The organism is Mesorhizobium salmacidum (SeqCode), from assembly GCF_037179605.1.
Lineage (GTDB): Bacteria > Pseudomonadota > Alphaproteobacteria > Rhizobiales > Rhizobiaceae > Mesorhizobium > Mesorhizobium salmacidum.
The window spans coordinates 167788-278983 of sequence record NZ_JAPYKS010000004.1 but is presented as its reverse complement, the minus strand read 5'-3'; the positions used below and the strand labels follow the sequence as shown (position 1 = coordinate 278983).

117 protein-coding genes, 2 pseudogenes and 1 riboswitch (2 of these 120 running past the window's edge) are annotated in these 111196 nt (G+C 63.4%); of the genes and pseudogenes, 58 read left to right on the top strand and 61 right to left on the bottom strand.

The features are described 5' to 3' along the window. The 4 genes from O7A60_RS07770 to O7A60_RS07755 all read left to right on the top strand — a co-directional run. Positions 1-1071 carry the 3' portion of a phosphoglycerate kinase gene (locus tag O7A60_RS07770; protein WP_337105749.1) on the top strand. It extends 126 nt beyond the left edge of the window, so 1071 of the gene's 1197 nt are visible here — the last part of the coding sequence; its start codon lies off the left edge, out of view; it ends in the stop codon at positions 1069-1071. Positions 1072-1219: 148 nt separating this feature from the next. After that, positions 1220-2245, top strand: a complete 1026-nt coding sequence (locus O7A60_RS07765) for a class I fructose-bisphosphate aldolase (protein ID WP_337105748.1) — start codon at positions 1220-1222, stop codon at positions 2243-2245. Between the two features lie 178 nt (positions 2246-2423). Then, on the top strand, positions 2424-3161 hold the full coding sequence (locus O7A60_RS07760) for a DUF899 domain-containing protein (RefSeq protein WP_337105747.1): 738 nt from the start codon (positions 2424-2426) through the stop codon (positions 3159-3161). Between the two features lie 188 nt (positions 3162-3349). Continuing rightward, complete coding sequence (locus O7A60_RS07755) at positions 3350-4063, top strand: SGNH/GDSL hydrolase family protein (protein ID WP_337105746.1); 714 nt, start codon at positions 3350-3352, stop codon at positions 4061-4063. Between the two features lie 25 nt (positions 4064-4088). Here O7A60_RS07755 and O7A60_RS07750 read toward each other — a convergent pair whose 3' ends face one another. Continuing rightward, a complete protein-coding gene (locus tag O7A60_RS07750) occupies positions 4089-4268 on the bottom strand; it encodes a hypothetical protein (protein ID WP_210242231.1) in 180 nt (59 codons plus the stop codon). Between the two features lie 98 nt (positions 4269-4366). Continuing rightward, entirely contained in the window at positions 4367-5320 is a 954-nt protein-coding gene (locus O7A60_RS07745; RefSeq protein WP_337105745.1) for a ring-cleaving dioxygenase, read from the bottom strand. Positions 5321-5586: 266 nt separating this feature from the next. Between O7A60_RS07745 and O7A60_RS07740 the strand changes: the two genes are divergently transcribed. The 4 genes from O7A60_RS07740 to O7A60_RS07725 all read left to right on the top strand — a co-directional run bounded on the left by O7A60_RS07740 (position 5587) and on the right by O7A60_RS07725 (position 7698). Continuing rightward, entirely contained in the window at positions 5587-5754 is a 168-nt protein-coding gene (locus tag O7A60_RS07740; protein ID WP_015315361.1) for a hypothetical protein, read from the top strand. An 84-nt stretch (positions 5755-5838) separates the two neighbouring features. Beyond that, positions 5839-6429, top strand: coding sequence for a DJ-1/PfpI family protein (locus O7A60_RS07735; RefSeq protein ID WP_337105744.1), 591 nt, complete (start codon positions 5839-5841; stop codon positions 6427-6429). Positions 6430-6495: 66 nt separating this feature from the next. Beyond that, positions 6496-6903, top strand: a complete 408-nt coding sequence (locus O7A60_RS07730) for a hypothetical protein (RefSeq protein ID WP_337105742.1) — start codon at positions 6496-6498, stop codon at positions 6901-6903. A gap of 75 nt (positions 6904-6978) precedes the next feature. Then, positions 6979-7698, top strand: a complete 720-nt coding sequence (locus O7A60_RS07725) for a helix-turn-helix transcriptional regulator (RefSeq protein WP_337105740.1) — start codon at positions 6979-6981, stop codon at positions 7696-7698. Between the two features lie 169 nt (positions 7699-7867). On the opposite strand, the gene O7A60_RS07720 is transcribed toward O7A60_RS07725, so the two are convergent. The 3 genes from O7A60_RS07720 to O7A60_RS07710 form a co-directional block, all read right to left on the bottom strand. Then, positions 7868-8563 carry a DUF1013 domain-containing protein gene (locus O7A60_RS07720; protein ID WP_015315358.1) on the bottom strand — a complete coding sequence of 232 codons (696 nt, stop codon included), beginning with the start codon at positions 8561-8563 and terminating at the stop codon, positions 7868-7870. A 288-nt stretch (positions 8564-8851) separates the two neighbouring features. Beyond that, positions 8852-8992: a DUF1127 domain-containing protein gene (locus O7A60_RS07715; RefSeq protein WP_064987068.1), complete on the bottom strand. Its 141-nt coding sequence runs from the start codon at positions 8990-8992 to the stop codon at positions 8852-8854. 179 nt (positions 8993-9171) lie between these two features. Beyond that, positions 9172-10182 (bottom strand): NAD(P)H-quinone oxidoreductase, encoded by a 1011-nt coding sequence (locus O7A60_RS07710; RefSeq protein ID WP_027141878.1) that lies wholly within the window; start codon positions 10180-10182, stop codon positions 9172-9174. 122 nt (positions 10183-10304) lie between these two features. On the opposite strand from O7A60_RS07710, the gene O7A60_RS07705 reads away from it, so the two are divergent. The 3 genes from O7A60_RS07705 to O7A60_RS07695 all read left to right on the top strand — a co-directional run bounded on the left by O7A60_RS07705 (position 10305) and on the right by O7A60_RS07695 (position 12128). Then, complete coding sequence (locus tag O7A60_RS07705) at positions 10305-10499, top strand: DUF1192 domain-containing protein (RefSeq protein WP_027141877.1); 195 nt, start codon at positions 10305-10307, stop codon at positions 10497-10499. Between the two features lie 68 nt (positions 10500-10567). Continuing rightward, a complete protein-coding gene (locus O7A60_RS07700; RefSeq protein WP_337105739.1) occupies positions 10568-11833 on the top strand; it encodes an MFS transporter in 1266 nt (421 codons plus the stop codon). 31 nt (positions 11834-11864) lie between these two features. After that, a complete protein-coding gene (locus tag O7A60_RS07695) occupies positions 11865-12128 on the top strand; it encodes an ArsR/SmtB family transcription factor (RefSeq protein WP_010911936.1) in 264 nt (87 codons plus the stop codon). 244 nt (positions 12129-12372) lie between these two features. On the opposite strand, the gene O7A60_RS07685 is transcribed toward O7A60_RS07695, so the two are convergent. Both O7A60_RS07685 and O7A60_RS07680 read right to left on the bottom strand, forming a co-directional pair. Next, positions 12373-13029, bottom strand: a complete 657-nt coding sequence (locus O7A60_RS07685) for a glutathione S-transferase family protein (protein ID WP_337105738.1) — start codon at positions 13027-13029, stop codon at positions 12373-12375. A gap of 88 nt (positions 13030-13117) precedes the next feature. Beyond that, the gene (locus O7A60_RS07680; RefSeq protein WP_337105737.1) at positions 13118-13954 is read right to left on the bottom strand and encodes an alpha/beta fold hydrolase; all 837 of its coding nucleotides are present in this window, start codon (positions 13952-13954) and stop codon (positions 13118-13120) included. A 92-nt stretch (positions 13955-14046) separates the two neighbouring features. Here O7A60_RS07680 and O7A60_RS07675 point away from each other — a divergent pair, with 92 nt between their 5' ends. From O7A60_RS07675 to O7A60_RS07665, 3 genes are all read left to right on the top strand, one after another. Then, on the top strand, positions 14047-14568 hold the full coding sequence (locus tag O7A60_RS07675; protein ID WP_027141872.1) for a winged helix-turn-helix transcriptional regulator: 522 nt from the start codon (positions 14047-14049) through the stop codon (positions 14566-14568). Positions 14569-14644: 76 nt separating this feature from the next. Beyond that, positions 14645-14878, top strand: a complete 234-nt coding sequence (locus O7A60_RS07670; RefSeq protein ID WP_135863133.1) for a hypothetical protein — start codon at positions 14645-14647, stop codon at positions 14876-14878. 162 nt (positions 14879-15040) lie between these two features. Next, positions 15041-15472: a GlcG/HbpS family heme-binding protein gene (locus tag O7A60_RS07665; protein ID WP_337105736.1), complete on the top strand. Its 432-nt coding sequence runs from the start codon at positions 15041-15043 to the stop codon at positions 15470-15472. 3 nt (positions 15473-15475) lie between these two features. On the opposite strand, the gene O7A60_RS07660 is transcribed toward O7A60_RS07665, so the two are convergent. From O7A60_RS07660 to O7A60_RS07650, 3 genes are all read right to left on the bottom strand, one after another. Further along, positions 15476-15877, bottom strand: a complete 402-nt coding sequence (locus tag O7A60_RS07660; protein ID WP_027141869.1) for a hypothetical protein — start codon at positions 15875-15877, stop codon at positions 15476-15478. Between the two features lie 251 nt (positions 15878-16128). Beyond that, complete coding sequence (rpmF, locus tag O7A60_RS07655) at positions 16129-16311, bottom strand: 50S ribosomal protein L32 (RefSeq protein ID WP_337105735.1); 183 nt, start codon at positions 16309-16311, stop codon at positions 16129-16131. A 141-nt stretch (positions 16312-16452) separates the two neighbouring features. Next, positions 16453-17214: a biosynthetic peptidoglycan transglycosylase gene (locus O7A60_RS07650; RefSeq protein ID WP_337105734.1), complete on the bottom strand. Its 762-nt coding sequence runs from the start codon at positions 17212-17214 to the stop codon at positions 16453-16455. A 78-nt stretch (positions 17215-17292) separates the two neighbouring features. Here O7A60_RS07650 and O7A60_RS07645 point away from each other — a divergent pair, with 78 nt between their 5' ends. Beyond that, positions 17293-18210 (top strand): polyprenyl synthetase family protein, encoded by a 918-nt coding sequence (locus O7A60_RS07645; protein WP_415926803.1) that lies wholly within the window; start codon positions 17293-17295, stop codon positions 18208-18210. A 110-nt stretch (positions 18211-18320) separates the two neighbouring features. Further along, positions 18321-20660 carry a response regulator gene (locus O7A60_RS07640; RefSeq protein ID WP_337105733.1) on the top strand — a complete coding sequence of 780 codons (2340 nt, stop codon included), beginning with the start codon at positions 18321-18323 and terminating at the stop codon, positions 20658-20660. A gap of 15 nt (positions 20661-20675) precedes the next feature. Here O7A60_RS07640 and O7A60_RS07635 read toward each other — a convergent pair whose 3' ends face one another. The 4 genes from O7A60_RS07635 to O7A60_RS07620 all read right to left on the bottom strand — a co-directional run bounded on the left by O7A60_RS07635 (position 20676) and on the right by O7A60_RS07620 (position 24158). Further along, a complete protein-coding gene (locus tag O7A60_RS07635) occupies positions 20676-21428 on the bottom strand; it encodes a Stf0 family sulfotransferase (protein ID WP_337105732.1) in 753 nt (250 codons plus the stop codon). 97 nt (positions 21429-21525) lie between these two features. After that, the gene (locus tag O7A60_RS07630; RefSeq protein ID WP_337105731.1) at positions 21526-22380 is read right to left on the bottom strand and encodes a lytic transglycosylase domain-containing protein; all 855 of its coding nucleotides are present in this window, start codon (positions 22378-22380) and stop codon (positions 21526-21528) included. Between the two features lie 5 nt (positions 22381-22385). Then, positions 22386-23639 carry a flavodoxin-dependent (E)-4-hydroxy-3-methylbut-2-enyl-diphosphate synthase gene (gene ispG / locus O7A60_RS07625; protein WP_337105807.1) on the bottom strand — a complete coding sequence of 418 codons (1254 nt, stop codon included), beginning with the start codon at positions 23637-23639 and terminating at the stop codon, positions 22386-22388. 339 nt (positions 23640-23978) lie between these two features. Then, complete coding sequence (locus tag O7A60_RS07620; protein ID WP_027141862.1) at positions 23979-24158, bottom strand: YdcH family protein; 180 nt, start codon at positions 24156-24158, stop codon at positions 23979-23981. Positions 24159-24397: 239 nt separating this feature from the next. Between O7A60_RS07620 and O7A60_RS07615 the strand changes: the two genes are divergently transcribed. Continuing rightward, complete coding sequence (locus tag O7A60_RS07615) at positions 24398-24601, top strand: YdcH family protein (protein WP_027141861.1); 204 nt, start codon at positions 24398-24400, stop codon at positions 24599-24601. A gap of 35 nt (positions 24602-24636) precedes the next feature. Here O7A60_RS07615 and O7A60_RS07610 read toward each other — a convergent pair whose 3' ends face one another. After that, entirely contained in the window at positions 24637-25425 is a 789-nt protein-coding gene (locus O7A60_RS07610; RefSeq protein ID WP_337105730.1) for an IclR family transcriptional regulator, read from the bottom strand. Between the two features lie 170 nt (positions 25426-25595). Between O7A60_RS07610 and O7A60_RS07605 the strand changes: the two genes are divergently transcribed. From O7A60_RS07605 to O7A60_RS07560, 10 genes are all read left to right on the top strand, one after another. After that, entirely contained in the window at positions 25596-26426 is an 831-nt protein-coding gene (locus O7A60_RS07605; RefSeq protein WP_010911956.1) for a transporter substrate-binding domain-containing protein, read from the top strand. Between the two features lie 73 nt (positions 26427-26499). Beyond that, a complete protein-coding gene (locus O7A60_RS07600) occupies positions 26500-27165 on the top strand; it encodes an amino acid ABC transporter permease (RefSeq protein WP_027141859.1) in 666 nt (221 codons plus the stop codon). Between the two features lies 1 nt (position 27166). After that, positions 27167-27817, top strand: coding sequence for an amino acid ABC transporter permease (locus tag O7A60_RS07595; protein ID WP_140809717.1), 651 nt, complete (start codon positions 27167-27169; stop codon positions 27815-27817). A 4-nt stretch (positions 27818-27821) separates the two neighbouring features. After that, positions 27822-28616 (top strand): amino acid ABC transporter ATP-binding protein, encoded by a 795-nt coding sequence (locus O7A60_RS07590; protein WP_337105729.1) that lies wholly within the window; start codon positions 27822-27824, stop codon positions 28614-28616. Between the two features lie 36 nt (positions 28617-28652). Next, positions 28653-29114, top strand: a complete 462-nt coding sequence (locus O7A60_RS07585; RefSeq protein ID WP_337105728.1) for a RidA family protein — start codon at positions 28653-28655, stop codon at positions 29112-29114. 26 nt (positions 29115-29140) lie between these two features. Then, entirely contained in the window at positions 29141-30346 is a 1206-nt protein-coding gene (locus O7A60_RS07580; protein ID WP_337105727.1) for an aminotransferase class V-fold PLP-dependent enzyme, read from the top strand. 398 nt (positions 30347-30744) lie between these two features. Further along, positions 30745-31284, top strand: a complete 540-nt coding sequence (locus O7A60_RS07575) for a sigma-70 family RNA polymerase sigma factor (RefSeq protein WP_337105726.1) — start codon at positions 30745-30747, stop codon at positions 31282-31284. Continuing rightward, positions 31281-32189 carry an anti-sigma factor family protein gene (locus O7A60_RS07570; protein WP_337105725.1) on the top strand — a complete coding sequence of 303 codons (909 nt, stop codon included), beginning with the start codon at positions 31281-31283 and terminating at the stop codon, positions 32187-32189. Before O7A60_RS07575 ends, O7A60_RS07570 begins: the two co-directional genes overlap by 4 nt. A 97-nt stretch (positions 32190-32286) precedes the next feature. Beyond that, complete coding sequence (gene purE / locus O7A60_RS07565; RefSeq protein WP_027141852.1) at positions 32287-32784, top strand: 5-(carboxyamino)imidazole ribonucleotide mutase; 498 nt, start codon at positions 32287-32289, stop codon at positions 32782-32784. Next, positions 32781-33857, top strand: a complete 1077-nt coding sequence (locus O7A60_RS07560; RefSeq protein ID WP_337105724.1) for a 5-(carboxyamino)imidazole ribonucleotide synthase — start codon at positions 32781-32783, stop codon at positions 33855-33857. The genes purE and O7A60_RS07560 overlap by 4 nt, the downstream gene beginning before the upstream one ends. Before the next feature lie 72 nt (positions 33858-33929). On the opposite strand, the gene O7A60_RS07555 is transcribed toward O7A60_RS07560, so the two are convergent. After that, a complete protein-coding gene (locus tag O7A60_RS07555) occupies positions 33930-34352 on the bottom strand; it encodes a lysozyme inhibitor LprI family protein (RefSeq protein WP_337105723.1) in 423 nt (140 codons plus the stop codon). Between the two features lie 242 nt (positions 34353-34594). Between O7A60_RS07555 and ykgO the strand changes: the two genes are divergently transcribed. The 3 genes from ykgO to O7A60_RS07540 all read left to right on the top strand — a co-directional run bounded on the left by ykgO (position 34595) and on the right by O7A60_RS07540 (position 36683). Further along, positions 34595-34720: a type B 50S ribosomal protein L36 gene (ykgO, locus tag O7A60_RS07550; protein ID WP_006327841.1), complete on the top strand. Its 126-nt coding sequence runs from the start codon at positions 34595-34597 to the stop codon at positions 34718-34720. 109 nt (positions 34721-34829) lie between these two features. After that, positions 34830-35477: a tetratricopeptide repeat protein gene (locus O7A60_RS07545; RefSeq protein ID WP_140509039.1), complete on the top strand. Its 648-nt coding sequence runs from the start codon at positions 34830-34832 to the stop codon at positions 35475-35477. A 138-nt stretch (positions 35478-35615) separates the two neighbouring features. Next, positions 35616-36683, top strand: coding sequence for an alpha/beta fold hydrolase (locus tag O7A60_RS07540; RefSeq protein ID WP_337105722.1), 1068 nt, complete (start codon positions 35616-35618; stop codon positions 36681-36683). Positions 36684-36847: 164 nt separating this feature from the next. On the opposite strand, the gene pyk is transcribed toward O7A60_RS07540, so the two are convergent. Together pyk and O7A60_RS07530 are read right to left on the bottom strand one after the other, a co-directional pair. Continuing rightward, positions 36848-38278 (bottom strand): pyruvate kinase, encoded by a 1431-nt coding sequence (gene pyk, locus O7A60_RS07535; RefSeq protein ID WP_337105721.1) that lies wholly within the window; start codon positions 38276-38278, stop codon positions 36848-36850. Further along, positions 38275-38721, bottom strand: coding sequence for a DUF1036 domain-containing protein (locus O7A60_RS07530; RefSeq protein WP_245262044.1), 447 nt, complete (start codon positions 38719-38721; stop codon positions 38275-38277). Before O7A60_RS07530 ends, pyk begins: the two co-directional genes overlap by 4 nt. 287 nt (positions 38722-39008) lie before the next feature. Between O7A60_RS07530 and O7A60_RS07525 the strand changes: the two genes are divergently transcribed. The 3 genes from O7A60_RS07525 to O7A60_RS07515 all read left to right on the top strand — a co-directional run bounded on the left by O7A60_RS07525 (position 39009) and on the right by O7A60_RS07515 (position 41404). Next, positions 39009-39806 (top strand): N-formylglutamate amidohydrolase, encoded by a 798-nt coding sequence (locus tag O7A60_RS07525; protein WP_337105720.1) that lies wholly within the window; start codon positions 39009-39011, stop codon positions 39804-39806. 11 nt (positions 39807-39817) lie between these two features. Further along, positions 39818-40126, top strand: a complete 309-nt coding sequence (locus tag O7A60_RS07520) for a DUF1244 domain-containing protein (RefSeq protein ID WP_140509032.1) — start codon at positions 39818-39820, stop codon at positions 40124-40126. A 96-nt stretch (positions 40127-40222) separates the two neighbouring features. Next, positions 40223-41404, top strand: a complete 1182-nt coding sequence (locus O7A60_RS07515; RefSeq protein WP_337105719.1) for an MFS transporter — start codon at positions 40223-40225, stop codon at positions 41402-41404. Here the strand turns inward: O7A60_RS07515 and O7A60_RS07510 are convergent. After that, entirely contained in the window at positions 41362-42276 is a 915-nt protein-coding gene (locus tag O7A60_RS07510; RefSeq protein ID WP_337105718.1) for a LysR family transcriptional regulator, read from the bottom strand. The genes O7A60_RS07515 and O7A60_RS07510 overlap by 43 nt on opposite strands. A 114-nt stretch (positions 42277-42390) precedes the next feature. Here O7A60_RS07510 and O7A60_RS07505 point away from each other — a divergent pair, with 114 nt between their 5' ends. Continuing rightward, positions 42391-42600, top strand: coding sequence for a DUF680 domain-containing protein (locus O7A60_RS07505; RefSeq protein ID WP_337105716.1), 210 nt, complete (start codon positions 42391-42393; stop codon positions 42598-42600). 128 nt (positions 42601-42728) lie between these two features. Continuing rightward, positions 42729-43690: pseudogene (locus O7A60_RS07500) on the top strand (SDR family oxidoreductase). A gap of 38 nt (positions 43691-43728) precedes the next feature. Here O7A60_RS07500 and O7A60_RS07495 read toward each other — a convergent pair. The 5 genes from O7A60_RS07495 to O7A60_RS07475 form a co-directional block, all read right to left on the bottom strand. Continuing rightward, positions 43729-43887, bottom strand: coding sequence for a DUF3309 family protein (locus tag O7A60_RS07495; protein ID WP_140810757.1), 159 nt, complete (start codon positions 43885-43887; stop codon positions 43729-43731). 118 nt (positions 43888-44005) lie between these two features. Beyond that, positions 44006-47182, bottom strand: coding sequence for an efflux RND transporter permease subunit (locus tag O7A60_RS07490; protein WP_337105715.1), 3177 nt, complete (start codon positions 47180-47182; stop codon positions 44006-44008). Between the two features lie 79 nt (positions 47183-47261). Continuing rightward, positions 47262-48437: an efflux RND transporter periplasmic adaptor subunit gene (locus O7A60_RS07485; protein ID WP_337105714.1), complete on the bottom strand. Its 1176-nt coding sequence runs from the start codon at positions 48435-48437 to the stop codon at positions 47262-47264. An 821-nt stretch (positions 48438-49258) separates the two neighbouring features. Continuing rightward, positions 49259-50389, bottom strand: coding sequence for a patatin-like phospholipase family protein (locus O7A60_RS07480; RefSeq protein WP_337105713.1), 1131 nt, complete (start codon positions 50387-50389; stop codon positions 49259-49261). Positions 50390-50596: 207 nt separating this feature from the next. Then, positions 50597-51685: a citrate synthase/methylcitrate synthase gene (locus tag O7A60_RS07475; protein WP_337105712.1), complete on the bottom strand. Its 1089-nt coding sequence runs from the start codon at positions 51683-51685 to the stop codon at positions 50597-50599. Between the two features lie 92 nt (positions 51686-51777). Between O7A60_RS07475 and O7A60_RS07470 the strand changes: the two genes are divergently transcribed. Then, entirely contained in the window at positions 51778-52920 is a 1143-nt protein-coding gene (locus O7A60_RS07470; RefSeq protein ID WP_337105711.1) for a citrate/2-methylcitrate synthase, read from the top strand. 20 nt (positions 52921-52940) lie between these two features. On the opposite strand, the gene phaR is transcribed toward O7A60_RS07470, so the two are convergent. Further along, complete coding sequence (gene phaR, locus O7A60_RS07465) at positions 52941-53549, bottom strand: polyhydroxyalkanoate synthesis repressor PhaR (protein WP_337105710.1); 609 nt, start codon at positions 53547-53549, stop codon at positions 52941-52943. Positions 53550-53845: 296 nt separating this feature from the next. On the opposite strand from phaR, the gene O7A60_RS07460 reads away from it, so the two are divergent. The 11 genes from O7A60_RS07460 to O7A60_RS07415 all read left to right on the top strand — a co-directional run bounded on the left by O7A60_RS07460 (position 53846) and on the right by O7A60_RS07415 (position 63973). Further along, positions 53846-55024, top strand: coding sequence for an acetyl-CoA C-acetyltransferase (locus O7A60_RS07460; protein ID WP_337105709.1), 1179 nt, complete (start codon positions 53846-53848; stop codon positions 55022-55024). 121 nt (positions 55025-55145) lie between these two features. Further along, on the top strand, positions 55146-55871 hold the full coding sequence (gene phbB, locus O7A60_RS07455; protein WP_337105708.1) for an acetoacetyl-CoA reductase: 726 nt from the start codon (positions 55146-55148) through the stop codon (positions 55869-55871). Between the two features lie 195 nt (positions 55872-56066). Continuing rightward, positions 56067-56303, top strand: coding sequence for a hypothetical protein (locus O7A60_RS07450; RefSeq protein WP_337105707.1), 237 nt, complete (start codon positions 56067-56069; stop codon positions 56301-56303). A 298-nt stretch (positions 56304-56601) separates the two neighbouring features. Continuing rightward, positions 56602-60039 (top strand): helicase-related protein, encoded by a 3438-nt coding sequence (locus O7A60_RS07445; protein ID WP_337105706.1) that lies wholly within the window; start codon positions 56602-56604, stop codon positions 60037-60039. A 10-nt stretch (positions 60040-60049) separates the two neighbouring features. Then, positions 60050-60436 (top strand): RNA-binding S4 domain-containing protein, encoded by a 387-nt coding sequence (locus tag O7A60_RS07440; RefSeq protein WP_127279399.1) that lies wholly within the window; start codon positions 60050-60052, stop codon positions 60434-60436. A 225-nt stretch (positions 60437-60661) separates the two neighbouring features. Further along, positions 60662-61000 carry a ferredoxin FdxA gene (gene fdxA, locus O7A60_RS07435; RefSeq protein ID WP_013892564.1) on the top strand — a complete coding sequence of 113 codons (339 nt, stop codon included), beginning with the start codon at positions 60662-60664 and terminating at the stop codon, positions 60998-61000. A 369-nt stretch (positions 61001-61369) separates the two neighbouring features. Then, entirely contained in the window at positions 61370-61951 is a 582-nt protein-coding gene (locus tag O7A60_RS07430) for a CarD family transcriptional regulator (protein ID WP_006327799.1), read from the top strand. Next, a complete protein-coding gene (locus O7A60_RS31935; protein ID WP_415926802.1) occupies positions 61920-62072 on the top strand; it encodes a DUF6471 domain-containing protein in 153 nt (50 codons plus the stop codon). Before O7A60_RS07430 ends, O7A60_RS31935 begins: the two co-directional genes overlap by 32 nt. Then, positions 62069-62575 (top strand): DUF1643 domain-containing protein, encoded by a 507-nt coding sequence (locus tag O7A60_RS07425; protein WP_337105705.1) that lies wholly within the window; start codon positions 62069-62071, stop codon positions 62573-62575. Before O7A60_RS31935 ends, O7A60_RS07425 begins: the two co-directional genes overlap by 4 nt. 116 nt (positions 62576-62691) lie before the next feature. After that, positions 62692-63195: a hypothetical protein gene (locus tag O7A60_RS07420; RefSeq protein WP_337105704.1), complete on the top strand. Its 504-nt coding sequence runs from the start codon at positions 62692-62694 to the stop codon at positions 63193-63195. Beyond that, a complete protein-coding gene (locus tag O7A60_RS07415; protein ID WP_337105703.1) occupies positions 63161-63973 on the top strand; it encodes a dCTP deaminase domain-containing protein in 813 nt (270 codons plus the stop codon). The genes O7A60_RS07420 and O7A60_RS07415 overlap by 35 nt, the downstream gene beginning before the upstream one ends. Before the next feature lie 39 nt (positions 63974-64012). Here the strand turns inward: O7A60_RS07415 and O7A60_RS07410 are convergent, their stop codons facing one another. The 3 genes from O7A60_RS07410 to O7A60_RS07400 all read right to left on the bottom strand — a co-directional run bounded on the left by O7A60_RS07410 (position 64013) and on the right by O7A60_RS07400 (position 66374). Beyond that, the gene (locus tag O7A60_RS07410; protein ID WP_337105702.1) at positions 64013-64786 is read right to left on the bottom strand and encodes an amino acid ABC transporter ATP-binding protein; all 774 of its coding nucleotides are present in this window, start codon (positions 64784-64786) and stop codon (positions 64013-64015) included. After that, positions 64783-65463, bottom strand: coding sequence for an amino acid ABC transporter permease (locus tag O7A60_RS07405; RefSeq protein ID WP_027141826.1), 681 nt, complete (start codon positions 65461-65463; stop codon positions 64783-64785). Before O7A60_RS07405 ends, O7A60_RS07410 begins: the two co-directional genes overlap by 4 nt. Positions 65464-65600: 137 nt before the next feature. Next, entirely contained in the window at positions 65601-66374 is a 774-nt protein-coding gene (locus O7A60_RS07400; RefSeq protein ID WP_337105701.1) for an amino acid ABC transporter substrate-binding protein, read from the bottom strand. A gap of 318 nt (positions 66375-66692) precedes the next feature. Between O7A60_RS07400 and O7A60_RS07395 the strand changes: the two genes are divergently transcribed. Beyond that, on the top strand, positions 66693-67556 hold the full coding sequence (locus O7A60_RS07395) for an RNA polymerase factor sigma-32 (RefSeq protein WP_027141824.1): 864 nt from the start codon (positions 66693-66695) through the stop codon (positions 67554-67556). Positions 67557-67572: 16 nt separating this feature from the next. Here the strand turns inward: O7A60_RS07395 and O7A60_RS07390 are convergent, their stop codons facing one another. From O7A60_RS07390 to thiB, 4 genes are all read right to left on the bottom strand, one after another. Then, on the bottom strand, positions 67573-69042 hold the full coding sequence (locus tag O7A60_RS07390; protein WP_337105700.1) for a M48 family metalloprotease: 1470 nt from the start codon (positions 69040-69042) through the stop codon (positions 67573-67575). 232 nt (positions 69043-69274) lie between these two features. Next, positions 69275-70051, bottom strand: a complete 777-nt coding sequence (thiQ, locus tag O7A60_RS07385; RefSeq protein ID WP_337105699.1) for a thiamine ABC transporter ATP-binding protein — start codon at positions 70049-70051, stop codon at positions 69275-69277. Further along, on the bottom strand, positions 70044-71711 hold the full coding sequence (gene thiP, locus O7A60_RS07380) for a thiamine/thiamine pyrophosphate ABC transporter permease (protein WP_337105698.1): 1668 nt from the start codon (positions 71709-71711) through the stop codon (positions 70044-70046). The genes thiQ and thiP overlap by 8 nt, the downstream gene beginning before the upstream one ends. 23 nt (positions 71712-71734) lie before the next feature. Continuing rightward, the gene (gene thiB / locus O7A60_RS07375; RefSeq protein WP_337105697.1) at positions 71735-72733 is read right to left on the bottom strand and encodes a thiamine ABC transporter substrate binding subunit; all 999 of its coding nucleotides are present in this window, start codon (positions 72731-72733) and stop codon (positions 71735-71737) included. A gap of 43 nt (positions 72734-72776) precedes the next feature. Beyond that, positions 72777-72891, bottom strand: a riboswitch (TPP riboswitch). Between the two features lie 87 nt (positions 72892-72978). On the opposite strand from thiB, the gene O7A60_RS07370 reads away from it, so the two are divergent. From O7A60_RS07370 to O7A60_RS07355, 4 genes are all read left to right on the top strand, one after another. Next, positions 72979-73623: a thiamine diphosphokinase gene (locus O7A60_RS07370; RefSeq protein ID WP_337105696.1), complete on the top strand. Its 645-nt coding sequence runs from the start codon at positions 72979-72981 to the stop codon at positions 73621-73623. Position 73624: 1 nt separating this feature from the next. Continuing rightward, entirely contained in the window at positions 73625-75445 is a 1821-nt protein-coding gene (locus O7A60_RS07365; RefSeq protein WP_337105695.1) for an ABC-F family ATP-binding cassette domain-containing protein, read from the top strand. 83 nt (positions 75446-75528) lie between these two features. Then, complete coding sequence (locus tag O7A60_RS07360) at positions 75529-75771, top strand: type II toxin-antitoxin system CcdA family antitoxin (protein ID WP_337105694.1); 243 nt, start codon at positions 75529-75531, stop codon at positions 75769-75771. Continuing rightward, positions 75771-76070, top strand: coding sequence for a CcdB family protein (locus O7A60_RS07355; protein ID WP_027141816.1), 300 nt, complete (start codon positions 75771-75773; stop codon positions 76068-76070). Before O7A60_RS07360 ends, O7A60_RS07355 begins: the two co-directional genes overlap by 1 nt. Before the next feature lie 18 nt (positions 76071-76088). On the opposite strand, the gene O7A60_RS07350 is transcribed toward O7A60_RS07355, so the two are convergent. Continuing rightward, entirely contained in the window at positions 76089-77852 is a 1764-nt protein-coding gene (locus O7A60_RS07350; protein WP_337105693.1) for a hypothetical protein, read from the bottom strand. A 75-nt stretch (positions 77853-77927) separates the two neighbouring features. Continuing rightward, positions 77928-79226 carry an adenylosuccinate synthase gene (locus tag O7A60_RS07345; RefSeq protein WP_337105692.1) on the bottom strand — a complete coding sequence of 433 codons (1299 nt, stop codon included), beginning with the start codon at positions 79224-79226 and terminating at the stop codon, positions 77928-77930. Between the two features lie 211 nt (positions 79227-79437). Here O7A60_RS07345 and O7A60_RS07340 point away from each other — a divergent pair, with 211 nt between their 5' ends. Then, the gene (locus O7A60_RS07340; protein ID WP_337105691.1) at positions 79438-80355 is read left to right on the top strand and encodes a DMT family transporter; all 918 of its coding nucleotides are present in this window, start codon (positions 79438-79440) and stop codon (positions 80353-80355) included. 203 nt (positions 80356-80558) lie between these two features. Here O7A60_RS07340 and serA read toward each other — a convergent pair whose 3' ends face one another. From serA to glmM, 5 genes are all read right to left on the bottom strand, one after another. After that, positions 80559-82160 carry a phosphoglycerate dehydrogenase gene (serA, locus tag O7A60_RS07335; RefSeq protein ID WP_337105690.1) on the bottom strand — a complete coding sequence of 534 codons (1602 nt, stop codon included), beginning with the start codon at positions 82158-82160 and terminating at the stop codon, positions 80559-80561. A 64-nt stretch (positions 82161-82224) separates the two neighbouring features. Then, positions 82225-83400: a phosphoserine transaminase gene (locus O7A60_RS07330; protein WP_337105689.1), complete on the bottom strand. Its 1176-nt coding sequence runs from the start codon at positions 83398-83400 to the stop codon at positions 82225-82227. A gap of 257 nt (positions 83401-83657) precedes the next feature. Beyond that, positions 83658-84497, bottom strand: coding sequence for an outer membrane protein (locus tag O7A60_RS07325; protein WP_337105688.1), 840 nt, complete (start codon positions 84495-84497; stop codon positions 83658-83660). A gap of 319 nt (positions 84498-84816) precedes the next feature. Continuing rightward, a complete protein-coding gene (locus O7A60_RS07320; RefSeq protein WP_337105687.1) occupies positions 84817-85659 on the bottom strand; it encodes an outer membrane protein in 843 nt (280 codons plus the stop codon). A gap of 249 nt (positions 85660-85908) precedes the next feature. Continuing rightward, complete coding sequence (gene glmM / locus O7A60_RS07315; RefSeq protein ID WP_027141808.1) at positions 85909-87261, bottom strand: phosphoglucosamine mutase; 1353 nt, start codon at positions 87259-87261, stop codon at positions 85909-85911. A 369-nt stretch (positions 87262-87630) separates the two neighbouring features. On the opposite strand from glmM, the gene O7A60_RS07310 reads away from it, so the two are divergent. Beyond that, a complete protein-coding gene (locus tag O7A60_RS07310; RefSeq protein ID WP_337105686.1) occupies positions 87631-88494 on the top strand; it encodes a hypothetical protein in 864 nt (287 codons plus the stop codon). Between the two features lie 73 nt (positions 88495-88567). Here O7A60_RS07310 and O7A60_RS07305 read toward each other — a convergent pair whose 3' ends face one another. Both O7A60_RS07305 and O7A60_RS07300 read right to left on the bottom strand, forming a co-directional pair. Then, positions 88568-89437, bottom strand: a complete 870-nt coding sequence (locus tag O7A60_RS07305; protein ID WP_337105685.1) for an NAD(P)-dependent oxidoreductase — start codon at positions 89435-89437, stop codon at positions 88568-88570. Positions 89438-89465: 28 nt separating this feature from the next. Beyond that, the gene (locus O7A60_RS07300) at positions 89466-90230 is read right to left on the bottom strand and encodes an SDR family oxidoreductase (protein ID WP_337105684.1); all 765 of its coding nucleotides are present in this window, start codon (positions 90228-90230) and stop codon (positions 89466-89468) included. A gap of 231 nt (positions 90231-90461) precedes the next feature. Here O7A60_RS07300 and O7A60_RS07295 point away from each other — a divergent pair, with 231 nt between their 5' ends. Further along, a complete protein-coding gene (locus tag O7A60_RS07295) occupies positions 90462-90779 on the top strand; it encodes a winged helix-turn-helix transcriptional regulator (RefSeq protein ID WP_337105683.1) in 318 nt (105 codons plus the stop codon). A gap of 67 nt (positions 90780-90846) precedes the next feature. Here O7A60_RS07295 and ftsH read toward each other — a convergent pair whose 3' ends face one another. The 17 genes from ftsH to O7A60_RS07210 all read right to left on the bottom strand — a co-directional run bounded on the left by ftsH (position 90847) and on the right by O7A60_RS07210 (position 106334). Continuing rightward, positions 90847-92772 (bottom strand): ATP-dependent zinc metalloprotease FtsH, encoded by a 1926-nt coding sequence (ftsH, locus tag O7A60_RS07290; RefSeq protein ID WP_027141803.1) that lies wholly within the window; start codon positions 92770-92772, stop codon positions 90847-90849. Between the two features lie 122 nt (positions 92773-92894). Beyond that, positions 92895-94262, bottom strand: coding sequence for a tRNA lysidine(34) synthetase TilS (gene tilS, locus O7A60_RS07285; protein ID WP_337105806.1), 1368 nt, complete (start codon positions 94260-94262; stop codon positions 92895-92897). Between the two features lie 58 nt (positions 94263-94320). After that, positions 94321-95415, bottom strand: a complete 1095-nt coding sequence (gene ybgF / locus O7A60_RS07280; protein ID WP_337105682.1) for a tol-pal system protein YbgF — start codon at positions 95413-95415, stop codon at positions 94321-94323. A 179-nt stretch (positions 95416-95594) separates the two neighbouring features. Further along, complete coding sequence (gene pal / locus O7A60_RS07275; protein WP_027141800.1) at positions 95595-96101, bottom strand: peptidoglycan-associated lipoprotein Pal; 507 nt, start codon at positions 96099-96101, stop codon at positions 95595-95597. Between the two features lie 249 nt (positions 96102-96350). Next, positions 96351-97661 (bottom strand): Tol-Pal system beta propeller repeat protein TolB, encoded by a 1311-nt coding sequence (gene tolB, locus O7A60_RS07270; RefSeq protein WP_027141799.1) that lies wholly within the window; start codon positions 97659-97661, stop codon positions 96351-96353. 39 nt (positions 97662-97700) lie between these two features. Continuing rightward, a complete protein-coding gene (locus tag O7A60_RS07265; protein WP_337105681.1) occupies positions 97701-98858 on the bottom strand; it encodes a TonB family protein in 1158 nt (385 codons plus the stop codon). 7 nt (positions 98859-98865) lie between these two features. Beyond that, a complete protein-coding gene (gene tolR / locus O7A60_RS07260) occupies positions 98866-99318 on the bottom strand; it encodes a protein TolR (RefSeq protein WP_027141797.1) in 453 nt (150 codons plus the stop codon). An 11-nt stretch (positions 99319-99329) separates the two neighbouring features. Next, a complete protein-coding gene (tolQ, locus tag O7A60_RS07255; protein ID WP_015315267.1) occupies positions 99330-100040 on the bottom strand; it encodes a protein TolQ in 711 nt (236 codons plus the stop codon). A gap of 259 nt (positions 100041-100299) precedes the next feature. Next, a complete protein-coding gene (gene ybgC / locus O7A60_RS07250) occupies positions 100300-100770 on the bottom strand; it encodes a tol-pal system-associated acyl-CoA thioesterase (RefSeq protein ID WP_337105680.1) in 471 nt (156 codons plus the stop codon). Between the two features lie 161 nt (positions 100771-100931). Next, the gene (locus O7A60_RS07245) at positions 100932-101828 is read right to left on the bottom strand and encodes a metallophosphoesterase (protein WP_337105679.1); all 897 of its coding nucleotides are present in this window, start codon (positions 101826-101828) and stop codon (positions 100932-100934) included. A 187-nt stretch (positions 101829-102015) separates the two neighbouring features. Then, positions 102016-103053, bottom strand: coding sequence for a Holliday junction branch migration DNA helicase RuvB (ruvB, locus tag O7A60_RS07240; RefSeq protein WP_027141794.1), 1038 nt, complete (start codon positions 103051-103053; stop codon positions 102016-102018). After that, complete coding sequence (locus O7A60_RS07235; protein ID WP_337105678.1) at positions 103050-103454, bottom strand: PIN domain-containing protein; 405 nt, start codon at positions 103452-103454, stop codon at positions 103050-103052. The genes ruvB and O7A60_RS07235 overlap by 4 nt, the downstream gene beginning before the upstream one ends. Then, positions 103451-103735: an AbrB/MazE/SpoVT family DNA-binding domain-containing protein gene (locus tag O7A60_RS07230; protein WP_027141792.1), complete on the bottom strand. Its 285-nt coding sequence runs from the start codon at positions 103733-103735 to the stop codon at positions 103451-103453. The genes O7A60_RS07235 and O7A60_RS07230 overlap by 4 nt, the downstream gene beginning before the upstream one ends. Positions 103736-103799: 64 nt before the next feature. Further along, complete coding sequence (gene ruvA, locus O7A60_RS07225; protein ID WP_337105805.1) at positions 103800-104420, bottom strand: Holliday junction branch migration protein RuvA; 621 nt, start codon at positions 104418-104420, stop codon at positions 103800-103802. A gap of 13 nt (positions 104421-104433) precedes the next feature. After that, positions 104434-104946 (bottom strand): crossover junction endodeoxyribonuclease RuvC, encoded by a 513-nt coding sequence (ruvC, locus tag O7A60_RS07220; protein ID WP_337105677.1) that lies wholly within the window; start codon positions 104944-104946, stop codon positions 104434-104436. A gap of 89 nt (positions 104947-105035) precedes the next feature. Beyond that, positions 105036-105569, bottom strand: coding sequence for a protease adaptor protein RcdA (gene rcdA, locus O7A60_RS07215; protein WP_140702380.1), 534 nt, complete (start codon positions 105567-105569; stop codon positions 105036-105038). 384 nt (positions 105570-105953) lie between these two features. Beyond that, positions 105954-106334 (bottom strand): hypothetical protein, encoded by a 381-nt coding sequence (locus O7A60_RS07210; RefSeq protein ID WP_027141788.1) that lies wholly within the window; start codon positions 106332-106334, stop codon positions 105954-105956. A 321-nt stretch (positions 106335-106655) separates the two neighbouring features. Between O7A60_RS07210 and O7A60_RS07205 the strand changes: the two genes are divergently transcribed. Continuing rightward, positions 106656-107207, top strand: coding sequence for a DUF2269 family protein (locus O7A60_RS07205; RefSeq protein ID WP_337105676.1), 552 nt, complete (start codon positions 106656-106658; stop codon positions 107205-107207). Positions 107208-107237: 30 nt separating this feature from the next. Here the strand turns inward: O7A60_RS07205 and O7A60_RS07200 are convergent, their stop codons facing one another. From O7A60_RS07200 to O7A60_RS07190, 3 genes and pseudogenes are all read right to left on the bottom strand, one after another. Continuing rightward, the gene (locus tag O7A60_RS07200; protein WP_027141786.1) at positions 107238-108008 is read right to left on the bottom strand and encodes a sulfite exporter TauE/SafE family protein; all 771 of its coding nucleotides are present in this window, start codon (positions 108006-108008) and stop codon (positions 107238-107240) included. A 117-nt stretch (positions 108009-108125) separates the two neighbouring features. Further along, positions 108126-108853, bottom strand: a pseudogene (locus O7A60_RS07195) (class I SAM-dependent methyltransferase). A gap of 85 nt (positions 108854-108938) precedes the next feature. Continuing rightward, the gene (locus tag O7A60_RS07190) at positions 108939-109397 is read right to left on the bottom strand and encodes an Lrp/AsnC family transcriptional regulator (RefSeq protein ID WP_337105675.1); all 459 of its coding nucleotides are present in this window, start codon (positions 109395-109397) and stop codon (positions 108939-108941) included. Positions 109398-109531: 134 nt separating this feature from the next. On the opposite strand from O7A60_RS07190, the gene O7A60_RS07185 reads away from it, so the two are divergent. Both O7A60_RS07185 and O7A60_RS07180 read left to right on the top strand, forming a co-directional pair. Continuing rightward, positions 109532-110437, top strand: a complete 906-nt coding sequence (locus O7A60_RS07185; RefSeq protein ID WP_337105674.1) for a DMT family transporter — start codon at positions 109532-109534, stop codon at positions 110435-110437. 133 nt (positions 110438-110570) lie between these two features. Next, positions 110571-111196: the 5' portion of a thiamine phosphate synthase gene (locus tag O7A60_RS07180; protein ID WP_027141782.1), read on the top strand. The gene runs 22 nt beyond the window's last position; the window shows 626 of its 648 coding nt (coding positions 1-626); it begins with the start codon at positions 110571-110573; the stop codon falls past the right edge of the window.

The following is a 111196-nucleotide window of genomic DNA, read 5'->3' as shown; positions in this document are numbered from 1 at the left end:
GCGCCGACCATCGCCGAATTGTCCGGCAAGGGCGCCAAGGTCATCCTGCTCGCCCATTTCGGCCGACCCAAGGATGGTCCTTCGCCCGAATTCTCGCTGGAGCCGATCGCCAGGGCGACCGCGCAGGTGCTCGGCCGCCCCGTCGGCTTCGCCAGCGATTGCGTCGGCGACACGGCGGGAAGCGCTGTCGCCGCCATGGACAAGGGCGACGTGCTGCTGCTCGAAAACACCCGCTTCTACAAGGCCGAGGAGAAGAACGATCCCGCCTTTACCGAACGGCTCGCCGCCAATGGCGACATCTTCGTCAACGATGCCTTTTCCGCCGCCCACCGCGCTCATGCCTCGACTGAAGGGCTGGCACACCTGTTGCCCTCCTTCGCCGGCCGCACCATGCAGGCCGAGCTTGAGGCGCTGGAGAAAGGACTGGGAAACCCGGTGCGTCCGGTTGTCGCCATCGTCGGCGGCGCCAAGGTCTCGACCAAGATCGACCTGTTGATGAACCTGGTGAAGAAAGTCGACGCGCTGGTCATCGGCGGCGGCATGGCCAACACCTTCCTCGCCGCGCGCGGCACCGATGTCGGCAAGTCGCTGTGCGAGCATGACCTGGCCCCGACCGCCAAGCAGATCATGATCGAGGCCGCCGAAGCCGGCTGCGCCATCATCCTGCCGGTCGACGGCGTCGTCGCCAAGGAATTCAAGGCGGGTGCCGCCTGCGAAACCGTCGCCATCTCCGACGTGCCAGCCGACGGCATGATCCTCGATGTCGGCGCCAAGACCGTCACGACGATCGGCGAGTGGATCGATCGCGCGGCGACGCTGGTCTGGAACGGTCCGCTCGGTGCCTTCGAGATCGAGCCGTTCGATCACGCCACGGTGGCGGCGGCCAGGCATGCGGCCGCGCGCACAAAGGCCGGCAAGCTGGTTTCGGTCGCCGGCGGCGGCGATACGGTGGCGGCGCTCAACCATGCCAGTGTCGCCGACGATTTCACTTATGTCTCGACCGCCGGCGGCGCCTTCCTGGAGTGGATGGAAGGCAAGCCGTTGCCCGGCGTCGACGTGCTCAAGCGCTGAGGCGTCCGGCGGCTCGCCAACAATCCGATCAACTCGAGGAGAGCCGGCGGCGGCGCCGGCGACTTTCAATCGATTCGAGCTTTCCGGCGTCATTCCTTTGGCGGTAGTGTTCTGCTAGGCGCAGATCAACCGGTTCAGGAGAAGCATGATGAGCCAACGTCTCGAAGACATTGCCGCCGCGATCGTGGCCAACGGCAAGGGCCTGCTGGCCGCCGACGAAAGCTCCGGCACCATCAAGAAGCGCTTCGACGTCATCGGCGTCGAATCGACCGCCGACAGCCGTCGCGACTATCGCGAAATGATGTTCCGCGCCAAGGACGCGATGACCAGGTACATTTCCGGCGTCATCCTCTATGACGAGACCATCCGCCAGAAAGCCGCCGACGGGACGCCGCTGGTCGACATCATCAAGGCATCAGGTGCCATTCCCGGCATCAAGGTCGATGCCGGCGCCAAGCAGCTGGCCGGCTTTCCCGGCGACACCATCACCGAGGGCCTCGACGGGTTGCGAGAGCGCCTGGCCGACTATTACAAGCTCGGCGCCCGCTTCGCCAAATGGCGCGCGGTGATCGACATCGACGCGACCAGGGGCGTGCCCTCGGCCACCTCGATCGGCGCGAACACCCATGCGCTCGCCCGCTATGCCGCCCTTTGCCAGGAAGCCGGCATCGTGCCGATCGTCGAGCCTGAAGTGTTGATGGACGGCGCCCACGACATCGGCACATGCTACGAGGTCTCGAAGGCCACGCTGACGAAGCTCTATGACGAGCTCTATGCCGCCCGTGTCGTGCTCGAAGGTACGATTCTGAAGCCCAACATGGTGCTCTCTGGCAAAAAGTCGGGCACGGTGGACAGCCCCGAGGAAGTCGCGGCAAAGACCATAAAACTGTTTCGCGAGACGGTGCCGGCGGCGGTGCCGGGCATCGCCTTCCTTTCCGGCGGCCAGGAGGACGAGGAGGCGACCGCCAACCTCAATGCCATCAACGCCATCGGCCCGCATCCGTGGAAGCTGACCTTCTCCTACGGCCGCGCGCTGCAGGCCGCCCCGCAGAAGGCCTGGAGCGGCAAGGCCTCGAACGTCGCCGCCGGCCAGGCCGCCTTCACCCACCGCGCCCACATGAACCACCTGGCGGCACTCGGTAAATGGAAGGCGAGCCTGGAACAGGCTGCCTGAAGACCCCCTGCTGTCCCTTCCCTTCAAACCCGGGCCGACATGCCCGGGTTTTTCGTTTTGTCGCACCGGCCTTGGGGCAAGGCATTCGCATTCTTATTTCCTCTGGGCATTCCTGGCAGCGGCGATGTCGGCTTGCGCCCATCCCGTACGTCCTTGGGGTGCAGACAGGGAGAAGTTCATGCATCGCAACAAGGTCGTTTCGCGCGAAGAATGGTTCGAGGCTCATAAGGCACATCTGGCCCGCGAGAAGGAACTGACGCGGCTTCGCGAACGCATCGCGGCCGAGCGGCGGAAGCTCCCTTGGCTGAAGGTGCGGAAGGATTATGTCTTCGAGACGGAACAGGGACCGAAGAAACTGGCCGATCTCTTCGCCGGCCGCAGCCAGTTGATCGTCTACCACTTCGTGTTCGCGCCAGGCTCAACGCATCACTGCGAGAGCTGTGCCTTCGTCGCCGATCACATCGACGGCGCCAACCAACATCTCAGGCATCATGACGTGTCGCTTGTCGTGATCGCGCGCGCGCCGCTCGCCGAGCTGCAGCCTTACAAGCAGCGCATGGGCTGGAAGTTCGACTGGGTGTCCTCTTACGCCTCGGACTTCAACTTCGACATGCAAGTCTCCTTCACCGACAGGCAGATCGCCTCCGGCGAAGCCGTCTACAATTTCGAAACACCCGTGTCGACGTCGAAGGACCTGCCCGGCACCACTGTCTTCTACAGGGAGGAAGCCGGCGACATCTTTCTGACCTTCATGTCGCGCGCCCGGGGCAGCGAGCAATTCATCGGCGCTTATCAATATCTCGACATGGCGCCGAAAGGCCGTGGCGAGACCGGTCCTTATGGGACTTCGATGGACTGGGTGCGGTTGCACGACGACTATGGGAACAGGTCGCGGCAGGACGACGCCTGCCCCTAGCGCAAGCGCGTAGGGAAAAGCGCGTAGCCTTTCCCCTGAGGAATTGCGTGAAAACAAAGAGTTAGAGCAGTTCCAGCGATTCTACCAATCGCTGAGCCGCTCCAGGGCATGGGCCGATGAAGCAGGGATCCGTTCACGCCGGCCAAAACTTGCGCTAAGGCTGCCACGGATTGTTGCACGGTATTGCCATGGGTTTTCCGACCATCCTCACCTGGCTCGCCTTCCCTGTCTATGTCTGGCAGGGATTGGGCGTGCGCCGCCGCACCTCGCGCATGCTGCCGGCGCAAGGCCCGGTCATGCACGATCTCGCTGGCAACGAGCCGGCGATCTCGCTGCTGGTGCTGGGTGATTCCTCCGCCGCGTCGGTCGGCATCGGCAATTCCGAAAACGGCCTTGCCGCGCAGCTTGCCGTCATGATTGCGCAGCGCACCGGCAGCGCTGTGCGCTGGCGTGCCGCCGGCTTCAATTCGGCGACGTCGGGCCAGATCCGCGACCACGTCCTGCCCAATTTGTCGGCCGATGCGTGGACGCATATCGTGCTTGCCATCGGCACCAACGACACCAAGAATTTTCATTCCGCACCGCGTTTCAAGAGAGAGTTCGGCGGCCTGCTCTATGCATTGCGCGCCAAATGGCCGGAGGCGCGCGTGGTATGGTCGCCGGTGCTGGAGTTCACGCGTGCGCCGGCCATGCCGTCGCTGCTCGGCAAGATCCTCGAGATCCGCGCCACCGCGATGAACCGGATGGGCGAACGGCTCTGCCTGGAACGCGGCGCGGTGCCGGCGCCGCGCCTGCCGATCACCAATCCCGAGGCCGGCTTTGCCTCCGACGGGTTTCATGCCTCGGAGGCCGGTTACCGGGCCTGGGCAGAACATCTCGTCGGCCCAGTGCTTGCGGACTGAAGCCGACGGCAGGTGTCGCGAGGGCCTATGTCAAATGCCCGAGCACGGCCGCCAGCGAAATTGCCGCCATGGCAAGCAATGCCAATTTCCAGAAATCGCCGCGACGTCTGAGCCCGGGCCAACCGAGCGGCTTGATGATCTGAATCACCATGAACCCGACAATGACAAGGGCGAGGAGTTTCGTCATGTAGCCTTTGACCAGCAACGCTGGCACCTGTCAAAGCGGTTCGTTCCGTCTCGGGGAAAGAAAAGGCGCCACGATCCCGAACCGGAACGCGGCGCCCGCCTTGACCGCGCAGCGATCTATTTCAGCGGCTTGAGGCCGGCCTCGATCGAGGCGCGTTTTGCCTCCAGGAACGGCGGCAGGGCAAGGCTTTCGCCGAGCGTCTCCAGCGGCTCATCGGCGGTGAACCCCGGCCCGTCGGTGGCGATCTCGAACAGGATGCCGTTCGGCTCGCGGAAATAGAGCGAGCGGAAGTAGTAGCGCTCGACCTCGCCGCTCGACGGCAGCCGGAATTCGGCCAGGCGCGCCGTCCATTGATGCAACGTCTCCTGGTCCGGCGCCCTGAAGGCGACGTGGTGAACCGCACCGGCGCCTTGGCTTGCGGGCGCCAGCCCAGGCTGCACGGCCACATGAAGCTCCGCCGCCGGCCCGCTCGCGCCCATCTCGAAGACGTGGACCTGGCCCTCGCCGTCCGGCGAGGCATAATCACGCGCCTTGCGCATGTTCATCACCTCGGTCAGCACCGCCTCGGTGTTGGTGATGTCGGGGACACTGATCACGATCGGCCCGAGCCCACGGATCTGATGCTCGGCCGGCACCGGGCTTTGCACCCAGGGACGGCTGCCGCCCTCGCCGCCATCGCTGACGAGCCGCAAGCGCTGGCCTTCGGGGTCCTCGAAATCCAGGCTGGGGTAACCGCCGATATCGGCAATCTCTCCTGTCGCGATGCCTTCGCTGGCAAGGTGCTGCTTCCACCAGGCAAGGCTCTCCCGGCTGCCGACCCTGAGGCTGGTCCGCGCGATGCTGCGCGTGCCACGCCGTTCGCGGCCGACCGGCCAGTCGAAGAAGGTGAGGTCGGTACCCGGCGTTGCCTCGCCGTCGGCATAAAAGAGATGGTAGGCCGACGTATCGTCCTGGTTCACCGTTTTCTTGACCAGCCGGAGCCCCAGCACCTTCGTGTAGAAATGAAGATTGCCGGGCGCATTGGCGGTGATGGCGGTCAGATGGTGAATTCCTGTCAGTTGCAAGCTCATGGTCGTCTCCCTGTTTTTGGGGGAAGAATTTTCTCCTTTCATATCAGAACTCCGGTCACCTCGCTGAAGGCCGCCTATCCCGACAGTTCGTCACCAGGCGATGAACAATACGGCCCCGACTAGCCTGATCCTGGTGAACGATCCGCAGCCGCATGACCTGTCACGGCAAGAACGGAACTGTCGTCGCACGACCTGCCATCCTCCTGACAGACTGCTGTCAGCAGGGGTGTGCGATACTGTCTCCAGTTAGAGAGAGGAGATTGGTCATGAACGGTTTTACCATTCTGCGCGGCATGCAGCATTATGTCGGCAAGATCCGCACGATGCGCAACGAGATCCGGACCCAGCGGTTCATGAATGCGCTGCCCGCCGACATTCGCAAGGATATCGGCTGGCCCGACATGTATGCCGAGCGTCGCCATCACGGCAATTGAGACGAAATTTTCAACGCAGCAGTTGGAGGCTGGCGCGTCAGCACCCAGATATTAGGTCCGGCGCGCGAGGGATGGAGCGAGCTTATGCCCGATCGGAAGACAATCGGCTTTCTGTTCATCGAGGGTTTTGCCGACTGGGAATATGGGCTGCTGGCGGCGTCGGCGGTCGAATGGTTCGGCGCTCGCGCCGTCTCGGTTACGCCCGGAGGCAAGCCGGTGACCGGAATCAGCGGTTTTCGGCTGACACCAGACCGGTCGGCCAGCGTCGATGAGAATACCGATCTCGATGCCGTGGCCGTCATCGGTTCCGACCAGTGGGCGGGCAAGGCGCCGCCGGATATATCCGAACTGCTGGCGGCCGTCGCCAGGCGCGGCGGTGTCGTTGGCGGGATTTGCGCCGGGACGCTTGCGCTGGCTCGAGCCGGCATGTTCGAGAATGCCAGGCATACCAGCAATGGCCGTGACTGGATCAAGCACCACGAGACCGGCTATGCCGGCGAGGGCAATTATCAGGATGTGCCTTATGCCGTGGCCGACGGCAGGATCGTGTCCGCGCCGGGTTCGGCGCACGGCACTTTCGCCCTTGCCTTTCTGCAGACGCTTTACCCGGAAAAAGGCGGCGATCTCGCACAGATGCGGACGCTCTTCGCCAAGGAGTATGCTGAAGCCTCCTGACAGTATGCTGTCAGGAGGCGCGTGCGATGGTGGGATGATGCGCATGGCCGGCCGAGAGGACGATCAATGAAGAACTGGAACGACAGGCTGAATACGCCTGGCATCAGCGGCGTGAAGCCCGCGCCGTGCACGGTGGGCGACGTTGTCGAAGGCCAGCCGATGCTGGTGCCGACCGCGCGCCAGGTCGATGATTTCATCCGCTCTATCCCTGAAGGCGTCGGGATGGACGTTCGTGCGCTACGCACGGCGCTTGCCATCGAGCACGGCGCCGAAGTGACATGCCCGGTCACCATAGGCTATCATCTGCGCACGGTCGCCGAGGCGGCCAAGGAGGATTTCGAGCGCGGCATGACGCTCCGCGACATCGCTCCCTTCTGGCGCGTGCTCGATGCGAAGACGCCGACAACGAGGAAACTGTCCTTCGGCGCGGAATTTGTTGCCGCGCAGCGCAAGCGCGAAGGGCTGAAACCGTAATGCTGCATGTCACGTGGAAGTGGATCCGGTCCGGGAGCCACGGCATGCATGGGAAGAACACTGGGGAAGCAAACGATGCGCCGCGCCGACAGGCTCTTTCAGATCGTGCAGCATCTGCGTGGTGGCCGTCTGGTCACCGCCCAGAAGCTAGGCACATGGCTCGAGGTTTCCGAGCGAACCATCTATCGCGACATAGCCGACCTGCAGTCGACGGGCGTGCCGATCGATGGCGAGGCCGGCGTGGGCTACATGATGAGGGAGGGTTTCGACCTTCCGCCGCTGATGTTCACGCGTGACGAGATCGTGGCGCTGGTTGCCGGCGCCCGCATGGTTCGCGCCTTTGGCGGGGCTGCCATGGCGCGGGCCGCCGACGAAGCGCTGGTCAAGATCGGTGCCGTGCTGCCCGATGCCGAAAAGGACCGCATCGCCCGCACCGAGATCCACACGCCGATGTGGGTCGTCAGCGACGCAGCCCGCGAGGCGATCGACCTGATCGAACGCGCGGTCGAAAAGCGCCAGGTGCTGACCATCGAGTACTCCGACGAAGCCGGCCGCGGCACCGCGCGCGATATCAGGCCGCTCGGCCTGTGGTTCTGGGGCAAGGTGTGGACGCTGGTCGCCTGGTGCGAGATGCGCGACGATTTCCGCGCCTTCCGCATCGATCGCATCGCCTCGGTGGTCATCGCAGGGCGCATCTTCAAGCCGGAACGCGGCAAGCAGCTTGCCGATTTCTACCGGGCGGTGGAGCGCAGCGAGGATTACGGCATGGCGCCGGACCGCGCGGCGCGAAGCTGACGGTTTCTTCCTTCTCCCCTTGTGGGAGAAGGGGGATCGGCGCGCAGCGCCGAGACGGTTGAGGGGTGTTCCAGCGGAGTGAGGCGTCGGCGTTCCCTGGAACACCCCTCATCCGACCGAGCTTCGCTCGGCCACCTTCTCCCACAAGGGGAGAAGGAAGAGCCGACGCCTATTCCTCGTCGTCCGTGTCGGTATCCTTCGACTTCAGCGCCGACAGCTTGGCGAACACGGCGTTGGCATCGAGCTCCGCATCCTCGTCCTTCGGCTTCTCCGGCGCCGGCACCAGCCGCTCGGTCAAGGCCGCCGGCAGCAGCGTGTCACCGACCGGTTGCGCCTGCTCGCGGCCACGCGAGGCGCGGTTGACTTCCATGTCGAGGTCGATCTGCGAGGCTAGACCCAGCGTCACCGGGTCCATCGGCTGAAGGTTGGCCGAATTCCAGTGCTTGCGTTCGCGGATTTGCTCGATCGTCGACTTGGTGGTGCCGACGAGACGCGAAATCTGTGCGTCCTTGAGTTCGGGATGGTTGCGCACCAGCCACAGGATGGCGTTCGGCCGATCCTGGCGCTTCGACAGCGGTGTGTAGCGCGGACCCTTGCGCTTGGATTCCGGCACCCGGACCTTGGGGTCGGAAAGCTTCAGGCGCTGGTTCGGGTCTTTCTCGGCGCGCGCGATCTCGTCGCGGGTCAGCTGTCCGGTCATGATCGGGTCCATGCCCTTGATGCCTTGCGCCGATTCGCCGTCGGCGATCGCCTTGACCTCGAGCGGATGCAGCCCGCAGAACTGCGCGATCTGCTCGAAGGAAAGCGCGGTATTGTCGACCAGCCAGACGGCGGTCGCCTTGGGCATCAGCAGCGTATTGGCCATATGCAAAATCCTTCTCGTTCGCCCGCGTTCCCGCGCGGGCGGTGGTTTAGAGCCACCAAAATGGGAAATTCGCGGTGTGTATAACCGTTCCCTGCCTGTTTCGCAATGTTTTTGGAGAAGCTCACCGGAAACCGCGAACTGGCAGGCGCGATTTGCCTCCGCCGCTATTCTGCCCCCAAAAGACAAAACCCGCCGGACAGGGTCCAGCGGGTTTGGAACCGGCGACGACAAGCGTCTACATCGGCTCTGCATTGCGACCCCTGCCTTGCAGCGGGGCCGCGCTTGCAATCAGATCGCCTGGCGGGCGATCCTCTCAATGTCGGCACGGTTGATGCCGAGGTCGCTCAGCTGACGTGCATTGAGGCGGTTCAGTTCACGAACGGTCTCGTTGTACATGCGCCAGTTACGGAAAGCGCGGATCGGGTTCATGGTAGTCCTCCTGAATTGGGTTCGTTTCGATGATGCTCAAATAGTGATCATCGAGCAGGACTTGAACGGCCGATTTTGCATAGCAATGATGCAAATGCTGCATTGCACCATTAAGCTTCTGTTCATCTTGTAAGCAAGGGCGCGCACCGGGGACGTGTCGCGATTGAGGTGATGCCGGTTTAACCGACGTCGAGCACGATCTTGCCGATATGATCGCCCTCCTCCATCCGCTCGTGCGCGCGCCAGGCGTCGGTGAGCGGATAGATCATGTCCATGACGGGCGCCACCTTGCGCGTGCCCAGCAGAGGCCAGATCTGCGCCTCCAGCGCCGCCGCGATCGCAGCCTTGAATTCGACGCTGCGCGGCCTCAGCGTCGAACCCGTATGGGTCAGCCGCTTGACCATGACCTTGGAAAAGTCGGCACTCGCCACCGCGCCGGCCTGGACGGCGATCTGCACGATGCGGCCCTCGACAGCGGCGGCCTCGTAGTTTCGCTGGATATAATCGCCACCGACCATGTCGAGGATGACGTTGGCGCCCCGGCCTTCGGTCGCCTCTTTGACTGCGGCGACGAAATCCTGCTCGCGGTAATTGATCGCGCGGTCGGCACCGAGCTTCAGGCAGGCGTCGCATTTCTCCTGGGATCCGGCGGTGGTGATGACATAGGCGCCGAAGGCCGAGGCGAGCTGGATCGCCGTGGTGCCGATGCCGGACGAGCCGCCATGGACGAGCAGTGTCTCACCCTTCTTCAGCCCGCCGCGCTCGAACACATTGTGCCAGACGGTGAAGTAGTTCTCCGGCACCGCCGCCGCTTCCGTGTGGGTGAAACCCGCCGGCAGCGGCAGAACGCTGCCTGCATGAACCCTAGCATATTCGGCATAGCCGCCGCCGGGCGTGAGCGCGCAGACCCGGTCGCCGATGCGCCAGCGCGATATCTCGTCGCCAAGAGCGGCCACTTCTCCCGACACCTCGAGGCCCGGCAGGTCCGATGCGCCGGGCGGTGGCGGATAGGCGCCCTTGCGCTGCTGGACATCGGGCCGGTTGACACCGGCGGCATGGACCTTGATCAGGATTTCTCCGGGGCCGGGCAGCGGCACGTCGCGCGTTTCCGGCTTCAACACCCGGGGGCCGCCCGGCTCCGAGATCGCGATCGCCGTCATCCGTGCCGGAATTTTCTGTCCGCTCGCCATGAAGTTTCCCGTCTTTCCTCGCCGCACTCTTGCCGGCTGTTTGCATCGACACCCCTGCCCTATGTATGCTCATTGCCAAATCAGGCAAATGGCCAATCTGGTCTGGCGGAGGAGGAGCAACGATGGCGATCTTCGACGACGAACCCAAAAAGAAGGCGCGCCCGCACGAGATCGGGCAGGACCTGTCGCTGCTTTCCGTCGGTGAACTGTCCGAGCGCATCGGCATCCTGCGCGACGAGATCGCCCGGCTGGAGGCCGAACTCAAGACCAAGGACAACACCAAGTCGGCCGCCGAGGCGCTGTTCCGTCGCGGATAATTCGCTGAGGTAATCGTCCGCCGCCGAAAAGCCCGAATGCGACTGTCTTCAAACCTGCGTCCCTCCCAGTGCAGCCGGATCAAAAAATGCTCGCAGCCTACAGACCGATCCTTTCCCTGCTTCGCGGCACCGCCTTCCTTCTGGCGGCATCGGGACTGCACGGGCTGCTGTTGCCTCTGCGCGGCCAGGTGGAAGGATTCTCGACCGCGTCGCTTGGCCTGATGGGCACGGCCTGGGCCGGCGGCTTCGTCACCGGCTGTTTCTTTGCGCCGCGCATCGTGCGCCGCGCCGGACATGTGCGCGCCTTCGGCGCCTTTGCGGCGTCCGGCGCCATCGTGGCGCTGCTGACGGGCCTTGTCATCGACGAGTATGTCTGGATCCTGCTACGGGCCTTCACCGGTTTTACCATGGCCGGCGCCTTCATGGTCATCGAGAGCTGGCTGAACGAGAAGGCCACCAACGAGAACCGCGGCACCGTCTTCGGCCTCTACATGATGGTCACCTATGCCTCGATCATGGGCGGACAGATGATCGTCGCCGGCGGTGACGTGAAATCGGCGTCGCTGTTCATGATCACGGGCATCCTGTTCTGCCTGTCGCTCATTCCGACCGCGGTCTCGACGGCCTCGCATCCGAAGCCGCTGCAGGACGTCAAGCTCGACGTCAGGGGACTCTACGCCAACTCTCCGGTGTCGGCGATTGCCTGCCTTTTGATCGGCATCGCCAATGGCGCCTGGGGCACGCTTGGCGCGGTTTACGGAGCCCGCATCGGCATCCCTACTGCCGAGATCGCCTTGATGATGAGCCTTGTGGTCGTCGCCGGTGCCGCCATGCAGCTTCCGGCCGGGCGCCTCTCCGACAAGACCGACCGGCGTTTCGTGCTGGCGGGTGCCGCTTTCGGCGCGGCGCTGTTTGCGCTTCTCATCTTCCTGTTCGAGCCGCGCTCCGCAGTCTTCGTCCTCGTCTTCACCGCCGCCTACGGCGCTTTCGCCTACACGCTCTATTCGATTGCCGTGGCGCATGCCAACGACCACGCGCGCTCCGAGGATTTCGTCAAGGTATCGGGCGGCCTGCTGCTGCTTTACGGCTTCGGCACCATGATCGGGCCTTTGCTGGCGGCGGCCCTGATGGGCTGGATGCGCCCGGAGGGCCTGTTCCTGGCGACCGCCTTGGCGCATCTGTCCCTGGCTGGCTACACGCTGCTGCGCATCAGCCGCCGCGCTCCGGTGCCTATCGAGGATCGCGATGCCTTCAAGACGCAGCCGGCCGACCGTTCGGTGACCCCCGAAGCATTGCGGCTTGACCCGAGAAGAAAAGCAGAAGCAAACAGTTGAGATTTGAAAAACTTTGCCTCACAAATGAGGCATGATGTTTTCCGACGCCTTCATGGCGATCGCCGACCCCAATCGGCGCCATCTTCTGGAAGAACTTCGACGCGGTCCGAAGACCGTCAACGAATTGGCGGCCGGGCTGCCGGTCTCCCGTCCGGCCGTGTCACAGCATCTGAAAGTGTTGCTCGATGCCGGACTGGTCAACGCCAAGGCTGAAGGCACGAGGCGTGTCTATACGGTGAGCAATGCCGGCTTCCTGAGACTCAACATCTGGCTCGATCAATTCTGGGAAGCCTGATTATTTCTAGTGCATGTCGCGCAAAAGTGATCTCGGTTTTGCGACAACGACATGCATCGGGCAAAGACCTGAGGCGCGTCGCAAGTTTCCTTTCGACGCGACGCGCTTTAGCCGCGGTACCCGCCCTGTCTAGCTCTCGGCCAGGAGGGGCCGCGTGACAGCCGGTCGACCATCCGCCGTCGCGCCGGATCGGCGAGGGCCTGAAACATCAGGTCGAGCTGGGCGGGATCATGCAGCATCGCGATCAGCCGTTGTTGTAGGGGAAGAGCTTGAAATAGGGCTGCGCCTCCTCGATCACCCTGATGAAGGCGGCGCGCTGCAGCAGGCGGTCGTGATAGCGCTTCACGGCGGGATATTTGTCGCCGAACGGTTCGACCTTGTTGGCGTAGAAGACCGCCGGAGACGCCGCGCAATCGGCCATGGTGAAGGCATCGCCCACAGCCCATTCTCTCGACCGCATCTCCTGTTCGATGATGGCGTAGGAATTGCGCAACTGGCCGCGCGCCTGCTCGACACCGAATGGATCGGTCTTGTCCTGCGGCCGCAACCTGTCGCCGACGATCTTCTGCATCGGCTCCTGCACATAGAAATCATAGAAGCGGTCAGCCTGGCGGACCGCCAGCGCCAGGTCGATGTCGGCGGGAACGAGGTCGACCGGTCCCGGATAGTGCGCGGCCAGATATTCCACGACAATGGTTGATTCCAGCACCGTACGGTCACGCGCGTCGTCGCGCAGCGCCGGCATCTTGCCGGTCGGCGAAACCTTCAGGAAGGCCGCGCGCGATTGCTCGTCGCCGAGATCGACAATGACCGGCGAAAAAGGCGTGGCGTTCTCGTAGAGGGCGATCAGCGGCTTCCAGCAGAAGGAGGCCAGCGGATGGAAATGCAGCGTCAGGGACATTCTTGTGCTCGTCTGTTTCTGCGGCAATACTGAATCATCTGCTTAACTATTTCGGTGAGCCTGCTCATCAAGGCTGACCCGCGAAGTCTCAGCTGGATCGGACGTGCGCGACGATGGCGGCTTCCATGTCAGGCCAGTCGTCCGGATGCAGTTCGTGACCGCCGCCTTCGACGCGAAGGAATTTCGCGCCGGCAACAGCTTGGGCCAGGGCCTCGCCATGCTCGACCGGAAAGATCGGATCCGACGTGCCGTGGATGACCAGCAATGGCGCTTTCATCTCGTGCAGGCGACCCTTCCACTGATCCGTGCCCTTGAGCATGAAATGATTGGTGGCGCTCAGGAAGCCGCCGGACCTGATATAATCCCGTTCGATGAACGCTCTCATCCCCTCCTCATCGAACGGATGGGCAGTGCCGGCGATTGCCCGCGCATCCCTGACCATGAAATCGATGACCTGGCGGCGGTCCGCCCAATCGACTTTGGTCCCCTCGGCCGAATGCTCCAAATAGGCGTCGGTCGTCTGCGGCAAATGCGAAGTGTCGGTCCCCACGGGCGAACTGCTGATCACCGTCAGCGATGCGACACGGGAGGGGTGCTTGAGCGCGACGAGTTGTGCGATCATGCCACCCATCGACATGCCCGCGACATGCGCCTTGCCGATGCCGTGGCTGTCGAGAACGGCAATTGCGTCCTCGGCTATGTCGTCGAAAGTATAGGGCGGCTGTCCCGCCGGATATTTGGTCGACCGCCCGGTGTCGCGATTGTCGTAGCGGATCACGTATAGGCCGGCATCCGCCAGCTTCCGGCAAAACGCCTCCGGCCACCAAAGCATCGAGGCCATAGCGCCCATGATAAGCAGCAGTGCCGGATCCCCTGGATCGCCGAAGGTTTCGGATATGATCTCGGGACGGTCTTTGGTTGTCATCTCATGGCCTTCTCATCTGCTTGCATTTTGCAATCGGTTGCACGATAATGAAACCGATACGATAATGCAACCGGTTTTGTGGAGAAAATGGAATGACCCTCGATCGCCGGTCCGGCTGCCCGATCAACCTCTCGCTGGAGGTGTTCGGCGACCGCTGGAGCCTGATCATCCTGCGCGACATGATTTTTGGCGGCAGGCGCCATTTTCGTGAACTGCTTAACGGGTCGATGGAAGGCATTGCCTCCAACATCCTCGCCGACCGGTTGAAGCGGCTGATGGAACTCGGCATGCTGACCAAGGCGGACGATCCTTCGCACAAGCAGAAGGCGATCTACAGCCTGACCGAGATGGCCATCACGCTGGTGCCGATCCTGGCCCATCTCGGCGCCTGGGGCCGCGTCTGGCTGCCGACCAGCGAGGAACTTTCGATCCGCGCCGAACTCCTGGAAAAGGGCGGACCGCCAATGTGGGAGAAATTCATGGCCGAGTTGCGCCATGAGCACCTCGGCACACCCCTCGATACAGCGCCCGGCCCCTCTGTCCGCGCGACGCTGCGGGCCGCCTATGAAGCGGTCGTTGCCGAAAAGGCGCTCAACGCCAGCCCGGCCGGCTGATCAACTATTTTCCCCGTTGAAAGGCCGGCTCTGCTACAAGGGACGGAAATCACACGTGACCGGATTGGATAGACTCTTGGTTGAGAACTCTAGGGACACTGCCCGCGCGCGTGCCGATCTGCGCTTCAAGAAGCAGGAAGAGGCGGCGACGGTCCGTCAGAAGGCCATGGCCGAATACGTCGCCGAAAGCGACGCCCGCAAGGCCAAGACCGACAAGCTGCGAGCGCTGCGGCTCGCCAAGGAAGCCGAAGATCTAGCCAACACGCCTGCCGCCCCCGCCAAGAAGCCGGCCCGCGCCAAGAAAAAGTAACGCCCCGCCTTTCGCCAATTCCTCGCCTTGAATCGAGCGGTCGTGAGCCGTCGGACAGGCGTGCCTTGATCCCGCGGCTTCACAGGAAGCAATTTCAACCGAAACCGGGATTGCCTCGTCCGGCTGGCCGCCGATGATTGGGCTGTTCAACAGGAGATCGCCATGACCGCGCTGTCGCTCGAAAAGGCCGTCGAGATCATCAACACCGCTTTCGCCAGGGGCGCCGACCTCAAGCTCAAGCCGCTCGGCGTCTCGGTGCTCGACGCCGGCGGGCACCTGGTCGCCTTCCAGCGCCAGGACGGCGCTTCGTTCCTGCGCCCGCAAATGTCGGCCGGCAAGGCCTATGGCGCGCTGGCCATCGGCATGGGCTCGCGCAAGGTCGAGGCCTTCGCCAACGAACGTCCGCATCTGGTTGCCGGCATTTCCGACGTGTCGGGGGGACGCGTGCTGCCGGTCGTCGGCGGCGTGCTGATCCGCGACAAAGCCGGCGCCATCATCGGCGCCGTCGGTATTTCCGGCGATACGTCTGACAATGATGAGGCGGCCGCGATCGCCGGCATCGAAGCCGCCGGCTTCACCGCTGATCCGGGCTGAGCCTCAATTCAAATTGATGTCGCGACTGGCCGACCGCATCGACACCGCGAACCCGGCCAGCACGTCGAACAGCGCGATGATCATCAGCGTGAAGAAGATGGAGTGGGCGGCACCCTTCACCAGCAGGAACTCGACCAGGAAAGCGACGAAGACAAGCGTCGACAGGAGATGGTCCATGATCGAGGCCGTGGTCGTGCGCGCCGACTTCACCATTTCGAGGAACAGGAAGATCAGCCCGATCAGCACGATCAGGTCGCCGAGCGTCATCGAGAACACTCCGCCCGACATCATGCGGAACGAGAATATCTCGCTCGCCCACGGATCGTCGCCGCCGCCGAATATACCGAGCAGGCCGAGATTGTAGAGCACGAAAGGCACGATCAAAAGCGGGACGGCACCGAACATCTGGCGTCTCCATATGGGGGCACCTTCTGTAGAATGCTCCACAGGCACGGCGTCAAGATTTTTCGTGCACGGCCGCAAACACGGTCGAAGACCGGATGCAACAACCATGTCAGCCGTTTGCCCGGCCGACATGAAAAAACGAGAGACGAAAACTCGGCGCTTGAAGTAGCCGGCGCGCACGCCGCACCAAACGCAAAAAGACCAGCCTGAGGCCGGTCTTTTGCAACTCTAACCTTCGAAAAAAGCTGGGCTCAGCTTTCCTTGGGCGTCAGCACCTGGCGACCACGGTACATGCCGGTCTTCAGGTCGATGTGGTGCGGGCGGCGCATTTCGCCGGAATCCTTGTCCTCGACATAGGTCGGGGCCTTGAGGGCGTCGGCCGAGCGGCGCATGCCGCGCTTGGACGGAGAGGTTTTGCGTTTCGGAACGGCCATGGATATGCTCCACTACATGGTCAAAAGCCCCGCCCGCCCTCGTGAAAGGGCCATGTCGGGGCCTAAATCTGAGAAAGTCGGGTGCCTATACACGCCTGACACCGTTTTGGCCAGCACTGCGGTGAATCTTTTTTGTACCGGCTAGTCCAGACATCCGACATAAGCGTCTGAGCGCCCGGCGCGCCGCTCGATCAGGTTGGCAAGCCGTCTGAGGCCCGGTCCGGGTTTTGCCGGATTGCGGGCAATCGGGTTTGGCAGAGCGACGGCGAGAAGGGCCGCCTGCCGGCGCGACAACTGCTTTGCGGAAATGCCGAAATGGTGCTGCGCCGCCGCCTCGATGCCGTAGATGCCCGGCCCCCATTCGGCGATGTTGAGATAGATCTCCATGATGCGCCGTTTCGACATCACCGCGTCGAAATAGACGGCCAGCGGCAGTTCGACGACCTTGCGCACCGAGCCCAGCGGCCTTGACCAGAGGAAGAGGTTCTTCACCGTCTGCATGGTGATGGTCGAGGCGCCGCGTGTCGCCTCGCCGGCCAGCGCATCGTCGACGACGCCCCTGAGCTCGCCGAGATCGACGCCGCGGTGGAAACAGAACTGCCCATCCTCCGACATGATGACCGAATGGGCGAGCACGGGTGCCACGTCATCAATGGAAACCCAGCGCCGGTCGTAGCCGGAGAAGGTTGCAAGGTCCTTCAGCATCAACGTCGATACCGGGTGCACGAAGAACGGCAGGTAGAGAAAGGTCAGCACCACCGGGATAAGCGCCAGCACGGCGGCCACGACGATGCCACGCCGGACCCAGCGCCTGAGACTGCGACGGTTCACGCCTCGCGATCTCGTCGCCATGTCCAGCTTTTCGGTCTCATGATCGACGATCGGTTCCGCCAAGCCGCCCAACCCGTACTTCTCCTTGCTCCGGCATAATGGCGCTTGCCTTCTTGCGCAACGTCTGAGTGTCGGCTACCGGTCCCGGCCATGACGAATGAGGACGAAATGGCGTTCGAAATGGCGCTCATCAGGCGCGCGGCCGCCGCCGAGGTGATGCTGCGCCGGTTGCTCGACGACCGCCCGCTATCGGGCGAGATCGCGCGGCCCGATCGCCTGATGGCGGCGATGCGGCATGGCGTGCTGAACGGCGGCAAGCGCCTTCGCCCCTTCCTGCTCATGGAAAGTGCGGCACTGTTTTCCGCCGATGGTGAAGCGGCACTGCGCGTCGCGGCGGCACTCGAATGCGTGCATTGCTATTCGTTGATCCATGATGACCTGCCGGCAATGGACGATGATGACCTGCGCCGCGGCCAGCCGACCGTGCACAAAGCCTTTGACGAGGCCACCGCCATCCTGGCCGGCGACGCACTGCTGACGCTCGCCTTCGATATTCTCGCCGACGAAGCGACCGCGCTGCCGGCCGAGCGGCGGTGCGCGCTGGTGCTGGCGCTGGCCCGCGCCGCCGGGGCCGGTGGCATGGTCGGCGGCCAGAAGCTTGATCTCGAAGCCGAGCTGGTGCGACCGGACGAGGCCGGCATCATCCGGCTGCAGGCGATGAAGACCGGCGCGTTGATCCGCTTCGCCTGCGAGGCGGGTGCAATCCTGGCCGGCGCACAGTCGGATGACCGGGAAAGGCTGGCCGAGTTCGGGTCAGCGATCGGCCTTGCCTTCCAGCTCGCCGACGACCTGCTGGATCTGACGGCCGACGCCAGGCAGATGGGCAAGGCGACCGGCAAGGATGCCGCCGCGGGCAAGGGGACGCTGGTTGCCTTGCACGGCGCGGATTGGGCACGCAAGCAGCTCGACGGTCTTGTCGGCCAGGCGCACGCGCTGCTCGAACCCTATGGCGAAAAGGCGGCCCTGCTGAAGGCCGCCGCGACCTTCGTGGCAACCCGCAACAGCTGACGGAAGGCCCATATCGGGTTGCACATTGCACCTGTGGTTGTGCCAACGAAATCTTAATGTAAATGAAGCGTAATCCCAATTCTTAGAATGCGTATGTGTTGGGGTTGCGCATGCCGGAATATTCTTCTTTCATCCGGTCCGTCCGGATACGTTATCTTTCAGGATTGTTGATTTTCGCGCTGGCTTCGGCCGCCATCATGGGTGCGCTCAACCGCGTCAATTCCTTGCGCCATGAAATCGATGCGCTGAGCAGCAATCTCGTCGTTTTCACCCGCGACCTGCGCAATGCCACCAGCTTCGCCGAGACAACCAGTTCCGCCTGGCGGATCGAGACGCGCGATGCCCTGACGGCTTCGGCGCGCGATCATTCCGAGCGTCTGACCAGCGAGATCGAGGCACTGACCGCCCAGTTCGCGGCGATACGTCAGCGCCTGTCGGCCAAGACCGTCAACGAACTGGCAGCCGCTTCCGTCAACGGCGATCTGTTCTGGTCGCCGCGTGACATGGTTCGCAACTTCAATCTGATGTCGGTGGCGCAAAAGACCGATGAATGGAGCCCTCGCGAAATCCGCAACCAGAACGACCTGTTCGTTCAGCCCATGCTGGTGCGGGTCCGCACCGCGATGGACGAGGAACGCCATCTGGCGGACGCCTCCAGCGACCGGCTGCTTTTGTGGGCGAGCGGCCTGTTGTTCGCCGTCCTGGCGATTGTCGCCTTCTGGATCTTCCGGCCGATGGAACAGGCGATCCGCCGCGCTTTTGCCCAGTCGGCCGAATCCTTGTTCAAGGCCGAGGCGGCCGACCGCGCCAAGTCGGAATTCCTGGCCAATATGAGCCACGAGATCCGCACGCCGATGAACGGCGTGCTCGGCATGGCCGAATTGCTGGCCAAGACCGAGTTGAACCCGCGCCAGAAGACATTCACCGACGTTATCGTCAAATCAGGCAACGCGCTTCTCACCATCATCAACGACATTCTGGATTTCTCGAAGATCAATGCCGGGCAGCTGACGCTCGATCCTGCCCCCTTCCGCCTCTCGGAAGCGGTGGAGGATGTGGCGACACTTGTGTCGGCGCGCGTCGCCGAGAAGAACCTGGAACTTATCGTGCGCGTCGACCCCAGGCTGCCGGCCTATGTCGTCGGCGACGCCGGCCGCTTTCGGCAGATCGTCACCAACCTGGTCGGCAATGCGGTCAAATTCACCGAGAAGGGCCATGTGCTGATCGATGTCGGCGGTGAAACCGTCAACGACGTCGTCCAGCTCAAGCTGCGCGTCGAGGACACCGGCATCGGCATCCCGGCCGAGAAATTGCAGAACGTGTTCGAGAAGTTCGCCCAGGTCGATGGCTCCTCGACCCGTCGTCACGAAGGCACCGGCCTTGGGCTCGCCATCGCCGCCCGTCTCGTCGACCTGATGGCCGGCAAGATCGGCGTCGAGAGCGAGATCGGCCGCGGCTCCGTCTTCTGGTTCGCCGTGCCGCTGCCGGTCCACCGTGCCGAGGCGCGCGATGCTATCGTGCCGGTCGACGTCACCGGCGCGCGCGTTCTGGTCATCGACGACAATCCGGTCAACCGCGAGATCCTGCTCGAACAGCTCAGAAGCTGGAGCTTCGACTGCGCCGCCGCCGAAAGCGGCGCGGTAGGCCTCGCCTTCCTCGATCGCGCCTGCCAACTCGGCGCCAGCGTCGACTGTATCATCCTCGATTATCAGATGCCCGGCATGAACGGCGCCGATGTCGCCCGGGCCATCGCCGCCGACAGCCGGCTGTCCGCCATCCCGGTCGTTATCCTGACCTCGGTCGACCAGGTCGATTTCGGCAAGATGATCATCGACTTCGGCATATCGGCGCATCTGACCAAGCCGGCGCGGTCGGCGGTCCTGCTCGGCACGGTCATCTCGGTCATCCAGAAGGCGCGTTCGCAGGCCGGCAAGGCGCAGTTCATTCGCGAGCCGGTCCAACCGATGCCCCAGGCGGCTCCGCCGGCCTTCACGGTTATCCGTGGCCCGGCCGTACCGGTCGCGGCAGTGCCAGAATCGAATGCGGCGCCGAACAGCCCGATCGACATCCTCATCGCCGAGGACAATGACGTGAACCAGATGGTGTTCGGCCAAATCCTCAATGGGCTCGGCTTGAGCTACCGCATCGCCGGCAATGGCCGCACCGCGGTCGAGATGTACCGGTCGCTGCACCCGAGGCTGGTTCTGATGGACGTCTCGATGCCGGAAATGAACGGCTACGAGGCGACACGCGCCATCCGGGCGATCGAAGCTTCGTCGGGCGGTCACATCCCGATCGTCGGCGTCACCGCGCATGCGCTGAAGGGCGACCGCGACAAGTGCATCGAGGCCGGCATGGACGACTATCTGCCCAAGCCCGTTTCGCCCGATCGCCTCGGCGCCAAGATCGGCACCTGGCTCAGCGAGACGGTGGTGGCCAAGACGGCCTGACCATCCATCAACGCCTCAGACGGCTGCGTCCAGATGAAAGCGGCGCATCCAGTCCAGGCTTGTCTCGTCGGCGAGCTTGGCGACGCCGGGCCTGACATGCCGGGCATCCGGTGCCCGGACGCCCAGGGCTTCGCAGATGCGCAGCAGTGCCACGGCCGGCTCGGCGGCAAGGTGCTCATAGCCGATCCGCAATGGCGCTATGCCCTGTTGCGCGAACCATATGTTCCAGGCGCCATCATAAGCTTCCAACTCTTCGACCTCACCCTTGATGCGCTCGAAATCACAGTGAGGTTCCCTGGCAGGCCCTACCCTTTCGATTTCGGTTCCGTCGGGGGCGATATGCCAAAGACCGGTTTGCCGGGCTTTGACCAGGGAGACGGCCTGCGCGAGCTTGTTTTCGCGCGACAGGTGTATGTAGAGGACACGGCCAAAAGGCCTCTCGAAACGCGCTTTGTCCGACGCCAGCCCCGGAACAATCCGGTCGCGTATCGCTGAAAGCTCGCCCAGGTTCTCCCGCATCAGGCGCAAGCCGAAGATTTCCGTATCGCCCTTGCCGGCACCGATCGCCGCATTGAGATAGGCAAGCTGGAATTCAAGCTCGCCCATCGTGTCGCGAGCGGGCAGTCCCCAATCCTCGGCCCACTCCGACACATCCTGCCGCCGGTAGAAGGAGTGGGGATCGCCGGTCGTTCCGGTGGCCGCCAGCAGCTTGCACAGCAGGGTGCTGCCGGTTCTGGGCGTGCCGCAGATGATGTATCCGTCGAACATGGGCGCTCGCGATGACAGGGCTGCTGCCCAAGGAGAGATGGTGGCCGCCCTATAGCTGTAATTGTTGCTGGATGCGACGGGCGCCGTCTTCAGGCCTTTACCGGTTGCGCACCACCACGCAGGCGCCACCGACGCTTTGCAGTTTCTGGCAGATGACATTGGCCGCAGTTCGGTCGTCGATCCCGATCCTGACGGCGTAGATGCCGCGCCGGCCGATCGGCGTGCGCACCCGGCTCACCACCGGATCATGCCCGGCAAGCAGGGCCGAAAAACGGCCCCGCACCCTGAGCCATTGGCTGATCGCGGCGCTGCGGCGGAAATTGCCCGCCACCTGGACGCCCCATGGCTTGATGTTGATCGAGGCCATCGCCACCGTTCTCGACATGATCACCGGCAGCTTGCGGCAGGCGACCGCGAAATCCAGCTTGCCGTCGAGTGGCTCGACTTTTCCGGCATAGGCCCGGTCCGTGAACTTGTCGACCGGCTCGCCCATCACGTCGAAGACATAGCTTTCCGTCTCCATCGGCAGGAAGCCGCCGGAATTCAGCCAGCGCGACACCCGGCTCTCGCCGGCATTGTAGGCGGCGGCAGCCAGACCAAGATTGCCATAGCTGGTCTTCATTTCGGCGAGATATCTAGCCGACGCCGGGATCGCCTGGTTGATATCGAAGGAATTTTCCAGCCCCCGCATCTTGGCGGTGCCCGGCATGAACTGGGCGATGCCCTCGGCGCCGACCGGACTGACGGCATTGGGATCGAACCGGCTTTCCTTCCAGATCAGGCGGGCGAAGAAGTCCCGGGGCAGATCGTTCTGGTCGGCATGCGCCTGGATCAGGTTGCAGACCTTCTCGATCAGCCGCTGCTTGGCCGATTGCGGCGGGTCGGCCTGGGCAAGCGTCGACCAGGCCATGCCGCACAGGAAAATCAGCGCCGCCCAGGGGAAACGCCGCATCTGGCCTACTCTGCCGCGGCCTTGCCGCCCTGACCGAACCTCTGTTCGATATAGTCGGCGACCATTTTCTCGAAATCCGCCGCGATCGACGGCCCGCGCAGCGTCGCCGCTTTCTTGCCGTCGACGAAGACGGGCGCGGTCGGCGTCTCGCCGGTGCCGGGCAGCGAAATGCCGATATCGGCATGCTTGGACTCACCCGGGCCGTTGACGATGCATCCCATCACCGCGACCTTGAGGTTCTCGACGCCCGGGTATTTCTCACGCCACACCGGCATGTTCTTGCGCAGGTCCGCCTGGATGTTCTGCGCCAGTTCCTGGAACACGGTGGAGGTGGTGCGGCCGCAGCCGGGGCAGGCCGCGACGATCGGCACGAACTGCCGGAAGCCCATGGTCTGCAGCAGCTCCTGCGACACCTGCACCTCGCGGGTGCGGTCGCCGTTGGGCTCCGGCGTCAGCGAGATGCGGATGGTGTCGCCGATGCCTTGCTGCAGGAGGATGCCCATCGCGGCGGAAGAAGCAACGATGCCTTTGGAGCCCATGCCGGCTTCGGTGAGGCCGAGATGCAGCGCGTGAGTGGAACGGGTGGCGAGTTCGGTGTAGACGGCGATCAGGTCCTGCACGCCACTGACTTTGGCCGACAGGATGATTTTTTCGCGGCCAAGGCCAATCTCTTCGGCCATCTCGGCCGACAGGATCGCCGACTGCACGATCGCTTCTCGCGTGACTTCCTGCGCGGTCAGGGGGAAACCCTTGTCCTGGTTGTCGTCCATCAGCCGGGTCAACAGTTCCTGGTCGAGCGAGCCCCAGTTGACGCCGATGCGTACCGGCTTGTCGTGCTTGATCGCCATTTCGACGATATCGGTGAACTGCCGGTCCTTCTTGTCCTTGAAGCCGACATTGCCGGGATTGATGCGGTACTTGGCCAGCGCCACGGCGCACGCCGGATGGTCGGCCAAAAGCTTGTGGCCGATATAATGGAAGTCGCCAACCAGCGGCACATTGATGCCGAGCCGCAACAGGCGCTCGTGGATACGCGGCACGGCGGCCGCACTCTCGTCGCGGTCGACGGTGATGCGCACGATTTCGGAACCGGCGCGGTGCAGCGCCGCGACTTGCGCGACCGTCTGGTCGATATCGGCCGTGTCGGTATTGGTCATCGATTGCACGACGACGGGCGCGCCGCCGCCGACGACCACACCGCCGACATCGACGCCGACCGAGGTGCGGCGGGGGAAGGGAAAGGAAAAATATCCGGTCATGCCGGCAGCCTTTTGTCTCTGGAGCGCCATGCGTCTCTCTGGAGCGCTATGCGTCTCTCTGAAGCCCGTGCGTCCGCTTGGACGCACGGGCCGGGTCCGATGCGCTGAAGTCCGGGCATGAGGTGGAGGAGCAAAGATGGCTTGTCAATGGCGACAGGTCGCCACTGGCAGCAATTGATCCCCGCTGGGGACCTGAAACAGCACGCCGACCTGACGGCGGCCGGGCGTAAGGATATTAGCTTCGACTTATGGAATCGCTGAAATTAAAACCACTGTACCGGCGGCAGGTGCCGCCGGCAAGGAAGACCGCCAGTGGTGAGCGGCTATGTCAGGTGAGCGTCAATGCGAGGTTGGTTGCGCCCTCAGTTTCTCAATCGCATCCTTGAGTGCCAGCTTGCGTCGCTTGAGATTTACGATGTCGAGATCGTCCACCGACGGGTGGTTCATCGCGTCATCGATTTCGCGTTCGATGTCGCCGTGTTTCCGCTGCAACTCATCAAGATGGGATGCAAGAGACATGATTGGTTCTCCCTTTCATGGTTTCCTCGATTGCAGCCGTCAAAGGCACGTCCACCGCAGGTCGCATCTGTGACGGCACAATGACAGTGTGCCACCATCAGCCAGCGATGTCGAATGCTGCGTGGTAGCATTCCACGACAACGTGAAGTGTGATATGGGCTGCGCGCCGGTGGCAGAAATTGCCGCCCCCGCCCAACCAGGCCCAGTTTTGGGCGCCGCAGACGTGCAGACGGTAGAGAATGTCCGATCAGGAACAGGCCGATACTCGCCTCGAATTTTCCCGGCTGAAGCAGGAACACGCCGATTTCGATGCCGCGATCAACGCGATGATCGCCATGAATTGCGACCCGCTGCAGATCCAGCGCATGAAAAAGAAGAAGCTGGCCCTCAAGGACCGGCTGATGAAGCTGGAAGACAAGATCATTCCAGACATTATCGCCTGAGACGCGGACGCCTCGCGCCCGCCGGCACTTTCCACCTACCCCCCAATCGAAAGCCCGGCGGCGCGGCGGCGCAGCAGGCCGATGAGATCGGCGGTCCGCTCCTCCGACGTGTCGATCGGAACCACCAGGCACATCGTTGCTTCGACCTTGCGTGGCGCTGAAAAGACCGGCACGGCGAGGCATTTCGTATAGGCGTCGACCAGACCCGAGGTGACGCAGTAGCCGGCCACCCCTGCCTTTGCGATATCGGCGATGAAATCCTCGAGCCGCAGCTTGCGGCCGTCGGGCAGCACGAGATCGTCCTCCGACACCATGGCTTCGATCGCCGCTCTATCCAGCCCCGCAAGCAGCAGCCGGCCCGAAGCAGTCCAGGGCAGCGGTATCTGCAGGCCGGTGGCCGAACTGATGCGGAACGGCCTGGTGCCGGGGCTGGAATGGACGATCGTGTAACGGCCGCTCTGCAGCATGCACAGTTCCGAGGTCTCGCCGGTCTCGCGCGACAGATGATCGACCTCCTGGCGCCCGCGTCGCAACAGGTCGTTGCCGCGCACATAGTCCATTCCGTAGAGGTAGAGCTTTTTGCCGAAATAGACGCGGTTGCCGTCGCCGGCCATTTCCAGCAGCCCGGCATCCACCAGGGACCGCACCAGCGTGTAGGTGGTCGAACGCGGCGCATTGACCCCCTTGGCGAGATCGCCAATGCCGATCGCACGCTGCGTCGTGTGAAGAAACTCCAGTATCTCCAAGACCCGGTTGAGGCCTTTCTCCCGGGAGCCCGGCGTCTTCTCGTCGGCTGAAACAGCCAAAACACTACCATCTTGCATTGTCGATTCCCGGTGTTAGTATCTGTCTTGTACAGGATACATGCGTCTCTTGTAAGAGACAATCTTTGATAATCGCTGTCGCGTGCATGGCCTGTGCATAGGGGAACACAACACGAAAGGAGGTCGCCGTGAACGACACATCCGGAAGACGTGATTTTCTGAAATTGGGAATGGCGGGACTTGCGACGGCAGGCGTTCTGGCAACCGTCGATGCGCAGAAGGCCGCGGCGCAAGCCGCATCCGACAGCCTGCTGCGCACCGTGCTCGACCGCGGCAAGCTGATTGTCGGCACCGGCAGCACCAACGCACCCTGGCATTTCGAGAACGATGCCGGCGAACTGGTCGGCATGGACATCACCATGGGCCGCATCCTCGCCAAGGGCCTTTTCGACGATCCGACCAAGGTCGAGTTCGTCATGCAGGATCCGGCGCAGCGCATTCCCAACGTCACCACCAACAAGGTCGACATCACCATCCAGTTCATGACCATGACGGCCCAGCGCTCGCAGCTGATCAATTTCTCCCGACCCTACTATGTCGAGGGCGTTGCCTTGCTGACGCTGCCGACCGCCGAGAACAAGACCTTCGACAAGCTGCTCGCCGGCGGTTCGGCGACCCGCATTTCCATCCTGCAGAATGTCGACGCCGAAAGCTCGGTCCACTACGCTCTGCCGCAAGCGCAGGTGCTGCAGATCGACACCCAGGCCAACGTGCTGCAGGCGCTTGAATCCAAGCGCGCCGACGCTGCCGCTGTCGACCTGTCCACCGTTCGCTGGCTCGCCTCGCGCAATCCCGACAAGTATTTCGATGCCGGCAAGAGCTGGTATTCGATGCTTTACGGCGCAGCACTTCGGCAAGGCGATCTCGACTGGCTGACCTTCGTCAACCAGACCTTCACCATCGCCATGTTCGGCCATGAATCAGCGCTCTACGACGCAGCCTTCAAGGACTATTTCGGCCAGGAACCGCCGGCGCGTCACCCCGGCTTCCCGGTCATCTGATCCCGGATCGCGGAAGGGCGGCATTCCAGCCCTTCCGCAATCGACTCGACGCCCTTCACACCGAGGCGGATGCATGGGCTATGCCCTCAATTTCAACCTGATCTGGCGGCATTTCGACAAGCTCTGGGGCGGCCTGCTGCTCAGCCTCGAACTTGCCGTGATCTCGATCGCCATCGGCGTCGTCATCGGTCTGGTGCTCGCGGTCTGGTATGTCTCGGCCGGACGCGTGGTGCGGGCGGTGATCGCGGCTTATGTCGAATTCATCCGCAACGTGCCGCTGATCCTGCTGGTCTATCTCGTCTTCTACGGCCTGCCGACCGTGGTCGACCTGGCCTACAGCGCACCAACCTCATTTGTACTGACCCTGTCGGTCTATAGCGGCGCCTATCTGGTCGAGGTGTTTCGCTCGGGCCTCGAGGCCGTCCCGCGCGGCCAGCTCGACGCCGGCAAGGCGATCGGCCTGACGCCTTGGCAAAGGCTGCTTCATGTGCGCCTGCCGACCATGCTGCGCATCACGCTGCCGGCGCTCTCCAACACCTTCATCTCGCTGTTCAAGGACACCTCGATCGCCTCGGTCATCTCGGTGCCGGAACTCACCTTCGGCGCCCAGTGGATCAACTTCAACACCTTCCGCATCGTCGAGGTCTACCTGGTCACCACCGCCATGTATCTGGTGACGGGCTACATCATGCTTTTTGGACTGCGACTCGTGGAGCGCCGGTTCAGGGCGGCGCGCTGACATGCTGAGCCAGATCCTCTACGCACTGCCCTTCCTTGCCGCAGGCTTCGCCGTGACCTTGTGGGTCTCGCTGCTGGTCGTGGTTCTGTCGCTCATCGCCGGCGTCCTGCTGGGCGTTGGCCTGGTCTATGGACCAATGCCGCTGCGCTGGGCGGTGCGCATCTTCTCGGACACCATTCGCGGCATTCCGATCCTGGTGCTGATGTTCTTTGTCTATTACGGGCTGCCCGCGATCGGGCTGCATCTGCCGTCGTTCTGGGCCGCGGTTTCCGCGCTCACTCTGTTCAAGACGGCGCAGGTCATCGAGTATCTCAGGGGCGCGGTCGGCTCGATCCCGAAGGGACAGTCCGAGGCCGCGATGGCGATCGGGCTGACCTTTCGCCAACGGCTCACCTACGTCATCTTTCCGCAGGCCTTCAGGCGCTTCCTGCCGCCCTGGATCAATGGGGTCACCGACGCGGTCAAGGGCAGCGCACTGGTGTCGCTGCTCGGCATCACCGACTTGATGCAGGCCATCAACCAGGTCATCGGCCGTACCTATGAAGCGATGCCGCTCTATATACTGGGCGCGCTCATCTATTTCGCGGTCAACTACGCACTCTCGCTCGCCAGCCGGCGGCTCGAGCGGCGTTTCTCCTTCATCCGGGAATAGCACGATGTCCGAAGCCCCAAACGCCGGTCCGGTACTGCTCGACGTGCGCGACGTCTCAAAAGCCTTCGGCACCGTCGAGGTGTTGCGCTCCGTCAGCCTTCAGGTGAAGCGCGGCGAGGTGGTGACTGTCATCGGCCCTTCCGGTAGCGGCAAGACCACCCTGCTGCGCTGCGTCAACTTCCTCGAAAGCTACGACAGCGGCTCGATCCGCATCGACGGCAACGAGGTCGGCTACCGCGAGGCCGGAACGCGCCAGCGCCGCCGAGAGCGCGATCTTGCCGCCATGCGTGCCGAGACCGGCATGGTGTTCCAGAGCTTCAACCTGTTCCCTCACCTGACGGCGGCCGGCAACATCATGCTGGGCCTGACCAAGGTGCGCGGAAAGAAGGAGGCCGAGGCGCGATCGATCGCCGAACACTGGCTCGGCCGCGTCGGCCTCGCCCACAAGGCCGACAGCCTGCCGGCTGAACTCTCCGGCGGCCAGCAGCAGCGCGTCGGCATCGCCCGCGCCGTGGCCATGGAACCGAAGATCCTGCTGCTCGACGAAATTACCTCCGCCCTCGATCCCGAACTGGTCGGCGAAGTGCTGGCCGTGGTGCGCAGCCTGGCCGAGGACGGCATGACCATGCTGATGGTGACCCACGAAATGGCCTTCGCCCGCGACGCTTCGAGCCGCATCGTCTTCATGGCCGACGGCGGCGTCAGCGCCGTCGGGCCGCCGAAGGAGATCCTCGCGACGGAGACCACCAACGAGCGCCTCCGCACTTTCCTGGCGCGCTTCCGCGCCTCGCACTTCTAAACCCAGGCGGCCAGGCCGCCCAAGGAGCCTTCATCCATGACGCCTTATATCAGGCTCGCCGAACTCGGCCTGACGCTGCCCGAGCCGCCGACGCCGATCGCCAACTTCGTCACCCATGCCGAGAGCGGCCGGTTGATCTTCCTCTCCGGCCAGGGGCCGCTGCGCGCCGACGGCACACTTTGCACCGGCAAGGTCGGGGAGGATGTGACGGTCGAGCAGGCCTATCAGCATGCCCGGCTGACCGGGCTCAACCTGCTTGCCGTCATGCATGCCGCCGCCGGCGATCTCCGCCGCATTGCGCGCGTCGTCAAGCTGCTCGGCTTCGTCAACGCGACGCCGACCTTCAGCGACCATCCAAAGGTGGTCAATGGCTGTTCTGACCTGTTCGCTGATGTCTTCGACAAGATCGGCGGCCACGCGCGCTCGGCGATCGGCGTCGGCTCGCTGCCTGGAAACATCACCGTCGAAATCGAAGCGGTCGTCGAGATCGCCGCCTGACCTGCCACCCCACGGGATTTGCTCACATGAAAACCTATTCCGACACCGGCTCCAACACCACCATCCGCGAACGGCTGGGCTTGCGGCCGATCATCAACGTCTCCGGCACCATGACCGCGCTCGGCGCCTCGATCATCGTCCCGGAAGCCGTCAACGCCATGGCCGAAATGGCCTCGCAATGGGTGGAGATGGACGATCTGCAGCGCGCCGCGAGCACGGTTGTCGCGCGCCTCACCGGCGGCGAGGCCGGCTTCGTCACCGCCTCTTGCGCAAGCGGCATCACCATGGCGATTGCCGGCGCGATGACCGGAACCAACCTGCTCGCCATCGAGCGTCTGCCCGACGACACCGGGAACCTCAAATCGGAGATCGTCATCCAGCTTGGCCACATCGTCAATTACGGCGCGCCGATCGACCAGTCGGTCCGCGTCGCCGGCGCCAGGGTGGTGCCCGCCGGCACGGTCAGCGTCACCCAGGACTATCATGTGCGCGAAGCGATCAACGAGCGCACGGCGGCGGGTCTCTACGTTGTCGCCCACCACACCGTGCAATACGGAATGCTGTCGCTGGAGGAATTCTGCGAGATCTGCCACGCCAAGGGGGTGCCTGTCATCGTTGACGCCGCGTCCGAATACGATCTGCGCGGTTTCCTCGCGCGCGGCGCCGATGTCGTCGTCTACAGCGGCCACAAATTCCTGAGCGGGCCGACCAGCGGCATCGTCACCGGCCGCAAGGACCTTGTGCGATCAGCCTATCTGCAGAACCACGGCGTCGCCCGCGCCATGAAGGTCGGCAAGGAAAGCATCGCCGGCACCATGGCGGCGCTCGAAGCCTGGGAGAAGCGCGACCATGCCGGCATCCGCCGGCGTGAGGAGGCGGCACTCAATCTGTGGAAGGACGCTTTGCAGGGACTGTCCGGCATCGCCGCCATCATCATTCCCGACCCCACTGCCAATCCGCTCGACCGGCTGCAGATATTCGTCTCGCCCGAGAGCCGCTTCACCGCCGCCGGTCTTGCCTCGGCGCTTGCCGCCGGCTCGCCGCCGATCATCGTGCGCAACCATGAGGTCGAGCGCGGCCATTTCTTCCTCGACCCCTGTAATCTTCATCCCGGCGAGGCGGAGATCGTCGCTGAGCGCCTGCGCGCCGTGCTGACCGCGAAGGAGCGCCCGGGCGACGCGATGAAAATTGCGCGCAAGGATTCGTCTGGTGTTTTGCGCTGGCCGGATTGATCGCCAACCGACCACGCCGAAAGCACCGGCTGATCACGCGACCGTGAACAGCCGGATTTGCCCGCGCGGGAATAAATCGCCTCCTCAACAAGTCTCCTCGACATACGCCACGGCTGGCGTTGAGGAGATCGGCATGCCCCATCATCGCGAGCACAGCGAACCTGGCTGCGGCGTCAGCCGCGGTCATGCGCTGGCGAGCATGACCGTCATCAGTCCCTCCTCCGTGGCGCGCCTTCCTTTCATGGCGCTTGACACTGGTGACGCAGATGAATTCACTTTCAGCAAGGCAAGCGACTTTGCCCGTTTCCGGGGGCTTTGCTCCTGCAAGCCAGGCAAAGTCGCTGTCGCATCTTGAGGCGGCACGGCCTGTCCGCTCCGGAGGGGATCATGGTGCTGCTTTGAGCGAGAGGGCCCAGGCAGAGCGCTTCAACCAGGTGGTGCTGCCGCATCTCGGCGACGCGCTGGCGCTTGCCCGCTGGCTGACCGGCAATGCCGCCGACGCCGAGGATGTCGTGCAGGACGCCTGCATCAAGGCGCATGCCGGCATGTCAGGCTATGCCGGCGGCAATGCCCGTGCCTGGCTGCTGACCATCGTGCGCAACACCTCCTACACCTGGATGGCGCGCAATCGGCCGCGCGCCATGATGGCCGTCGGTGATCTCGGCGATCTCGACGACATGGCGGCGGCCCATGGCACCAGCCTGCCCGACGAGGACGGTCCGGAAGCGAGCCTGATCGCCAGGGCTGATACGGCGGCACTCGAGGCGGCAATCGCTGCCCTGCCGCAGCCGTTTCGCGAAACGCTGGTGCTGCGCGACATTAACGGCCTCGGCTATCGTGAGGTCGCGGCCATGCTCGACGTGCCGATCGGCACGGTGATGTCCAGGCTGGCCCGCGCCCGCGGCCTGCTGGCGTCTGAACTGGGGAGAGCGCCATGACCGGCCATGACGACGGACTGCCCAATGATCCCGAAGGTATCAGACTGATGATCCACGCCCTTGTCGATAGCGAGCTTGATGCGGCGGCGGCCCTTGCCGTGGAGCGTCGCATCGCCGCGGACCCCCGGCTTGCCGCCGAGCATGCCCGCATCCTTGCCTTGCGAGACGCGATCAGCCGCTTGCCGCGCCCCGAAGTCGGCGACGCCTTTCGGACCCGCATCGCGTCGATCGGCATGGCGGGCACCGACCAGCAGCAGGACCACGCGGAGGCGGCGCAGCCGCAGCGCGGCACGCCGTCGAAGCTCCCCGGATTGATTGCCGGCGCAGGCCAGCGACGGGAAGCCGGGACGCGTCCTTCGCAGGCGCGGACATCGCCAAGGGCACGCCGCTTCGGCTCGTTCGACTGGCGCGCCATGGCCGCGTCGATCATGATCAGCGCGGTGCTGGCCAGCGGCGCGACGCAATGGGTGATGTTCAACGGCGCGGGAGACGGCTTTGCCGCCGCTGTCGCCAGCGGCCATCGCCGCAGCCTGCTCGCTGCGAGCCCGATCGACATCGTTTCCTCCGACCGCCATACGGTCAAGCCTTGGCTCGACGCCCGGATCGGCGTCTCGCCGCCCGCGCCGGACCTTGCCCAGGACGGGTTCGCCCTCATCGGCGGCCGGGTCGAGGTGATATCAGGCCGGCCGGTGCCGGCACTGGTCTACCGCCACCGTGAGCACCTGATCACGCTCGTCGCCGAACCGCAGCAGGACGGCAAGATTATCCAGCCGGACGATCTTTCCTCCGGCGGCTTCTCGATGGTGCACTGGAGCGACGGCGCCTTCTCCTACTGGGCGATCTCCGACATGGAGCGGCCCGAACTCGACGACTTCGTCGCCCGCTTCCGCAAGGCGGCGGTATGAGCCGGATATGGCCGTCGGCATCTCGCCGATGGCCTGAAATCCTTGCGGCCCCGCGCGAATTCCGCTAAGGCGCGCCTTTGTCGCCGGGAGCAGTAGCTTGAACGATCAACGCGCCGACGTCGCCATCATCATGGGCAGCCAATCCGACTGGGCGACGATGCGCCAGGCAGCGGAGACGCTGGAGGCGCTTGGTGTACCCCACAAACGGCTTATCATTTCGGCGCACCGCACGCCCGACCGGCTCTATGAATTCGCCAAGGGCGCCAAGGCCGCCGGCTACAAGGTGATCATCGCCGGCGCCGGGGGTGCGGCGCATCTGCCCGGCATGACGGCGGCAATGACGCCATTGCCGGTGTTCGGCGTGCCGGTGGAATCGAAGGCGCTGTCGGGCCAGGATTCGCTGCTATCCATAGTCCAGATGCCGGCCGGCATTCCGGTCGGAACGCTGGCCATCGGCAAGGCAGGTGCGGCCAACGCCGCCCTCCTGGCCGCCGCCGTGCTGGCGCTCAATGACGACAAGCTTGCCCAGCGCCTCGACGCCTGGCGCGCCTCGCAGACCGCCAAGGTCGCGGCCGAACCGACGGACACGCCGTGAGCCTGCCCGCCGGATCGCCCATCGGCATCATTGGCGGCGGCCAGCTTGGTCGCATGCTGGCAATGGCCGCTGCCCGCCTCGGCTACCGCACCGTCGTGCTGGAGCCACAGCCGGATTGCCCGGCCGCCCAGGCCGCCAACCGGCAGATCACGGCCGCCTATGACGACCCGGCCGCGCTTGCTGAACTGGCCATGGCGAGTGCCGTTGTCACCTATGAATTCGAGAACGTGCCGGTGGCCGCTGCAACCGCGCTTGCCGCCAAGGTGCCGGTCTATCCGCCGCCGCGCGCGCTTGACGTGGCGCAGGACCGGGTGAGCGAAAAGACATTCCTCAACGGCATCGGCATCGCCACTGCCGATTTCCGTCCGGTCGACACCGACGACGGGCTGGCGGCGGCGCTGGAGACATTCGGCGGCAGCGGCATCCTGAAGACGCGGCGCATGGGCTATGACGGCAAGGGCCAGCGCGTCTTCCGCAACATCGAAGCCGGCGGTTTCGCCGGCACCTGCGAGGCGATGGGCAATGTGCCGCTGATCCTGGAAAGTTTCGTGCCGTTCGAGCGCGAGATTTCCGTTATCGCCACGCGGGGGCTGGACGGCACTGTCGCCGCCTACGATCCGGCCGAGAATGTGCACCATGACAGCATTCTGCACACATCGACCTTGCCGGCCGGCATTGCGCCGGCGACCGCGCGGGCCGCGAAAGACGCGGCGACGAAAATCCTGTCGGCGCTCGACTATGTCGGCGTCATCGGTGTCGAATTCTTCGTACTGGCCGACGGTTCGCTGCTGGCCAACGAGATCGCGCCCCGCGTCCACAATTCCGGCCACTGGACCGAAGCCGCCTGCATCGTTTCGCAGTTCGAGCAACATATCCGCGCCATTGCCGGCCTGCCGCTGGGCAGTCCCGACCGCCATTCCGATTGCGTGATGGAGAACCTGATCGGCGACGACGTGCTACGCGTTCCAACGCTGCTCGCCGAGCCCGACCTGATGCTGCACCTCTACGGCAAGGCGGAAGCCCGGGCCGGCCGCAAGATGGGCCACTTCACCCGCATCAGCCGCCGCGGTTAGAGCAATTCCAGAAAAGTGTGTAACGGTTTTCCGTCCGGAATTGCGTAACAACCGCTCTGATACCAAACACGCCTATTGCACCTCGTCGCTCTCGTCCTCGCCGGGACTGGCGCAAGTGGGATCGCCTTCCTTGCAATTGGCCGAGGCGGCGAGCTGCTTGATGCGATCATTGGTCAGCCCGGTCAGGCATTGCGCGACCTCCGTCGCATGGATGGACCCGCCTTGGCTGGCGGCCGTGGAATGCGTGCACTCGGCGTCGCGGAAGGCGATCCAGGCCCGTTGCGCCGCCTGCAGCAATCTCTTTCCATCGGCATCATCGGAGCTGATCAGGTCCTGATAGGCCTTGTTGAGCCTGGCGTCGGCCGCCTGATAGTCCTCGCCCGCACAGATGTTCATCATTTGCTGGCTGTCGTCGGAACGGTCGCATTCCTGCGCTCGGGCAGCCGCGCTCGCCGCCATGACGACGAGGCAGGCGGACAGGAATATTCGGCGCATGATCGTCCCCAAATCACTTGAAGTAGACGACATCATCCCAGCCGGCTCATGGCCGCGCAATGCCACGGGGCCGACATGGCGGATATTTGATGATATCAGGACGCGGAGCACGCTTGCGATCGACTTACGGTTGACATGGGCAAGGCTCCTCGTTTATGAGCCACCCACCGTTCAAAAGGCGCGTCTTCTGGCGCGCCTTAAAATTTCGACCCGGAACCGGGTTCACACCGACAGGCAAGACCATGAAGATCAAGAATTCGCTCAAGGCGCTGAAGGCGCGTCACCGCGACAACCAGCTGGTTCGCCGCAAGGGCCGCGTCTACATCATCAACAAGACCGCCCCCCGCTACAAGGCGCGCCAGGGTTGAGTTTTCGGCCGGAGGCTTTTTGCCTCCGCCCATTGATGTTTGTCGGCCTGCCGATCTTCTCACGCTAAAATCACTTTGCGGTTCCGCCGCCCGGGACTAGAGTCGGGCGATGCGGATCCTTTTTGCATTCTTGACGACTTTCCTGGTTTCCGGCGTCATCTCCCTGCCGACGCAGGCCGGTGATCGGCCGATCGCGGTCGCAGCCACGGATGGTCAGTCGGCGCCCTCCGATGCCCAGCCTGCGGCCCCGGACACTCCGGCCCCGCCAATAACGAAGCAGGCGCGGATCGACAAGCTGTTCTCCGACCTGAAACGCGAGCGCAACGAAAAGGCCGCCGAGCGCATTGCCGGCAACATCTGGAACGAATGGTTCCAGTCCGGCAGCGCCTCGATCGACCTGATGATGCAGTGGTCGCAAAAAGCGATGAACGATCGGAAGTTCGACGTCGCGCTCGATTTCCTGGACCAGGTGGTGACCTTGCAGCCAAACTACGCCGAAGGCTGGAACCGCCGCGCCACCGTGCATTTCATGATGAAGAACTACGGCAAGTCGATGGCCGACATCGACCGCGCGCTGCAGCTCGAGCCACGCCATTTCGGCGCGCTGTCGGGCCTGGCCCAGATCATGGCGGAGACGGGCCACAAGCAATCGGCGCTCGAGGCCTGGCAAAAGGTGCTGGCCATCTACCCGATGATGCGCAGCGCCCAGAACCAGGTCGCCACCCTGTCGGAAGAGCTTGCCGGCGAAGGCATTTGATAGACTAGGCGGTAGGGGAAGAGGCCGCCTATTCCCTACTCCCCTACTCCCCTACTCCCCTACTCCCCTACTCCCCTACTCCCCTACTCCCCTACTCCCCTACTCCCCTACTTATCCCCTCCGTTCCCATATCCCCGCATGAACCTGATCTATGCCGCGCTCGCCTTCCTGATGGCGCTAGTCCTTGCCCTTGTCGGCGTGACCCGCGTCGGCTCATGGCTGATCGAGCACCGCAGTCCGCCGGCCGGCGAATTCGCCGACATCGACGGCGCCCTCATCCACTATGTCCACATCCCCGCCCCAGCCGATGCGGATCTGCCTCCGATCGTCTTCATCCATGGCGCCAGCGCCAATCTCAGGGATCAGATGCTGCCGTTGAGGCCACTGCTCGAAGGCCGTGCCGAAATGCTGTTCTTCGACCGGCCGGGCTTTGGCTGGTCGGGACGCGGCCCAGGCAACAATGAGGATCCATCGGCGCAAGCCGCAACCATTGCCGCACTGATGGACCGTCTCGGCATCAGGAAGGCAATCATTGTCGGCCATTCCTTCGGCGGCGTGGTGACGGCGGCTTTCGGCCGCGAGCATGCGGACAAGACGCTCGGCCTCGTCTTCCTGGCACCGGCAACCCATCCCTGGCCGGGCGGCGCGACGTCCTGGTACTACGACCTGACCATCATTCCGGTGATCGGCCGGCTGTTCTCCGAGACCCTGAGCTATCCTGCGGGAACGTTGCGGATGGCTGATACCACGACCTGCGTCTTCTCGCCCAACAAGGTGCCGGACGGTTATCTCGTGTCAGCCGCGATCCCCCTGGTGCTGCGGCCATCGGCCTTCCGCGCCAATGCCACCGACGTTGCCGGGCTCTATCGCTATGCACTTGGCGCCGCACCGCGCTACAAAGAAATCACGGCGCCGGCCGTGGTCATCTCCGGCGACCGCGACAAGGTCGTCTACGCGCATATCCATTCCGTTGGCCTGTTGCGCGACATCTCAGGGGCCGAGCTCGTCTGGGTGCGTAATCTCGGTCACAAGCCGGACTGGATCGCCCCCGACCTCGTCATCGGCGCCATCGAGAGGGTCGCCGGCAGGGACATCGATCTGCAGGCGATTGCCAGGAAGGTGGAGGCACGGATTGCCGGCGACGCCTATGGCGTGGGCAAATGCGCCGACATCAAGGAACCTGAAGCGGAGCTCGCGCCGACCTGATGCATGCCATCCGAAAACGGTCATCGCAAGATGCCATGAGGACCTGAGCGGCATGTACTGGGCCCAGATCAGTATCCGTACGACCCTATCCCTCGCGCAGGCCGGTTTCTCCAGCGAAGAAACCACGCGGAAACCGCGGCAAGAGCGCTCAGGATCGCGGCCGATTACCGGCCGGTTTCCGATCCGACATAGGCGATGCGCAGCATGTTGGTCGATCCCGGGGTTCGCAGCGGCACGCCTGCGGTGATGATGACCCGGTCGCCCGGCTTGCCGAAGTCTTCTTCCAGCGCAATGCGGCAGGCGCGGTTGACCATGTCGTCGAGATCAGTGGCATCCGGCGACACGACGCAATGCGTGCCCCACAAAAGCGACAGCCGCCGCGCCGTGTTGAGGATCGGCGACAGCGCGATGATCGGTACTTGCGGGCGCTCGCGCGCGGCGCGCAGGCCGGTGGTGCCTGATGCGGTGTAGGTGACGATCGCCGACAGTTTCAGCGTTTCGGCGATTTCGCGGGCGGCCAGCGAAATGGCGTCGGCGCCGGTCGCTTCCGGCTCCGAACGCTGTGCGTTGATGATGCCGGCATAAGTCGGATCTGTTTCGACTTTGGTGGCGATGCGGTTCATCATGGCAACCGCCTCGACCGGATAAGCGCCCGCCGCCGATTCCGCCGACAGCATGATGGCGTCGGCGCCTTCGAAGACGGCGATCGAAACGTCGGAGACCTCGGCGCGGGTCGGCACAGGGGCGGTGATCATCGATTCCAGCATCTGCGTGGCGACCACCACAGGCTTGCCGGCGCGGCGCGCGGCGCGCGTGATCTGCTTCTGGATGCCGGGCACGGCTTCCAGCGGCATCTCGACGCCGAGATCGCCGCGGGCAACCATCAGCGCGTCGGACAATTCGATGATCTCGGCCAGCCGGGCGACGGCCTGCGGCTTTTCGATCTTGGCCATGATGAGCGCGCGGCCGCGCGCGATCTTGCGCGCTTCGGCCAAGTCTTCCGGCCGCTGCACGAAGGACAGCGCGACCCAGTCGACGCCCGTGGCGAGCACCGCGTCGAGGTCCTTGCGGTCCTTCTCGGTCAGCGCGCCGACCGGCAGGTCGGTGTCGGGCAGGCTGACGCCCTTCTTGTCGGAAATGGTGGTGCCGGCAATGACGGTGCAGACGATCGACTTGCCGTCGCTCTTCACCGCCTTCAGCTCGAGCTTGCCGTCGTCGATCAGGAGGCGATGGCCAGCCTCGACCGAACTCAGGATTTCAGGATGCGGCAGGTAGACCCTGGTCGAGGTGCCGGGCTCGGGATTGTCGTCAAGCGTGAACGTCTGGCCCAGCGTCAGCACTTCCTTGCCGTTGGCGAACTTGCCGACGCGCAGCTTCGGACCTTGCAGGTCGGCCAGGATGCCGATCGGCCGGCCGACTTTTTCCTCGACGGCGCGGATGCGTGCGACCAGCGTGCGCATCAGCTCATGATCGGTATGGCTCATATTGATGCGGAAGACATCCGCACCAGCTTCAAACAGCCTCTGCAGCATCTCCTCGGACGAGGAGGCCGGACCGATTGTGGCTAGGATCTTGACCTTGCGGCTACGTCTCATTGACTATTCGTTCCCGGGGCGGCTGGGGCGCCTCCCGTTGCGGGCTCATCGGTCAGCTGGACCATCCAGCTTGCCTGCTCGCCCGTGTCATATTCCTGGAATCCGGCGCGCTGGAAGCCTCGGGCGACGCAGTCGCTTACGCCGGCGATCTTGAACTCTTTTTCAGCCACGCACATGTTGATCGGGCCGTCCCAGCGTCCACCGCGCTCCGCGTCTTCTGCATAAAGATAATAAAACCTTGATGACAGCGGCCCTTCGATCAACGTCTTGCAGCTCGATCCTTCGATGTGCCACCAGCCCTCGGTGATCCAGCCGGCTTTGGCACGATAGCCGATGCCGACGCCGACCAGGTTCTGTGTGGCGTTGCAGACGCGGAAATCGGCGCGCGCCGGCGAGGCCATGACCATTGCCGACACGCCGACGGTCAGGATCAGGAGCGGCATGGCGAAGCCGGAGCGCATGCGCTGCCTGCCGGCGGAACCCATTCCAAAACCCCTCAAGAACCACATCAGCATCTCTCTGCGCCCCTTTTCGGAAAAGTCCGGGCGCATGTCAACGCACCGTTTCAACCAATCCAATCGATTTAGGAAGGCTCCCGGCGCACCATCCGTCGCCCCTTGCCAGATTTCAGCGGAAACCTTGGCCAAACAACGGCATTGCGCACGCGTCGTCTTCGTGGAATGACGATAGCACCCTCCCCGGAAGCCAGCGAACAGCCCATTTCCCGCCAATGACCCGATCCACAGTTTTCGCGCCATTCGACATCGTCGAGGGCGACCGCAAGCGGGGCATCGTGCTCCTGGCCGACCATGCCCGCCGCGACCTGCCGGAGGAGTATGGCAGCCTGGGGCTGCCGTCGGTCGAATTCGACCGCCATATCGCTTATGACATCGGCGCCGAAGCCGTGACGCGCGAACTGGCGGCCCTGCTGGATGCGCCCGCGGTGCTCGCCAATTTCTCACGGCTGCTGATCGATCCCAACCGCGGCGAGGACGATCCAACCCTCATTCGCCAGCTCTACGACGGCACCATGATTCCGGGAAATTATCCCCTGGCGCCGGAGGAACGCGAAAGGCGGCTTGATCGCTTCTACCGTCCCTATCACGATGCGATCGGCGCCATGATTGCATCGGTCGCGCAAGCCGCCGGCAAGGCGCCCTTCATCTTCTCGGTGCACTCCTTCACGCCTGCCATGCAAGGCAAGCAGCGGCCCTGGCACGTCGGCATCCTCTGGGACAAGGACGACCGGGTGGCGCGGCTGCTGATCGACATGCTGGCTGAAGACAAAAACCTCATCGTCGGCGACAACGAACCGTATGACGGCGCTCTGCACGGCGACACCATGTTCAAGCACGCCATCGTCAATGGCTATGCCCACGCCCTGATCGAAATCCGCCAGGACCTGATAGCGGACCAGAAGGGCGCCATCGCCTGGGCCGAACGGCTGGCGCCGATCGTTGACGCCATCGACCGCCGTCCCGATATACATGCGGTAAAGATGTTCGGCTCGCGTACCGGGCCGCTATGACGGAGGTTTCGATGACCGAACTCAGCGACGAAAAGAAGCGCGACTTCGAAGCCGCTGCCTTTCGCCGGCTGGTCGAGCATTTGCGCGAACGCGGCGACGTGCAGAATATCGACCTGATGAACCTCGCCGGTTTCTGTCGCAACTGCCTGTCGAACTGGTATCGCGAGGCGGCCAATGCCGAGGGTGTCGATCTCTCGAAGGACCAATCGCGCGAGATCGTCTACGGCATGCCCTATGCGCAGTGGCAGGCGCTCAACCAGACAGAGGCTTCGGACGCCAAGAAGGCGGAATTCGAAGCCAGGCGTCCCAAGGATCACTGAGTCCGTTGGCCCAAATGCTTTCCGAAAGAGCGCTTGACTGAAAATTGAATCGATCTAATTTGCCGGGCAAAGCCATTTTCTGACCGGATTCGCCTCATGAACGCGCCGAACGCCTTGCAGACTGCCATTCGCGGCCGATGGGCAGTCGCGGCCATTTTCCTCGCCAATGGCTTCCTGACCGGCAGCTGGGCGCCACAGATTCCGGTATTCCTGACGCGGCTGGACATCTCGAAATTCACGCTCGGCCTGCTGATCCTTTTGTTCGGGGCCGGCGCGGTCACCGCCATGACATGGTGCGGCCACCTGATCTCCAAACATGGCTCGCGCACCGTGCTGCGCTGGTTCGGTCTCTGCGGCAGCCTCGGCCTGCTGGTCGTGGCACTGGCGCCCGACGTGCCGCTGGCGGCCGTCGCCATGTTCATCTTCGGCGGCTCGATCGGCGGCATGGATGTAGCCATGAATGCCAATGCGGTGGTGGTGGAACGGCGGCTGGGGCGCGCCATCATGTCCTCGTCGCACGGCTTCTGGAGCCTCGGCGGTTTTGCCGGCGGCGCCCTTGGCGGCTTTGCCATCCAGAATTATGGCCACCTCGCCCATGCTTCGGTGGTGACCGCGCTTGCCTTCGCGGCAATCGCGGCGGCGGTCCCCCATATCGTGGCCGAAAACAGGCCGCAGGCGGCCGAGCATCATAAATTCGCTCTGCCGGCAAATCCATTGGTCTACCTGATCGGCCTGATGGCCCTGCTGACGATGATTTCCGAGGGCGCGGTGCTCGATTGGGCGGCGCTCTATCTGCGGCAGGAACTCGGCGCCGACCTCGCCATCGCCGGCCTTGCCTATGCGGCCTTCTCCGGCGTCATGGCGATCATGCGCTTTTTCGGCGATGGCGTCCGCAACCGCTTCGGCGCGGTGATGACACTGCGCGGCTCAGCCATCGTCGCAGCCGCTGGCATGCTGATCGCCGGCCTGTCGCCCTCGCCCTGGCTCGCTATATCAGCCTTTGCGCTGTGCGGCTTCGGCATCGCCAACATGGTGCCGATCATCTTTTCGGCCGGCGGCAACCAGGAAGGCATGTCGTCGGGCACTGGCATGAGCGTCGTCACCACCATGGGTTATTCCGGCATTCTGGTGGCGCCGTCAGCGATCGGCTTCGTCGCCGAGCATTCCAGCTTCGGCCCGATCTTCATCGCCATGGCGATTCTGCTGATCGTCGTCTTGCTGATGGCCGGATTGGCTCACCGCGCCGAATTCGCTCCGGATGCCGCGCCCGCCGAATAACGTTTCAATTCCTCGTGGAGAAAATCCGCCACACGGCGGATGCGCACGCTGCCGCGCACGTCGCGATGCATGGCCAGCCATATCGGGAGAGCAGGCAATGGCAGTCCGGGCAACACCTTTTCCACCAGCGGATCGCGGTCTGCCAGCGGCTCCTGGCCAAGACCAATGCCGTTTCCCGCCCGCACCGCTTCCCAGAGCACGATCTGATTGTCGGCCCTGAAGCGGAAACAGCTTCGGGTGACCGGGACACCATACTGGGAAAAGGCTCGGATCATCTCGTCGCTGCGATCGAAGCCGATCAGGGCGTGATGGACGAGATCGGGCGGCCCCATGGGACGGCCGCGCCCATCGAGATAGGAGATGGCCGCGCACGTGCAGAGCGGGATATCGCAGACCTTGCGCGCCACCAGTTCGTTCTGCGCCGGCTTGACCATGCGAATGGCAATGTCGGCATCCCGGCGCAACAAGTTCTCGACCTGATTCGACGCAACGATCTCGACCTCGATGCCGGGTTCCTCGATGCCGAGCCGCGCCATCATGTCGGGCAGCACATAGGCGGCCACCACTTCACTGGCGGCAATCCGCACCGTGCCTTCGATCGCCTCGACCGAGCCCAGCGCGAGCCGTGAAAAGGCATTAGCCTGTTCGCTCACCACCTTACCGCGTTCGAATAGCGTGGCTCCCGCTTCCGTCAGCGCGTAGCCGTTTCGCCCGCGCCGGAAAAGCGTGACGCCGAGCGCCTGTTCCAACTCCCCGATGTGACGTCCAAGCGTCGGCTGGCTTACCGACAGCTTTCGCGCCGCGGCCGACAGGCTGCCGGTTTCCGCCACGGTGACAAAGCTCTTGATCAGGTTCCAGTCGAGGTCATCCATTCAATAATGAATATCAAACCTGCACTTGTAGTCAATTTCAATTCATTGATGAAGCAATCATATTCGCCCTGCAAACACCGATACGGACTGCAACAACCAACCAGGAGTAATCCAATGACCAAGATCGCACTCACCGCCGCCGCCCTTCTCATCGCCGCCAGCACCGCTTTTGCCGGGAGCGACAAGTTTGGCTCAGGCAATGCCAGCCAGCCGGCCGTCGCCGGCACCGACAATACGACCACGACTTCGATCAGCGAATCGGAGCCGACCAATCAGAAGCCTGTCGTACCGGGCAGCAACCGCGACCTCTTCGGCAGCCGCTGAACGACGGTCCTCGGAAGATCCAGAAAGCGGCGGGCTTGTCCCGTCGCTTCACGGCAAACCCCGCACTTCAAAACAAACCCGCACTCCAAAACGAATCCCCGCACTTCAAACGAACAAGGAGACGAAGAATGACCAAGATCGCAATTCTCGGCGCCAATGGCCGGCTCGGTCGCGTGGTTGCCAAGGCCTTCATCGACGCCGGTTTCGACGTCCGCGCCGTCACCCGTACCGGCAAGGTGCCGGCTGAGCTTAAGGGCGCCACGGCTGTTGCCGGCGATGCGCTGGATCACCAATCGCTGATCAAGGCCACCGAGGGCGTCGATATCATCTTCAACGGCCTCAACCCGATCTACACCGACTGGGGCAAGTGCCTGCCGATGGCCGAAAATGTCATGGCCGCCTGCCATGCCAACGGCGCGCTGCACCTCTTCCCCGGCACCGTCTACAATTACGGCTCGCCAATGCCGGCGGTGATCACGGAAGACACCCCCTTCCATCCGACCACGGAAAAAGGCCGTATTCGCTGCGCCATGGAGGATTTGTTCCGCCGTGAGGCCGCGGCCGGCCGCGTGCGCACGATTCTTCTGCGCGCAGGCGATTTCTTCGGTGGCACCGGCAGCGGCTCCTGGTTCGACCAGATCGTCGCCGCCAAGATCAACAAGGGCATCTACACCGCGCCTGGTCCGTCCGACCTCGTGCATGAATGGGCCTATCTCCCGGACTTCGCAGTCGGCTTCGTCGCGCTGGCCCGCAATCTCGACAAGCTCGGCTTCTACGAGGCGCTGAACTTTCCGGGACACGCCGTCACCGATCTTCAGATCAAGGCGGCCGCCGAGAAGGCCGTCGGCCATCAGCTCAAGAGATGACTTCCATGCCCTGGTGGGTGCTGCGCGCCGGCAGCCCGTTCGTGGCGATGTGGCGCGAGATCGTCTCGATGTCATACCTGCGCTTCGAGCCCCACCGGCTGGCCTCGACGCGGCTGGAAGGCATCATCGGCGAAATCCCCCACACGCCGCTCGACCAGGCGGTCGCCGAGGCTCTCGAAGATATCGGCATCGCTACCGTAAATGGCACCGCGGAAGCAGCCTGACGCTCGTCGCGGCCAAGCCGGCCAGCGGCAGCAGCCGCTCAGAGCCGTCCCATCAACACCAGCACGAGAATCACCACCAGCACCACACCGACAATGCCCGAAGGTCCATAGCCCCAGGATCGCGAGTGCGGCCATGCCGGCACCGCTCCGATGAGGACAAGGATCAGGACGATGATGACGATGGTGCTGATCGGCATGACAAATTCCCCGCTCTGCGTTGCTTAGGAGACGATGCGTGGCATCGGCCTAGGGGGAAAATGCAAAGGCCGCCCGGTTGTTCCGGGCGGCCTTTGCCAGTCAGATCGGCAAGCCTGTCTATTCGGCGGCTTTCGGGTAGGCAATTGCCGGCTCGACACCTGCATCCGCTGCCGGCGTATCCGACGAGATCTCGCCCTTGCCGCGCCGGAACAGGCGGCTGAACCAGCCGCGCCGCGCATCGGGCTTGACCTTGGCGCGCGTGAACACCATCAGCATCGACGGCGTCACCACAAGCGTCAGGATGGTGGCGAAGGACAGGCCGAAGACGATCGCCGAGGACAGCGAAATCCACCATTGCGTCGACGGCGCGTTGATCGTCGTCTCGTGATGGAAGATTTCGAGCCCAAGCCCGAAGGCGATCGGCAGCACGCCGAGAATGGCCGATACCGCCGTCAGCACGACCGGGCGGGCACGCTCGCGGCAGGTCTGCAGCACCGCGTCCATCTTGTCCCAGCCCTCTTCACGCAGCCGGTCGTAGGTGTCGATCAGCACGATGTTGTTGTTCACCACCACGCCGGCCAGCGCGATGACGCCGATGCCCGACATGACGATGCCGAACGTCTCGCCCGTGATCAGCAGTCCGAGGAACACCCCGATCGTCGCCATGACCACGCAGGACAGCACCAGCCAGACGCTGGTGAACTTGTTGAACTGAGCCAGCAGCACCAGGAAGATCAGGAAGATAGCGGCACCGAAGGCTTTGCTGAGGAAGGCGCTGGCCTCCGCGCTGTCCTCGTTCGAGCCGGCAAGCTTCCAGCGTATGCCGCTGCCGAGATTCATGTCGGTGACCGCCTGGGTGACCTCCTGCTGCACGGCGGCGACCTGGGCGCCGGCGGCAACGTTGGCCTGCACCACCACGGTACGGGCGCCGTCGATGCGGTTGAGGATGCCGACGCTCGGCTTCGCCTTGCGCACGACGAAGTTCGAGATCGGCACCGATCCTTGCGAGGTCTGCACCCTGAGCTCGTCGAGCGTCGACAGCGTGCGCCGGTCCTCCGGCAAGCGCAGCCGGATGTCGACCGCCTTGTCGGCACCGGCAGGCCGGTATTCCGAAAGCTTCAGGCCGTTGGTGACGAGCTGCACCACTGTCCCGACCGAGGTCGGGCTGATGCTATACTGGGCAGCCTTGGCTCGGTCGACCTCGAGTGCCCAGTCGACGCCGGGCGGCGGCAAGCCATCGGAAATGTCGATGACGCCGGGCACCTTGGCGATGCGTGCCGCGACTTCGCGCGCCTTCTCGTCCAATCCCTTGGGGTCGATGGCCGAAAGCCTGATCTGGATCGGCTTGCCGGTCGGCGGACCGGCTTCCGGCACGCGCACCTCGACATCGACGCCGGGAATGCCGGCCATGACGCCACGCAGGTCGTTCAGGATATCGTTGGCCGATTTGCGCTCGCGCCAATCGATGAATTCGTACTGGATGACGCCGACGACGTCTTCTGGAACATCCTGGCCGCCGCCCTCGGACTTGCCGACGCGGGTATAGACCGACTTCACGCCCGGCCAGCCGAGCAGCCGGCTTTCGGCGATCTTGGTCGCGGTATCCATTTCGGCCAGCGAAAGGTTGCCGCGGGCATGCACATAGAGCAGACCGTAGTCGGGTTCGACGCTCGGGAAGAACTCGACGCCGGCTCCGTACTTCGAATAACCAACGAAGATGCCGGCCAGCAAGACGACGGTGAGCACCATCACGGTGATGGGGAAGCGTACTGCCTGCTTGACGACAGCCATGTACCAGCCATCGCGATTGCCATCCTCGTGATGCTGCGGCGCCTTGGCGAAGATCGCCCCCAGCGTCGGCGCGAAGACCAGCGCATAGAGCATCGAGGCCGACAGCGTGACGATCAGTGTGATCGGCATATACTTCATGAAATCGCCGATGATCCCCGGCCAGAACAGCAGCGGCGAGAAGGCGGCGATTCGCGTCATCGTTGCCGCGATGACCGGACCGGCCATGCGCTTGGCGGCAAGCGCGAAGGCTTCCTGCTTCGGCATGCCCTCGCTCATCCGTCGCTCGGCGAACTCGGTGACGATGATGGCATCGTCGACCAGCATGCCGACGGCCAGGATCAGGCTGAACAGCACGATCATGTTGATCGTGTAGCCCATCATGGCCAGCAGCAGGATGCCGATCAGGAAGGATGACGGAATGGCCAGCCCGATGAGCAGCGAGGCACGCCCGGACAGCGCGTAGAGGATGACGATGAACACCAGGATGACGGCGATCATCACGTGGTTCTGCAGATCGCCGAGCAACTGGTTGACGAAGACCGACTTGTCCTGCGTGTAGGTGACGTGCATGCCTTCGGGCATGGTTTTGACGAAGGTGTCGGACACCTCCCTGACCTTGGCGAGCGTGTCGATCAGATTGGCGCCGATGCGCTTCTTGACCTCGATGGCGATGGCCGGCTTGCCGTTGAGGCGCGTGATCGTCGTGGCATCGGCGAAGGTCGAGCGAATCGTCGCGATGTCCTTGGCCTGAACCACGGCATTGGGACCGGCAACCACGGGAAGTGCCGCCACATCCTCGGGCTTCTCGATCAGCGACGGCACCTTGACTGCGTATTTACCCTGCGAGCCCTCGATGTTGCCGGCGGCGACCAGGCTGTTGGACGCACCGACTGCGCCGATCAGCTGATCGAGCTGCAAGCCGTAAGACGACAGTTTCATCGGATCGATGACGACTTCGACCAGATCGTCGCGGGAGCCCTGCAGCGAACCTTCCAGAACGCCGGGCACTTCTTCGATGCGGTCACGCAGTTCGCGCGCCGCGGCCGCCAGCACGCGTTCGGGCAATTCGCCCGACAGCGTGACGACGAGCACCGGAAATTCGGAAATATTGACCTCGGTGACGACGGGCTCCTCGGCCGCCTGCGGCAGGTCGGCCTTGCCGTCCTGAACCTTGGAGCGCGTATCCTGCAGTGCCGTCGCCAGGTTCGTCTGCGGCTGGAACTCGACCAGCACGTAGCCGCCGCCCTGGAAAGCGGCCGAGCGCATCTCCTTGAGGCCCTTCAGGCTCTTCAGCTTGCTTTCCATCGGCCGCAGCAGAAGGCGCTCGGAATCTTCAGGCGAAATGCCTTGATAGATCAGGCTGACATACATCATCGGAATCGGAACGTCGGGTTCCGCTTCCTTCGGTGTCGACTGATAGGCGACCCAGCCTGCAATCAGCAGGAAGACCAGGACCGAGATGGTCAGGCGGGCATTGTTGATTGCGAGTCTGACGATATCCATGACTTATGCCTGCTGTTGCTTTCGGGAGTGGCGAACGGACATGCTGTCGCCGGGCAAGGCCCGGCGCCGGCGCCCCGCGCTACTGCGTCCCGGCGGTGGCTTCGCCGATCAGCTTGTTGATGGTCGCCTGGTCGGCCTCGACCGGCTTGACCTCATCGCCTTCCTTCACCAGTTCCTGGCCGGCGACGATGATGCGCGCGTCGGCCGGGATGCCGCCGAGCACGAGACCGGTCGGCGTATCGTCGACCAGGTCGATCGGGAAGAATGCCACCTTGTTGTCCTTGCCGACGGCGCGGATGCCGAGATCACCCTTGTCGCCGAGCGTCACCACCGAGCGCGGCAGCAGGACGGCGTCGGTCGGCAACGCGCTGAGCTGGATTTCCGCCGTCATGCCGGCCGGCACGGAGCCATCGGCATTGGGGATGGCGATCTCGACACGGAAGGTGCGGGTCGCCGACGACGCGTCACGGCTGATATAGCGCACGGTGCCTTCGACGGTCTGGCCGCTGACCAGCCTAACGCTGGCCTTGTCACCGATCTTGAGGTAGCCGAGGTCGCGCTCGCTGATCTCGCCGCGCGCGATCACCGGATCGAGCTTGAGGATGGTCGCCACCTCGCCGCCCTGCATGACGGAGCTGCCGAGTTCCACCGGCACCCGGTCGATGACGCCGTCAAACGGCGCCTTTACCTCGTTGCGGTCGAGCTCGGCCTGCGCGGTGTCCAGCAGGGATTGCGCCTGGGTCAGATTGGAGCGGGCGGTGTCGAGCTGCAGCTTCGGCAAGTTACCTGTCTTGGCCAGCCGCTCGGCGGCGTCGAGCTCGGCCTTGCGCTGCGCGACAAGCTGCTTGGCGTTGGCGGCCATCGAGATCTTTTCCTCGGCGGCGAGCATCAGCACCAGGTCGCCGGTCTTGACGTGATCGCCTTGCTTGACCGGCAGCTTGTCGATGACGCCGGCAACGCGGGTTGCAAGCACCGCGCGCTTGTCGGCTTCGGTCAGCCCGGAAATGCGGATGGCGCGCGCATAGGTCTTGCGTGGCGGCGTCACCACCGCGACGGTGCGCAGCGGGGCCTTCGGTTCGGCTTCCGCCGTCTTCGGCTTGCTCGCGTCCGGCGCCTTGCCCTGCTCGACCTCGGCTGCCTTGGCCTTGTTGGCCGCTACGCTGCCGACCGACGAGAACTCGCCTGTCGCCATCCACGCGGCGAAACCGATGAGCACAACAATGGCTGCAAGCTTGTGAAACCTGATTTTAGGCATCGTCATTTTTCCACTGCGGGTTCGGCCAGCACCGCGTCTTATGACGCGGGCGCGTCGCCGATATGGGTGCGCGCCTGACCGTGTTCAAATTGCCGTGATCGGCGAGCGCGCTTCTACATCAAAGTTGCATCGCAATATAGTCCGAAAGTTGCAGCAGCATTGCGTAGCCGGACAAGGTGTGGCAGCCATGAAACGGTTCTTCGTGACTTGCCAGTCTACTTGACGAAGCGGCCCGCCGGCTCACGCAGGCCCTGACACGCCGGCTACGGGGCGACCAGCCCCGCTCGTCATGGGCCGTCTCCGGAATACAGTCGCGATCCGCATCACGTCGCTGATTGAAGCTCGGGCACAAACCGACGATCCGCGTCAGTGCGATCGGCGAGGGACAATGGCTGCGGCGCCACGATGCTCAGCCAAAAGCTTGGAATCGCTCAGGAAAAGGCACAGCAGCCCCTTCGGATCGGGCTTGCCGATCCCAATGCACCGAAGCCAAACCAGATGCTGAAAACGCCAATGCGCCGGCGCGATAACGTCCTGACTCGTCGTGCCCTGAAACGTGCGGCGTCGGGCGCGGCGCGAGGCAGGCGCGGGCAACACCGGGTGTATTTGTCCCGTTCGCAATTCTGTATCGAGCGCTGCATGTAAGCAGGTAACGAGCGCCCCGGGGCGGCGCCACTGACCGTCAGTGGCAGCAGACGTCAGCATGATGAGGGGCTCTTCCGCACGCCAAGGTTGCTGTCACGCCAACAACCGCGCTGAAGCTCCGCGGATGACGCCCGCGATTGCCGGCAAACGCGGCCCTCGAAGCTGTGCCGTCAGATTCAGGCCCGACGGCGCTCGGCCTCCGGGTTCTTGCGCACGGCGAGAAATTCCTTCACCCGACGGCCGGGTGCCGGACCGCGTACCGGCTTGAACCCATCGTCGAGTTCGCCCGAGAGATCGAGCGTAGCCCGCTTGCCGACCGCGTCGTAATTCTCTTCCAGCCAGTCGCTGGCGGCGGTGCGGCCGAGGTCGCGCAGATAGGTCAGGAAGGCCCATTCGGCATTGACCTTGGACGATGCCGACAAATCCTTGAACGCCTCGTCGGCATCGATGCGATGCATGCGGATGTCCCGATATTCGCCATGTGGCAGACGGCCTGCGGCGATCAGTTCCTTGACGAAGGCGATCGAGCGGAATTCGCGCAGCAGGCCGGCATTGAAGGTGATCTCGTCGATGCGGTTCTGGATCTCGTTGGCGCTTCTTGGCGTTCCCTCGCGCACCACCGGATTGATCTGCACCAGAAGCACGTCCTCGGTCGCCGCCGTCTTGAAGAACGGGTAGAGCGCCGGATTGCCGCCATAACCGCCATCCCAATAGGGCACCCCCTTGATCTCGACGGCGCGGAACAGTTGCGGCAGGCAGGCCGACGCCATCACCGTGTCGAGGTCGATCTCGCCATCGGAAAACACCCGCAACTGCCCTGTCTCGACATTGGTGGCGGAGATGAACAGTTCCATCGACTTGCAGGCGCGAACATTCTCGAAGTCAATCTCCCGCGCGACCACATCGCGCAGCGGATTGAGGCCGAGCGGGTTGGCGACATAGGGCGAAAACACCCGCGACATGGTGTCGAAGAACACATAGCCCGGCGTGTTCTCGATCGACCAGTTGCCCCAGGCGACATCCCACGGCGTGCGCTGCACCGGGCTGAACCGGCCCTTTGCCGCCACCGCCTGCCAGAAATCGTCCAGCTTCCGCCTGGCGCCCTCGACCCCGCCACGCACGAAACCATCGGCCAATGCGACCGCGTTCATGGCGCCGGCGCTGGTGCCGGAAACCGCCGATATCTCAAGCCTGTCATCCTCCAGCAGCCGGTCGAGCACGCCCCAGGAAAAGGCCCCGTGCGAGCCGCCTCCCTGGAGGGCGATGTTGATCTTCTTCTTTTCCTCCGCCTTGCCGTTCTTCGTCATGGCGTTCCTGTCATCCTGATGCGCCGGCCTGCCCCAACGTCATTGGAGGGAAGCAGCTGTCGCCGGCCTATGTTGCAGTGCAGCATATAAGGACGAGCCAAGGCAAGAACACGAACACGGTCGCGTGATCACATGAAATTTCGGTCATGCGAAAAGCCCTTCCGCTGCAATGCGGAGAGGCCGTAGCTTTCGAAACAGACAGAGAATCTAGGCGACGAGGTCCGGCACCGGCCCGACATAGCGGGACTGCGGACGGATCAGCCGTCCGGTCGTCTGTTGCTCGCGCGCGTGCGCGACCCAGCCGGCAACGCGCCCGGCGGCAAAGACATTGCTGAAGGCACCGGGCGGAAATCCCGCCGCTTCCAGCACCAGCGCGGTGTAGAATTCGACATTGGTCTGCAGCGAGCGCTGCGGCTTGGCGATCCGAAGCACGTCGAGCGCGGTTTGCTCGACCGCCTCGGCGAAAGCCAGCCGCCGGCCGGTGTCGCCCTCGCCGCCAAGCTTGCGCACCACTGCTTTCAGCACATCGGCACGCGGATCGCGCACGCGGTAGATGCGATGGCCGAAGCCCATGATGCGCTCGCCATGCGCGATCTTGTCGCGCAGCCAGCCGGCAGCGTCGCCATGCGCGGCGATGGCGTCGAGCATCTCAATGACAGGACCAAGCGCGCCGCCATGCAGCGGGCCCTTGAGCGCGCCAAGGCCGGCCAGCACCGACGATGTCAGGCCCGCCAAGGTCGAAGCAACGACGCGGGTGGCGAAGGTCGAGGCATTGAGGCCATGGTCGCAGACTGTGACCAGATAGGTGTCGAGCGCCTTTGCCAATGCCGGCGACGGGACGGAACCCTTGAGCATCCCTAACATGTCGGCGGCATGATCCGCCTTGCCGTCGGGTGCGATCGGCTGCTCGCCGCGCCGCAGGCGCAGCAGGGCCGGCGTCAGCACCGCGGGCCCCGCGATCAGCCGCAAGGCGTCCGTCAGCGTCTCGCCATCCGGCAGCAAGGCCATGCCGGCGCGCATGGCGCTGTAGATATCGAGCGGTGCCAGCAAGGGCAGCGAAGCCGCGAGCCGGTCGAACACCTCGACGCGAGCCTCACCCAACCTTGCCGAAAGTTCGGCGTCGCCAGGCAGATCGTCGAAGAACCCGTCCAGCAGCAGGCGCACGACCTGGGCGTAACTCCATCGCCCTGCCAATTCCTCAAGCGAGTGGCCGCGGATCGTCAGGCGGCCACCCAGACCATCCACATCGGACAGCACTGTTTCGGCCGCCACCACATCATCGAGCCCATTCGCCATGGCCTTGTCTCCTTGAAGCTTTTCCCGATGGGAAATAAGGCTGGGCAACATAAGCATCAATCTTGATCAACTGAATCAATATCAGGGCCGATATGTCGGAATGGCTGTCGCGGGAAGAAGCGCTGGAAAGGCTTGGGGTGAGGCCGCAGACGCTCTATGCCTATGTCAGCCGCGGCCGCATCGGCATGCGCCCGGATCGAGCCGATCCGCGCCGCAGCCAGTACCGCGCCGACGACATCGCGGCGCTGGCGTCGCGAAGGGCGCGCGGGCGCAGCCCTGCGGCCATTGCCGAAAGCGCGATCGCCTGGGGCGAGCCGTCGATCGTCACCGCGATCTCGACAGTCTGGCACGGCCACCTCATCTATCGGGGCCAGGACGCGGTTGCGCTGTCCGACCGTACCACGCTGGAAGAAACCGCCGGACTGCTCTGGGCTCTGCCCGGCCCGATCAGTTTCGAAGCGCCGTCGCCAGATGCACCGCCCCAGATCGGTCGCGCCCCGGCCTTTGCGCAACTCGCCTTGCTAGCCGGCCAGGCGCGGCCTTCGCTTGGACGAAGTGCTGCCTCGCTGTGCGCCGACGCCGCGCACGCGATCGGCGTTCTGGCCAGCGCCCTCGGTGCCATGGCGGGACCGGAACCGGTGCACCAGCGATTGGCACGGGGCTGGTCGGTGGACGATGATGGCGCGGAAGCGATCCGTCGCGTCCTTGTCCTGCTCGCCGATCACGAACTCAACGCATCGACCTTCGCGGCCCGCGTCGCGGCCTCGACCGGAGCTTCGCCCGCCGCGTGTCTGCTGGCGGGCCTGGCGACACTGTCCGGTCCCCGCCACGGCGGCGCTGGCGAAGCCGTGATGCAACTCGCCGAAGACGCGGCGCGGCATGGCGCCGATGCCGCGATCCGGCGCTGGCTTGGCCACGACCGGCCACTGCCAGGATTCGGCCACCCGCTCTATCCCGAGGGCGATCCCCGGGCCGCAGCGCTTCTGGCGGGCCTCGACAACACCGACGAGACGTTGCGGTCGCTGGAAACCGCCGCCATTGCCGCGACCGGCGCTCAACCGAACATAGATTTTGCCCTGGCCGCGCTGACGCGCGGCCTTGGCTTGCCGCGCGATGCACCGTTCCACCTGTTCGCGCTTGGACGCAGCGTCGGCTGGGCCGCGCACATGGTCGAACAGATCGTGAGCGGCAGCATCATCCGGCCGCGCGGCCGCTATGAAGGATTGCTGCCATAAAGGTCGTGAGCGCTATGCGCTTACGACATCGTGTCGAGCTTGCGCTGCATGGCCGCGATCTGGTCCTTCAGCTGTTGCAGATCGTCCGGCTTTTCCGGCGTTTCTTTCCTGGCCGGTTCGGCGGGAGCCGTGGCGGGCGCCGAGCCCGGAGGCGGAAATGGCGTGAACAGCCGCATCGCATTCTGGAACATTTCCATGTTGCGGCGCGTCTGTTCTTCCAGCGCCTTGATCGGCGTCGCCATCTTCATCACGTCCAGCGGCGACTTGCCGATGGCGCCCTTCATCTGCTCGCGGAACCGCTCCTGTTCCTTTGAGAAGGCGATCATCGACTGTTCGAGGAAACTCGGCACGATCATCTGCATCTGGTCGCCGTAGAAGGCGATCAGCTGGCGCAGGAACGGGATCGGCAGCATGTTCTGCCCGTCCTTGTTCTCCAGCTCGAAAATGATCTGAGTCAGCACCGGATGGGTGATGTCGTCACCGGTCTTGGCGTCCTGAACGGTGAATTCCTCGCCCTTCTTGACCATTTCGGCCAAATCCTCGAGCGTCACATAGGTGCTCGTCCCCGTATTATAGAGGCGGCGGTTGGCGTATTTCTTGATAATGATCGGATCGTCTTTTGCGGCCATCTGCATCCTCCCCGGACACCGGCACGCCTGAGTAAGCAGCCGGTAACGATTGCGCCCTTTTTGAGGATATGCGCAAAAGCCTTACAATTCCAAGCAGTTTGTGCACTGCGGGATCATATAATGCTGCATGGCAGGCTAAATATGCTGCGCAGCAGCGGCTGGGCCATCGGAGCGGCGAGACTTGGCCTGCTTGCGGCGCATGGGCGCCATGCCGATTTCCGGTTTGACTTGGGATTGGGAAAGGGCAAGAAAAGTCCTCAACGGCACAACAACACCCTTGAAGTCTGGAGAAGAAAATGTCCGCTTCCATCGTCATTGCCAGCGCCGTGCGCACGGCCGTAGGCTCCTTCAACGGTGCCTTCGCCGCCACGCCCGCGCATGAACTCGGCGCCGTCGTCGTCAAGGAACTTTTGGCGCGTGCCGGTGTCGAGGCGGGCGAGGTCGACGAGGTCATCCTCGGCCAGGTGCTGACCGCGGCGCAAGGCCAGAACCCGGCCCGCCAGGCCTCGATCCTGGCCGGCCTGCCCAAGGAGACCACCGCCTGGGGCCTCAACCAAGTTTGCGGTTCGGGCCTGCGCGCCATCGCGCTCGGCATGCAGCAGATCGCCACCGGTGACGCCAAGGTGATCATCGCCGGCGGCCAGGAATCGATGTCGCTGTCGCCGCACGCCGAGCATCTGCGCGCCGGCGTCAAGATGGGCGACTACAAGATGATCGACACCATGATCAAGGACGGGCTGTGGGACGCCTTCAACGGCTATCACATGGGCAACACCGCCGAGAACGTCGCCCGCCAGTTCCAGATCACCCGCGATGACCAGGACCAGTTCGCGCTGGCCTCGCAGAATAAGGCCGAGGCCGCGCAGAAGGCCGGCAAGTTCAAGGACGAGATCGTCGCCTTCACCATCAAGGGCAAGAAGGGTGACACGGTTGTCGATCAGGACGAGTACATCCGCCACGGCGCCACGATCGATGCCATGACCAAGCTGAAGCCGGCCTTCGACAAGGACGGCACGGTGACCGCCGCCAACGCTTCCGGCATCAATGACGGTGCCGCCGGCGCGCTGCTGATGAGCGAAGCGGAAGCCGCCAGGCGCGGCATCACCCCACTGGCGCGGATAGCGTCCTGGGCAACCGCCGGCGTCGATCCGGCGATCATGGGCACCGGACCCATTCCCGCCTCGCGCAAGGCTTTGGAACGGGCCGGATGGTCGGCAGGGGATCTCGACCTTGTCGAGGCCAACGAGGCGTTCGCCGCGCAGGCCTGCGCCGTTAATAAGGACATGGGCTGGGATCCCGCGATCGTCAACGTCAATGGCGGCGCCATCGCCATCGGCCACCCGATCGGGGCGTCTGGCGCCCGCATCTTCAACACGCTGGTCTTCGAGATGCGCCGACGCGGCGCCAAGAAGGGACTGGCCACCCTGTGCATCGGCGGCGGCATGGGCGTCGCCATGTGCGTCGAAGCGATTTAACCTAGCCAATAACGAATAGGGAGGAGCGAATAGGGAAGAACGGCCTCAGCGCTGCGGGACATCAAATCCCCATTCGCTATTGGCTGCTCCCTGTTCGCCCCTCCGACCAAAGGGAGGACACATGACCAAAGTTGCAATCGTCACGGGTGGATCGCGCGGTATCGGCGCGGCGATCTCGATCGCTTTGAAAACTGCCGGCTATTCGGTTGCCGCGAATTATGCCGGCAACGACGACGCAGCGGCGAAGTTCAAGGCCGAGACCGGCATTCCGGTCTACAGATGGTCGGTCGCCGACTATGACGCTTGCGCGGCCGGCATCAAGCAGGTCGAGGCCGACCTCGGCCCGGTCTCGGTGCTGGTCAACAATGCCGGCATCACCCGCGACGCCATGTTCCACAAGATCACGCGCGAGCAGTGGAAAGAGGTCATCGACACCAATCTGTCGGGCGTCTTCAACATGACGCATCCGCTGTGGAGCGGTATGCGCGACCGCAAGTTCGGCCGCGTCATCACCATCTCCTCGATCAACGGACAGAAGGGCCAGGCCGGCCAGGTCAATTACTCCGCCGCCAAGGCCGGCGACATCGGCTTCTCGAAGGCGTTGGCGCAGGAAGGCGCGCGCGCGGGCATCACCGTCAACGTCATCTGCCCGGGCTACATCGCCACCGAGATGGTCAAGGCGATAGACGAGAAAGTGCTCAACGAACGCATCATCCCGCAAATCCCGGTCGGCCGCCTTGGCGAACCGGAAGAGATCGCGCGCTGCGTCGTCTTTCTCGCTTCCGAAGACGCCGGCTTCATCACCGGCTCGACCCTCACCGCCAACGGTGGCCAGTACTTCGTCTGAGACGTCTTCTCACCGCAGCCAACGGCTGGGGTCGACGCGTGTCCCCAACAAGCGGACCGAGAAATCGGCCCGCTTTCAACTGACGCCTGAAGCCCGGAAGGCTCCGCTGTGGCGCGATGCTCCAATCCGGCACGCAAAGGTTAATGGCGGCAGCGCGTCTGTGCGAAACCCTGTGGTTAAGCCTGTGGATTCTCGGTGGATAAGCTGTTCACAACACAAGATATTGGGGGAACAAAAAGAGAAAAAACCGCTGACGCTGATTTGTCACCGATTCGTTCCGGCTTTGAGCGCAATATTAACATTAATGGCCGCGATTGCCTGCTATTCCTTAACGCCGAGTTCAGAAAGATTAACAATTTCATAATCTTGAGCGGGGCATTCCGATCCTCCCGCATCGTTGACAGGGAAAAGTTAACGGCAAAGCCCGCCTAGCATAAAACGGGCCAATCTGGTGATTCAGTATGTGGTGAGACTCGTGGTCACAAAATCCATATCTAGCCGTGAACAAAAGCTGAATCTGACGGAGTCACCGATTCGTCGCTGATTCGTTCCAGACTCGTTCCAACTGTTAAGCAGGGGCTGATTTGCGGGCTGACGCGGACGTCTTCGGAAACCGGTTGGAACATTCCGCTTTCGCTTCGCGCCCGAAATCCCTATGTGTCGGCTGTCATACGCGCCGTCCAGGCACGCTCCCGACCACGAGAGGCCAGAAAGCCTTATTTCCGAGCCGATGAACATCCAGCAGAAACACACCGAGCCGCTGATCCTGTCGGGCCGCGACGTGACCGCGGTGCTTGGCCCCACCAACACCGGCAAGACCCATCTCGCCATCGAGCGCATGGTGGCGCACGAAACCGGCGTCATCGGCCTGCCGCTGAGGCTGCTGGCGCGCGAGGTCTACACCCGCGTCTGCGAGAAGGTCGGCGCCCACAAGGTGGCATTGATTACCGGCGAGGAGAAGATCCAGCCGCAAGGCGCCAAATATTCGGTCTGCACCGTCGAAGCCATGCCGCGCGAGACCGATGCCGCCTTCGTCGCCATCGACGAGGTGCAACTGGCCGGCGACCTCGAGCGCGGCCATATCTTCACCGACCGTATCCTGCATCTGCGCGGCCGCCAGGAAACGCTGCTGCTCGGCGCGGCCACCATGCACGGCATTCTCCAGCGGCTGCTGAAGGGCGTCTCGGTGGTGACGCGGCCGCGGCTGTCGCATCTGGCCTATGCCGGCTCCAGGAAATTGACCCGCCTGCCACGGCGTACCGCGATCGTCGCCTTCTCCGCCGACGAGGTCTACGCCATCGCCGAGCTGATCCGCCGCCAGCAGGGCGGTGCGGCCGTCGTGCTCGGGGCGCTGTCACCCCGCACCCGCAATGCCCAGGTGGCGCTGTTCCAGTCGGGCGATGTCGACTATCTCATAGCCACCGACGCGATCGGCATGGGCCTCAACCTCGATCTCGACCATGTCGCCTTTGCCCAGAACCGCAAGTTCGACGGCTACCAGTACCGCAATCTGACGGCGGCCGAACTCGGCCAGATCGCCGGCCGCGCCGGCCGGCATCTGCGCGACGGCACGTTTGGCGTCACCGGCCAGGTCGATCCGCTCGACGAGGATCTGGTCCAGAAGATCGAGGGCCATGACTTCGACCCGGTGAAGGTGCTGCAATGGCGCACCGCGCAATTCGATTTCGCCAGCCTCGATGCGCTGAAGCGGTCGATCGAAACCAACGCCCCAGTCGAGGGCCTGACACGCGCGCTGCCGGCCGTCGATGCACAAGCGCTCGAACATCTCTCCCGCGACGAAGGCATCCGCGCGCTCGCAACCAACGCCAAACGTGTGGCGCTGCTGTGGGAAGCCTGCGCGCTGCCCGACTATCGCAAGATTGCGCCGGCCCAGCATGCCGATCTCATCGCCTCGATCTACATGGACCTCGCCCGGCATGGCCATGTCGACGAGAATTACATGGCCGAGCAGGTGCGCCGCGCCGACACCACCGAGGGCGACATCGATACGCTGTCGCACCGCATCGCCCAGATCCGCACCTGGACATTCGTGTCGAACCGGCCCGGCTGGCTGGCCGATCAGGCACACTGGCGGGAAAAGACGCGCGAAATCGAAGACAGACTGTCGGATGCGCTGCATGAGCGGTTGACGAAACGCTTCGTAGACCGCAGGACTTCCGTCCTCATGCGGCGCCTTAGAGAAAATACCATGCCTGAAGCCGAAATCAGCCCTACCGGAACCGTCCTTGTCGAAGGCCATCATGTCGGCGAGTTGCAAGGGTTCCGTTTCACCGCCGACCAGACCGCCGGCGGCGAGGACGCCAAGGCCGTGCGCACGGCCGCGCAAAAGGCGCTGGCCGCCGAATTCGAGGCACGCGCGGAGCGCTTCGGCGCCTGCGCCAATGGCGATCTCGCGCTCGGCTCGGACGGCACGCTGCGCTGGATCGGCGCGCCGATCGGCACGCTGGTTTCCGGCGAAGACGCGCTGAAGCCGCGTCTGGTGCTGCTGGCAGACGAACAGCTGACGGGCCCGGCGCGCGACAGGGTCGCCGCGCGCGCCGAACGCTTCGTCAATTTCCAGATCGAAACCCTGCTGAAGCCACTGGTCGACTTGAAGAATGCCGAGCAGATTTCCGGCATCGGCCGCGGCATCGCCTTCCAGCTGGTCGAGAATTTCGGCCTCATCAATCGCCGCGACATCGCCGAGGAGATGAAGTCGCTCGACCAGGAAGGTCGCGCGGCACTTCGCCGGCTCGGCGTGCGCTTCGGTGCCTACCACGTCTTCGTGCCGGCACTGATCAAGCCGGCCCCCGCCGGACTGGTGACCTTGCTGTGGGCGCTGAAGAACGACGGCAAGGACAAGCCTGGCTTCGGCGACGTCGTCCACGCGCTGGCGTCGGGCCGCACCTCGGTGGTCATCGATCCGACCTTCGACAAGGCGTTCTACAAGCTTGCCGGCTACCGCAATCTCGGTCGCCGCGCCGTACGCATCGATATTCTCGAGCGGCTGGCCGACCTGATCCGCCCGGCGACCAACTGGAAGCCCGGCCTCGGCCAACGACCGGACGGCGCCTATGACGGCCAGTCCTTCATGGTGACGCCGCCGATGATGTCGATCCTCGGAGCCACCGCCGACGACATGGAAGAGATCCTCAAGGGCCTAGGCTATCGCGCCGAGCCGAAACCGGCTGCTGAAGTCAAGGCACGGCTGGAAGCGCAGGACACTGCCGCGCGGGAAGCCGCCGCAGCCAAGCAGGCAGCCGAAGAGGCAGCCCGCGCGGAACAGGCCAAGGCGGCGGAAGAGGCGGCAGTGGAAGCCGCAGTAACGGAAGCCGGCGCTGTAGATGCGGCCGCGGAGGCAGCGGTCGAGGGTTCGGCAACGGCAGCCGCCGAGGCCGCCATCGAAGCTCCGGCCGCGGTCATCGCGGAAACGGCAGCAGAGCCTGTCGCGCAAGAACAGGCGGAAGCGACGGCTGAAGTTGCCGGCGAACAGGCGCCGGTAGCCGAAGCCGCCGTTGAACCGGTCGAGCCGGCGCCGGTTGAACCGCAGGCCGAACCTGAAACCGCCGAGATTGACGCCGCGCCCACAGAAGAGAACACCGCAGCGGCGGAGCCGACCGTCGAGGCCTCCGCGCCGACGGAAGCCACCGAACCAGTGGCAGTCGCGGAAGCCGCCGGCGAACACGCGCCGGAAGCCGAAGCGCCAAAGCCGATCCTGTTGTGGCGCCAAGGTCGCTTTGACCAGCGTCCGCGCCATCGCGACGGCCGCAACAACCGCCCGCAGAACGGACAGGCGCGCGGCCGAGGCAACGCCCCGGCCGATGCCGGCGGCGCACCGGCAACAGGCGCGCCCGCGGACCGTCCCGCCCATGAAGGACGCCGTGACGGCGCCGGCAAGCCACGCTTCGACCGCTCGAAGTTCAAGCCCAAGCCGCAAGGCGAAGGCGCTGAGCGTCGCGACGGCCGCCCGCAAGGCGAGCGTCCCGAGCGCCGCGAAGGCCGGCCCGACTGGAAGGGTGGCAGGCCGGAAGGCAAGGGGCCCGATCGCGGCAAGGGGGGCGGAAAGCCCGCCTTCCAGCCCAAGCCGCGCGAGGAGCGCCCGGTGCGCTTCGACCCGGATTCCCCCTTCGCCAAGCTCGCAGCCTTACGCGACCAATTAAAGAAGTAGGCTCGCTTCGATGGTTGCTGAAGGCCGCCAGCGCATCGACAAATGGCTGTTCTTCTCGCGCGCGGTGAAATCGCGCTCGCTGGCGGCCAAATTGGTTGTAGCCGGCCGCGTGCGCATCAATCGCGACAAAGCAGCGCAGGCTTCCGATCTTGTCAAGCCAGGCGATGTGCTGACCATCACGCTCGACCGGCGTATCTTCGTCTGGAAGGTGCTCGGCGCTGGTGTTCGGCGCGGCCCGGCCGAGGAAGCCCGCACTCTTTATGAAGACATGTCGCCGCCGCCCGCACCCAAGGCCGACGCCCTTCCCGATGCTATCCCGGCGCTGCGCGAGGCAGGCAGCGGCCGCCCGACCAAAAAAGAGCGCCGCCAGACCGACCGATTGCTCGACGAAGATTGAGCCTTGAGGCGGGTGTGTTTCCCGAGGGCAACGACAAACAAAAAGCAGAGGCGGGGCCGGCAAACGCGACGGCCGGTGGGCATGTCGGGCCCTCGCGGCACCGGCCGCCTGGAATTCCATTCCCAAACCCTGGCGCCACTGGGAATGGCCACCCTTGCAAGCGGCCGATAAAGGCGTTACCTCACAAAAAAAGCCAACAAAAACGGGACATCCCGGAGCCGACCGATGACCTATGTCGTGACCGACAACTGCATCAAATGCAAATATATGGACTGCATCGAGGTCTGTCCGGTCGACTGTTTCTACGAGGGCGAGAACATGCTCGTCATCCATCCCGACGAGTGCATCGACTGCGGCGTCTGCGAGCCGGAATGCCCGGCCGACGCGATCAAGCCCGACACCGAGTCCGGCCTCGACAAATGGCTGCAGATCAACACCGAATACGCCGAGAAATGGCCCAACATCACCGCCAAGAAGGAGCCGCCGGCCGACGCCAAAACCTTCGACGGCGAAGCCGGCAAGTTCGAGAAATACTTCTCCGCCGAGCCCGGCGAAGGCGATTGACAACACGGCTGTAAAGGCTTGTATGACGCAGCGTAACAGGCACGTCGGATTAACCGCCTTGACAGGCGGCGATTGGTTGTGGCCTTCGCTTACGCAGCAAAACCTTGATTCTTCCGACTTTTTGTGTTACATCAGCGAAACATGCCGGTGACACAACGTCGATTTATGGCGCAGACGCCCCAAATCACTGAAAGGTGAAAATCCCATTCCGGACCAGAGCGATCTGGGCCAGGCGGCCGCAGTTCGTGCGGTTTGCCGGTCCCGGCCTTTCCGGTGGGTTCATCTGTTGTGCGGCTAATGGTCGGTGACCCCGATCACGCGAGTTCAGCCGGCACCGCCGCCGGCCCACAACAAGGAGTTCAGGGCGTAATGGCAACGATCACCCCGCAGAAAAAGTCCACTGCCGCGCGTCACGGTTTCAAGACCGGCGAGTACATCGTCTATCCGGCGCATGGCGTCGGGCAGATCGTCTCGATCGACGAGCAGGAAGTGGCCGGCCACAAGCTGGAACTTTTCGTCATCGACTTCCAGAAGGATAAGATGCGCCTGAAGGTGCCGGTCGCCAAGGCAACCTCGATCGGCATGCGCAAGCTGTCGGAAGAGGATTATGTCGAGCGCGCGCTGAAAGTCGTGCAGGGTCGCGCCCGCGTAAAGCGCACCATGTGGTCGCGCCGTGCCCAGGAATATGATGCCAAGATCAATTCAGGCGACCTGATCTCGATCTCGGAAGTCGTGCGCGATCTCTACCGTGCCGACAACCAGCCGGAGCAGTCCTATTCCGAACGCCAGCTCTACGAGGCGGCGCTCGACCGCATGGCTCGCGAGATCGCGGCCGTAAACCGCATGTCGGAAACCGAAGCCGTGCGCCTGATCGAGGTCAACCTCAACAAAGGCCCCAAGCGTGGCGCCAAGGCCGACAATGAGGAAGCCGAGCAGGAAGAAGCTGCCTGAGCGCGGCGCGCACGACAGCGAGCGCAATCTGGCGAACAATATAAGCCGAGGCTTCACCGCTGCATTGTTCATGATGTGCATGGACGTGATTGTAGTCCGTCAGGTCGTCCTAGAGGCATGAGCGCAATCTTTTCTGAATGCGGCGGCTATCGCTACCGGCTTGATCGCCGAATTGGCGATGGGCCGCCCCTCGGTTTTATCCTCCATAATCCCAGCACGGCTGGGGCGGATAATGATGACCCCACATCTAGACGCGGCATCGGCTTCGCCCGAGACCTCGGCTATGGCCGTCTCATCTTCATAAACCCGTGGGCGCGTATTGCCACCGATCCAAGTTACCTATGGGACGCGGAAGATCCTATCGGGCCAGAGAATGACGCCCATATTCGTTCTGTTGTCGCCGAAGTTTCGAAGGACGGTGGTATTATCGTGGCCGCGTGGGGGCGCATCAGCCCGCCTGCCGCGAAGCGTGCCGATGCCAGAGCCAGGATCACGACGCTTGTACGGAACATCGAGGAGGATGGCGGTCAACTTTACGCGCTTGCGGTAAATAAAGATCGATCTCCTCGGCATCCGCTCTATGTGAGAGGAGATGCGCAACCCTTATCGTGGACAATTTCTTAGGATTCCCATGCCCTTTATTTTGTGGAAAACCTTGCGTAGACGGCATAGCGGTGATTCGCGGCGCTATACAGGTCGAACGCTGGGTGGCGGGAACGGCCAAGGGGAGCTTTGCTGACATGTTTACAGACGCAGACATGCTGCGCCTTCAGCAGGACCAGTACCGGCACGATGCGCGCAATCATACCGATATCCTGCACCTTTCCAAAAATGATCGCCTGAAACATTATGGGCTACATTTTGCAAAGTATGTCGGACGGCTGGCGCGCGGCTCGGCTGAGCTGATTTCCTATGATCGTACCATCATAGATACGATGTTGGTGTCGCTCAGCGCGGCCAATACGATGCATCAGCATCTCGAAGCGCCGACACACTTGACAAAGGAAGATCGGCAGATCGATCCGTTGCGCACCTACGCCGATGCGGCTGGCCGTTTCGCGGATGCGTGTGAGAAGATCGATCACCTCGAAGAATTTATTCCGATCGCCCGCAAAGCCAACACTGACATAATGGCTTGGGCCGTTCAGATGGCATGCGAACGAGACCTCGATCTTGAGAGTGGATTGCGGCGACGCAGGGGGGAATTGCGTGACCGAGCCTTCTACATCAGGGACCAACTCTGAGCCGATCGACGGGTTCTGGAGTGACGCCACCTGGAAAGCCCTGAAGAGTGCGGATGCGCCGGTCAAGCCTTTCAAGTTGGAGGGTATTGACCGAGATGGAGCGAACTACAACCTCGCGATAGGCGAAGAAGTATATGTTTCCAGTTTAGCATCCGGGAAAACAGTTCAAAAGCTGTCAGAAGGCGCGGCGTTTTCGATTGCTCCAGGTCAATTTGCCTTCATCTTGACAGAAGAGGAGGTTGAACTCCCTTTTGATAAGATCGGCTTCATCTCAATTCGAGCATCGATCAAGTTTCTAGGGCTGGTCAACATCTCTGGGTTTCACATTGATCCTGGATACAAGGGCAAACTTATCTTCGCAGTATACAATGCTGGCCCTACCATAATTCATTTGAGGCGCGGGGATCGAATATTCCCTTTGTGGATCACAAACCTAAATGAGAGAATGCAACGGACTGCATGGAAAGTGGGCCACGACAAAATCCCTGCGAGCATGATAACCGCAATATCGGGCGAATTCACCACTGCGTATCAGTTGGCGGAGAAGCTGAAGGTGGCGCAAGAGGATATCGTTCAGCTTAAAAGCTTCAAGGTGTACTTAACAGCTCTTCTGGCCGTGCTTTTTATCCTTATTTCCCCATTCTTAAAAGACGCCGCGTTAAACGTGGTCAATACGTTTTGGCCACCCATCAAGTGCGCTATTTTCGACTGCGCCGCCCCGGCGCCGCCGCAACCACCACCATCATCGGGCGCACCGACTACATCAAATAAGGGGTGACTGCATCAAATTTGGTGAGTTTGCTCCATAATGCCGGACCTACGCGCCGCTGCCGCCTTCCTTCTCCGCCTCCTGCTTCAGTGTGGCGATGAACCGCTTGGTCCTTTCACGCTCCGGATTGCCGAACAGCCTGGCGGATGGCCCCTGCTCGACGACGACGCCTGCGTCGAGGAACACCGCTTCCTGGGCGATCTTGGAGGCGAGGCGCAAATCATGCGTCGCTATCACCATGGTCGTTCCCTCGCTTGCGAGCTGACTCAGCACATCGACCACCTCCTGCGCCAGCTCCGGGTCGAGCGCCGAAGTCGGTTCGTCGCACAGCAGCACCTTCGGCGACGGTGCCAGCGCCCGGGCGATCGCCACGCGCTGCTGTTGGCCACCCGACAGCGTCGCCGGCCAGGCATCCGACTTGTGCGCCATGCCGACCTTTTCCAGCAGCGCGAGCGCCCGCTCGCGGGCGCGCGCCTCCGGCCATTTCAGCACCGTGACCAGCCCCTCCATGACATTTTCGATGGCGGTGCGATGCGGAAACAGCTGGAAATTCTGGAACACCATGCCGGTCTGCAGACGCAGACGCCTTATGTCCGCCGCCGGCACCTTCCCGCCGGGGCGGAACTCGAGCGTCTCGTCGCCGATCCGCACCGTGCCCGAGGTTGGTATCTCCAGTAGGTTGATACAACGCAGCAGCGTGCTTTTTCCCCCACCCGAAGGCCCGACCAGCGCGGTAACGCTGCCTTCGGCGATGTCAACCGTCACCCCCTTCAGCACGAGGTTGTCGCCGAAACGTTTTTCGATGTTGGTGAGGCCGATCATGAGCGTGCCTCCAGGAAGCCGCCATAGCGGTTCAGCCGCTCCTCCAGCCGTGTCTGCAAGGCCGAAAGCACCGAACTCATCGCCAGATAGAGGATCGCCGCCTCGACATAGAGGATGAGCGGCTCATAGGTGGTGGCGACAATGCGCTGCGCCGCCTGGAACATCTCCGGCACGGTGATGGCGGCGGCCAGCGACGTGTCCTTGACCAGCGAGATGAAGGTGTTGGAGAGCGGCGGCACCGCTACCCGGCCGGCTTGCGGCAGGATGGTGCGCCGCATCGCCTGGCTCCAGGTCATGCCGATCGAATAGGCGGCCTCCCACTGGCCTTTCGGCACCGAGCCGATCGCCGCGCGGATGATTTCCGACGTGTAGGCGCCGATATTGAGCGTGAAGCCGATCAGCGCCGCGGTAAAGGCGTCGAGCAGGATGCCGACCGACGGCAGGCCGTAGAAGATCAGGAATAGCTGCACCAGGAGCGGCGTGCCGCGGAAGATCCAGACATAGAAGCGCACGAGCGCCACCAGCGGCTTCGGCCCGAACAGCCGGCCGAGCGCCGCGCCCAGTCCCACCGTCAGGCCGAGCACGAAGGACAGCAGCGTCAGCGGCACGGTGAAGATCAACGCTGCCCACAGCAGCGAGGGCAGCGAATCCAGCATCAATTGCAGCCAGTGCGGCACGAAATATCCTCCGGAAGGGACGGGCAGCGTCATCGAAGCGCGAATGCGTCAGCCATATCACGACAAAAGCGGCGACCCGTCAAAGACGGCTCGCCGCTGGATGGGCTGCGGGGCGACAACCCGCCCCGCTTTATGAATTACTTCGAGACGTCCTGGCCGAAATAGGTGTCGGCGATCTTCTGGTAGGTGCCGTCGGCCTTGATGTCGGCCAGCGCCTTGTTGATGGCCGCGACCAGCTCCGGATCGCCCTTGCGCACGATGACGCCGGAGTAATCGGCATTCTCCTCCTGGGCGGCGATCTTCACATTGGCGTCGGGCTTGTGCTTCTTGAAGTCGAGGAACGACAGGCTGTCATTGATGGTGGCGTCGGCACGGCCGGTCAAAAGCAGCTGGATCGACTGGTCGAAGCCGTCCGTGCCGACCAGTTCGGCGCCATTCGACTCGGCTAGTTTGCCGAAATTGGAGGTTAGCGACTGCGCCGACTTCTTGCCCTTGAGATCGGCGAAAGTCTTGATGTCGGTATTGTCGCCGCGCACGATCAGCACCGCCTTGGAGGCGATGTAGGGGTCGGAGAAATCATACTTGGCCTTGCGGGCATCGGTGATGCCGACTTCGTTGATGACGGCATCATAGCGGTTGACGTCGAGGCCGGCGATCAGACCGTCCCACTTGCCCTCGAGGAACTCTGCCTTGACGCCGAGCTTGCCGGCGATCGCCTTGGCGATTTCGACGTCGAATCCGACGAGCGCTCCGGATGCATCATGATAGGTGAACGGAGCGTAAGTGCCTTCCGTACCGACCTTGATGACGCCGGCCTGCTTGATCTGGTCGAGATTGGCGCCGGCATGCCCCGATGCGACCGCCAGGGCCTGCAGCGTTCCGGCGATGATGAGCGACTTCAGCCATTTCATTTTTCTGTGATCCCGTCCTTGGCCTGATATCAGGCATGTTGTGAGAGTTGGAAAATGACAGATGCAGGCCGGAAAAATAAGGAACAAAATTTCAAAGAGGGCTAATTCCAGAAATCAAATACTTCAAAAGGAATTTCGTTGCAGCATCGGGATTCCGGGCAGCCGTGCCGAAATTGCCCGGACGTCATCGCTCGCCTGCCTGCGCCAGCGGAACCTTTCCCGCGCACGGCAGTTTTGGCTGTTCTAGGGCACGACGCCGTCATTTCAAGCCGGTTCCTGCCAGTTTGTCATTCGCACGCCTGAGCCAAGGAGCGCCTTATGATGGAAGACACGGCAGGTCGGGTCATGGTCCGCGCGGCAATGAGGGCGCCTTACCTCGAGCGCGACGAGGAGCATCGGCTGGCACTGCTTTGGAAAGAGGACAACGACCAGAACGCATTGCACAGCATCACCGTTGCCCATATGCGGCTGGTCATTTCCATGGCCTCGAAATTCCGCCATTACGGCTTGCCGCTCGGCGACCTGATCCAGGAAGGCCATGTCGGCCTGCTTGAGGCCGCCGCCCGCTTCGAGCCGGAGCGCGAGGTGCGGTTTTCCACCTACGCGACGTGGTGGATTCGCGCTTCGATGCAGGACTACATCCTGCGCAACTGGTCGATCGTGCGCGGCGGCACCAGTTCGGCGCAAAAGGCCCTGTTCTTCAATCTCAGGCGCTTGCGTGCCCGTCTCGCGAACGGCGCCGAACCGCTCTCCAACACGACTCTCTACCGCGAGGTGTCGGTTGCGCTCGGCGTTTCCGAAGCTGATGTGGAGTTGATGGATTCACGCCTGTCGGCGCCCGACTCCTCGCTCAACGTGCCGCTTGCCGACGATGCGGGGGCGACCGAGCGGATGGACTTCCTGGTCTCGGACGATCCCTTGCCCGACGAGATTGTCGGCGACAAGATCGACGTCGCGCGCCGCTCGCTCTGGCTGAGGGAGGCGCTTCAAGCTCTCAACGCCCGCGAGCTCCGCATCATCGAGGAACGCCGGCTTACCGACGAGGGCGCCACGCTCGAGGCTCTCGGCGAAACGCTCGGCATCTCCAAGGAACGCGTCCGCCAAATCGAGGCCCGCGCCATGGAAAAGCTCAAGGTCGCGCTGGTGAAGCAGAACCCGGAATTCATGGCGACTGCCGCCTGATTCCCGCGACAGGCGCTTACTTGTCGGTGACGATCTTGACCTTGTCGCCGGCCGAAACCGCGGCCCCCGGCGACAGCGCGTTGAGCACGCGGAACAGGTCGAGCTTGCGGTCGACCCCCACCATCTGCGCGGCAAGCGAACCCATGGTCTGTCCCGGCTGTACGGTGAGTACACGAATATGCAGTGGCTTCAGTGCCGCCTTTTCGGCGGGACTGAGAATGCGGAAGGAGCCGCTGACCGAGCGAGCCACCGTCTCCAGCGAGGTGCTGGCCGAGGGAGCCGCGGTCAGCAACCGGTAGACCTGGCCTCCGGCCCGGATCACCGCGATATCGAACTGCCAGCCTTCGGCGCCTGCGTGCGCGGTCGCCGCCTCATTGCCGTTGATGGTTTCCTGCTTGACGGTGCTGTCGTCGAGGCCGGCCACCCAGCCGCTTCTGATATAATCGGTCAGGACGCGGTTCTTGTCGATCGAAACGCCGTCGAAGCGGATCGCTATGTCGCCCGGCCCGGTCGCCGTAACCGCTGCCGCCGAATTGTCGATGATGAAACCGTCCGGCACGGTGAACGACACGCCGAGGCCCGGATGCAGGAAGGTTTCGCCGCGCACATAGCCTTCTTCCGGCGTATCGCCATAAAGCAGGCCGTCTATGCCGGCGAGGAAGGAATCGCGGTCGCGCGTGCCGAAACCGGGCGCGCCGAACTGGCGGGCGTGGCGCTGTGCCAGATCGATGCGTTGCGGCGTGTTGGGGTGGGTGGCCAGGAAGTCGAGGCTGGCGTCCGTGGCACCGCTGATCGAACGGAAATCGGTGTAGGCCGACATCGACTGCAGGAAGCGGCCGGCGGCATAGGGATCGTAGCCGGCTTCGCCGATCGACTTGATGCCGATGGCGTCCGCCTCCAGTTCCTGATTGCGCGAGAACTGCGCCAGCCTGAGCTTGCCGCGGATCAGTGCTGCCTTGGCGGTCGGGCTGTCGCCGAGCACATCGGAAACAACCTTGGTCGCCAGGCCTTCCTCGGCCTCCAGCTGCTGGCGCTGCAGGCCGTGATTGGCGGTGACGTGGCCCATTTCATGCGCGATGACGGCGGCGAGCTCGGACGAATCATTGGCCAGCGCCAAGAGGCCGCGCGTGATGTAGAGATAGCCGCCCGGCAGCGCGAAGGCGTTGACGTTGGGCGAATTGAGGATGGTGATGCGATAGGTCTGGGTCGGGTTGGCCGATACCACGGTCAAATTGCCGACCACCTTGGCTACCATGCGCTCGAGCTTGGGATCGGAATATTCGCCGCCATACGTTGCAAGGATGCGCGGATGCTGCGCCTTGGCGAGTTCGGCAAGCTTGTTGTTGGCGGCGACATTGTCCACCGTGATCGGCTTGTCGGATGGCTGGAAGCCGGATTCCTGGACCTCGGGGGGCGTGAACATCTGGCAGCTTGCCAGCGCCACGGCAAAGCCAGCCAGCGCCAGGAACCGCGCCAGCGGATTCATTCGTAGCCTGTCAGCGCTGATCGCCAGAATGGCTTCCTTTCAGATCCTTGCGCATGACCACGGCATGCGCAAAACAAACTGCTACAGCGTCCGTCACGCGCCCCTCGGGGCGGGCAGCAGATGCTGTAGGCAAATCACGGCCTGTGCCGGACCGGTATCGAGCGGACCTAGCCACACTACTCCAGTCATGGCAAGCAAGCGCCACATCGCCTCAAGCCGGTTTGAGCGTAAATTATGTCCGCTTCCGGGCAATATCTCGTGATAACGCATCCCCGGCACCGGCACCGATATAGCGCCGGAACGCCTCCGGCCCAGCCCCTGCAAAGAAATCCTCCGAGGTGCCTGTGGCAGCGATGGTGCCATTGTCCAGAAACACCACCTTCTGCGCGATGCGGCGGGCATCCTGCGGCTGGTGCGTGACGAACAGCACCGTCATGCCACGCTCGGCATGGAGGCTGGCGACCAGGTCGAGCATGTCGTCGCGCAAGGCGGGCCCAAGCGAGGCGAAGGGTTCGTCGAGCAGTAGCACCGGGCGGTCACGCACCAGCACGCGGGCCAGGGCGACGCGCTGACGCTCGCCGCCCGAAAGCTCGCGCGGCAGCCGCTTCTCCTTGCCGGCAAGGCCGGTGCGTGCAAGGGCGCCCGCGATATCGGCGTGGTCGGCTTCGGTCAACCGCAACGATGGCGAACGGCCGAGCCCGACATTTTGCTGGACAGAAAGATGGGCGAAAAGATTGTTTTCCTGGAATACCATCGACACCGGCCGCATGGCCGGCGGGTCGCCACCGACATCGGCCGTGCCGATCAGCACGCGGCCGGATCTCGGCGTCTCGAACCCGGCCACCAGATTGAGCAGCGTCGACTTTCCCGAACCGCTCGGCCCCATGATGGCGGTGATCTGCGTCGCGGTGAATCCGACATCGAAGGCGAACAACGCCTCGCCATAACTGAACGAGACCTTGTCCAGCCGCACCGCAACCCCTTTGCCGTCAGCCGCCCCGTCAGACATCGCGGGCCATCCCCTTTCCCAGCCGGTCCGCTGCCAGCACCAGCGCCAGGCAGACAAGGCCCAGCAACAACGCCAGGCCGGCGGCGTCCTGCGTGCGGTAGCTGCCCATGCGCGCCAGGAGAAGGTAGGGCAAGGTCTGCACGGAATCACTGCCGAACAGGGCGATCACGCCGAGATCGCCAAGCGACAGCGCCATGGCGAAGGCAAAGGCGGTGGCGAGCGGCCGCCGAAGCGACGGCCAGTCGACCAGCCACAGTCTCGACCAGCCGGAAATGCCGAGCTGTGCGCAGAGCCGCTCGTGACGCTCGCTTGCCGCATCATAGGCGGGACGGACGGCGCGCAGCGCGAAAGGCATCGCCATGACGGCGTTGACGGTGACGACCATGAGCGGGGCGACAGCAAAGACATCGCCGAGATGGCGCAACAGAAGGAACCAGCCGGCGCCGATGACGATCGGCGGCACGACCAGCACAAACCCGGCGCCGGTATCGGCGGCATGTTCGAGCAGTGTCCTTGAGCCGGAGCGGCGGTTCAATGCCAGCGCCCTCCGCGCCATTGTGAGAGCCAGCGACAGCATCACCGAAAGCAACGCCGACAGGAACGCGAGCACGGCACTGGTCAGTGTCGCTTGCCGGACAGTGGCCTCACCGGCCAGCCGGCCGAGATCGGCGCCCAATCCGGCCGCCACGGTCGCCGCCATGGGTCCCACGACGAACAGCAGCGCCAGCCCGATGAGCAGGGCATTCAGCACGGCCTCAATCCTGTTGACCGAGAGATAGCGGCGCGGCGCGACCGGCAGGTTGGTGTCGCCGACGACATTGGCACCAAGCCGGGTCAACGCCAGCACCACGACAAAGGTCAGCGCGATCTGCAACAATGTCAGCGCGACAGCCCGCGCGGGATCGAAATCGAAGCGCAATGCCTGATAGATGCCGACCTCCAGCGTCGTCGCGGCCGGTCCGCCGCCGAGCGTCAGCACGATGGTGAAGGATGTGATGCAGAGCATGAAGATAAGTCCGGCGACACCAGGCAAGGCGGCCCGCAGCGTCGGCCATTCGATCAGCCGCAACGCCGGTCGCGCTCCCATGCCGAGCTGGCTCGCCAGCCGCCACTGGTCCAAGGGGATGGTTTGCAGCGCCTCCAGGAACAGGCGGGTGGCCAATGGCAGGTTGAAGAAGACATGGGCAACGAGAATGCCGGAGAGGCCGTAGATGCCCGGCCACCCCTGGCCGCCAACCCAGTTGGACAGACCGGCGAAATAGCCGGCTCGGCCGTAGAGCGCCAGGATGCCGAGCGCCGCGACGATCGCCGGCAGCGCCAGCGGCACGGCGAAGAGCTGCAGGATGAAGGCGCGGCCGCGGAAACGTGGATGCCGCGACAGCGCCCGCGCCACGAACAGGGCAGGCCCGACCGAGAGCAGCGTCGACAGGGCCGCCTGCCAGAGCGTGAAGCGCACGACACGGAAGAGGTAAGGATCGAAGGCGGCCCAGGCGCCGGAAAAATCGTGGGCGCCTTCGGCGAGCAGCCCGGCAAAAGCGCCGCCGATCAGCAGCGAGGTTGCGGCAAGCGCGACAATGCCGGCTGTGATGCGGGGGTCAGAGCGGGTTTGCCCTGAGAACCAACGATCGACTTGGGAAACATTGTGTTCCTTGGCGGTCATCTCACGAGACTAGCCCACAAAGCCTACTTGCTCATCACCGCCAGCCATTCGTCCACCCAGGCCTTGCGGTTGGCCGCGACTTCCTCGGGGCTGAACAGCAAGGTCTTGGTCGGCTTGACCAGTTTGTCGAAGGCAGGGTTGAGCGGCTTGTCGGTCTTGCCGGCCGGGAACATCCAGTTGGTCTCCGGGATGGCGTCCTGGAATTTCGGCCCGGTCATGAAAGCCATGAACTTGGCCGCCAGCGGGTTCTTGGCGCCTGTCGTGGTGATGCCGGCGACCTCGATCTGCAGATACTCGCCCTCTTCAAAGGATGCCGCCTGGTAGCGCTCGGTGTTCTCGGCGACCATGTGGTAGGCCGGCGAGGTGGTGTAGGACAGCACCATCGGCGCCTCGCCCTTGGTGAACAGGCCATAGGCCTCGCTCCAGCCCGGCGTCACGGTCAGCACCTTGGCCTTGAGCTTGGCCCAGGCTTCCGGCGCCTTGTCGCCATAGACCGACTTCACCCACAACAGCAGGCCGAGACCGGGCGTCGACGTGCGCGGATCCTGAATGACGATCTTATCATTGGCACTGCCCTCGACCAGGTCCTTCAGGCTTTTCGGCGGCGTCTTCAGCTTTTCGGTATCGTAGACGACAGCGAAATAGCCATAGTCGAAGGGGACGAAAGTATCGTCGCTCCAGCCGCCCGGCACATTGACATCGCTCACCGCGCCGTGCGGTGCGAACAGGCCCGACGCCTTGGCATCGGCGGTGAGATTGGTGTCGAGGCCGAGCACGATATCGGCCTTGGTCGAAGCGCCTTCCAGCTTGACGCGGTTGAGCAGTGCCACGCCATCGGCGACCGAGACGAACTCGACATCGCAGCCACATTCGGCCTCGAATTCCTTCTTCACCACCGGGCCTGGACCCCAGTCGGCGGTGAAGCTTTCATAGGTGTAGACGGTGAGCTTGTCCTTGGCCAAAGCCGGCCCGGACAGGGTCACTACCGTGGCCGCGATGAGGGAATATAAAAGCGTGCGCATCGGCGCCTCCTTCGTTTGCGTTGAAAGGAATTGAGGCGTCGGATTGTCCGAAACGTCTAATCCCTCCGCCGGTACAAACCGGATCAGGTTCAGCGGGTTGGCGAGACTGCCTCTCAGCCGGCCCGCGAAAGTCGCGTCCGGCACCCCGTTAGAGCATTTCGACACATAAGCCCGGCCGATGGGACACGCAAGTGGGAGTTTGCCGCCTTCCGTTTCCCGTGCCGGGCTGGTAAGGGCGACGGGATATGAGCACATTCACCATCCTGCTTGGCGGCGATCTCATCCGCACGCCCCGGCTTGACCGCCAGGTCGAAGCCTCGCGCGTCATCGCCGCCGACGCCGGCATCGGCCACGCGCGGATGCTGGCCCTTGTTCCGGAACTGTGGGTCGGCGATTTCGATTCCGTGCCGCCCGATCTGCCCGCCCACCTGGCCGCCGTGCCCAGACAGACCTTCCCTGCGGAAAAGGACAAGACCGACGGCGAACTGGCGATCGCGGCAGCCCTTGAACGCGGGGCGACGCGCCTTGTGCTGGCGGGCGCCTTCGGCGGCAAGCGCGCCGACCACGCCTTCCTGCACCTGGCGCTTGGTCTGCGGTTGGCCGAAGCCGGAACGGATGTGCTTCTGACCAGCGGTGCCCAGGAGGCTGTCCCCTTGCTGCTCGGCAGGGCCGGCTTCGATTATGCCGACGGCACGCTGTTTTCGATCCTTGGCTTCTCCGAACTCTCCGGCCTGACCGTCACCGGCGCCAAATGGCCGCTCGACAAGGTCGAGGTGGCTTTCGGTTCGTCGTTGACCATTTCCAACGAGGTTAAGGGCCGCCTCGACATCGCGCTTCGCCATGGCCGAGCCCTGCTGCTCGCCCATCCCCATCCATTGCCTGAAAGCTGACATGGCCCCGCCTCTTCTCAATCTCGACGGGATAAAGCTGACTTTTGGCGGCACACCGCTGCTCGACGGCGCCGCCTTGACCGCGTCGGGCGGCGACAAGATCGCGCTGGTCGGCCGCAACGGGTCCGGCAAGTCGACGCTGCTCAAAATCGCCGCCGGCCTGATCGAGCCGCAGGACGGCGAGGTGTTCCGCCAGCCTTCCGCGACAGTGCGCTATCTGCCGCAAATGCCGGACATGGACGACTTCGCCAATGTGCAGGCCTATGTCGAAGCCGGGCTCGGGCCAGCCGACGATCCCTACCGCGCCAGCTATCTGATGGAGCATCTCGGCCTGTCGGGCGAGGAACGGCCAGGAGACCTGTCCGGCGGCGAGGCCAGGCGCGCCGCGCTTGCCCGTGTCATGGCGCCAGAGCCCGACATCCTGCTACTTGATGAGCCGACGAACCATCTCGACTTGTCTGTCATCGAATGGCTGGAAGAGGAGCTCGTCCGGACTTCCTCGGCGCTCATCGTCATTTCGCACGACCGCCGCTTCCTCGAACGCGTGTCGCGCGCCACCGTCTGGCTCGACCGTGGCCAGACCCGCAGGCTGGACAAGGGCTTTGGCCATTTCGAGGAATGGCGCGACCTGGTGCTGGATGAGGAAGAGCGCGAGCAGCACAGGCTCGGCCGCCAGATCGTGCGCGAGGAGCACTGGCTGCGCTATGGCGTGACGGCGCGGCGCAAGCGCAACATGCGCCGATTGGGCGAACTGCAGACCATGCGCCAGCGCTTTCGCGGCCATCGCGGCGCCGAAGGGTCCGCGACCATGGTGGCAAGCGACGCCGTCGAATCCGGCAAGCTGGTGATCGAAGCCAAGAACATCGAGAAGAGCTTTGGTGATCTCACCGTGGTCAAGGGGTTCTCGACCCGCATCCAGCGCGGCGATCGCGTCGGTCTTGTCGGGCCGAACGGCGCCGGCAAGACGACACTTCTGAAGATGCTGACCGGCGAGTTGGCGCCGGACGCAGGATCGGTGCGGCTCGGCACCAATCTGGAAATCGCCACACTCGACCAGAAGCGTGAGGCCGTCGACCCGCAGGAGACGCTGGCGCAATATCTGACCGACGGGCGCGGCGAAAATCTCGTCATCAATGGCGAGCAACGCCATGTCGTCTCCTACATGAAGGATTTCCTGTTCAAGCCGGAACAGGCCCGCACCCCTGTGCGTGAGCTTTCCGGTGGCGAGCGGGCGCGGCTGATCCTGGCGCGCGTGCTGGCACGGCCGGCGAACCTTCTGGTGCTCGATGAGCCGACCAACGATCTCGACATGGAGACACTGGAACTGCTGCAGGAACTGGTTGCCGGTTTTGCCGGCACCGTCATCCTGGTCAGCCACGACCGCGATTTCCTCGACCGCACCGTCACCAGCATCATCGCGCCGGACGGCGGCGGCCGCTGGGTCGAATATGCCGGCGGCTATTCCGACATGCTGGCGCAACGCGGCGGCACAAGGCTCGACGATCGCAAGACACGCGCCAAGGCCGAAGCCGGCGAAGCGCCCACGCCGGGCAGGAGCGAGCCGGCGGCGCCGAAAGGGCCGGCGAAGAAACTGTCGTTCAAGCAGAAGTTCGCCTTGGAGTCCCTACCCAAGAAGATCGAGGCGGTGACCGCATCGATCTCGCGGTTGGAAAACAACATCGCCGATCCGGCCTATTACGAGCGCGACCCGGCCTCGTTCCAGAAGACGATCGCCGCTCTCGACAAGGAGCGCGCCACGTTGGCGGCGCTCGAGGAAGAATGGCTGGAGTTGGAGATGCTGCGGGAAGAGATGGAAGGGTAGGTCCGCCTGCGGTCGGGGCAGCTTGATTTTATTGCCTCCATATCGGAATGCGCATATATTATGCGCATGTTGCGGAGGCTACCATGCGTAAGATTGCCTTGAATGCGTTCCGTCAGCCAGCAAATCTGTCGATCGACTCGAACCTCATGAGGGAAGCCAAGGGGCTTGATGTGAATGTCTCGCGCGCTGCGGAGGCCGGGATCGCGGAAGCGGTGGCGGCCGAAAAGACGAGGCTGTGGAAGCTTGAGAACCGTCCCACGATAGATGCGTGGAACAACTACATCGACAAAAACGGCATACCGTTGGAAGAGCACCGGCAGTTCTGATGCCCCGCTATGATGTCTTCGCCGGGCGTGTCGAAGGCAATTATTTGCTCGACGTTCAATCCGACCTGCTCGACAATTTCAAAACGCGGGTAGTCATCCCGCTACTGCCGGTCGCAACGGTGCCGCCACCGATGCGAAAGCTTCATCCGATCTTCGACATCAACGGCCGGAAGCTGGTTATGGCGACACACCTGATTGCTACCGTTCCGGCAAGCGAACTGGGCGAAAGTCGGCTGAACCTGACGAAGCATCATGACGAGATCGTTGCTGCGCTCGACATGCTGTTCCAAGGCTTCTGAGCCGAGACGGACCTGAACTCAACCCGCCGTCTTGGCCTGCCAGGCCTTGATCGCCTCGTCGAACACCTTCTCGCCGGGAATGCCCTTTTCCATGGTCAGCAATGCCCGCCGTCCGGTCTTGTAGACCACCGGCACGTCGATCCAGTCCTGGCCGCGCAAGAGAGTCATGTTGGCGTCTTCGTCGGCCTTGGTGTCGTTGAGCGCGACGAGGAAGAAGCCGTCGGCGATCTTGGCCGGGATGCCGATCAGCGGGCTGCCGGCGTCCTGTTCCGAACTCTTCATGGCGACGCGCAATATATTGTCGACGCCGCCGCCCTCGAAGCCGTCGGGCGTCAGGAAGATCATCTCGATGATGTGGCTCGCCGGCAGGGTCTGGTCGGTGTTGCGACGGATGGTCATGCGCAACTGGATGTCCTTGCCCGGAATGGTCGCCTCGGCACGGATCGCCGGCTCGGGCGGCAGGTCGCCGCCGGGCGATTCCTGCACCAGCGACCAGACGATGCTGCCGGGCTCGGCCGAACCCTGCGCGGTGCTGGTGCGCTCCTCATAGAAGATCGCCTTCTGGCCGACCGGAACCGCGGTCTGCGCAGCAGCCGCGGCCGGTGTCGCCGGCGTCGCGCCTGCCGGTGCGGGCGGCGTTGCGCCTGCCGGCGCGGGGGGCGGCGTGGCGGCGGCATCGGCCGGGACCGCGGGCGCGGTTCCATTGGCGGGTGGTGTCGCGGGCGGGGTGCCCGGTGCGGGCGTGGTCGCGGCTGGCGCGCCTGCCGCAGGCGTACCGGCAGCCGGCGTATTGGCAGCCGGCGCGGGAACCGCCGGCGCTGCCGTGGCCGGCGCATTCGTTGCCGTTGGCGGCGTCGTCAGCGCGGCGACGGATTCGCCCTCGCCTATGCCGCTCTGCCCACCCGCCGGGCCGGGATCGGTTTCGCCGCCTTCAGGCGTCAGCCGCTGCGTGAATTTCGTGCCTTCGGCGCCTGTCGCGGGCGCCGGTGGCGCGGCCGCGGCATCGGTTGCCGGCTTGGCCGGCGTCGTTTTCACCGGTTCGGTCTTGGCAACAACCTTGCTGCCGTCCATGCCCAGCATCTTGCCGAAGGCATCCTTGTTCAGCCAGATGCCGTAACCGCCGCCGGCAACGACCAGCAATGCGACGACGGCGGCGATCAACCCGCCATAGCTGCGCTTGCGTTCAGCCGGGCGCGAACGCTCGAAAGTGTCGGCGCCCGCCGGCGCTTCGTCATCGGCAAAGACATCGTCCTGGTCGTCATCCCGATTCGCGTCCATCCCCGGCAAGGTCTTTTCCGAAAAGTCCGGAGCGGGCTGCACCGGCGTCGGCCTTTGCCAGCCTGGCTCGGCCTTGGCGGCTGGAGCAGGCCGGTAGGGTTCGGGGTTCGTCGCGGGCTGCGCCGGTTTGTACGGCTCCGGGCTGGCCGCGGCAGGGGCGGGCCGATACGGAGAGGAAGCGGGAACCGGTTCGGCCTTGACTGGCTGCTTGACGTGGCTCGACTGGTTCTTGTTACGGTCGATGGAGGAAAAGATGTGTTCCAGTTCCGCGAGCGGATCCGTCTCCGGAACGCTTTTGACGTACTCACGCTCGACGCCGGCAATGGCGTCGTCCAGCGAGCGTTTCTGTTTGTCGATGGCCTCGGGAGCCAGGGGCGGCGAATATCCCGCAAGCTTCTTCGCCAGCATGGCGCGAACGCTGTTATAGATGCGCGTACGCTTCTCGGGCGTCTCGTCGCCGTGCTTCTCGAACGCGTTTTTCAGAACAGCAACGAAATCTGCCATGCTTCAGTCGACCTGTATTTTGCCTCCGCGCCGGCCCCCGCAAATCAGCCGCGATGCCCGGAAAGGCTTCAGAAACTAGTCTTGAAACGGATCGGTCACAAGTATCGTGTCGTCCCGTTCCGGGCTGGTGGAGAGGAGCGCGACCGGCGCGCCGATCAACTCCTCTATGTATCGGACATATTTGACGGCCTGGGCCGGAAGATCGTTCCAGCTGCGTGCGCCGGCGGTGGTGCCTTTCCAGCCTTCCAGCGTCTCGTAGATGGGTTCGACGCGGGCCTGCGCGCCCTGGCTTGCCGGCAGATAGTCGATCGTCTCGCCGTCGAGCCTGTAGCCGGTACAGACCTTGATCTCGTCCAGCCCGTCGAGCACGTCGAGCTTGGTCAGCGCGATGCCTTTGATGCCGTTGACGGCGACCGCCTGGCGCACCAGCACCGCGTCGAACCAGCCGCAGCGGCGCTTGCGCCCGGTGACGACACCGAATTCATGGCCGCGCGTGCCGAGGAACTCGCCGACCTCGTTCTTCTGCTCGGTCGGGAACGGACCTTCGCCGACGCGCGTCGTGTAGGCCTTGGTGATGCCGAGAACATAGCCGATGGCGCCCGGGCCGACGCCGGAGCCTGCTGCGGCCTGGCCGGCGACCGTGTTGGACGAGGTGACGAACGGATAGGTGCCGTGGTCGATATCGAGCAGCGTGCCTTGCGCGCCCTCGAACAGGATGCGCTCGCCGGCGCGGCGCTTGTCGTCGAGCACCTTCCAGACGCGATCCATATAGGGCAGGATGCTGTTCGCGACCGAGGTCAATTCCTGCATGATCGCGTCATGCGTGACTTCGGCATGGCCGAGCCCGCGACGCAGCGCATTGTGGTGCGTCAGCAGCCTGTCGACCTTCAGGGGCAAAGTTTCCAAATCCGCCAGATCCATCACCCGAACCGCGCGCCGGCCCACCTTGTCCTCGTAGGCGGGGCCGATACCGCGTCGGGTCGTGCCAATCTTCGTTCCGGAATTCAAAGCGGCATCCTCGCGGAATCCGTCCAGTTCCCGGTGGACGGACAGGATAAGCGCCGTGTTTTCGGCTATTTTCAGGCGATCCGGCGTCACTTCCACGCCCTGCGCCTTGAGCTTCTCCACTTCGGCGACGAAAGCATGCGGATCGAAGACCACGCCATTGCCGATGATGGACAGCTTGCCTTCCCGCACGACGCCCGAAGGCAGCAGCGACAGCTTGTAGACCTTACCGTCGACGACCAGCGTATGACCGGCATTGTGGCCGCCCTGGAAACGCACCACCACATCGGCACGCTCCGACAGCCAGTCGACGATCTTGCCCTTGCCTTCGTCGCCCCATTGCGAGCCGACGACCACCACATTGGCCATGTTTCTTTTCCCTTGAGACGCCGCCGCGCGGCTTGGATATGGTTCGAAACGACAGGCCTCTATAGCGTCAAGACCTCGCGAGTGCGACCTTTCTTTGCCGCCAAAAATGCCCTGAGGCACAACAATTTCCGGCTTTGACATCATTTACTTGGGCTGGTGGGGGCAATAGGCCGGCAAACACCGCAGCCCATCCCGCGGCCGGAAGCCCGCGATGCATCGAAGCGCCTACATATTCCTGCTGCTCACCACCTTGCTGTGGGGCGGCAATTCGGTGGCCGGCAAGCTGGCGGTCGACCACGTCTCGCCAATGACGCTGGTCTTCCTGCGCTGGATGCTGGCCGTGGCGATCCTGCTGCCGATCGGCTGGCGCACGATCCAGCAGGATTGGCATGTCGTGCGCAGGCACTGGTTCGTGCTGGCGGCGCTGGGCGCCAGCGGATTCACCCTGTTCAACACCATCTTCTACACCGCGCTGAATTACACCACGGCGATCAATGTCTCGATCGAACAGGCGGCGATGCCGATCCTGATCATGACAGCCAATTTCGTTTTCTTCCGCCTGCGCGTGAACTGGGCGCAGATCGCCGGCGTGGCGCTGACCATCTTCGGCGTCATCCTGACAGCCTGTCATGGCGATCCCCGCCGGCTGCTGACGTTGGAACTCAATTTCGGAGACGCCATCATGCTGGTCGCGGTCGTTCTCTACAGCGGCTATTCGGTCGGGTTGCGGCTGAAGCCGGCGATGCGCTGGCAGAGCCTGATGCTGGCCATGTCGTTCGCCGCGCTCATCACCTCGCTGCCCTTCTTCCTGTGGGAAGCCGCCGCCGGCAAGGTGATCGTGCCCGATACGCGCGGCTGGGCTGTCATCGTCTACACGGCGATCGGCGCTTCGGTGATCTCGCAGATAACATATATCAGGGGCAACGAGCTTATCGGCGCCAACCGCGCTGGCCTGTTCATCAATCTGGTGCCGATCTTCGGCACACTGCTTTCGGTGCTGATCGTTGGCGAGACCTTTCAGCTCTATCAGGCGCTGGCATTGGTTCTCGTTCTGGGCGGCATCGGGCTCGCCGAACACAGCGGGCGCAAGATGGCTTCTGGCCAGAGCAATTCCAGGAAGCGCGCGTAGCACTTTCCCTTGGGATTGCCATGTAAAGAGTTGAAGCGGTTCGGCGATTCCATCAAACATTAAACCGCTGACTAGAGGCTCCAAATCATGCCACCGTCGGCAACGGCGCATCCGCCGGGCGGTTCCAGCGGTCATGGAAACGCCCCGCATGCATTCCGGCAAACGGGGCGTCGTGTGCTTGTCACCTGGGGAGGTGCGGAGAGCTAGATTCCGCCCACGTCGAACTGGAGGCGCTTCGCCGAGTCGATCGACATGTGGCCTCGCACCTGCTCCAGCACTTTTTCCGGGAACGGCGCGTCGAGATAGAGCAGCGCGATGGCGTCGCCGCCGGGTCGGTTGCGCCCAAGCTGGAAGTTGGCGATGTTGACGCCATTCTCGCCGCACACCGTGCCGAGCAGCCCGATGATGCCTGGTGCGTCGGCATTGGTCGTATAGAGCATGTGCTGGCCGACCTCGGCGTCGAGATTGATGCCCTTGATCTGAATGAAGCGCGGCTTGCCGTCGGAGAAGCAGGTGCCTGCGATCGAGCGGGTCCTGTGCTCGGTCTTGACGGTGAGCTTGATATAGCCGTCGAAGACGCCCGACTTGTCGCGCTTGACCTCGGCGACGATGATGCCACGCTCCTTCACCATGATCGGCGCCGAGACCATGTTGACGTCGGCGACCTGCGGCCGGATCAGTCCGGCAAGGGCGGCACTGATCAGCGCACGGGTGTTCATCGTCGCGGTCGAGCCGTCGAACAATAGCTCGACCTCGCTGATCGGATCCTCGGTGACCTGTCCGACAAAGGCGCCGAGCACTTCGGCGAGCTTGACGAACGGCTTCAGCCGCGGCGCCTCTTCCGCTGTGATCGAGGGCATGTTGATGGCGTTGGAGACCGCGCCCTTGATCAGGTATTCGGCCATCTGCTCGGCGACCTGCAGCGCGACATTCTCCTGTGCTTCCGCCGTCGAGGCGCCAAGGTGTGGTGTCGCCACCACGTTCTCCATGCCGAACAGCGCATTCTGCTCCGCTGGCTCGACCTCGAACACGTCGATGCCGGCGCCCGCCACCTTGCCGCTCTTCAGCGCCGCGACCAGGTCGGCCTCGACCACCAGCCCGCCACGGGCGCAGTTGATGATGCGCACGCCATTCTTCATCTTGGCGATGGCTGCCGCATCGATGATGTTGCGGGTCTTGTCGGTCAGCGGCGTGTGCAGGGTGATGAAGTCGGCGCGGGCGAAGAGTTCGTCCAGTTCCACCTTGTCGACGCCGAGCTCCTCGGCGCGCTTGTCCGACAGGAAAGGGTCGAAGGCGATGACATGCATCTTTAGCCCGACGCCGCGTGTGGCGACGATCGAACCGATGTTGCCGCAGCCGATGATCCCCAGCGTCTTGCCGGTGATCTCGACGCCCATGAAGCGGTTCTTCTCCCATTTGCCGGCATGGGTCGAAGCGTTGGCTTCCGGGATCTGGCGGGCGAGCGCGAAGATCATCGCCACGGCGTGCTCGGCCGTCGTGATCGAATTTCCGAAGGGCGTGTTCATCACGATGATACCCTTGCGGCTTGCCGCCGGGATATCGACATTGTCGACGCCGATGCCGGCACGGCCGATGACCTTGAGATTGGTGGCGGCGTTGATCAGCTTCTCGGTGACCTTGGTCGCCGAGCGAATGGCGAGGCCGTCATAGCGGCCGATCACTTCGAGCAGCTTTTCCTTGTCCTTGCCGAGATCGGGCAGATAGTCGACCTCGACGCCGCGATCCTTGAATATCTGCACGGCCGTGGGAGAGAGTTTGTCAGAGACGAGAACGCGGGGCGCCATGGCGGCCTCCTTGAAAATGGGATTGATCCGGGAATGGGCGGCCCTCGGGCCGCCACGGAGAGTTTCAGGCAGCCGCTTTCAGCGACGCCTTCTGGCTGGCAAAAGCCCAATCGAGCCAGGGCATCAGCGCTTCGAGATCGGAGGCCTCGACGGTTGCGCCGCACCAGATGCGCAATCCCGGCGGGGCATCGCGATAGGAACCGATGTCGTAAGCGACGCCTTCCTTGTCGAGCATCGAGACAAGCCCCTTGGCAAAGGCCGCCTGCCCGTCAGCATCGAGCGCCGCGACATCCGGGTCGCTGAAGGACAGACAGACCGACGTGTTCGATCGTGTCGCCGGCGCGACGGCGAGATGGCCGAGCCAGGATGAGCTTTCCACGAACCGATCGAGCACGGCGGCATTGGCATCCGCCCTGGCAATCAGCGCATCGAGGCCGCCGATCGACTTCGCCCAGTTCAACGCGTCGAGATAGTCCTCGACGCAAAGCATCGACGGCGTGTTGATGGTTTCGCCCTTGAAGACGCCCTCGATCAGCTTGCCGCCAGAGGCCAGGCGGAAGATTTTCGGCAACGGCCATGAAGGCTTGTAGCTCTCCAGCCGCGCGACGGCACGCGGCGACAGGATCAGCATGCCATGCGCGCCCTCGCCGCCCAGCACCTTCTGCCAGGAGAAGGTCACGACGTCGAGTTTCTCGAAATCGAGCCTTTGCGCGAAGGCCGCGGAAGTAGCGTCGCAGATGGTCAGGCCCTTGCGATCGGCGGGAATGAAGCCTCCGTCCGGCACACGGACGCCCGAGGTCGTGCCGTTCCAGGTGAAGACCACATCGCGATCGAAATCGAGCCTGCTCAGATCCGGCAGTGCGCCGTAGCCGGCTTCGATCTTGCGGACATCGGCGAGTTTCAGCTGCTTGACCACGTCGGTGACCCAGCCGGAGCCGAAGCTTTCCCAGGCGACCATGTCGACGCCGCGCTCGCCGAGCAGCGACCACAGCGCCATTTCGACGGCACCTGTGTCGGAGGCCGGCACGATGCCGATGCGGTAGTCGGCCGGGACCTTGAGAATCTCGCGCGTCAACGCGATCGCCTGCTCGAGCTTGGTCTTGCCGATTTTGGCGCGGTGGGAACGGCCGAGCGCGGCGGATTTCAGCGCCTCGACCGACCAGCCGGGACGTTTTGCGCAGGGACCTGAGGAAAAATTGGGATTTGCCGGACGGAGTCCGGGCTTCGTAAACGTCGTCATCGTGGTCTATCCTTCCAGATAGTGGCCCCTCGTTGGGGAGGGGTGGCCCACGGACGGCGATATGCGTTCAGGCCTCGGGCGTCAAGAGGAAAGTTTTTGTCGCTGCCGGGATACCAGACGCATGTCGCCCAAAAGTGCGCGGTGGTTTTGGGACAACGACATTGCAATCAAACAATGTCCGCGATCAGCATTTCGTGACTCAAACGCAAACGGCGGACCACAGGATCCGCCGCCAAAGTCCCGGTCTTTCCCAGGCCTTACCAGAGGTCGTAGCGCAGCCCGAGCTTGACCGTCTGGTAGTCTATGCCCTTGTGAATGTTGAAGGCGCCATTGTCATAGGCGACATATTTGCCGTCCGGCACCGAGAAATACTCATAGCCCAGGTCGACGGAGACGTTCTTGGTAACCTGATAAGACAGCCCGGCGCCGATCGAGTAGGCGAAGTTGAATTTGGCGGCCGTATCGGTTTGGCCATCATACCCTGCGGGGTCATTGCAGAAAAACCCGCCCGTTCCGGCGGAATTTACCGGTGTTTCCACACAATCCTTGGCGCCGATGCTCTTGTAATATTTGTTGTACGCAAGGCCGATACCGCCGCCGATATAAGGAGTGATTCCCACATAAGTGCCGAGATCGACATAGCCATTGGCCATGAGGCTGTAAGCTTTGTTGCTGCCGTTGTCGATCTGGTCGCACAACTGCGATGCGGGCGCGGAATTGATGGTTCCGAAACCGTCATCTACGAGCGTCGAGCCTTTGCAAGTGGTGGCAAGTTTCTGATGATCGGCGAATTTATTGGTCGGCAGAATCCCGCCATTCAGTTCCACCCGAAGATAGTCGTTGACGTGATAGCCCATACCGACGCTGCCTGTAAAAAGGCTGCTCTCGGACGTAAAGCTGTTCAGGGGCCCGCTCGAGACCTCCTCGTGATCGAATGGGTGGCTGAACGCATAGCCGACATCGCCGCGCAGGTACCAGCCAGAGCCGACCTCGACCGGCACATAGTCGGGTGCCTGGTCGACATAGATCGGTGGATCGTAGTCGGCGGCGATTGCAGGCGTCAGCGGCAACAGGAATGTGGCAAGCGCCAGCCCCATACGCGATATTGATATCATGGTCCCCGGCTCCCGAATTCGGCGCGTCGCTAGGTGACGGCACCATCGTTTCAGGAAGCATTGTTAACCATAGTGGTTAAGTCGCGGTTAAGGCTAACAGAGCGTTAGCGAATTGATTTCGCAATGCATGTCGCCCAAAATGGCCTGGCTTTGGAGAAGCCGGCACGCAGGAAAGCAAAGGTCTGAAGTGTGCCCCTTGGATCTATTTCGATGCGACGTCTGAAGTACGTCCCTGGCGACAACACAAACGAAAACCGCCCGGCTGGGCCGGGCGGTTCGCGTATATCAGGTCGTGCAAGTCTTACTTGGTGTAGATCGGCTCGGGTTCGGGCTGGTAGGCCACCACCGGTGCGGCGCAACCGTTGTTGCCGCCGAACTGGTAGCGCAGGCCACCCCGCACCTCGTGGGTGTTGAAGCCATGATCGAAGCCAGGCCCGGCGCTGCTCGTGTCGTATTCGAACATGCGGCCGCCCTGGATATGGGAGAAGCGGTAGCCAGCATCGAGGATGATCTTGTCGGTCAGGCAGTAGGAAGCACCGGCCATGACCGCGTAGGCGAAACGCCAGTTGGACGCGCCAGGATTGGTCTCGGTGGTGTTCGGATCGCGGACGGTATCCCACTTGACGCGCGCACCGCCGATGCCGGCGCCGACATAGGGCGTGATGCCGTGCCAGGTGCCGATATCCACATAGGCATTGGCCAGCAGCAGCAAGGCGCTCATCTTCGACACTTCGGTCGAGGTCGAGGTGAGATCCGAGGTGCCGCCATTGAAATTCGACTTGAACCAGTAGTCGGCGGTCAGGTCGGTGCGGAAGTGTTCGTTGATCTTGTAGCCGACACCGCCGCCGAGCGAGAAGCCGCCCTTGAGCTTGCCATAGTCGAAAGTCTTGCTGCCGGCGACCCCGACAGGAGGTCCGCAGGGGCAAGGGGCGGCCCCATAGGTGATGTAGTCGATGTCGCCCACCTTCGACTTGTGATAGTCGATGTCGCCGCGGATATACCAGCCGCCGACATCCACCGGCTGCTCGTAGACCGGTGGCGGTGCCTCTTCGACCTGCGGCTCCGGCAGGTCGGCTGCGAACACCGGCCAGGCCAAACCCGCGAACAGCAGCGCGAACAGGGCCTGTCTTGCTGTATTGAACATGCTTGTCACCCCTAGAAACCTCGGAACGGCGATCGTGTCCGGATGAGATTGGCTTTCAGGCGTGGATAATGAATTGCAAAGGTTAAAAGGCGTTTAACCCTGTCGATTAACCACGAATCTCTAAAGTTCCAGGAATTCGGCGATGATTTCGACAGAAGGAGACCAGTTGTGGCCAACAAAAAGCCCGCCGGAGGGGCGAGCTTTCGATGCAACCAAGGCGGCGCGCGACGCCTTCCGGCGGGGCGGTGATCAGGCGGCGCTGCGGGTTTCCGAGATCACCCCGACGATGTCGTTGACCACGGCCTCGACCAACTGCGGATCGTCGCCCTCGGCCATGACACGGATCAGCGGCTCGGTGCCGGATGGACGGATGACCAGCCGCCCGGCCTTACCGAGACGGTGGCGGGCGTCTTCGATCGCGGCCTTGACCGGGGCTTCCTCCAGCGGCTTGCCGCCGGCGATGCGAACGTTCTTCAACAGTTGCGGCACCGGCTCGAACTTCTTCGACAGTTCGCTGACCGGGCGGCCCTGCCGCTTGATGCAGGCCAGCACCTGCAGCGCCGAGACCAGACCGTCGCCCGTGGTCGAAAAGTCTGACAGCACGATGTGGCCCGACTGCTCGCCGCCGACATTGAGCCCATGCGCGCGCATATGCTCCACGACGTAGCGGTCGCCGACCTTGGTGCGGTGCAATTGCAGCTTCATGTCGCCGAGAAAGCGTTCGAGGCCGAGATTGGACATGATCGTCGAAACGACGCCGCCGCCAGCCAGCCGCCCGCTCTGGTGCCATGACTCGGCGATCAGCGCCATGATCTGGTCGCCGTCGACGATGGCCCCGTTCTCATCGACGATGACGACGCGGTCGGCATCGCCATCGAGCGCGATGCCGATGTCGGCGCGGACTTCATGCACCTTCTTCTGCAGCCCGGCCGGATGGGTCGAGCCGCATTCCCTGTTGATGTTGAAACCGTTGGGCTCGACATTGATGGCCACGACCTCGGCGCCAAGTTCCCACAGCGCCTCGGGCGCCACCTTGTAGGCCGCGCCATTGGCGCAGTCGACGACGATCCTGAGGCCCGAAAGCGACATCGAGCGTGGCAAGGTGCGCTTGGCGAATTCGATGTAGCGGTCATGCACGCCGTCGACGCGCTTGGCGCGGCCAAGCCCGTCGGAATCGGCGAGCGCCAGTTCGATATCCTTGTCGAGCATGCTCTCGATGCGTTCTTCGATCTCGTCGGAGAGCTTGTAGCCGTCGGGCCCGAACAGCTTGATGCCGTTGTCGTAATAGGGATTGTGCGAGGCCGAGATCATGACGCCGATGTCGGCACGCAGCGAACGCACCAGCATGGCCACCGCCGGCGTCGGGATCGGGCCGAGCAGGAACACGTCCATGCCCGCGGCGCAAAGGCCGGCGACCATCGCGTTCTCGATCATGTAGCCGGAAAGCCTGGTGTCCTTGCCGAGCACGACACGATGGCGATGGCTGCCGCGCTGGAACGAAAGACCGGCGGCCATGCCAACCCGCATGGCGATTTCGGCGGTCATCGGAAACTTGTTGGCGCGCCCGCGAATGCCGTCCGTGCCGAAGTAATTCCCTGCCATGCTAACCGGTACCCTCGATTGTCCTTAGCCGGCACGTCATGCCACAATTGGCCGCCGCGCCTCGATCACATTGTGTGATTATATGTTACCAATCCTTAGAAAATCATTGTTGTGCACTGCACACAACATGGCGGCAGCTTAGCATGGAGACGCGGTTGCGTCACAATATACCAGTTTTGCGAGCCATTCGGCGCGGATGCACCCCGAGAATTCTTGCTTCGGCGGCCGTCAGGTCAAATGATTTCATCACCTTGTCGTCAGAATGCGATTTTCGGCGATATATACGCCACTTAGCATCTGGCGCAACCGACCGTTGAGCGTTATTGATTCGCTGGGACGTATAATGGGCTGCAGCCACGGAGAAACGCTATGCTCATCCACCGAATTGCTACTCTGACCGGCCTTGCGGTCGCGACGTTGTTCCTGGCCGCGCCAGCCAACGCGCTGACGATGGCCGAATGCAGCACGAAGTATAACGCCGCCAAGGACGCGGGGACACTTGCCGGGGCGACCTGGAACCAGTTCCGCAAGGCACAGTGCGGCACCGACGCCGCGGCCACCACCGACACCAAGGCGGCCACGACCAAGGCTGCTGAAACCAAGCCGGCCGAAACCAAGCCGGCCAAGACCACCAAGGCTGCCGCCGCGGCTGCCGACAGCACGGCCAAGGGCCTGACCGCCAAGGAATGCAGCACCAAGTACCAGGCCGCCAAGGCCGCCGGCACGCTGAACGGCATGAAGTGGAACGACTTCCGCAAAACCGAATGCGCCGCTGGCGCATCCGCCGCCGCTGACACCACCAAACCGGCAACCACCAAGGCTGCGACCACGACCGCCCCGGCCGCCGCTGCTGGCAAGGGCCTGAGCATGGCCGAATGCAGCACCAAATATCAGGCTGCCAAGACGGCGAATACGTTGAACGGCATGAAGTGGAACGACTTCCGCAAGAGCGAATGCGGCGCCAGCGCCTCTGACGATGATACCGTGCCGGCTCCGAGCGAGGCGACCTACACCAAGGAACCAGCAAAGCCGACTGCTGTGGCGCCAAAGGGCGTGACTTTCCCGACCGCCATCTCGCCGAAATTCGCCAGCGAGACCCCGGCCAAGGGCCGCATGCACACCTGCCTCGAACAGTACTACGCCAACAAGGACGCCAACACGCTTGGCGGCCTGAAGTGGATCCAGAAGGGCGGCGGCTTCTACAGCCTCTGCAATGCCAAGCTGAAGAGCTGATCGACCGCATCTGAAAAAACAAAGCCCGCGAGCCGCAAGGTTCGCGGGCTTTTTTGCTCGGCATTGGCCAGGCTCAACTCCCTTGCTTGGAGAGGAGCCCGACCAGACTTGAAAGATCGGCGTTGGCCATGCCAGCCGCCACACCGCGTCGCATAAGATTTTGCATCGGCAAGACGAGTTCGGTGCTGACATCAGCCGCTTTGCTGGCATCGACCAGATTGACATAGGCATCTGCCTGCATGCCCAGATTGGAAACGACATTGGCGGTGTGGTCGCCGCTGTCGATCTGTTGCGCCCATTTCGGCAATCCGCCTTGCATCGCCTGAAGCCACGATGTCAGCAGCGGCATGAATTCGCCGGCGGGGATTCCAGCCTTGCCCGTCAATGCCAATGCCTGCAGGACACCGGCGAACAACCCGTACATGCCGACCAGGAGCGAGATGTCGTAGAGTGGCGCGAGACCGGCATCCTCGCCAAGATACTTGCTGGTGCCGAGCGCATCGAGCCGACCTGCATGATCGTCGAACGCTTGCCTGGAGCCACTGTAGAGTATCAAGGCATTCTGCCCGCCGATCATCGGCGGTACCGCCATGATGCCGCCGTCGATATAGTCGGCACCGCATTGGGCGGCCCAGACGGACATCGCTCGCGCCTGTTCGGGTGTGCCGTTGGTGAGATTGACCAATGTGCGGCCCGAAAGCGCGTCCCCTGCGGGACCGAGCACCTCATGGACAGTGTCGTAGACCAGAAGGCATGCCACGATCAGAGAGCTCGACCTGACCGCTTCCTCGACATTCCTGGCCACTATGGCGCCCTTGGCCGCGACGAGCCCCGACTTTGCCGCTGAGCGGTTCCACACCGTCACCGCGTGCCCCTTCTCAAGAAAGGCTTCGGCGAGCGCCGTGCCCATGGCACCGAGGCCGATTACAGCAATATCGCTCATTCTGCTTTTCCTTTGTTCGCTTTGCCGGTCACGCCGGCAGAGGGCTCAGATCCTGGCCAAGGCCGCCATCCACGGTCAGCCGGGCACCAGTGGTGAAGGTCGCGTCGAAAGCCAGGAACAGCACCGCACGCGCCACCTCCTCGATCGTGCCGTGACGCTTCATCGGCGTGACATCGTCGCCTATCCTGATGAAGGCCGCGCGCTCCTCGGCGGAAGCGCTGGCCACACCCATTGTCGGTGTGTCGATGAAGCCGGGGCTGACCACATTCACGCGGATCCGGCGCGGCAGCAGTTCGGCGGCCAGCACTTTGGCGAAGGCGCGAAGTGCTGCCTTCGACCCGGAATAGACACTCATGCCGCCGGTGCCGGATTCGTCGGCGACGGACGAGGTGAAGACGATGGCGCCGCCATCCCTGATGAGGGGCAAGAGCCGCTGAACGGTGAAAAAGGCCCCCTTGGTATTGATGTTGAAGATGCGGTCGTAGCTGTCTTCGGTCACCTGCGGCACCGGCTCCAGATAGGCGATCCCGGCATTGACGTGCAGGAAATCGATCTGGCCGAGCTTCTGCCCGACCTCTGCGCCGAGTGTAACGATAGCGGCCATGTCGCCGATCTCGGACCGCAGCACATGGGCGCGCGAAAACAGCCTGGCGCGTGCGGCATCGATGTTGCGTTCGTCATGGCCGGTGACCAGCACCTCGGCGCCGCCCTCGACCAATGCCTCGGCGACAGCGAGCCCCATGCCGTGGGTTCCGCCGATCACCACGGCTTTGCTGTTTGCGTATCGTGTCATGATGCATCCTTTTGACAAAATCCTGCCCTCGACGGCCTTTGCAGGCCGAAGCGGGATACCGATATGGTGTTGTGGTGCTCGCCGGTGTTTGCGATCTGGTCCGAAGCTAGGGGCCGACTTGGTTTTTCTCAAGTACCGACAAAAATGTAAGCCACCCACCGATTGCTCAGAATTGGATGAAACATGGGAAAGAAACAGCCAGATAGTTGCGGACTTGGACCCGCACTCGAGGTGATCGGCGGCAAATGGAAAGCGTTGCTGCTCTGGCAGATACACAAAGCGCCGGCGCGATTCGGCGAGCTGAAGCGCCTGGTGCCCGACATCAGCGAAAAAATGCTGATCCAGCAGCTGCGCGAAATGGCGGCGGACGGCATCGTTCATCGCCAGGTCTTCCCCGAAGTGCCGCCCAGGGTCGAATATTCGATCACCGACTTCGGCATCGAGCTGGACAATGCCCTGATCCCGCTCGCCAGATGGGGCAAGCAACATGCGGTGCGGACTGAAAGGCGCCCCGGCAAGGCAGATGTACCTGCGCCGCCCGCTTCGTGACCTGCACCGAATAAAAAAACGCCGCGGTTTGAAGCCGCGGCGTTTTCTTGAAACCAGTGATCTAAGCTCAGCTAGACGGCTGCGGCTCCATGCCGCCTTCGGGCTCGGGGCCCTTCTTGCGGCGGCCGGACTTCGGCACGGCCGAGCCACGGCTCGGCGGCGTGTCGTCGCCAAGGTCGCGCGAGGGCTTCTGTCCGGCGATCAACTGCTTGATCTCCTCGCCGGACAACGTCTCGTATTCGAGCAGGCCTTGCGCCAGCGCGATCCATTCCTTCTTCTTCTTGGTCAGGATGGATTTAGCCGTCGAATAGGCTTCGTCGATCAGGCGGCGCACCTCGCCGTCGATTATCTGCGCGGTCTCTTCCGAGATGTTCTGCGTACGCGCCACCGAATGGCCGAGGAACACTTCCTCCTGATTGTCGCCATAGGCGACATGACCGAGCTTGTCGGAGAAGCCCCAGCGCGTGACCATGGCGCGCGCCAGCTTGGTCGCCTGCTCGATGTCGGAGGAAGCGCCGGACGTGATGTTCTCCTTGCCGAACTTGAACTCCTCGGCGACGCGGCCGCCCATCATGATGGCGAGGCGCGAGATCATGTATTTGTAGCTCATGGAATAGCGGTCGCCTTCCGGCAACTGCATGACCATGCCGAGCGCGCGGCCGCGCGGAATGATGGTTGCCTTGTGCAGCGGATCGGCCGACGGCACGTTCAGCGCCAGGATGGCGTGGCCGGCCTCGTGATAGGCGGTCAGCTCCTTCTCGGCCTGGGTCATGGCCGACGAGCGGCGCTCGGCGCCCATCATGATCTTGTCCTTGGCGTCCTCGAACTCGGCCATGGTGACGAGGCGCTTGTTGCGCCGCGCCGCCATCAGCGCGGATTCGTTGACCAGGTTCATCAGGTCGGCGCCGGAGAAGCCGGGCGTACCACGAGCGACGACCTTGAGGTCGACATTGGGGGCCAGCGGCACGTTGCGCACATGCACCTTGAGGATCTTCTCGCGGCCGACGATGTCGGGGTTCGGCACCACCACCTGGCGGTCGAAACGGCCTGGACGGAGCAATGCCGGATCGAGCACGTCGGGCCGGTTGGTGGCGGCGATCAGGATGATGCTTTCGTTGGACTCGAAGCCGTCCATCTCGACCAGCAGCTGGTTCAGCGTCTGCTCGCGCTCGTCATTGCCGCCGCCGAGACCGGCACCGCGATGGCGGCCAACGGCGTCGATTTCGTCGATGAAGATGATGCAGGGCGCATTCTTCTTAGCCTGGTCGAACATGTCGCGGACGCGGCTGGCGCCGACGCCGACGAACATCTCGACGAAGTCCGAGCCCGAAATGGTGAAGAACGGCACGTTGGCTTCGCCGGCGACCGAGCGGGCAAGCAGCGTCTTGCCGGTGCCGGGGGGGCCGACCAGCAGCACGCCGCGCGGAATTTTGCCGCCAAGGCGCTGGAACTTCTGCGGATCGCGCAGGAACTCGACGATCTCTTCGAGATCTTCCTTGGCCTCGTCGACGCCGGCGACGTCCTGGAAGGTGACGCGGCCATGCGCCTCGGTCAGGAGCTTGGCCTTCGACTTGCCGAAGCCCATGGCGCGCCCGGAGCCTGACTGCATCTGGCGCATGAAGAATATCCACACGCCGAGGATGAGGATCATCGGCAGCCACGAGATCAGGTAGCCGAACAGCGAATTGGACCCGTCGGTCTCGGGCCGCGCATTGATGGTGACGTTCTTGTCCTGCAGCCGCGAGACCAGCTGGGGATCGCCGGGCGAATAGGTCTGGAAGCCACTGGAATTGTCGGTGTAGGTGCCGGTGATGCGAGCGCCCGCGATGGTCACCGTCTTGACCCGGCCGGCCGCGACATCCTGCAGGAACTGCGAATAAGGCACATCGCTCGAAGCCCCGCGCGTCTGCGGTGTCTGGAACAGATTGAAGAGGGCGATGAGCAGGACCGCTATGATCGCCCAGAGCGCGAGGTTGCGATAGTTCGGATTCATCAATTGTCCCGTTGGCGTCCGCGAGCGGACAGCATCATGAGAGGAAACTTGGGCCTAACATAGGGAGAGCGTCCCCCGTTGCCAAGCAGAACAGCATGTCTGGGTTAAGCTTTCGCCCAGCATCAACCGGCACTGTGGCCACGCAATGGCAAGGCGGGAAGCGGCGCCGCGCCGACCAACCCGGCGACGGCGCGTGCCGGGGCCAGATCGAAGGACGGCAGGAAGCGCGCAAAGGGGCTAACGATCGGCGAGGCCGCGAACCCTTGCGGCGCGGGCCAATCAGGCGCCGGACCAGCCTTCCCGACGGCTTCCAGCAGGGCTGGTTCAGCCGCCAATGCCGCTCGCAACAGGCTGGGCGGGGTCTCGCCCCGGCCTGCAGCCAGCCGCTTCGCCGCCGCTGCCCCGAATGGCGCGATCAACAATGCACCGCTGGCGTCGTTCAACGTGATTTGGCGGCGGCCATCCCAGATGGCCGCGTCGACCGCCGCCGCTGCCGCAGGCAAGCCCCGCATCTCTCGGCGCAGGAAGATGCCGGCGCGCCGGAAGTCGACCACCGTCCGCGACAATGTGGCGCAAAAAAATCCGGCCTTCAGCCGGGCGAACAACGCCTCGCTGCGAGCCTGGTCCGGCAGGAAGGCAATCCCGCCTGACGTCGCCAACAGAATGCGCAGCGCGTAGACGGCCGCCCGGTCGTCGCCGGCGCCGAGCAGGGCCGGATCGAGCCGGATGAGGCCCGCTGCCGGCTGACTGGCAAAGCGCTCGATCAGGCAGGTGGCCTCCGCGCCAAGCCGCGTGCGGGCACCGGCCTCCTTCGCGGCCAACGCCAGCGCGTCGTTCATGCGCTGTGCGCCGGCCTCCCCGGCAAGGGTTGCGCGCATGCGCGGCCGCTCGAAGGCCTCATCGGCATTGGTCGGGTCCTCGGTCCAGCCAACCTGTTGGCGCCGCAGGAAATCGCGCAACGCGTGGCGCCGCACCCCAAGAAGCGGTCGCACGATCCAGTCGCGCCAGTCATGCAAGGTGGCGGGTGCCATGCCGGCAAGGCCCCGTCCCTCGTCGCGGGCCGCATCGTTGCGATCGAGCCGCATCAGCACCGTCTCGGCCTGGTCGTCGGATGTATGTCCGGTCACGATCAGGCCGATGCCTTCCGCCCGCGCGGCGCTGGCCAGCAGCCGGTAGCGCGCCTCGCGCGCCGCCGCCGGGAGGCCGGTCGACGGTTTTTCTCCGGACCAGGCCAGGATACGATGGGCGATGCCGCGCTCCGCGCAAAGCTTCGCCACGGCCTGTGCCTCATCAGCCGAACCCTGCCGCAATCCGTGGTCGACGGTTACAGCCAGCAGCCTGGCGGATGGTGCGGTTCGGTCGAGATGCTGTTTGAGAAGAAGAAGGAGCGCAGTCGAGTCGCTGCCGCCCGATACGGCCGCAACAGCGCCGTTGGTAAAATCGATATGCGAAAAAAGTCTCGTCGAAAAATCAGGCCCGGTGTCGAGCATCAATGCATGTCGCCAAAAAGCGGTCCCGGGTTTGGGACTGCGACATCCCAGGGAAAGATCAGCACGCAGCCAGTGCCTTCTCCTGCTTGACGCGTTCCTTGAGTGTGCTGGAAATATCAGGATAGCGCTTGCCGACCTCGCTGAAGGTGGCGCAGGCGACGTCATGCTGCTTGAGGCCGACCAGCGACACGCCGAGCTTCAACAGCATGTCGGGCGCTTTCTTGGCCTTGGGATAGTCCTTGCTGGCGGCGAGGAAGACTTCCGCCGCATCGCGGTATTTCTGCTGGCCAAGCAGCGATTCGCCCAGCCAGTAATGTGCGTCCGCCGTCTTGGCGTCCTTTGGGAAGCGGGAGATATGGTCGCGGAAACCCTGTTCGGCGGTGCCGTAGTCACCCGACAGGATGAACTGGTAGGAGTTGCGGTAGAGCTCTTCGGGATTGTTGGTGGCGGGCAGCGCCGCGACCACCGTGCCGCCGGACTTGCCGGCCTTGGCGGGTGCGCCGTTGGCGGGTGCCGTGTCCTGTGCCGGCGCGGTTGCCTGCGTGTTGCCGCCGGCATCGATCACATTGCCATTCTTGTCGACGGTGATGGACCCAAAGGTCTTTTCGGGCGCTCCCTTGCCGGGGATCACCTTGCCGGGGTCGCCATCGGGTGATTCAACAATGACGTCCTCGACCGTCTTGCCGCTTGCGGATTGATCGCCGCCGGGCGCGGCGCCGGCATCAGCCGGCGCCTGGGTTGCCGGGGCCGAGGCCACGTCGGTGTTGGTTCCGGTGGTGGCGTCTGATTTCTTCTGCGCCGGCGGTTGTCCACCTTGCGAGCCGCCTTCCAGCTGCTGGAAGCGGAACTCGTTGTCTTCCTGTTGTTTGCGGATCTGCTCCTGCATTTGGAGGATCTGGAAATTGAGTTCCTCGACCTTGCCGGTCAGCTGCCGCAGCTGGTCCTCGAGCCCGGTCACGCCGGCGCCGCTCGACTGCGCGAGCTGGACCTGATCCTGCTTTTTCTTCTCACCGAAAAGGCTGGGCAACTCAAGTGTCGGCAGATGGAAGGAAAAACCGCTCTCGGTTGATTGCCCCGAACCGCTCGCCAAAGCGGTTACGCCTGATAGGAGCAGCAGCGCAAGCGTGCCGCTCAGAACCGATCTCAAATGCATGTGCCTCTCGCCGTCCAATCGTTAGCTTGTTCGCGCCTTCCAATCGTTGTGAGACCAGCCAAGCGCCCTCGGCTCATAGCAGGGCGCGAGACTTCGGCCAAATTTTGTTTCGGGCTTCCGGATGTGAAAAAGGCGGCCCGGAGGCCGCCTTTCGCAGAAGTGTGTTGTATTTTTGCCGATCAGGAACCAGCGCCGCTGAGCGTGGTGACGGCGCGGCGGTTCTGCGACCAGCAGGAGATGTCATCGCATACCGCGACCGGACGTTCCTTGCCGTAGGAAATCGTCTTGAGGCGGCTGGCCGAAACGCCCTTGGAAACCAAGAAGTCGCGAGTAGCGGCGGCACGGCGGGCACCGAGCGCCAGATTGTATTCGCGCGTGCCGCGTTCGTCCGCATGGCCCTCGACGACGATGGCATACTGCTTGTACTGGTTCAGCCACTGCGCCTGACGCGAAAGCGTCGTCTGCGCGTCGGCCCGGATCGAGGTCGAGTCCGTATCGAAGAAGATACGGTCGCCGATGTTGACGGTGAAGTCCTGCGCCGAGCCGGGTGTTGCAGCACCGGCGCCATTGAGGCCAAGGTCAGCGGCGCTGTTCGGCGTCTTCTTCGAGGCGCAACCGGCGACGGCGAGCATCGCCACCAGCGCGATCATGACCGGGTTTCTGGTAAGTGCTGCGATACGGCCCATGCCGCCTCTCCTTCGTATTCGAGTGATCGTATTCGAGTGATTTCGTTGATCACCCAGTAACCACGTTTGGGTTAACCGGCATTCAAGAAACACGGTTAAAATTTGGTTTAAGCTGCCCGTCCGCAGCCGTGTTGTCATGAGCCACAGTTGGCGCGGACCCTAGGCGGAAATGCGGCCAAAACGCGACCAAGGCATGGAAAAAGGGCCGAAAACGGCCCCTTTTCAGCTTGTGTGGCAATTCAGTCGAACCTATTCCAGCAACGGCGACCAGGCCGGATCCGAAGCAAAATTCGATGTCGGGATCGGCTGTTCGTTGCGGCCGGTGAGATCGACGGAAACCAGTTTCGGGCCGCCATTGGAGTCACGGAAGAACATCAGCACACGGCCGTTCGGGGCCCAGGTCGGGCCTTCCTGCTGGAAGCCGGATGACAGGATGCGCTCGCCAGAGCCGTCGGTCTTCATGACGCCGATCTGGAATTCGCCGCCGCTCTGCTTGGTGAAGGCGATGAGGTCGCCGCGCGGCGACCACACCGGCGTCGAATAGACGCCGTCGCCGAAGGAGATGCGGGTCTGGCCCGAGCCGTCGGCGCCCATGACGTAGATCTGCGCGCGACCGCCACGGTCGGAGGTGAACACCACCTTGCTGCCGTCGGGCGAATAGGAGGGCGAGGTGTCGATGGCGGTCGAGTTGGTCAGCCGCGTCGTCGAACGGCTGCGCAGGTCCATGGCGAAGATGTTGGAATTGCCGTCGTCGCGCAGCAGGCTCATAATCACCTTCTGGCCGTCGGGCGAGAAGCGCGGCGCGAACGTCATGCCGGGAAAATTACCGACCAGTTCGCGCTGCCCGGTCTCGATCTGCAGGAGATAGACCCGCGGCTGGCCGCTTTCATAGGACATGTAGGTGATTTCCTGCCGGTTCGGCGAGAAGCGCGGCGTCAGCACGATCGACCGCCCGTCAGAGAGATAGCGGACGTTCGCACCGTCCTGGTCCATGATGGCGAGGCGCTTCTTGCGCGCGTTCTTGGCGCCGGACTCGTCGATGAAGACGACGCGCGTGTCGAAATAGCCCTTCTCCCCGGTCAGCCGCTCATAGATGGCATCGGCGATGATGTGGGCGACGCGGCGCTGATTGGCATCGTTGGCAAAGAACTGCTCGCCGGCCATCTGCTGTCCGGCAAAGGTGTCCCACAGCCGGTACTGGGCGCGGATACGGCCGTCGGCCTCCTTGCTGACGCTGCCGGTGACCAGCGCCTGCGCGTTGATTACCTTCCAGTCGTCGAAGCGGGGGGTTGCGTCCGGATTGGCGATCTTCTCGATGAAGGCGCTCTTGTCGATCGGCGCGAACAGGCCGGAGCGCTTCAGATCGGCGGTGACAATCTGGGAAATCTGGGCGCCAAGCGCATCACCGCCCTGGAAATCCGTGATGGCGATCGGCAGCGGCTCGACATTGCCCTTGTTGACGTTGAGTTCGACGAGCGCCAGCGCCGGCAGCGTGCCGGCAGCGGTCATGCCCATCGCCATCGCGGCAATCATCAGGAGCGGCTTGAGGATTGATTTCATGTCTTCTCGCTTCTCATACTGATTTTCGGATGTCAGGGCCTACAGGCCGAGCATCTCCCTTGGATCGAAGGTGACCCGGATGTCGTTCCAGATATCTTGCTTGCCGGCGGGAACCTGCAGGCCGGCCATGTCGCATTTCTGAACCGCGCGCACCGCACTCTCATCGAACTGCCTGTTGCCGCTCGATGTTTCAACGGAGGGACGGCCGTCGAGCTTGCCTGAGTTGTTCAGATTGAAACGGACGACGACGACGAAATTCTCCGAACCTTCAAGCCCAGCCGGCAAGGTCCAGCAACCGCCCAACTGGCTTTCCAGGGCGCCCTGCTCCGACTTCGACAGCTTCTGGCCCTGATCCTTGTCGCCACCGAGCGACGCCTGCTGGGTCGAGCGCTTGGCGCCGCCGCCGGACGGCTTCTGCTTGTCGAGCAGGGCCGAAATCTCATTAGCGTTGAACTGCTTGTCGTCGGACTTCGGCTTCGACGAGGCTTCCTTGACCGGCTTGTCGGCATCCTTGCGGTCAGGCGCCTTGGCGCTTTCGGCCTGTGCCGGCTGCGGCTTTGGCCGCGCTTCCGGCGCGGGCGCCGAATTCGGCAATTGGGTCTCTTCTGTGGGCGGGTCCTTGGCTATGGCCTCGGCGACGGCATCCGGCTTGACCTCGGGGGTCGGATCGATAGCAGCGGTCTTGTCCTGCGGCGGCGGTGTCGGCGCCGGCTTGGCCGGCGTCGGCTTGGGCTCCGTCTTCTTGACCGGCTCGGGCTTGACCTCTTCCTTGGGCGTCGGCGCTGGCGCCACTTCCGTCGCCGGAATGGGCTTGGGCTTTTCCTGCGGCTTCGGCACGTCCTCGGTCTTCGGGATTTCCTTCGGGGTTGGCGCTGGCGCCGGGGCCGACGTCGTGTCGACGGGTTTCGGCTTGGCTTCCGGCGTTATCGGCTTGTCGGTGTCGACGCTGTTTTCGCCAACCTTCTGCGCATCCGGCACGACGTCGGGACGCTGCGTCGGCAACGGCGCCGGCTTTTCATGCATCACGGCCTTCTTGTCGCCCTGTAGCGTCTGCGCAATGGCTTCCATCGGCACGATATCGACCGCAACCGACTCCACGTCGGCCGACGGAAGCGCGGCCGGCGCCGACAGGGTGAACAAGCCGAAGGCCAGCACCGCCGTGTGCAGGATCACCGATGTGGTGAGGCCGGTCCTCATCGTGCGTCTATTGATCCTGTTCCTGCAGTGAAACCAGGCCGATGTTCTTGTAACCAGCGGCCGAGATGCGAGCCATGACCTTCATGGCCGTGCCATAGTCGGTCGATTTGTCGCCACGGATGAAGATACGCTCTTCATAACCGGTCTTCGAGATCGCCTGCAGCTTGGCCACCAGTTCCTCGATCGGAATCTCGGTTTCCTGCAGGAAGATCTTGCCGGTCGCATCGATCGAGACGGTGATCGGCTGGGTGTCGGCATTCATCGCCTTGGCCTGCGTGTCCGGCAGGTCGATCGGCACGCCGACCGTCAGCATCGGCGCGGCGACCATGAAGATGATCAAAAGCACGAGCATGACGTCGACCATCGGCGTGACGTTGATCTCCGACATCAGCGCATGGTGGCGGCCGCGCCGCCGGTGGCCGCGCCCGCCGCGCCCTCCCATGCCTACGGACATACCCATCTCGTTACTCCTCAGGCCTTAGGCGCGACTTTTTCATCGATTTGGCGCGAGAGTATGGCGGAGAACTCATCGGAGAACCCCTCCATGCGCACAGCGATCTTGCTCGCATCCGATGACAGCTTGTTATAGGCGATGACCGCCGGAATAGCGGCGAGCAGGCCGATGGCCGTCGCCAGCAGCGCTTCGGCGATACCGGGCGCGACCACCGCGAGGCTGGTGTTCTTGGAGCCGGCGATGGCCTGGAACGACGTCATGATGCCGATGACGGTGCCGAACAGGCCGATGAAAGGTGCTGCCGATCCGGTCGTGGCAAGGAAGCCGAGGCGTCCCTCCAGCTTCTCCATCTCGCGAGTCAGCGCCAGGTCCATGGCCTTGTCGATGCGGGTCTGCAGGCCGAGCGGCGACTTGGCGCCTTTCTCGAAACTCTTCTTCCATTCACGCATGGCGGCGACGAAAATGGCGCCCATGCCTGTCGTCTTGCGGTCGGCAAGCGTGCGGTAGAGTTCCTCCAGCGACTGCCCGGACCAGAAAACCTGCTCGAAGCGGTTCAGCGCCAGCCGCATGCGGCCATAGGCGACCAGCTTGTCGACGATGATCGCCCAGGTCCATACCGAGGCGCAAAGCAGCCCGATCATGACCAGCTTGACCACCCAGCTGGCCTGCATGAACAAGGCCCAAATCGACAATTGCGCGCCCGGTTCGGCGAGTGCGATATTTTCCATCGTTACGTCCTTAAGATTTTCCGGGCGAAGCTGGCGGCTAGCCCATGGCATCCCTTGTGGTCGGTTCGCACGAAGCTACCGGACACCCCAAACCGTGCCGTTAGCGGCCTTTTCGGGGCAAATATTGGTGAAAGGAAGGCGCTGGATAACGCCAATCTTCGCCAATCTCTTCATGAACCGTTATGGTTAAGGATGGGTTAGTCTATCAGGCGCGGCGCATTGCCGCGCCCGGGCATCGCAGGCCGGCATCACCTGAATATCAGCGTACCCGAGGCATGAAGGCCGCGACCCATTCCCTGGGGAAGCGCCTCGGCCGGCCGTTCTCGCCGATGATCGCCGCCTCGACCTTGGCCTCGACCAGCACCTCGTCGCCGCGCTTGAGCTGCTGCGCCATGAAGATGCGCGCGCCTGAGATGTCCCGCGTGCGGGTGTCGACGGTCAGTATGTCGTCGATGCGGGCGGGGATGCGGAAGTCGATCTCCATGCGGCGTACCACCCACACGATCTTCTCGCCATGCTTGCCGTCGGCGAGTTCGGTATGATGCACACCGATGAGCCTGAGATAATCGGAGCGGCCGCGCTCGAGGAATTCGAGATAGCGCGCGTGATAGACGACGCCTGAGAAATCGGTATCGGCATAATAGACCCGCGCCATCAGCCGGTGGCCGAACTCGGTCAGCGCGCCGGAAAGCCCAGCCAGCAACGCCGCGGATTCACCATGATCGCCCATTGCGCTTCCCTTTTGGATGCCGACGCGGCAGGTATTTTTGGCGCATGAACCCGATGGCACTGTTGACGGCGCGGATCAAGACCCGTGCTGGCGTCGTCGAAGCGTTCAATGGCGAGAAGGCCGGGCCGGACGCAATCCGAAGTTTGCCCCTGAAGTGCCGGTCAGCCGAGGTCGATCTGCAGGATTTCCGGACGCATGCCGAAACGGATGGGCAAATTGCTGAAGCCGAGCCCGCCCGAGACGATCAGGTTGCGGTCGTTCTCGATGACATGGCCATAGGCGTAGCGATTGCCGAACTGCGACGGCACGATAGGCGAATAGCCGAACAGCCGCACCTGCCCGCCATGGGTGTGTCCCGCTAGCGTCAGCGACACGCGCGACGGCACTTTTGGAAAAATGTCCGGTTCGTGCGCCAGCAGGATGACAGGCGCGGCGTCGCTGATTTTAGCCAGCGTGCCGTCGAGATCGTCCAATCGCCTGGGACGCTCGTGCTTCTTTTTCCGCAACAGCGCCAACTGATCGGCGAGGCCGGCGATCCATACGCCATGTCCGTCCTTTTCCAGACGCACGACGTCGTTCTCCAGAACCGGGATGCCGACCTTCTCCAATGCCTTGCGCGCGATCGTCGGACCAACTCCGGCACGCTGCGCGAAGCCGTCGGCCCACCAGTCGTGATTGCCAAGGATCGACAGCACGCCGAGCGGTGCCTTGAGGCCCGACAGGGCGCCCGCCCATTCCGGCGGCGTCACCCTTTGCGACAACAGGCGAATGCCGGCGATGTAGTCGCCGAGCAGCACGATCAGGTCCGGCTGCAGAGCATTCGCCTCTTCGGCAAGCGAAGCGATCCGCTCCGGCGTCATCCACGGCCGGCAGGCGTGGATGTCGGCAAGCGCGACGACGCGAAGCTTCAATCCGGCGGGCCAATGCGGTGGCGTGAGCGCATAGCGCTTCACATGCGTCAGCAGCATCGGTTCGATGCCGACGGCGTAGGCACTGAACGAGGCGACCGACAGGAATGACCCGCCGATGAAGCGCAGGAACCCGCGTCTGGTTATCATTGAGTGACTCCGGCACCTCATTTCGGCATGCGCTGATGCCTGTCCTCCAAAAGCGATTTGGGAGGACGACGTGCAAGAGGCAGCGAGCCCGATACAATCCAAGAATACGCCTGCAAGTCGGCGAAGATGAGGAGAATTTGCGCAGGTCCGTTCACTGATGCTTGATCGGCGTGAAAGCCGCGGCGGGCTACTCTTCCTGGAATAAATTGATCTGCTGCTGCGCCAGATCCTTCGGCGCATCGAGGCCGAGATGGCGCCAGGCATTGGCGGTCAGCATGCGTCCGCGCGGCGTGCGCTGGATGAAGCCCTGCTGGATCAGATAGGGTTCGATGATGTCCTCGATGGCGTCGCGCGGCTCGGACAGGCCCGCCGCGATCGTCTCGATACCCACCGGCCCGCCGCCGAAATTGCGCGCGATCATCGATAAATAGCGGCGGTCGAGCGCGTCGAGGCCAAGCGCGTCGACTTCGAGCCGGGTCAAGGCTTCGTCGGCGATCAGGCGGTCGACATGGCCGTCGCCGGCAACCGAGGCGAAATCGCGCACCCGCCGCAACAACCGGCCGGCAATGCGCGGCGTGCCGCGCGCGCGCCGCGCGATCTCGAGCGCACCGTCATTGCCGAGCGGCATCTGCAGGATGCGAGCGCCGCGCCGCACGATCTGCTCCAACTCCTCGACCGTGTAGAAATTGAGCCGCACCGGAATGCCGAAGCGGTCGCGCAACGGATTGGTGAGCAGGCCGAGCCGCGTGGTGGCTGCCACCAGGGTGAAGCGCGCGAGGTCGATCTTGACCGAGCGCGCCGCCGGTCCCTCGCCGATGATCAGGTCGAGCTGGAAATCCTCCATCGCCGGATAGAGGATTTCCTCCACTGCCGGGTTGAGCCTGTGGATCTCGTCGATGAACAGCACATCGCCCTCTTCGAGATTTGTCAGCAGTGCCGCGAGATCGCCTGCCTTGGCGATGACCGGCCCGGAGGTCGAGCGGAAATTGACGCCGAGCTCACGCGCCATGATCTGCGCCAGCGTCGTCTTGCCCAGCCCCGGCGGTCCGACGAACAGCACATGGTCGAGCGCCTCCTTGCGGCCCTTGGCGGCCTCGATGAAGACTTTGAGGTTTGCCCGCACCGCCGCCTGACCAACGAAATCGTCGAGCGTCTGCGGCCGCAACGTCTGCTCGGCGTCCTCGCCACGCTTTTCCGGTGCAATGAGACGGGGGGAAAGGCTCATGCCAGCAATTCCATGCTTGCAATGGACCTTGCAGCCCGCTGATCGAAAGTGACCGTGTGGGAACAACCCACATTTCGGTTGTGCTCGGCGATTAGCGCATCGGCAAAGTCAACCTGCGGCATGTTGGACCTTTCGAGCGCGATCACGATGGCATCGAAATCCTCGAAAACCAACGTTCTGATTTTCAGCAGTCTTTGGATTGTCGCCAGGACTTGTTCCCTGGACATCCTGTAACGAGAAATCAGCGACCAACTGAACTCGACCAGGACGATCAGGCTGACAAAGCCTGGGGTATCCTCACTAAGGCCTTTGCCGAAAGCCAAGGCTTTTGCCCTTTGCTCGGCATCATCGTTCAGCACCATTCGAAGCAGAACGTTCGTATCGATGCCTATTGACGTCACGCGTCGCCCTCATGCCCGCCCTTCGGCGCGTCCCCGACAACGTGCCGTCCAACAGCGTCCCGAACCGCGGCATCGATTTCCTCGAGTGAAGCCGGGCCGTCGGGCGGATCTCCCAGGAATCCGGCGAGGTCAGCAAAGTCGAGATTGCGCGGCGTTCCGATCAAGTAGCCATCCACTACCGTCCAGGCGATCATGTCACCCGCCTTGAGCGACAGCGCATCCCTGACGTCCTTTGGGATGGTAAGCTGGCCTTTCGATGTCAGGCTTGCGTAAGCACCCATTTTTCTTACTTTCCGAGAAATTGCTTACAAAACATATTGTAGTTGGAATTTTGTTTTCAAGCAATCACCGTGCCAGTTCCTTCAGCCCGAAGCGGATGAGTTTCGACGCATCGGCGCCCTCGCCCGCCGTCTTCAGCGCCGCCGATACCGCATTGGCGGCGGTGTCACGCGAATAGCCGAGATTGACCAGGGCCGAGACCGCGTCGGTGATCGGCGCGGGCGCCACGCCTTCGCCGAGTTCCTGTTTGAGGCCAATGGTGCCGGTGGCGGTGCCTGCATAGGCAGGTGCCTTGGCCTTCAATTCGGTGACGATGCGCTCGGCCACCTTCTTGCCGACGCCAGGGGCGCGGGAAACCGTGGCGATGTCGCGCAGTGCAATGGCATTGGCGAGGTCGGCCGGCGCCAGCGTCGACAGGATGGCCAGCGCCACCTTGGCGCCGACACCCGGCACGTTGTTCATCAGCAACCGAAACCATTCGCGCTCGAGCTGCGACTGGAAACCATAGAGCCGCAGCATGTCCTCGCGGACATAGGTCTCGATGAACAGCACCACCGCTTCGCCGGGCGAAGGCAGTGCCGCCAGCGTGCGGGTCGAGCAATAGGCGACATAGCCGACGCCGTGGATATCGACGAGACAATGGTCTTCGTCGACCTCGTCGAGCGTGCCCTTGAGCTTGCCGATCATCTCCAACAGCCTCTCATGATGCCAATACCGCCAGCCGATAGGCCGCACTCTGCCGGTGATGCGCGTGGCAAATCGCGATGGCCAGCGCGTCGGCGGCGTGTTCGGTGTCGAAGATCGCCTTCGGCAGCAGCACCTTCACCATCATGTGGATCTGCTTCTTGTCACCGTGGCCGACTCCGATCACCGCCTTCTTCACCGCATTGGGCGCATATTCGGCGACGACGAGGCCCGCCCGCGCCGGGACCAGCATGGCAATGCCGCGCGCCTGGCCGAGCTTCAGCGTCGCAACGGCGTCCTTGTTGACGAAGGTCTGTTCGACGGCGGCCTCATGCGGCATGGCCTGATGCAGGACTTCGGCAAGCCCATCATGCAATTGGCAGAGCCGCATCGCCAGCGCTGCCTTGTCCTCGGAGCGCACGGTGCCTGAAGCGACAAAACGCAAGGAATTGCCGAGACTCTCGACAATGCCCCAGCCGGTGCGCCTGAGCCCCGGATCGATGCCGATGATGCGAATCGCGTCCCCCATCCGGTGACTTTACCCCCGGCGGACAGCGATGCCAGCGAAATGTGAACAAACCAGAAACGACCCTTGCCAAGGGGGGATTGCGAAATCGCTTAATTGCGGGCGAACGCCGTGTTGAGCAGGCTGATCTGGTCCGAAACCGGATTGGGCCTGCGGGCCACGGGCTGCATGTCGACCATCGCGCCGGCGCCGTAGATCTCTTCATCCATGCGGCGCACCAATGCCTGCAGGCGCAGCGATCGGTTGACGAGGTCGAGGAAATCGTTCGGCAGTTCGGCCCAGCCGGCCGCTTCGTCATGCGCGGAAGCGGTATCGAGGCGCACCTTGGACTTTTCCGAGGCGACCTGGTCGCGGGTCATCTCGCCGGAATTCGCCGCGCGCTGCAAAAGCAGCCACGAGGCAACCTGCATCAGCCTGGTGGTCAATCGCATCGATTCGGCCGCGTAGAGCGTGGCCGCCAGCCGCGACAGTTTCTTGGCCTCGGCCCGGCCCTTGCCGTCGAGATACTCCGCCGCCTGTTCGACCAGCCCCATGCCTTCCTGGTAAAGCGGTTTGAAAGAGTGCGAAAAAACCCGGCGCTCCGCCAGCTTCACGGTTTTCGCAATGCCCTTCGAAGGCTCGTTCATTGATAACGCCCCTGCACTCGCAACCGGCCGATTCGGCTCTCTGCCGATACACCCGGGACCCTATATAACTGAAGCTTGAAAATGCGCTTCGTCCGGGGTGAAGGCAAGCACATGTTTAACAGAAGGTTAACGGGGAACGGCCGCGCGGAATGCCGCCGGAATGCGGACAAAAAAAGAGCCGCGGATAAGGCGGCTCTCAGGAGTTTAACAGGGAGGCGTCAAACAAAGTGGCTCCAACCACTCGGTAAGAATCCAGATCACTGGATGGACATAGTAAACGCCTGTAAAGCTTAATGAACCCTTAACATCCCTGATATTTTTTAACCCGACACCGTGCTCCTGTGCCGTAACAGCACAGCCGCACAGGCCGGTTTCAACCTTCCCTCAGGCCTTTTTCCACACCACCGGCAAGGCAATGAAGGCGAACAGCAGAATGCCTGCGTAGAAGCCGATCGAGGATATCCCCAGCAACGGCTCGATCCCCGGATTTCCGGCAAGCAGTATATAAAGGCCGATCATGAGCCCGATGCCGCTGATTGCCGTCAGCCAGAAATGGACCAGGGCCAGCGTCTTTTGCCCGGCAGCCGGAAACAGGTGGTAAAAGAACGCGAAGACCGCCGACATCAGCCAGCCCGCCACCATAGTGTGGGCGTGGGTCGGCATCTGGCCGTGATCTTCGCTGATGGCCATGTGGATGCCGAGTGCCATGCCGCACACCGCATAGATGATCGCCAGCGTGAAGAAATTCCGTGCTGTCCCTTGCATATCAGTCCCCCGAATTGCCTTTTCCCAAGCTGGGAATGAGTTGATCGTCAGGCGAGCGCTGTCGCCGCCGGATTTCCGGCGTCGGCACTAGCATCGGCACTGTTTCCGGACGATGTCGCCCCCCACGCTCGCGACATAGCAGAAAATCGGGCGGTGCGTTCATCATATTAGTCGCTCCTTTCGTTAGCCGGCAGTCTGAAACACAGCCGGCTTTTCCACGACATCGTTCGGAAACAGCCGCGGCGCTAAACGCTGCGGCATCTGATCGGCGAGCGGGCAATGGCCACCTCGCCGTCAACCATTGGACATCGGGAGAAAGTCATGGATTGGTATTCCATCGTCAAATTGCTGCACATCATTTCGGCGATGCTTTGGGTCGGTGGCGGCTTCACGCTGATGGTGCTGGCGACGCTGGCGGATCGTGCCGGCAACATTCAGGGAACGCTGCAGGCGATGCGCGCCACCGGCGAGCTGGGCAACCGCTTCTTCGCGCCGATGTCGATGCTGACATTGGCCTTCGGCTTGATCATGTGCTCATTCTGGGTCGGCTTCTCCGATCTCTGGATCCTGATCGGCCTTGCCGGCTACGCCACGACCTTCTGCATCGGCATGTTCGTTTTCAAGCCGACAGCCGACCACATGAGCGCGATGATCGCCAGGGACGGCGTGACGCACGCGGCACTTGCCTACGGCCAGCGCATCCTGCGGGCGGCGCACTTCGATTATGCGGTGATGCTGGTCATCGTCACCGACATGGTGCTGAAGCCGACCCTGCACGACGTCGCCATTCTCGCCGGCATGGTTGTGGTTCTTGCCGCCGGCGCCACAATGGCGCTCGGCCGGACACGGCGCATGGTGCCCAACGCCGCCTGACCAGAGCGGATCACCTGAAGGGGCGCTGGTCTACATCAAGCCGGCAATCCCGTCCCACAGAAGCTTCACAGCCACGACCGCCACGGTCGCATAGGTGAAGGGATAAAAAACCTCCGGCCGCATGCGCCGCACCAGCCACGCACCGGCGATGGTCGACAACGGCGCCAGCGGCATCAGCACCGCCGACGCCGTCAGATTGGCGGTGTCGAACTGGCCGAGCGCGAAATAGGGAATGAGCTTCAGCGCGTTGGTGGCGGCAAAGAAGATCGCTGCTGTGCCCGACAGCACCTTGGGGTCGAGTCGGATCGGCAAGGCATAGACTTGGAAGGGCGGGCCGCCGACATGGGCGACGAAGCTGGTGAAGCCTGCGACCGTGCCCCATATGGCCGCAGCCACGCGATTGGGTGCGGCCGCATGGTCGGAACCATGACGAAATTGCAGGTAAAGCCAGCGCAGGACGAAGATGATGGCGACGGCGCCGACGATGAGCCGCACCGCTTCCTCGGTGACGAGTGCTGCCGTCAGCCAGCCAAGCCCGATGCCGATGATGGCGCCCGGCATCATGTCGGCCAGCATCTTTCTGTTATAGACGCCCCACCATGTCCACACCGAGACGATGTCCATCAGGCACAGGATCGGCAGCAGGATGGCGGCCGCCTGCACCGGCGGCATGGTCAGCGCCATCAGCGGCACGCCGACAAAGCCGACGGCGCCGCCAAAACCGCCCTTGGACAGGCCGACCAGAATGACCGCCGGGACGGCGGCCGCGTAGAACCACGGATCGAGAAGCAGGCCTGACATGGGGAGGGGCTGGTCTGGAGGGAAAGCGGATCAACGTCTGAATAGCCTGGAATCGCCTGCTCGGCGACTGCAAATATGGGCTGGCCGCGACATATCGGGCCAACGGGCTTCGAACCCTTATCGGCGCGCCGAAACCAGCAGGAACATCGGCCGCTCGAGCTCTTCCGCAAGATCCGGCCTGGCCGCGATCTGCGCGCCCGTCGGACGGAATTCCTCGACATGCTCGATTGTGAAACCCTGCGGATCAGCGTGTTGAGCGTTGTGCCGATGGTGCGGTGATGTTTGACCACCCCCTTGGCCAGCCAGTCGGTCTTGCGCGGCCCTTCCACCAGATACCGGTCGACAGGCCAGGTCCTTTTCCCTTCCCCATCGATCGACCAGCCCGGATTGGTTGGGGCCATGTAGATCGGATGTTCCGTCGAGAAGACAAAATGGCCGCGGGGCGACAGGGCCTAGTGCACGGTCCTGAACAGGCGCTCAATATCCTCGACATAGTGCAAGGCGAGCGAACTGTAGGCGAGATCGAAGCCGCCTTGCGGCAGGCTTAGCTGGTCGAGGTCGGCTCTCTCGTAGGTGACGCCGGCGTCCGGGCCGGCCGCTCTCGCACGGGCAAGCATCTTCTCCGACAGGTCAAGCCCAAGGACTTGCCTCGCCCCCTGCTCGTGCGCCCAGCGGCAAAACCAGCCGAAGCCGCAGCCGAGGTCGACGATCCTGAGGCCTGCCACGTCAGGTAGCATCGCACGCAGCGCCGGCCACTCGGCGGCGCCGTCCAGGCCTTCGACAGAGCGGCCAAGCTGGCTGTAGCCCGCGAAGAAATCCGGCTGATCGTAAATGTTTTGCGCCATGTTTTTCTCGCTCCTCGGACAGTCATCTGGCGGAAGACTGACATTTGGTGTACTCGCCGCGCCTTTCCACCATGGCCACGCGGGGTCAAGCCTGTGAGCCCGATGGCAACCCCAGTGGCGGCGGCCGTCGCCGGATCGGCTGTGCCTTGATGATGGCGGTGCTGGTCTCGGCCTTGTCGGCGATACGGTCGAGAATGCCGTCGAGGTCGCCGATCGAGCGCACGTACAGCCGGGCGACGAAACAGTCATCGCCCGTTACCTTGTCGCATTCGCCGAACTCGGCAATCTCCTCGATCAGTTTCTGGACGATGTGCAGCTTGCCCGGCAAAGGTTTGATCCGCACGATCGCCTGGAGCGTATAGCCGAGCGCCAGCGGATCGATCTCAACGGTGAACGCCCGGATGACGCCCCGTTCCTCGAGCCGCCGCAGCCGCTCCGAGACGCTCGGCGACGACAGCCCGACCTGGGCCGCGAGATCCTTCAGCGAGGTCCGCGCATCCCTGACCAGGATTTCCAGCAGATTTCGGTCGAAGTCATCTAGCATTTATTTTTCTCGCGGACTCCAAGGTGATTGCCTAAGATAATTAGGCAAACCCCCTCATATGCCCTTTTCCTGGAGATGGAAAGCCTCGGCATCGCATGAGATTATGCCGCCTCAACGGGTTCAGAGGGCTTATCATGAACGATACTGTACGTGGCACGGTCGAAATGTCGGCCGCAATGGCGATCCTGGGAACGATCGGATGGTTCGTCATCATGTCCGGCCAGCCGATCATGGATGTGGTGTTCTGGCGCTGCGCGTTCGGCGCGCTGACGCTGCTCGTCATCTGTGCTTCGCTTGGATTGTTGCGCAACAGACTGTCGTTGCGCATCATCGGCCTCGCGGCGCTTGGAGGTGCGGCGATCGTCATCAACTGGCTGCTCCTGTTCAGCGCCTTCTCACGCGCCTCCATCTCGATCGCCACCGCGGTCTACAACACGCAGCCCTTCATGCTGGTCGGCTTCGGGGCGCTGTTGTTCGCCGAGCGGCTGACATTGACCAAGCTGACCTGGCTGGCAATCGCCTTCGCCGGCATGGTGCTGATCGTCGGGGCCGCCCCTGACTCCGGCGATGTCGGTACGAACTATTTCGCCGGCATTCTCATGGCCCTGGCCGCCGCCTTCTTCTGGGCCGTCGCGGCCATCGTCACCAAGAAGCTCAAGGGCACGCCGCCGCATCTGATCGCGCTCATCCAGGTCTGCGTCGGCGTCGTCATGCTGGCGCCCTTCGCCAATCTCTCGCATCTTCCCGCCGACCCATGGAGCTGGGCCATGCTGGCGACGCTCGGCATCGTCCACACCGGCCTGATGTACATCCTGATGTACGGCGCCATCCAGAAGCTGCCGACGCATCTGCAGGGGTCGCTGTCCTTCATCTACCCGGTCGTTGCCATCCTGGTCGATGTCACCGCCTTCGGCCATCGGCTGCATTTCAGTCAGGTCGTCGGCGCCGCCGCCATCCTGATCGCTGCCGCCGGCATGAACCTCGGCTGGACATTGTGGAAATCGAGACCGTCCGCCGCGAGCCCGCAGCCGATCAAGTAAGGCGGCATGCCGGCTACCCGGTCGGTCAAAAATTGCGATCCTGGCTGCCCGCCTGTTCAAGGCGGGCAGTTTGCTCTATGCCGCAATCCAACCATCTTCGCCCGGCATAGGCGAAACCCGGGATCGAAGAACCATGAATGACGCAACGCCCCCCAACCGCTGCCGCATCGTACTGATCGCGCCACCCGGCGTGCCGGCCACCCGCATCGCGGCCGCGTTCGACGGCGGCGACATCGCCTCGCTGATCCTGCCCGAGAACGGCATGGACGAGGCCTCCTTCCAGGCCTTTGCCGAACAGGTCGTGCCGGCCGCGCAGGCCGCGGGCGTGGCCGTCATCATCGCTGGCGACACCCGCATCGCGGGCCGGGTCCAGGCCGACGGCATCCATGTCGAGGTCTCCAAGGCCGAACTCGCGGAGACGATCGAGCATTTCCAGGCGAAAATGATGGTCGGCGCCGGCGGTGCCAAGACCCGCGACGACGCGCTGGAGCTTGGCGAAGCCAGGCCCGATTACATTTTCTTCGGCCGCTTCGGCTACGACAACAAGCCCGAGCCGCATCCGCGCAACCTGTCATTGGGGCAATGGTGGGCGCAGATGATCCAGATCCCCTGCATCGTCGAGGCCGGTTGCGATCTTGCCTCCGTCGAGACGGTGGCCGCCACCGGCGCCGAGTTCGTCGCGCTGTCCAGCGCCGTGTTCGCCGACGGCGTCGATCCAAAGGCGGCGATCACTCGCGCCAATGCGCTGCTCGACGAAAC

Coding starts and splice junctions, on each gene's coding strand:
- O7A60_RS07765 (WP_337105748.1), top strand. CDS start 1,220: ATGAGCCAACGTCTCGAAGACATTGCCGCCGCGATCGTGGCCAACGGC.
- O7A60_RS07760 (WP_337105747.1), top strand. CDS start 2,424: ATGCATCGCAACAAGGTCGTTTCGCGCGAAGAATGGTTCGAGGCTCAT.
- O7A60_RS07755 (WP_337105746.1), top strand. CDS start 3,350: ATGGGTTTTCCGACCATCCTCACCTGGCTCGCCTTCCCTGTCTATGTC.
- O7A60_RS07745 (WP_337105745.1), bottom strand. CDS start 5,320: ATGAGCTTGCAACTGACAGGAATTCACCATCTGACCGCCATCACCGCC.
- O7A60_RS07740 (WP_015315361.1), top strand. CDS start 5,587: ATGAACGGTTTTACCATTCTGCGCGGCATGCAGCATTATGTCGGCAAG.
- O7A60_RS07735 (WP_337105744.1), top strand. CDS start 5,839: ATGCCCGATCGGAAGACAATCGGCTTTCTGTTCATCGAGGGTTTTGCC.
- O7A60_RS07730 (WP_337105742.1), top strand. CDS start 6,496: ATGAAGAACTGGAACGACAGGCTGAATACGCCTGGCATCAGCGGCGTG.
- O7A60_RS07725 (WP_337105740.1), top strand. CDS start 6,979: ATGCGCCGCGCCGACAGGCTCTTTCAGATCGTGCAGCATCTGCGTGGT.
- O7A60_RS07720 (WP_015315358.1), bottom strand. CDS start 8,563: ATGGCCAATACGCTGCTGATGCCCAAGGCGACCGCCGTCTGGCTGGTC.
- O7A60_RS07715 (WP_064987068.1), bottom strand. CDS start 8,992: ATGAACCCGATCCGCGCTTTCCGTAACTGGCGCATGTACAACGAGACC.
- O7A60_RS07710 (WP_027141878.1), bottom strand. CDS start 10,182: ATGGCGAGCGGACAGAAAATTCCGGCACGGATGACGGCGATCGCGATC.
- O7A60_RS07705 (WP_027141877.1), top strand. CDS start 10,305: ATGGCGATCTTCGACGACGAACCCAAAAAGAAGGCGCGCCCGCACGAG.
- O7A60_RS07695 (WP_010911936.1), top strand. CDS start 11,865: ATGATGTTTTCCGACGCCTTCATGGCGATCGCCGACCCCAATCGGCGC.
- O7A60_RS07685 (WP_337105738.1), bottom strand. CDS start 13,029: ATGTCCCTGACGCTGCATTTCCATCCGCTGGCCTCCTTCTGCTGGAAG.
- O7A60_RS07680 (WP_337105737.1), bottom strand. CDS start 13,954: ATGACAACCAAAGACCGTCCCGAGATCATATCCGAAACCTTCGGCGAT.
- O7A60_RS07675 (WP_027141872.1), top strand. CDS start 14,047: ATGACCCTCGATCGCCGGTCCGGCTGCCCGATCAACCTCTCGCTGGAG.
- O7A60_RS07665 (WP_337105736.1), top strand. CDS start 15,041: ATGACCGCGCTGTCGCTCGAAAAGGCCGTCGAGATCATCAACACCGCT.
- O7A60_RS07660 (WP_027141869.1), bottom strand. CDS start 15,877: ATGTTCGGTGCCGTCCCGCTTTTGATCGTGCCTTTCGTGCTCTACAAT.
- rpmF (WP_337105735.1), bottom strand. CDS start 16,311: ATGGCCGTTCCGAAACGCAAAACCTCTCCGTCCAAGCGCGGCATGCGC.
- O7A60_RS07645 (WP_415926803.1), top strand. CDS start 17,293: ATGACGAATGAGGACGAAATGGCGTTCGAAATGGCGCTCATCAGGCGC.
- O7A60_RS07640 (WP_337105733.1), top strand. CDS start 18,321: ATGCCGGAATATTCTTCTTTCATCCGGTCCGTCCGGATACGTTATCTT.
- O7A60_RS07635 (WP_337105732.1), bottom strand. CDS start 21,428: ATGTTCGACGGATACATCATCTGCGGCACGCCCAGAACCGGCAGCACC.
- O7A60_RS07630 (WP_337105731.1), bottom strand. CDS start 22,380: ATGCGGCGTTTCCCCTGGGCGGCGCTGATTTTCCTGTGCGGCATGGCC.
- ispG (WP_337105807.1), bottom strand. CDS start 23,639: ATGACCGGATATTTTTCCTTTCCCTTCCCCCGCCGCACCTCGGTCGGC.
- O7A60_RS07620 (WP_027141862.1), bottom strand. CDS start 24,158: ATGTCTCTTGCATCCCATCTTGATGAGTTGCAGCGGAAACACGGCGAC.
- O7A60_RS07615 (WP_027141861.1), top strand. CDS start 24,398: ATGTCCGATCAGGAACAGGCCGATACTCGCCTCGAATTTTCCCGGCTG.
- O7A60_RS07610 (WP_337105730.1), bottom strand. CDS start 25,425: ATGCAAGATGGTAGTGTTTTGGCTGTTTCAGCCGACGAGAAGACGCCG.
- O7A60_RS07605 (WP_010911956.1), top strand. CDS start 25,596: ATGGCGGGACTTGCGACGGCAGGCGTTCTGGCAACCGTCGATGCGCAG.
- O7A60_RS07600 (WP_027141859.1), top strand. CDS start 26,500: ATGGGCTATGCCCTCAATTTCAACCTGATCTGGCGGCATTTCGACAAG.
- O7A60_RS07595 (WP_140809717.1), top strand. CDS start 27,167: ATGCTGAGCCAGATCCTCTACGCACTGCCCTTCCTTGCCGCAGGCTTC.
- O7A60_RS07590 (WP_337105729.1), top strand. CDS start 27,822: ATGTCCGAAGCCCCAAACGCCGGTCCGGTACTGCTCGACGTGCGCGAC.
- O7A60_RS07585 (WP_337105728.1), top strand. CDS start 28,653: ATGACGCCTTATATCAGGCTCGCCGAACTCGGCCTGACGCTGCCCGAG.
- O7A60_RS07580 (WP_337105727.1), top strand. CDS start 29,141: ATGAAAACCTATTCCGACACCGGCTCCAACACCACCATCCGCGAACGG.
- O7A60_RS07570 (WP_337105725.1), top strand. CDS start 31,281: ATGACCGGCCATGACGACGGACTGCCCAATGATCCCGAAGGTATCAGA.
- O7A60_RS07555 (WP_337105723.1), bottom strand. CDS start 34,352: ATGCGCCGAATATTCCTGTCCGCCTGCCTCGTCGTCATGGCGGCGAGC.
- ykgO (WP_006327841.1), top strand. CDS start 34,595: ATGAAGATCAAGAATTCGCTCAAGGCGCTGAAGGCGCGTCACCGCGAC.
- O7A60_RS07545 (WP_140509039.1), top strand. CDS start 34,830: ATGCGGATCCTTTTTGCATTCTTGACGACTTTCCTGGTTTCCGGCGTC.
- O7A60_RS07540 (WP_337105722.1), top strand. CDS start 35,616: ATGAACCTGATCTATGCCGCGCTCGCCTTCCTGATGGCGCTAGTCCTT.
- pyk (WP_337105721.1), bottom strand. CDS start 38,278: ATGAGACGTAGCCGCAAGGTCAAGATCCTAGCCACAATCGGTCCGGCC.
- O7A60_RS07530 (WP_245262044.1), bottom strand. CDS start 38,721: ATGCCGCTCCTGATCCTGACCGTCGGCGTGTCGGCAATGGTCATGGCC.
- O7A60_RS07525 (WP_337105720.1), top strand. CDS start 39,009: ATGACCCGATCCACAGTTTTCGCGCCATTCGACATCGTCGAGGGCGAC.
- O7A60_RS07520 (WP_140509032.1), top strand. CDS start 39,818: ATGACCGAACTCAGCGACGAAAAGAAGCGCGACTTCGAAGCCGCTGCC.
- O7A60_RS07515 (WP_337105719.1), top strand. CDS start 40,223: ATGAACGCGCCGAACGCCTTGCAGACTGCCATTCGCGGCCGATGGGCA.
- O7A60_RS07510 (WP_337105718.1), bottom strand. CDS start 42,276: ATGGATGACCTCGACTGGAACCTGATCAAGAGCTTTGTCACCGTGGCG.
- O7A60_RS07505 (WP_337105716.1), top strand. CDS start 42,391: ATGACCAAGATCGCACTCACCGCCGCCGCCCTTCTCATCGCCGCCAGC.
- O7A60_RS07495 (WP_140810757.1), bottom strand. CDS start 43,887: ATGCCGATCAGCACCATCGTCATCATCGTCCTGATCCTTGTCCTCATC.
- O7A60_RS07490 (WP_337105715.1), bottom strand. CDS start 47,182: ATGGATATCGTCAGACTCGCAATCAACAATGCCCGCCTGACCATCTCG.
- O7A60_RS07485 (WP_337105714.1), bottom strand. CDS start 48,437: ATGCCTAAAATCAGGTTTCACAAGCTTGCAGCCATTGTTGTGCTCATC.
- O7A60_RS07480 (WP_337105713.1), bottom strand. CDS start 50,389: ATGACGAAGAACGGCAAGGCGGAGGAAAAGAAGAAGATCAACATCGCC.
- O7A60_RS07475 (WP_337105712.1), bottom strand. CDS start 51,685: ATGGCGAATGGGCTCGATGATGTGGTGGCGGCCGAAACAGTGCTGTCC.
- O7A60_RS07470 (WP_337105711.1), top strand. CDS start 51,778: ATGTCGGAATGGCTGTCGCGGGAAGAAGCGCTGGAAAGGCTTGGGGTG.
- phaR (WP_337105710.1), bottom strand. CDS start 53,549: ATGGCCGCAAAAGACGATCCGATCATTATCAAGAAATACGCCAACCGC.
- O7A60_RS07460 (WP_337105709.1), top strand. CDS start 53,846: ATGTCCGCTTCCATCGTCATTGCCAGCGCCGTGCGCACGGCCGTAGGC.
- phbB (WP_337105708.1), top strand. CDS start 55,146: ATGACCAAAGTTGCAATCGTCACGGGTGGATCGCGCGGTATCGGCGCG.
- O7A60_RS07445 (WP_337105706.1), top strand. CDS start 56,602: ATGAACATCCAGCAGAAACACACCGAGCCGCTGATCCTGTCGGGCCGC.
- O7A60_RS07440 (WP_127279399.1), top strand. CDS start 60,050: ATGGTTGCTGAAGGCCGCCAGCGCATCGACAAATGGCTGTTCTTCTCG.
- fdxA (WP_013892564.1), top strand. CDS start 60,662: ATGACCTATGTCGTGACCGACAACTGCATCAAATGCAAATATATGGAC.
- O7A60_RS07430 (WP_006327799.1), top strand. CDS start 61,370: ATGGCAACGATCACCCCGCAGAAAAAGTCCACTGCCGCGCGTCACGGT.
- O7A60_RS31935 (WP_415926802.1), top strand. CDS start 61,920: ATGAGGAAGCCGAGCAGGAAGAAGCTGCCTGAGCGCGGCGCGCACGAC.
- O7A60_RS07425 (WP_337105705.1), top strand. CDS start 62,069: ATGAGCGCAATCTTTTCTGAATGCGGCGGCTATCGCTACCGGCTTGAT.
- O7A60_RS07420 (WP_337105704.1), top strand. CDS start 62,692: ATGTTTACAGACGCAGACATGCTGCGCCTTCAGCAGGACCAGTACCGG.
- O7A60_RS07410 (WP_337105702.1), bottom strand. CDS start 64,786: ATGATCGGCCTCACCAACATCGAAAAACGTTTCGGCGACAACCTCGTG.
- O7A60_RS07400 (WP_337105701.1), bottom strand. CDS start 66,374: ATGAAATGGCTGAAGTCGCTCATCATCGCCGGAACGCTGCAGGCCCTG.
- O7A60_RS07395 (WP_027141824.1), top strand. CDS start 66,693: ATGATGGAAGACACGGCAGGTCGGGTCATGGTCCGCGCGGCAATGAGG.
- O7A60_RS07390 (WP_337105700.1), bottom strand. CDS start 69,042: ATGAATCCGCTGGCGCGGTTCCTGGCGCTGGCTGGCTTTGCCGTGGCG.
- thiQ (WP_337105699.1), bottom strand. CDS start 70,051: ATGTCTGACGGGGCGGCTGACGGCAAAGGGGTTGCGGTGCGGCTGGAC.
- thiP (WP_337105698.1), bottom strand. CDS start 71,711: ATGACCGCCAAGGAACACAATGTTTCCCAAGTCGATCGTTGGTTCTCA.
- thiB (WP_337105697.1), bottom strand. CDS start 72,733: ATGCGCACGCTTTTATATTCCCTCATCGCGGCCACGGTAGTGACCCTG.
- O7A60_RS07370 (WP_337105696.1), top strand. CDS start 72,979: ATGAGCACATTCACCATCCTGCTTGGCGGCGATCTCATCCGCACGCCC.
- O7A60_RS07365 (WP_337105695.1), top strand. CDS start 73,625: ATGGCCCCGCCTCTTCTCAATCTCGACGGGATAAAGCTGACTTTTGGC.
- O7A60_RS07360 (WP_337105694.1), top strand. CDS start 75,529: ATGCGTAAGATTGCCTTGAATGCGTTCCGTCAGCCAGCAAATCTGTCG.
- O7A60_RS07355 (WP_027141816.1), top strand. CDS start 75,771: ATGCCCCGCTATGATGTCTTCGCCGGGCGTGTCGAAGGCAATTATTTG.
- O7A60_RS07350 (WP_337105693.1), bottom strand. CDS start 77,852: ATGGCAGATTTCGTTGCTGTTCTGAAAAACGCGTTCGAGAAGCACGGC.
- O7A60_RS07345 (WP_337105692.1), bottom strand. CDS start 79,226: ATGGCCAATGTGGTGGTCGTCGGCTCGCAATGGGGCGACGAAGGCAAG.
- O7A60_RS07340 (WP_337105691.1), top strand. CDS start 79,438: ATGCATCGAAGCGCCTACATATTCCTGCTGCTCACCACCTTGCTGTGG.
- serA (WP_337105690.1), bottom strand. CDS start 82,160: ATGGCGCCCCGCGTTCTCGTCTCTGACAAACTCTCTCCCACGGCCGTG.
- O7A60_RS07330 (WP_337105689.1), bottom strand. CDS start 83,400: ATGACGACGTTTACGAAGCCCGGACTCCGTCCGGCAAATCCCAATTTT.
- O7A60_RS07325 (WP_337105688.1), bottom strand. CDS start 84,497: ATGGGGCTGGCGCTTGCCACATTCCTGTTGCCGCTGACGCCTGCAATC.
- O7A60_RS07320 (WP_337105687.1), bottom strand. CDS start 85,659: ATGTTCAATACAGCAAGACAGGCCCTGTTCGCGCTGCTGTTCGCGGGT.
- glmM (WP_027141808.1), bottom strand. CDS start 87,261: ATGGCAGGGAATTACTTCGGCACGGACGGCATTCGCGGGCGCGCCAAC.
- O7A60_RS07310 (WP_337105686.1), top strand. CDS start 87,631: ATGCTCATCCACCGAATTGCTACTCTGACCGGCCTTGCGGTCGCGACG.
- O7A60_RS07305 (WP_337105685.1), bottom strand. CDS start 89,437: ATGAGCGATATTGCTGTAATCGGCCTCGGTGCCATGGGCACGGCGCTC.
- O7A60_RS07300 (WP_337105684.1), bottom strand. CDS start 90,230: ATGACACGATACGCAAACAGCAAAGCCGTGGTGATCGGCGGAACCCAC.
- ftsH (WP_027141803.1), bottom strand. CDS start 92,772: ATGAATCCGAACTATCGCAACCTCGCGCTCTGGGCGATCATAGCGGTC.
- tilS (WP_337105806.1), bottom strand. CDS start 94,262: ATGCTCGACACCGGGCCTGATTTTTCGACGAGACTTTTTTCGCATATC.
- ybgF (WP_337105682.1), bottom strand. CDS start 95,415: ATGCATTTGAGATCGGTTCTGAGCGGCACGCTTGCGCTGCTGCTCCTA.
- pal (WP_027141800.1), bottom strand. CDS start 96,101: ATGGGCCGTATCGCAGCACTTACCAGAAACCCGGTCATGATCGCGCTG.
- tolB (WP_027141799.1), bottom strand. CDS start 97,661: ATGAAATCAATCCTCAAGCCGCTCCTGATGATTGCCGCGATGGCGATG.
- O7A60_RS07265 (WP_337105681.1), bottom strand. CDS start 98,858: ATGAGGACCGGCCTCACCACATCGGTGATCCTGCACACGGCGGTGCTG.
- tolR (WP_027141797.1), bottom strand. CDS start 99,318: ATGGGTATGTCCGTAGGCATGGGAGGGCGCGGCGGGCGCGGCCACCGG.
- tolQ (WP_015315267.1), bottom strand. CDS start 100,040: ATGGAAAATATCGCACTCGCCGAACCGGGCGCGCAATTGTCGATTTGG.
- ybgC (WP_337105680.1), bottom strand. CDS start 100,770: ATGGGCGATCATGGTGAATCCGCGGCGTTGCTGGCTGGGCTTTCCGGC.
- O7A60_RS07245 (WP_337105679.1), bottom strand. CDS start 101,828: ATGATAACCAGACGCGGGTTCCTGCGCTTCATCGGCGGGTCATTCCTG.
- ruvB (WP_027141794.1), bottom strand. CDS start 103,053: ATGAGCCTTTCCCCCCGTCTCATTGCACCGGAAAAGCGTGGCGAGGAC.
- O7A60_RS07230 (WP_027141792.1), bottom strand. CDS start 103,735: ATGGGTGCTTACGCAAGCCTGACATCGAAAGGCCAGCTTACCATCCCA.
- ruvA (WP_337105805.1), bottom strand. CDS start 104,420: ATGATCGGCAAGCTCAAGGGCACGCTCGACGAGGTCGACGAAGACCAT.
- ruvC (WP_337105677.1), bottom strand. CDS start 104,946: ATGGGGGACGCGATTCGCATCATCGGCATCGATCCGGGGCTCAGGCGC.
- rcdA (WP_140702380.1), bottom strand. CDS start 105,569: ATGAACGAGCCTTCGAAGGGCATTGCGAAAACCGTGAAGCTGGCGGAG.
- O7A60_RS07210 (WP_027141788.1), bottom strand. CDS start 106,334: ATGCAAGGGACAGCACGGAATTTCTTCACGCTGGCGATCATCTATGCG.
- O7A60_RS07205 (WP_337105676.1), top strand. CDS start 106,656: ATGGATTGGTATTCCATCGTCAAATTGCTGCACATCATTTCGGCGATG.
- O7A60_RS07200 (WP_027141786.1), bottom strand. CDS start 108,008: ATGTCAGGCCTGCTTCTCGATCCGTGGTTCTACGCGGCCGCCGTCCCG.
- O7A60_RS07190 (WP_337105675.1), bottom strand. CDS start 109,397: ATGCTAGATGACTTCGACCGAAATCTGCTGGAAATCCTGGTCAGGGAT.
- O7A60_RS07185 (WP_337105674.1), top strand. CDS start 109,532: ATGAACGATACTGTACGTGGCACGGTCGAAATGTCGGCCGCAATGGCG.